The 112,542-nt window shown below is 61.4% G+C and carries 108 protein-coding genes and 2 pseudogenes (2 of these 110 cut by a window edge); 49 read left to right on the top strand and 61 right to left on the bottom strand.

What is annotated here, in order from left to right; translation table 11 throughout:
* The 4 genes and pseudogenes from coaBC to argB form a co-directional block, all read left to right on the top strand.
* Window positions 1-199, top strand: the 3' portion of a protein-coding gene (coaBC, locus tag M5G17_RS20780; RefSeq protein ID WP_273894778.1) for a bifunctional phosphopantothenoylcysteine decarboxylase/phosphopantothenate--cysteine ligase CoaBC. It extends 1,010 nt beyond the left edge of the window; only the last 199 of its 1,209 coding nucleotides appear in the window; the start codon falls outside the window, past its left edge; its stop codon occupies window positions 197-199.
* A 6-nt stretch (window positions 200-205) separates the two neighbouring features.
* Window positions 206-661 carry a dUTP diphosphatase gene (gene dut / locus M5G17_RS20785; RefSeq protein WP_273894779.1) on the top strand — a complete coding sequence of 152 codons (456 nt, stop codon included), beginning with the start codon at window positions 206-208 and terminating at the stop codon, window positions 659-661.
* A 136-nt stretch (window positions 662-797) separates the two neighbouring features.
* Window positions 798-2,174: pseudogene (locus M5G17_RS20790) on the top strand (phosphomannomutase/phosphoglucomutase); the annotation flags it as partial.
* A gap of 29 nt (window positions 2,175-2,203) precedes the next feature.
* Window positions 2,204-3,109: an acetylglutamate kinase gene (gene argB / locus M5G17_RS20795; protein WP_273894781.1), complete on the top strand. Its 906-nt coding sequence runs from the start codon at window positions 2,204-2,206 to the stop codon at window positions 3,107-3,109.
* A gap of 71 nt (window positions 3,110-3,180) precedes the next feature.
* On the opposite strand, the gene pyrE is transcribed toward argB, so the two are convergent.
* Window positions 3,181-3,822 carry an orotate phosphoribosyltransferase gene (gene pyrE / locus M5G17_RS20800; RefSeq protein ID WP_273894782.1) on the bottom strand — a complete coding sequence of 214 codons (642 nt, stop codon included), beginning with the start codon at window positions 3,820-3,822 and terminating at the stop codon, window positions 3,181-3,183.
* An 80-nt stretch (window positions 3,823-3,902) separates the two neighbouring features.
* Here pyrE and M5G17_RS20805 point away from each other — a divergent pair, with 80 nt between their 5' ends.
* Window positions 3,903-4,682, top strand: coding sequence for an exodeoxyribonuclease III (locus M5G17_RS20805; protein ID WP_010225880.1), 780 nt, complete (start codon window positions 3,903-3,905; stop codon window positions 4,680-4,682).
* A gap of 67 nt (window positions 4,683-4,749) precedes the next feature.
* Here M5G17_RS20805 and M5G17_RS20810 read toward each other — a convergent pair whose 3' ends face one another.
* Together M5G17_RS20810 and rph are read right to left on the bottom strand one after the other, a co-directional pair.
* Window positions 4,750-5,118 carry a DUF4870 domain-containing protein gene (locus M5G17_RS20810; RefSeq protein ID WP_130262030.1) on the bottom strand — a complete coding sequence of 123 codons (369 nt, stop codon included), beginning with the start codon at window positions 5,116-5,118 and terminating at the stop codon, window positions 4,750-4,752.
* A gap of 24 nt (window positions 5,119-5,142) precedes the next feature.
* Window positions 5,143-5,865, bottom strand: a complete 723-nt coding sequence (gene rph / locus M5G17_RS20815; protein ID WP_130262031.1) for a ribonuclease PH — start codon at window positions 5,863-5,865, stop codon at window positions 5,143-5,145.
* Window positions 5,866-6,102: 237 nt separating this feature from the next.
* On the opposite strand from rph, the gene M5G17_RS20820 reads away from it, so the two are divergent.
* Together M5G17_RS20820 and gmk are read left to right on the top strand one after the other, a co-directional pair.
* Window positions 6,103-6,966 carry a YicC/YloC family endoribonuclease gene (locus M5G17_RS20820; protein ID WP_273894783.1) on the top strand — a complete coding sequence of 288 codons (864 nt, stop codon included), beginning with the start codon at window positions 6,103-6,105 and terminating at the stop codon, window positions 6,964-6,966.
* 13 nt (window positions 6,967-6,979) lie between these two features.
* Window positions 6,980-7,600 carry a guanylate kinase gene (gene gmk / locus M5G17_RS20825; protein ID WP_273894784.1) on the top strand — a complete coding sequence of 207 codons (621 nt, stop codon included), beginning with the start codon at window positions 6,980-6,982 and terminating at the stop codon, window positions 7,598-7,600.
* A 21-nt stretch (window positions 7,601-7,621) separates the two neighbouring features.
* Here gmk and M5G17_RS20830 read toward each other — a convergent pair whose 3' ends face one another.
* The 4 genes from M5G17_RS20830 to M5G17_RS20845 all read right to left on the bottom strand — a co-directional run bounded on the left by M5G17_RS20830 (window position 7,622) and on the right by M5G17_RS20845 (window position 12,942).
* Complete coding sequence (locus tag M5G17_RS20830) at window positions 7,622-9,142, bottom strand: APC family permease (RefSeq protein WP_130262034.1); 1,521 nt, start codon at window positions 9,140-9,142, stop codon at window positions 7,622-7,624.
* A 112-nt stretch (window positions 9,143-9,254) separates the two neighbouring features.
* Entirely contained in the window at window positions 9,255-10,034 is a 780-nt protein-coding gene (locus M5G17_RS20835) for a gamma-glutamyl-gamma-aminobutyrate hydrolase family protein (protein WP_273894786.1), read from the bottom strand.
* Window positions 10,035-10,048: 14 nt separating this feature from the next.
* On the bottom strand, window positions 10,049-11,542 hold the full coding sequence (locus tag M5G17_RS20840) for an aldehyde dehydrogenase (protein WP_273894788.1): 1,494 nt from the start codon (window positions 11,540-11,542) through the stop codon (window positions 10,049-10,051).
* A 17-nt stretch (window positions 11,543-11,559) separates the two neighbouring features.
* Entirely contained in the window at window positions 11,560-12,942 is a 1,383-nt protein-coding gene (locus M5G17_RS20845) for a glutamine synthetase family protein (protein WP_273894789.1), read from the bottom strand.
* 244 nt (window positions 12,943-13,186) lie between these two features.
* Between M5G17_RS20845 and M5G17_RS20850 the strand changes: the two genes are divergently transcribed.
* The 5 genes from M5G17_RS20850 to M5G17_RS20870 all read left to right on the top strand — a co-directional run bounded on the left by M5G17_RS20850 (window position 13,187) and on the right by M5G17_RS20870 (window position 17,857).
* A complete protein-coding gene (locus M5G17_RS20850) occupies window positions 13,187-14,059 on the top strand; it encodes a LysR family transcriptional regulator (RefSeq protein WP_273894790.1) in 873 nt (290 codons plus the stop codon).
* A gap of 160 nt (window positions 14,060-14,219) precedes the next feature.
* A complete protein-coding gene (gene rpoZ, locus M5G17_RS20855) occupies window positions 14,220-14,486 on the top strand; it encodes a DNA-directed RNA polymerase subunit omega (protein WP_130262039.1) in 267 nt (88 codons plus the stop codon).
* Between the two features lie 60 nt (window positions 14,487-14,546).
* The gene (gene spoT / locus M5G17_RS20860; RefSeq protein ID WP_273894791.1) at window positions 14,547-16,655 is read left to right on the top strand and encodes a bifunctional GTP diphosphokinase/guanosine-3',5'-bis pyrophosphate 3'-pyrophosphohydrolase; all 2,109 of its coding nucleotides are present in this window, start codon (window positions 14,547-14,549) and stop codon (window positions 16,653-16,655) included.
* Between the two features lie 23 nt (window positions 16,656-16,678).
* Entirely contained in the window at window positions 16,679-17,059 is a 381-nt protein-coding gene (locus M5G17_RS20865) for a RidA family protein (RefSeq protein ID WP_110965535.1), read from the top strand.
* Between the two features lie 60 nt (window positions 17,060-17,119).
* Complete coding sequence (locus M5G17_RS20870; protein ID WP_273894792.1) at window positions 17,120-17,857, top strand: hypothetical protein; 738 nt, start codon at window positions 17,120-17,122, stop codon at window positions 17,855-17,857.
* A 3-nt stretch (window positions 17,858-17,860) separates the two neighbouring features.
* Here M5G17_RS20870 and M5G17_RS20875 read toward each other — a convergent pair whose 3' ends face one another.
* On the bottom strand, window positions 17,861-18,718 hold the full coding sequence (locus M5G17_RS20875) for an NAD-dependent epimerase/dehydratase family protein (RefSeq protein ID WP_273894793.1): 858 nt from the start codon (window positions 18,716-18,718) through the stop codon (window positions 17,861-17,863).
* A 195-nt stretch (window positions 18,719-18,913) separates the two neighbouring features.
* Here M5G17_RS20875 and exbB point away from each other — a divergent pair, with 195 nt between their 5' ends.
* From exbB to M5G17_RS20905, 6 genes are all read left to right on the top strand, one after another.
* Window positions 18,914-19,903, top strand: coding sequence for a tonB-system energizer ExbB (gene exbB / locus M5G17_RS20880; RefSeq protein ID WP_273894794.1), 990 nt, complete (start codon window positions 18,914-18,916; stop codon window positions 19,901-19,903).
* Window positions 19,904-19,906: 3 nt separating this feature from the next.
* Window positions 19,907-20,332 (top strand): TonB system transport protein ExbD, encoded by a 426-nt coding sequence (gene exbD, locus M5G17_RS20885; protein WP_273894795.1) that lies wholly within the window; start codon window positions 19,907-19,909, stop codon window positions 20,330-20,332.
* Window positions 20,329-21,063, top strand: a complete 735-nt coding sequence (locus M5G17_RS20890; RefSeq protein ID WP_273894796.1) for an energy transducer TonB — start codon at window positions 20,329-20,331, stop codon at window positions 21,061-21,063. Before exbD ends, M5G17_RS20890 begins: the two co-directional genes overlap by 4 nt.
* A gap of 93 nt (window positions 21,064-21,156) precedes the next feature.
* The gene (locus tag M5G17_RS20895; RefSeq protein WP_273894797.1) at window positions 21,157-22,077 is read left to right on the top strand and encodes a hydrogen peroxide-inducible genes activator; all 921 of its coding nucleotides are present in this window, start codon (window positions 21,157-21,159) and stop codon (window positions 22,075-22,077) included.
* 8 nt (window positions 22,078-22,085) lie between these two features.
* Entirely contained in the window at window positions 22,086-24,161 is a 2,076-nt protein-coding gene (gene recG / locus M5G17_RS20900) for an ATP-dependent DNA helicase RecG (RefSeq protein WP_273894798.1), read from the top strand.
* 78 nt (window positions 24,162-24,239) lie between these two features.
* A complete protein-coding gene (locus tag M5G17_RS20905; RefSeq protein ID WP_273894799.1) occupies window positions 24,240-25,640 on the top strand; it encodes an aminoacyl-tRNA deacylase and HDOD domain-containing protein in 1,401 nt (466 codons plus the stop codon).
* A 22-nt stretch (window positions 25,641-25,662) separates the two neighbouring features.
* Here M5G17_RS20905 and M5G17_RS20910 read toward each other — a convergent pair whose 3' ends face one another.
* The 10 genes from M5G17_RS20910 to M5G17_RS20955 form a co-directional block, all read right to left on the bottom strand.
* A complete protein-coding gene (locus M5G17_RS20910; RefSeq protein ID WP_273894800.1) occupies window positions 25,663-26,037 on the bottom strand; it encodes a helicase in 375 nt (124 codons plus the stop codon).
* A 117-nt stretch (window positions 26,038-26,154) separates the two neighbouring features.
* Window positions 26,155-26,520 (bottom strand): hypothetical protein, encoded by a 366-nt coding sequence (locus tag M5G17_RS20915; RefSeq protein ID WP_273894801.1) that lies wholly within the window; start codon window positions 26,518-26,520, stop codon window positions 26,155-26,157.
* Between the two features lie 14 nt (window positions 26,521-26,534).
* Window positions 26,535-27,542 carry an SEL1-like repeat protein gene (locus tag M5G17_RS20920; protein ID WP_273894802.1) on the bottom strand — a complete coding sequence of 336 codons (1,008 nt, stop codon included), beginning with the start codon at window positions 27,540-27,542 and terminating at the stop codon, window positions 26,535-26,537.
* Window positions 27,539-28,069, bottom strand: coding sequence for a hypothetical protein (locus M5G17_RS20925; protein WP_273894803.1), 531 nt, complete (start codon window positions 28,067-28,069; stop codon window positions 27,539-27,541). The genes M5G17_RS20920 and M5G17_RS20925 overlap by 4 nt, the downstream gene beginning before the upstream one ends.
* Window positions 28,066-28,446 carry a hypothetical protein gene (locus tag M5G17_RS20930; protein WP_273894804.1) on the bottom strand — a complete coding sequence of 127 codons (381 nt, stop codon included), beginning with the start codon at window positions 28,444-28,446 and terminating at the stop codon, window positions 28,066-28,068. Before M5G17_RS20930 ends, M5G17_RS20925 begins: the two co-directional genes overlap by 4 nt.
* A complete protein-coding gene (locus M5G17_RS20935) occupies window positions 28,443-28,772 on the bottom strand; it encodes a hypothetical protein (protein WP_273894805.1) in 330 nt (109 codons plus the stop codon). Before M5G17_RS20935 ends, M5G17_RS20930 begins: the two co-directional genes overlap by 4 nt.
* A complete protein-coding gene (locus tag M5G17_RS20940) occupies window positions 28,769-28,987 on the bottom strand; it encodes a hypothetical protein (RefSeq protein ID WP_273894806.1) in 219 nt (72 codons plus the stop codon). Before M5G17_RS20940 ends, M5G17_RS20935 begins: the two co-directional genes overlap by 4 nt.
* 181 nt (window positions 28,988-29,168) lie before the next feature.
* Window positions 29,169-29,444 (bottom strand): HU family DNA-binding protein, encoded by a 276-nt coding sequence (locus tag M5G17_RS20945; protein ID WP_003213368.1) that lies wholly within the window; start codon window positions 29,442-29,444, stop codon window positions 29,169-29,171.
* A 188-nt stretch (window positions 29,445-29,632) separates the two neighbouring features.
* Window positions 29,633-30,781, bottom strand: coding sequence for an NAD(P)/FAD-dependent oxidoreductase (locus M5G17_RS20950; protein WP_273894807.1), 1,149 nt, complete (start codon window positions 30,779-30,781; stop codon window positions 29,633-29,635).
* Window positions 30,782-30,813: 32 nt separating this feature from the next.
* The gene (locus M5G17_RS20955) at window positions 30,814-30,981 is read right to left on the bottom strand and encodes a rubredoxin (protein WP_038997996.1); all 168 of its coding nucleotides are present in this window, start codon (window positions 30,979-30,981) and stop codon (window positions 30,814-30,816) included.
* Window positions 30,982-31,148: 167 nt separating this feature from the next.
* On the opposite strand from M5G17_RS20955, the gene M5G17_RS20960 reads away from it, so the two are divergent.
* On the top strand, window positions 31,149-31,712 hold the full coding sequence (locus M5G17_RS20960) for a chorismate--pyruvate lyase family protein (RefSeq protein WP_273894808.1): 564 nt from the start codon (window positions 31,149-31,151) through the stop codon (window positions 31,710-31,712).
* The gene (gene ubiA, locus M5G17_RS20965) at window positions 31,712-32,599 is read left to right on the top strand and encodes a 4-hydroxybenzoate octaprenyltransferase (RefSeq protein WP_273894809.1); all 888 of its coding nucleotides are present in this window, start codon (window positions 31,712-31,714) and stop codon (window positions 32,597-32,599) included. Before M5G17_RS20960 ends, ubiA begins: the two co-directional genes overlap by 1 nt.
* Window positions 32,600-32,664: 65 nt before the next feature.
* Here ubiA and M5G17_RS20970 read toward each other — a convergent pair whose 3' ends face one another.
* Window positions 32,665-33,039, bottom strand: a complete 375-nt coding sequence (locus tag M5G17_RS20970) for a COG4315 family predicted lipoprotein (RefSeq protein WP_273894810.1) — start codon at window positions 33,037-33,039, stop codon at window positions 32,665-32,667.
* Between the two features lie 146 nt (window positions 33,040-33,185).
* On the opposite strand from M5G17_RS20970, the gene phoB reads away from it, so the two are divergent.
* The 3 genes from phoB to M5G17_RS20985 all read left to right on the top strand — a co-directional run bounded on the left by phoB (window position 33,186) and on the right by M5G17_RS20985 (window position 36,683).
* Window positions 33,186-33,875 carry a phosphate regulon transcriptional regulator PhoB gene (gene phoB / locus M5G17_RS20975; RefSeq protein WP_028942483.1) on the top strand — a complete coding sequence of 230 codons (690 nt, stop codon included), beginning with the start codon at window positions 33,186-33,188 and terminating at the stop codon, window positions 33,873-33,875.
* 79 nt (window positions 33,876-33,954) lie between these two features.
* Window positions 33,955-35,229 (top strand): phosphate regulon sensor histidine kinase PhoR, encoded by a 1,275-nt coding sequence (phoR, locus tag M5G17_RS20980; RefSeq protein WP_273894917.1) that lies wholly within the window; start codon window positions 33,955-33,957, stop codon window positions 35,227-35,229.
* A gap of 113 nt (window positions 35,230-35,342) precedes the next feature.
* A complete protein-coding gene (locus M5G17_RS20985) occupies window positions 35,343-36,683 on the top strand; it encodes a hemolysin family protein (RefSeq protein ID WP_273894811.1) in 1,341 nt (446 codons plus the stop codon).
* Between the two features lie 6 nt (window positions 36,684-36,689).
* On the opposite strand, the gene M5G17_RS20990 is transcribed toward M5G17_RS20985, so the two are convergent.
* The 7 genes from M5G17_RS20990 to M5G17_RS21020 all read right to left on the bottom strand — a co-directional run bounded on the left by M5G17_RS20990 (window position 36,690) and on the right by M5G17_RS21020 (window position 45,664).
* Complete coding sequence (locus M5G17_RS20990) at window positions 36,690-37,586, bottom strand: peptidoglycan DD-metalloendopeptidase family protein (RefSeq protein ID WP_273894812.1); 897 nt, start codon at window positions 37,584-37,586, stop codon at window positions 36,690-36,692.
* A gap of 168 nt (window positions 37,587-37,754) precedes the next feature.
* On the bottom strand, window positions 37,755-38,654 hold the full coding sequence (locus tag M5G17_RS20995) for a response regulator (RefSeq protein ID WP_273894813.1): 900 nt from the start codon (window positions 38,652-38,654) through the stop codon (window positions 37,755-37,757).
* Between the two features lie 152 nt (window positions 38,655-38,806).
* Entirely contained in the window at window positions 38,807-39,565 is a 759-nt protein-coding gene (phoU, locus tag M5G17_RS21000) for a phosphate signaling complex protein PhoU (RefSeq protein WP_010225942.1), read from the bottom strand.
* Window positions 39,566-39,621: 56 nt separating this feature from the next.
* Complete coding sequence (gene pstB, locus M5G17_RS21005) at window positions 39,622-40,455, bottom strand: phosphate ABC transporter ATP-binding protein PstB (protein ID WP_130266741.1); 834 nt, start codon at window positions 40,453-40,455, stop codon at window positions 39,622-39,624.
* A gap of 95 nt (window positions 40,456-40,550) precedes the next feature.
* The gene (gene pstA / locus M5G17_RS21010) at window positions 40,551-42,167 is read right to left on the bottom strand and encodes a phosphate ABC transporter permease PstA (RefSeq protein ID WP_273894918.1); all 1,617 of its coding nucleotides are present in this window, start codon (window positions 42,165-42,167) and stop codon (window positions 40,551-40,553) included.
* A 71-nt stretch (window positions 42,168-42,238) separates the two neighbouring features.
* Window positions 42,239-44,527 (bottom strand): ABC transporter permease subunit, encoded by a 2,289-nt coding sequence (locus M5G17_RS21015; RefSeq protein ID WP_273894814.1) that lies wholly within the window; start codon window positions 44,525-44,527, stop codon window positions 42,239-42,241.
* Window positions 44,528-44,665: 138 nt separating this feature from the next.
* Window positions 44,666-45,664, bottom strand: a complete 999-nt coding sequence (locus M5G17_RS21020; RefSeq protein WP_045199510.1) for a phosphate ABC transporter substrate-binding protein PstS — start codon at window positions 45,662-45,664, stop codon at window positions 44,666-44,668.
* A gap of 367 nt (window positions 45,665-46,031) precedes the next feature.
* Here M5G17_RS21020 and M5G17_RS21025 point away from each other — a divergent pair, with 367 nt between their 5' ends.
* Together M5G17_RS21025 and M5G17_RS21030 are read left to right on the top strand one after the other, a co-directional pair.
* Window positions 46,032-46,394, top strand: coding sequence for a hypothetical protein (locus tag M5G17_RS21025; RefSeq protein WP_273894815.1), 363 nt, complete (start codon window positions 46,032-46,034; stop codon window positions 46,392-46,394).
* Window positions 46,391-46,879, top strand: a complete 489-nt coding sequence (locus M5G17_RS21030) for a DUF6392 family protein (RefSeq protein WP_273894816.1) — start codon at window positions 46,391-46,393, stop codon at window positions 46,877-46,879. The genes M5G17_RS21025 and M5G17_RS21030 overlap by 4 nt, the downstream gene beginning before the upstream one ends.
* 62 nt (window positions 46,880-46,941) lie before the next feature.
* Here the strand turns inward: M5G17_RS21030 and M5G17_RS21035 are convergent, their stop codons facing one another.
* On the bottom strand, window positions 46,942-48,231 hold the full coding sequence (locus M5G17_RS21035) for an MFS transporter (RefSeq protein ID WP_273894817.1): 1,290 nt from the start codon (window positions 48,229-48,231) through the stop codon (window positions 46,942-46,944).
* A 371-nt stretch (window positions 48,232-48,602) separates the two neighbouring features.
* Between M5G17_RS21035 and M5G17_RS21040 the strand changes: the two genes are divergently transcribed.
* Window positions 48,603-49,004 (top strand): acyl-CoA thioesterase, encoded by a 402-nt coding sequence (locus tag M5G17_RS21040; protein ID WP_130262069.1) that lies wholly within the window; start codon window positions 48,603-48,605, stop codon window positions 49,002-49,004.
* Window positions 49,005-49,076: 72 nt separating this feature from the next.
* Window positions 49,077-49,973: a D-hexose-6-phosphate mutarotase gene (locus M5G17_RS21045; protein WP_273894818.1), complete on the top strand. Its 897-nt coding sequence runs from the start codon at window positions 49,077-49,079 to the stop codon at window positions 49,971-49,973.
* A 58-nt stretch (window positions 49,974-50,031) separates the two neighbouring features.
* Here M5G17_RS21045 and M5G17_RS21050 read toward each other — a convergent pair whose 3' ends face one another.
* The 5 genes from M5G17_RS21050 to M5G17_RS21070 form a co-directional block, all read right to left on the bottom strand.
* Entirely contained in the window at window positions 50,032-50,565 is a 534-nt protein-coding gene (locus M5G17_RS21050) for a DUF3299 domain-containing protein (RefSeq protein ID WP_273894819.1), read from the bottom strand.
* A gap of 50 nt (window positions 50,566-50,615) precedes the next feature.
* Window positions 50,616-50,864, bottom strand: a complete 249-nt coding sequence (locus M5G17_RS21055; RefSeq protein ID WP_273894820.1) for a GlsB/YeaQ/YmgE family stress response membrane protein — start codon at window positions 50,862-50,864, stop codon at window positions 50,616-50,618.
* A gap of 93 nt (window positions 50,865-50,957) precedes the next feature.
* Window positions 50,958-52,040, bottom strand: a complete 1,083-nt coding sequence (locus M5G17_RS21060; protein ID WP_273894821.1) for a 5-(carboxyamino)imidazole ribonucleotide synthase — start codon at window positions 52,038-52,040, stop codon at window positions 50,958-50,960.
* Window positions 52,041-52,050: 10 nt separating this feature from the next.
* On the bottom strand, window positions 52,051-52,542 hold the full coding sequence (gene purE, locus M5G17_RS21065; protein ID WP_038615995.1) for a 5-(carboxyamino)imidazole ribonucleotide mutase: 492 nt from the start codon (window positions 52,540-52,542) through the stop codon (window positions 52,051-52,053).
* 200 nt (window positions 52,543-52,742) lie between these two features.
* Window positions 52,743-53,651, bottom strand: coding sequence for a LysR substrate-binding domain-containing protein (locus M5G17_RS21070; RefSeq protein ID WP_273894822.1), 909 nt, complete (start codon window positions 53,649-53,651; stop codon window positions 52,743-52,745).
* 177 nt (window positions 53,652-53,828) lie between these two features.
* Between M5G17_RS21070 and aspA the strand changes: the two genes are divergently transcribed.
* The 6 genes and pseudogenes from aspA (at window position 53,829) to M5G17_RS21100 (ending at window position 61,357) form a co-directional block, all read left to right on the top strand.
* The gene (gene aspA / locus M5G17_RS21075; RefSeq protein WP_273894823.1) at window positions 53,829-55,253 is read left to right on the top strand and encodes an aspartate ammonia-lyase; all 1,425 of its coding nucleotides are present in this window, start codon (window positions 53,829-53,831) and stop codon (window positions 55,251-55,253) included.
* A gap of 289 nt (window positions 55,254-55,542) precedes the next feature.
* Window positions 55,543-56,958: an alanine/glycine:cation symporter family protein gene (locus tag M5G17_RS21080; RefSeq protein WP_273894824.1), complete on the top strand. Its 1,416-nt coding sequence runs from the start codon at window positions 55,543-55,545 to the stop codon at window positions 56,956-56,958.
* A gap of 62 nt (window positions 56,959-57,020) precedes the next feature.
* Window positions 57,021-58,019: an asparaginase gene (locus M5G17_RS21085; protein ID WP_273894825.1), complete on the top strand. Its 999-nt coding sequence runs from the start codon at window positions 57,021-57,023 to the stop codon at window positions 58,017-58,019.
* A gap of 60 nt (window positions 58,020-58,079) precedes the next feature.
* Complete coding sequence (locus M5G17_RS21090) at window positions 58,080-59,072, top strand: AraC family transcriptional regulator (RefSeq protein ID WP_273894826.1); 993 nt, start codon at window positions 58,080-58,082, stop codon at window positions 59,070-59,072.
* Between the two features lie 141 nt (window positions 59,073-59,213).
* Window positions 59,214-60,254, top strand: a pseudogene (locus M5G17_RS21095) (histone deacetylase family protein); the annotation flags it as partial.
* A gap of 2 nt (window positions 60,255-60,256) precedes the next feature.
* Window positions 60,257-61,357, top strand: a complete 1,101-nt coding sequence (locus M5G17_RS21100; protein ID WP_273894827.1) for a polyamine ABC transporter substrate-binding protein — start codon at window positions 60,257-60,259, stop codon at window positions 61,355-61,357.
* Between the two features lie 3 nt (window positions 61,358-61,360).
* Here the strand turns inward: M5G17_RS21100 and pdxR are convergent, their stop codons facing one another.
* Complete coding sequence (gene pdxR / locus M5G17_RS21105; RefSeq protein ID WP_273894828.1) at window positions 61,361-62,890, bottom strand: MocR-like pyridoxine biosynthesis transcription factor PdxR; 1,530 nt, start codon at window positions 62,888-62,890, stop codon at window positions 61,361-61,363.
* 90 nt (window positions 62,891-62,980) lie between these two features.
* Here pdxR and M5G17_RS21110 point away from each other — a divergent pair, with 90 nt between their 5' ends.
* The 3 genes from M5G17_RS21110 to M5G17_RS21120 are packed head-to-tail and all read left to right on the top strand — an operon-like array spanning window position 62,981 to window position 64,760.
* The gene (locus tag M5G17_RS21110) at window positions 62,981-63,610 is read left to right on the top strand and encodes an FMN-binding negative transcriptional regulator (RefSeq protein WP_273894829.1); all 630 of its coding nucleotides are present in this window, start codon (window positions 62,981-62,983) and stop codon (window positions 63,608-63,610) included.
* Between the two features lie 12 nt (window positions 63,611-63,622).
* Complete coding sequence (locus M5G17_RS21115) at window positions 63,623-64,069, top strand: GNAT family N-acetyltransferase (RefSeq protein WP_273894830.1); 447 nt, start codon at window positions 63,623-63,625, stop codon at window positions 64,067-64,069.
* A 16-nt stretch (window positions 64,070-64,085) separates the two neighbouring features.
* Complete coding sequence (locus M5G17_RS21120) at window positions 64,086-64,760, top strand: GNAT family N-acetyltransferase (protein WP_273894831.1); 675 nt, start codon at window positions 64,086-64,088, stop codon at window positions 64,758-64,760.
* A 20-nt stretch (window positions 64,761-64,780) separates the two neighbouring features.
* Here the strand turns inward: M5G17_RS21120 and M5G17_RS21125 are convergent, their stop codons facing one another.
* From M5G17_RS21125 to M5G17_RS21140, 4 genes are all read right to left on the bottom strand, one after another.
* Window positions 64,781-65,059 carry a helix-turn-helix domain-containing protein gene (locus M5G17_RS21125; protein ID WP_130262085.1) on the bottom strand — a complete coding sequence of 93 codons (279 nt, stop codon included), beginning with the start codon at window positions 65,057-65,059 and terminating at the stop codon, window positions 64,781-64,783.
* Window positions 65,056-66,384, bottom strand: a complete 1,329-nt coding sequence (locus M5G17_RS21130) for a type II toxin-antitoxin system HipA family toxin (protein ID WP_273894832.1) — start codon at window positions 66,382-66,384, stop codon at window positions 65,056-65,058. The genes M5G17_RS21125 and M5G17_RS21130 overlap by 4 nt, the downstream gene beginning before the upstream one ends.
* Before the next feature lie 218 nt (window positions 66,385-66,602).
* Window positions 66,603-68,411: a sodium-extruding oxaloacetate decarboxylase subunit alpha gene (oadA, locus tag M5G17_RS21135; protein WP_273894833.1), complete on the bottom strand. Its 1,809-nt coding sequence runs from the start codon at window positions 68,409-68,411 to the stop codon at window positions 66,603-66,605.
* 10 nt (window positions 68,412-68,421) lie between these two features.
* Window positions 68,422-69,837, bottom strand: a complete 1,416-nt coding sequence (locus tag M5G17_RS21140) for an acetyl-CoA carboxylase biotin carboxylase subunit (protein WP_273894834.1) — start codon at window positions 69,835-69,837, stop codon at window positions 68,422-68,424.
* 203 nt (window positions 69,838-70,040) lie between these two features.
* On the opposite strand from M5G17_RS21140, the gene M5G17_RS21145 reads away from it, so the two are divergent.
* Window positions 70,041-70,988 (top strand): LysR family transcriptional regulator, encoded by a 948-nt coding sequence (locus M5G17_RS21145; protein WP_273894835.1) that lies wholly within the window; start codon window positions 70,041-70,043, stop codon window positions 70,986-70,988.
* Here the strand turns inward: M5G17_RS21145 and M5G17_RS21150 are convergent.
* Together M5G17_RS21150 and hexR are read right to left on the bottom strand one after the other, a co-directional pair.
* Entirely contained in the window at window positions 70,930-71,148 is a 219-nt protein-coding gene (locus tag M5G17_RS21150) for a PA3496 family putative envelope integrity protein (protein WP_273894836.1), read from the bottom strand. The two genes, M5G17_RS21145 and M5G17_RS21150, sit on opposite strands and share 59 nt — an antisense overlap.
* Window positions 71,149-71,253: 105 nt before the next feature.
* Window positions 71,254-72,120 (bottom strand): transcriptional regulator HexR, encoded by an 867-nt coding sequence (gene hexR / locus M5G17_RS21155; RefSeq protein ID WP_116551232.1) that lies wholly within the window; start codon window positions 72,118-72,120, stop codon window positions 71,254-71,256.
* Between the two features lie 104 nt (window positions 72,121-72,224).
* Here hexR and zwf point away from each other — a divergent pair, with 104 nt between their 5' ends.
* Window positions 72,225-73,667 (top strand): glucose-6-phosphate dehydrogenase, encoded by a 1,443-nt coding sequence (gene zwf / locus M5G17_RS21160; RefSeq protein WP_273894837.1) that lies wholly within the window; start codon window positions 72,225-72,227, stop codon window positions 73,665-73,667.
* On the opposite strand, the gene M5G17_RS21165 is transcribed toward zwf, so the two are convergent.
* Window positions 73,664-76,534 carry an EAL domain-containing protein gene (locus M5G17_RS21165; protein WP_273894838.1) on the bottom strand — a complete coding sequence of 957 codons (2,871 nt, stop codon included), beginning with the start codon at window positions 76,532-76,534 and terminating at the stop codon, window positions 73,664-73,666. The genes zwf and M5G17_RS21165 overlap by 4 nt on opposite strands.
* A 224-nt stretch (window positions 76,535-76,758) precedes the next feature.
* Here M5G17_RS21165 and uvrD point away from each other — a divergent pair, with 224 nt between their 5' ends.
* The 3 genes from uvrD to M5G17_RS21180 all read left to right on the top strand — a co-directional run bounded on the left by uvrD (window position 76,759) and on the right by M5G17_RS21180 (window position 80,510).
* Complete coding sequence (gene uvrD, locus M5G17_RS21170) at window positions 76,759-78,942, top strand: DNA helicase II (RefSeq protein WP_273894839.1); 2,184 nt, start codon at window positions 76,759-76,761, stop codon at window positions 78,940-78,942.
* Window positions 78,943-79,139: 197 nt separating this feature from the next.
* A complete protein-coding gene (locus M5G17_RS21175; RefSeq protein WP_273894840.1) occupies window positions 79,140-79,991 on the top strand; it encodes a Tim44 domain-containing protein in 852 nt (283 codons plus the stop codon).
* A gap of 111 nt (window positions 79,992-80,102) precedes the next feature.
* Window positions 80,103-80,510 carry an SMI1/KNR4 family protein gene (locus M5G17_RS21180; RefSeq protein WP_273894841.1) on the top strand — a complete coding sequence of 136 codons (408 nt, stop codon included), beginning with the start codon at window positions 80,103-80,105 and terminating at the stop codon, window positions 80,508-80,510.
* Window positions 80,511-80,644: 134 nt separating this feature from the next.
* On the opposite strand, the gene M5G17_RS21185 is transcribed toward M5G17_RS21180, so the two are convergent.
* Window positions 80,645-82,405 (bottom strand): cation:proton antiporter, encoded by a 1,761-nt coding sequence (locus M5G17_RS21185; RefSeq protein ID WP_273894842.1) that lies wholly within the window; start codon window positions 82,403-82,405, stop codon window positions 80,645-80,647.
* Between the two features lie 325 nt (window positions 82,406-82,730).
* Between M5G17_RS21185 and M5G17_RS21190 the strand changes: the two genes are divergently transcribed.
* Window positions 82,731-83,216 carry an acyl-CoA thioesterase gene (locus tag M5G17_RS21190; RefSeq protein WP_045186257.1) on the top strand — a complete coding sequence of 162 codons (486 nt, stop codon included), beginning with the start codon at window positions 82,731-82,733 and terminating at the stop codon, window positions 83,214-83,216.
* Here M5G17_RS21190 and pdxY read toward each other — a convergent pair.
* Window positions 83,213-84,085: a pyridoxal kinase PdxY gene (gene pdxY, locus M5G17_RS21195; RefSeq protein ID WP_273894843.1), complete on the bottom strand. Its 873-nt coding sequence runs from the start codon at window positions 84,083-84,085 to the stop codon at window positions 83,213-83,215. The genes M5G17_RS21190 and pdxY overlap by 4 nt on opposite strands.
* A 119-nt stretch (window positions 84,086-84,204) precedes the next feature.
* Between pdxY and M5G17_RS21200 the strand changes: the two genes are divergently transcribed.
* On the top strand, window positions 84,205-84,597 hold the full coding sequence (locus M5G17_RS21200; RefSeq protein ID WP_130262097.1) for a DUF3301 domain-containing protein: 393 nt from the start codon (window positions 84,205-84,207) through the stop codon (window positions 84,595-84,597).
* Here the strand turns inward: M5G17_RS21200 and M5G17_RS21205 are convergent.
* Both M5G17_RS21205 and zigA read right to left on the bottom strand, forming a co-directional pair.
* Entirely contained in the window at window positions 84,594-85,565 is a 972-nt protein-coding gene (locus tag M5G17_RS21205; protein ID WP_273894844.1) for a CobW family GTP-binding protein, read from the bottom strand. The genes M5G17_RS21200 and M5G17_RS21205 overlap by 4 nt on opposite strands.
* A gap of 84 nt (window positions 85,566-85,649) precedes the next feature.
* Window positions 85,650-86,858 (bottom strand): zinc metallochaperone GTPase ZigA, encoded by a 1,209-nt coding sequence (zigA, locus tag M5G17_RS21210; RefSeq protein WP_273894845.1) that lies wholly within the window; start codon window positions 86,856-86,858, stop codon window positions 85,650-85,652.
* Window positions 86,859-86,975: 117 nt separating this feature from the next.
* Here zigA and M5G17_RS21215 point away from each other — a divergent pair, with 117 nt between their 5' ends.
* The gene (locus M5G17_RS21215; protein ID WP_273894846.1) at window positions 86,976-87,359 is read left to right on the top strand and encodes a glutamine synthetase; all 384 of its coding nucleotides are present in this window, start codon (window positions 86,976-86,978) and stop codon (window positions 87,357-87,359) included.
* A gap of 24 nt (window positions 87,360-87,383) precedes the next feature.
* Entirely contained in the window at window positions 87,384-88,271 is an 888-nt protein-coding gene (gene folE2 / locus M5G17_RS21220; RefSeq protein WP_273894847.1) for a GTP cyclohydrolase FolE2, read from the top strand.
* 6 nt (window positions 88,272-88,277) lie between these two features.
* Here folE2 and M5G17_RS21225 read toward each other — a convergent pair whose 3' ends face one another.
* Complete coding sequence (locus M5G17_RS21225; protein WP_273894848.1) at window positions 88,278-88,805, bottom strand: DUF3617 domain-containing protein; 528 nt, start codon at window positions 88,803-88,805, stop codon at window positions 88,278-88,280.
* A gap of 127 nt (window positions 88,806-88,932) precedes the next feature.
* On the opposite strand from M5G17_RS21225, the gene cls reads away from it, so the two are divergent.
* Window positions 88,933-90,372 (top strand): cardiolipin synthase, encoded by a 1,440-nt coding sequence (cls, locus tag M5G17_RS21230; protein WP_273894849.1) that lies wholly within the window; start codon window positions 88,933-88,935, stop codon window positions 90,370-90,372.
* A gap of 5 nt (window positions 90,373-90,377) precedes the next feature.
* Here cls and cfaB read toward each other — a convergent pair whose 3' ends face one another.
* A complete protein-coding gene (cfaB, locus tag M5G17_RS21235; RefSeq protein ID WP_273894850.1) occupies window positions 90,378-91,562 on the bottom strand; it encodes a C17 cyclopropane fatty acid synthase CfaB in 1,185 nt (394 codons plus the stop codon).
* 208 nt (window positions 91,563-91,770) lie between these two features.
* On the opposite strand from cfaB, the gene lpdA reads away from it, so the two are divergent.
* On the top strand, window positions 91,771-93,171 hold the full coding sequence (lpdA, locus tag M5G17_RS21240) for a dihydrolipoyl dehydrogenase (RefSeq protein ID WP_273894851.1): 1,401 nt from the start codon (window positions 91,771-91,773) through the stop codon (window positions 93,169-93,171).
* Here lpdA and M5G17_RS21245 read toward each other — a convergent pair whose 3' ends face one another.
* The 12 genes from M5G17_RS21245 to M5G17_RS21300 all read right to left on the bottom strand — a co-directional run bounded on the left by M5G17_RS21245 (window position 93,172) and on the right by M5G17_RS21300 (window position 105,517).
* Window positions 93,172-94,377, bottom strand: a complete 1,206-nt coding sequence (locus M5G17_RS21245) for a benzoate/H(+) symporter BenE family transporter (RefSeq protein WP_273894852.1) — start codon at window positions 94,375-94,377, stop codon at window positions 93,172-93,174.
* A 113-nt stretch (window positions 94,378-94,490) separates the two neighbouring features.
* On the bottom strand, window positions 94,491-95,423 hold the full coding sequence (gene catA / locus M5G17_RS21250) for a catechol 1,2-dioxygenase (protein WP_273894853.1): 933 nt from the start codon (window positions 95,421-95,423) through the stop codon (window positions 94,491-94,493).
* A gap of 39 nt (window positions 95,424-95,462) precedes the next feature.
* Window positions 95,463-95,753 (bottom strand): muconolactone Delta-isomerase, encoded by a 291-nt coding sequence (gene catC / locus M5G17_RS21255; protein ID WP_273894854.1) that lies wholly within the window; start codon window positions 95,751-95,753, stop codon window positions 95,463-95,465.
* Between the two features lie 15 nt (window positions 95,754-95,768).
* On the bottom strand, window positions 95,769-96,890 hold the full coding sequence (locus M5G17_RS21260; protein WP_273894855.1) for a muconate cycloisomerase family protein: 1,122 nt from the start codon (window positions 96,888-96,890) through the stop codon (window positions 95,769-95,771).
* Between the two features lie 19 nt (window positions 96,891-96,909).
* Window positions 96,910-97,668 (bottom strand): 1,6-dihydroxycyclohexa-2,4-diene-1-carboxylate dehydrogenase, encoded by a 759-nt coding sequence (locus M5G17_RS21265; RefSeq protein ID WP_273894856.1) that lies wholly within the window; start codon window positions 97,666-97,668, stop codon window positions 96,910-96,912.
* Window positions 97,669-97,733: 65 nt separating this feature from the next.
* Window positions 97,734-98,744: a benzoate 1,2-dioxygenase electron transfer component BenC gene (gene benC / locus M5G17_RS21270; protein ID WP_273894857.1), complete on the bottom strand. Its 1,011-nt coding sequence runs from the start codon at window positions 98,742-98,744 to the stop codon at window positions 97,734-97,736.
* A gap of 24 nt (window positions 98,745-98,768) precedes the next feature.
* A complete protein-coding gene (gene benB, locus M5G17_RS21275; RefSeq protein ID WP_273894858.1) occupies window positions 98,769-99,257 on the bottom strand; it encodes a benzoate 1,2-dioxygenase small subunit in 489 nt (162 codons plus the stop codon).
* A complete protein-coding gene (benA, locus tag M5G17_RS21280; RefSeq protein WP_273894859.1) occupies window positions 99,254-100,612 on the bottom strand; it encodes a benzoate 1,2-dioxygenase large subunit in 1,359 nt (452 codons plus the stop codon). The genes benB and benA overlap by 4 nt, the downstream gene beginning before the upstream one ends.
* A 106-nt stretch (window positions 100,613-100,718) precedes the next feature.
* Window positions 100,719-101,675, bottom strand: coding sequence for an AraC family transcriptional regulator (locus M5G17_RS21285; RefSeq protein WP_273894860.1), 957 nt, complete (start codon window positions 101,673-101,675; stop codon window positions 100,719-100,721).
* A 107-nt stretch (window positions 101,676-101,782) separates the two neighbouring features.
* Window positions 101,783-103,036 carry an OprD family porin gene (locus M5G17_RS21290; RefSeq protein WP_273894861.1) on the bottom strand — a complete coding sequence of 418 codons (1,254 nt, stop codon included), beginning with the start codon at window positions 103,034-103,036 and terminating at the stop codon, window positions 101,783-101,785.
* A 16-nt stretch (window positions 103,037-103,052) separates the two neighbouring features.
* On the bottom strand, window positions 103,053-104,399 hold the full coding sequence (locus M5G17_RS21295; protein WP_273894862.1) for an MFS transporter: 1,347 nt from the start codon (window positions 104,397-104,399) through the stop codon (window positions 103,053-103,055).
* A 161-nt stretch (window positions 104,400-104,560) separates the two neighbouring features.
* A complete protein-coding gene (locus M5G17_RS21300; protein WP_273894863.1) occupies window positions 104,561-105,517 on the bottom strand; it encodes an AraC family transcriptional regulator in 957 nt (318 codons plus the stop codon).
* Between the two features lie 131 nt (window positions 105,518-105,648).
* On the opposite strand from M5G17_RS21300, the gene M5G17_RS21305 reads away from it, so the two are divergent.
* A complete protein-coding gene (locus M5G17_RS21305; protein WP_273894864.1) occupies window positions 105,649-106,533 on the top strand; it encodes a LysR family transcriptional regulator in 885 nt (294 codons plus the stop codon).
* Between the two features lie 18 nt (window positions 106,534-106,551).
* Here M5G17_RS21305 and hcnC read toward each other — a convergent pair whose 3' ends face one another.
* Genes hcnC through hcnA form a run of 3 tightly spaced genes read right to left on the bottom strand, consistent with a single transcriptional unit; the run spans window position 106,552 to window position 109,517 of the window.
* Window positions 106,552-107,808, bottom strand: coding sequence for a cyanide-forming glycine dehydrogenase subunit HcnC (gene hcnC, locus M5G17_RS21310; RefSeq protein ID WP_273894865.1), 1,257 nt, complete (start codon window positions 107,806-107,808; stop codon window positions 106,552-106,554).
* Between the two features lie 3 nt (window positions 107,809-107,811).
* Entirely contained in the window at window positions 107,812-109,206 is a 1,395-nt protein-coding gene (gene hcnB / locus M5G17_RS21315; protein WP_273894866.1) for a cyanide-forming glycine dehydrogenase subunit HcnB, read from the bottom strand.
* The gene (gene hcnA, locus M5G17_RS21320) at window positions 109,203-109,517 is read right to left on the bottom strand and encodes a cyanide-forming glycine dehydrogenase subunit HcnA (protein WP_273894867.1); all 315 of its coding nucleotides are present in this window, start codon (window positions 109,515-109,517) and stop codon (window positions 109,203-109,205) included. Before hcnA ends, hcnB begins: the two co-directional genes overlap by 4 nt.
* Window positions 109,518-109,923: 406 nt before the next feature.
* On the opposite strand from hcnA, the gene eprS reads away from it, so the two are divergent.
* Window positions 109,924-112,542 carry the 5' portion of an autotransporter serine peptidase EprS gene (eprS, locus tag M5G17_RS21325; protein WP_273894868.1) on the top strand. Its footprint extends 381 nt past the window's final position, so the window shows 2,619 of its 3,000 coding nt (coding positions 1-2,619); it begins with the start codon at window positions 109,924-109,926; the stop codon falls past the right edge of the window.

The raw sequence follows: 112,542 nt of genomic DNA on the forward strand, positions 1-112,542 counted from the left end.
GCGCAAGCTCAAGGACAAGAACCTCGACCTGATTGTCGCCAACGATGTGGCCAACCCCAGCATCGGCTTCAACAGCGAGGAGAACGCCTGCAGCGTCATCGACCGCCAACTTCAAGCAACTGTTTTCGCGCAGACCAGCAAAGGCAAGATCGCCCGCCAGCTGGTAGCTTTCATCGCCGAACGTCTCAACCAGGTTTAATTTCGCATGCACGCCCTACAAGCCAAGATTCTCGATCCACGCATCGGCAGCGACTTTCCGCTGCCACAGTACGCCACCCCGGGCTCGGCCGGCCTCGACCTGCGCGCCATGCTCACGGAGGACACCGTCCTGGAGCCTGGCCAGACCCTGCTGATCCCCACCGGCCTGTCGGTATACATCGGTGATCCGGGTCTCGCCGCGCTGATCCTGCCGCGCTCGGGCCTGGGCCATAAACACGGTATCGTCCTTGGCAACCTGGTCGGCCTGATCGACTCCGATTACCAGGGCGAGCTGATGGTCTCCTGCTGGAACCGTGGCCAGACGCCATTCACCATCGCCATAGGCGAACGCATCGCACAACTGGTGCTGGTGCCGGTGGTGCAGGCACATTTCGACATCGTCGAAGCCTTCGATGAAAGCCAGCGTGGCGCTGGCGGCTTTGGTCATTCCGGCAGCCATTGATCCATCGGTTGCCCAGCGTGAGCCAAGGATGGCGAACTCTCTGGCGAAATGGCCGTCAAAGCGTTCAGTTTGAGCCTGCCCTGCACGCCCTCTAAATTGGAGCTCCCCAGAGATGAACGACATGGCACACCTGGTACCCGCACTGCCTGCCAGCATCTTCCGCGCCTACGATATCCGTGGCGTGGTCGGTGACACCCTGACCGCCGAAACCGCCTACTGGATCGGTCGCGCCATCGGTGCACAAACCCTCGCCCTGGGTGAACCGAACATCTCGGTCGGCCGTGACGGCCGCCTGTCCGGGCCCATGCTGGTCGAACAACTGATCAAGGGCCTGATCGAAGCCGGCTGCAAGGTCAGCGACGTTGGCCTGGTACCGACTCCCGCCTTGTACTACGCCGCCAACGTTTTGGCCGGCAAGTCCGGGGTCATGCTCACCGGTAGCCACAACCCACCCAACTACAACGGCTTCAAGATCGTCATCGCTGGCGACACCCTGGCCAACGAGCAGATCCAGGCGCTGCTGACCCGCCTGCAGACCAACGACCTGAGCCATGGTGAAGGCAGCGTCGAGAAGGTCGAAATCCTCGAGCGTTACTTCAAGCAGATCACCGGTGATATCAAGCTGGCGAAAAAGCTCAAAGTGGTCGTCGACTGCGGCAACGGGGCGGCTGGCGTCATTGCCCCGCAACTGATCGAAGCCCTGGGCTGCGAGATGATCCCGCTGTTCTGCGAGGTCGACGGCAACTTCCCCAACCATCACCCGGACCCGGGCAAGCCCGAAAACCTGGTCGACCTGATCGCCAAGGTCAAGGAAACCGGCGCCGACCTGGGCCTGGCCTTCGACGGTGATGGCGACCGTGTCGGCGTGGTCACCAACACCGGCAGCATCGTCTACCCCGACCGCCTGCTGATGCTGTTCGCCCAGGATGTCCTGGCGCGCAACCCCGGGGCCGAAATCATCTTCGACGTCAAATGCACCCGTCGCCTGACCCCATTGATCGAGCAATACGGCGGTCGCGCGCTAATGTGGAAGACCGGTCATTCGTTGATCAAGAAGAAGATGAAACAGACCGGTGCCCTGCTCGCAGGCGAGATGAGCGGTCACATCTTCATCAAGGAACGCTGGTACGGTTTTGACGACGGTATCTACAGCGCTGCGCGACTGCTAGAGATCCTCAGCCAGGCCAAAACCGATGCTGAGCAGCTGTTTGCGGCGTTCCCGAACGATATTTCCACGCCGGAAATCAATATTGATGTGACCGACGAGGGTAAATTCAGCATCATTGATGCACTGCAACGCGATGCCGACTGGGGCAACGACGCCAACCTGACCACCATTGATGGTGTGCGGGTCGACTACCCCCACGGCTGGGGCCTGGTTCGCGCCTCCAACACCACGCCGGTGCTGGTATTGCGCTTCGAGGCCGACAATGACGCCGAACTGCAGCGTATCAAAGAGGTATTTCGCGCCCAGCTGAAGCGCGTTGCCCCTGACCTGCAACCCACGTTCTGACCGACTTTCTGTTCCAACTGGAGCCCTGCATGACCCTCGATCGCGATGCCGCCACCCATGTCGCCCAGGTTTTGTCCGAAGCGCTGCCTTACATTCGCCGCTTTGTCGGCAAGACCCTGGTGATCAAATACGGCGGCAACGCGATGGAGAGCGAAGAGCTCAAAACCGGTTTTGCCCGCGATGTGGTGCTGATGAAAGCGGTCGGCATCAACCCGGTGGTCGTGCACGGTGGCGGCCCACAGATCGGTGACCTGCTCAAACGCCTGTCGATCGAGAGCCGCTTCGTCGACGGCATGCGTGTCACCGACGCGCAAACCATGGACGTGGTCGAGATGGTTCTCGGCGGCCAGGTCAACAAGGACATCGTCAACCTGATCAACCGCCATGGCGGTAGCGCCATCGGCCTGACCGGCAAGGACGCGGAGCTGATTCGTGCGAAAAAGCTCACCGTCACCCGCCAGACCCCGGAGATGACCACCCCGGAAATCATCGACATCGGCCACGTTGGCGAAGTGGTCGGGGTTAACACCGACCTGCTCAACATGCTGGTCAAAGGCGACTTCATTCCGGTGATCGCACCGATTGGCGTCGGTGCCAATGGCGAGTCGTACAACATCAACGCTGACCTGGTAGCAGGCAAGGTGGCTGAAGCACTGAAGGCTGAAAAGCTGATGCTACTGACCAACATCGCCGGCCTGATGGACAAGCAAGGCACCGTGCTCACCGGCCTGACCACCGAGCAGGTCAACGAACTGATCGCCGATGGCACCATCTACGGCGGCATGCTGCCGAAGATCCGCTGCGCACTGGAAGCTGTGCAAGGCGGGGTCAACAGCTCGCACATCATCGATGGCCGGGTACCGAATGCGGTGCTGCTGGAGATCTTCACCGACAGCGGTGTGGGCACACTGATCACCAATCACAAGCCGCATTAATTCCTGTGGGCGCGGGCTTGCCCCGCGATGAGGCACAAAAAAGGCGACCCTCGGTCGCCTTTTTATTTGCCTCAGATACCGTACTGCGCCCGGTAGGCCTCGACGGCCGGCAAGTGCTGCTTGAGTGCCGGGTCGTCGGCGAGGAACTCCAGCACCTGGTTCAGCGAGACGATGCTCACCACCGGAATGCCGAAGTCACGCTCCACTTCCTGGATTGCCGACAGCTCGCCGTTGCCGCGCTCCTGGCGGTTCAACGCGATCAGTACGCCGGCAGCCTTGGCTTGCTGGCCCTGGATGATCTGCATGACTTCGCGGATGGCCGTGCCAGCGGTGATCACGTCGTCGATGATCAGTACGTCGCCGGTCAGCGCTGCGCCGACCAGGCTGCCGCCCTCACCGTGGGCCTTGGCCTCCTTGCGGTTGAAGCACCACGGCAGGTCGAGGTCATGGTGCTCGGCCAGGGCCACTGCAGTGGCCGCCGCCAGGGGGATACCCTTGTAGGCCGGGCCGAACAGCACGTCGAAGGGGATCTTGCTGTCGACGATCGCCGCAGCATAGAAACGCCCGAGCTGAGCCAGGGCCGAACCGCTGTTGAACAGGCCGGCATTGAAAAAGTACGGGCTGGTGCGCCCGGACTTGAGGGTGAATTCACCGAAGCGCAGAACCCCGCGGTCGATGGCAAAACGAATGAAGTCGCGCTGATACGGCTGCATGAGGAGTCCCGGATACCACGGATTTAGCTAATTGAGTACAGCTCGGGTATCATACACGCACGAGATTTTTGGGGCCATTTATGCGGATCATCAGTGTGAACGTTAATGGCATTCAGGCAGCAGTCGAGCGTGGTTTGCTCAGCTGGCTACAAGCCCAGAATGCTGACGTCATCTGCCTTCAGGATACCCGCGCCTCGGCCTTTGAACTCGACGACCCAGCTTTCCAGCTCGATGGCTACTTCCTTTATGCCTGCGACGCAGAAGTTCCCGCCCAAGGCGGCGTGGCACTTTATTCGCGATTGCAGCCCAAGGCAGTCATCAGCGGCCTGGGCTTCGAGACAGCCGATCGCTACGGACGTTACCTGCAGGCCGATTTCGACAAGGTAAGTATTGCAACACTGTTGCTACCTTCGGGAATGAACGGCGATGAAGACTTGAACCAGAAGTTCAAGTTGATGGACGACTTCGCCAAGTACCTGGACAAACAACGGCGCAAGCGCCGTGAATACATCTATTGCGGCTCGTTGTACGTGGCGCAGCAGAAGCTCGACGTCAAGAACTGGCGCGATGGCCAGCAGTCTCCAGGCTTCCTGGCGCCGGAACGCGCCTGGATGGACGAGATTGTCGGCAACATGGGTTATGTCGATGCCCTGCGCGAAGTCAGCCGTGAAGGCGACCAGTACAGCTGGTGGCCGGATAACGAACAGGCCGAGATGCTCAACCTGGGCTGGCGTTTCGATTACCAGTTGCTGACCCCGGGCCTGCGCCGCTTTGTGCGTAGCGCACGCCTGCCCCGCCAACCGCGCTTCTCCCAACACGCGCCGTTGATCGTGGACTACGACTGGACGCTGACGATCTGATTCGCTCAGCCACAAAAAAGCCGACGTCATCGTCGGCTTTTTTGTGGCTGTCACTTTTAGCTGATCATTATTTGATCGGCCGCCAGGTCAGCGGGTAACGGTACGGCAGGCCGTCGTTGGCTTTGACCCCGGCCATGATGGTCAGGATCAGCACCGCAACCATCAGTATGCCCAACAGTACAACGCCAACCAGCACGAACATCAGTAGCGCGCAAATGATCCCGGCGATGAACACGGTGATCTGGAAATTCAACGCTTCCTTGCCCTGGGCGTCGACGAATGGGTCGACGTCTTTCTTCCAGATCCACATCACCAACGGCCCGAGCAGGCTGCCGAAGGGGAAGAACAGACCCAACAACCCGGACAGATGGCAAAACATCGCCCACTGCCGAACTTCGGCGCTGGGGTTAGGCAACTGCAATGGCTGCTCGGTCATGCTGCGCTCCTTGCCTGGATTGAATCAATCGGCCAACGAGGCCTTCTGCAGCTCGAACAGGTCGGCCATGCCTTTTTGCGCCAGTGCCAGCATGGCATTGAGCTCTTCAGGCTGGAAGGGTGCGCCTTCGGCAGTGCCCTGCACTTCGATGAAACCACCCTGACTGGTCATGACCACGTTCAGGTCGGTCTCGGCGGCCGAGTCTTCGAGGTAGTCCAGGTCCAGTACTGGCTGGCCCTGGTACATGCCCACCGAAACTGCGGCGATCATATGCTTGAGCGGGTCACCGCCCTTCAGGCCGCCACGCTTCTTGACCACGCGCAGGGCGTCGACCAGGGCCACCATGGCGCCGGTGATCGATGCGGTGCGGGTGCCGCCGTCGGCCTGGATCACGTCGCAGTCGACGTACAGGGTGATGTCGCCCAGCTTGCTCATGTCGAGCGCGGCGCGCAGGGAGCGGCCGATCAGGCGCTGGATCTCGAGGGTACGACCGCCTTGCTTGCCACGGCTGGCTTCGCGCTGGTTACGCTCGCCAGTGGAGCGCGGCAGCATGCCGTACTCGGCGGTCAACCAACCCTGGCCCTGGCCCTTGAGGAAGCGCGGGACACCATTCTCGACACTGACGGTGCAGATGACTTTGGTGTCACCGAACTCGACCAGTACTGACCCCTCGGCGTGTTTGGTGTAGTTGCGGGTGATGCGGATCGAGCGGAGCTGATCGGCAACGCGACCACTTGGACGTTTCATTTGGGATACCTGTACTGGACTTGAATCTGCCCCGCATTATAGAGCGCGCCGGGCAATGAAGACACGCCTATTGTCGCAAGCCCCGAAACAGGCGGCCCAGGGGCGTTGGTCGGGTTTTTCCGGGAACACCCTGACTGTTTGTAACATCAGTGGATTGGGAGCCAGCGCCGCACTGCGCTACAATCTTGCGCCTTCAGCCGCTTGGCTTTCCTTCATCTATTGCGCGAGGTACTTCCCATGGTGCACAGCATGACCGCTTTTGCTCGTGTCGAGCGCGCCGGTAGCCAGGGCACCCTCATCTGGGAACTGCGCTCGGTCAATCATCGCTACCTGGAGCCGCACCTGCGCCTGCCCGAGGCCTTCCGCGACCTCGAAGGCGCCGTGCGCGAAAGCCTGCGCCAGGGCCTGTCGCGGGGCAAGGTCGAATGCACCCTGCGCTTCAACGAAGAACACAACGGCAAGGCCCTGCAGGTCGACCGCGAGCGCGCCGCGCAACTGGTCGCCGCTGCCGAGACAGTGGCCAGCCTGATCAAGCAGCCGGCACCGCTCAACCCACTGGAAGTGCTGGCCTGGCCGGGTGTTCTGGTGGCCGATGCCGCCGACCCGCAGGCGCTCAACAGCGAGGCCATGGCCCTGTTCGAAGAGGCCCTGAACGATCTGAAAAACGGCCGCAACCGTGAAGGCGGCGAGCTGGCCCGGCTGATCAACGAACGTCTGGACAACATGGCCAGCGAGGTCACCACCTTGCGCGCCCTGGTACCGCAGATGCTTGCAGCCCAACGGCAGAAGATCCTCGACCGCTTCAGCGACATGCAGGCCGAACTCGACCCGCAGCGCCTGGAACAGGAGATGGTCCTGCTTGCGCAAAAAAGCGACGTAGCCGAAGAGCTCGACCGCTTGAGCACCCACGTCACCGAAGTACGCCGAGTGCTCAAGTCCGGCGGCGCAGCCGGGCGGCGCCTGGACTTCCTGATGCAGGAACTCAACCGCGAAGCCAACACCCTGGGCTCCAAAGCCTTCGACCCACGCAGCACCCAGTCCGCGGTCAACCTCAAGGTACTGATCGAGCAGATGCGTGAACAAGTACAGAACATTGAGTAAGGCCACCCCGACCATGAATCACAGCAGCGGCACCCTCTACATCGTTTCGGCGCCTTCAGGCGCCGGCAAGACCAGCCTGGTCAAGGCCCTGATCGATGCTGACAACAGCATCCAGGTATCGGTTTCGCACACCACCCGGGCCATGCGCCCGGGCGAAGTGCACGGCGTGAACTACCACTTCGTTGAACACACCGAATTCAAGCTGATGATCGAGCAAGGCGACTTCCTCGAGCAGGCCGAGGTCTTCGGTAACTTCTACGGTACCTCGCGCAGCGCCCTGCAGCAGGTGCTCGACCAGGGCCACGACCTGATCCTGGAAATCGACTGGCAAGGCGCCCAGCAGGTGCGCAAGCTGATGCCTGAGGCATGTTCGGTGTTCATCCTGCCGCCGACCCAGGAAGCCCTGCACCAGCGCCTGACCAACCGTGGCCAGGACAGCGACGAGATCATCGAAGGACGGATGCGTGAAGCGGTCAGCGAGATGAGTCACTACGACGAGTATGACTTCGTCATCATCAACGATGACTTCGCCACGGCACTGGAAGACCTCAAGGCGGTGTTCCGCGCCAATCGCCTGCGCAAGGCCAACCAGCAGCAGCGTCATGGCCAACTGCTCAAGCAATTGCTTGCCTGAGCAACCCGCCGCTCCAGCCGCTTAGCGGCGGCTGGAGACCGTGGCGTGACGGTGCAGGGTCATGCCCAGGAAGAACGCCGGCGCACGCAGGCGCGACAGCATCATCAGCACCAGGCCGAGGATGGTGATGATCATTGCGATCACGAACACCAGGCCCAACCCACCCACATGCGAACCGCTGCCAAACGATGGCGAAGCGCTGTCGATGGCCGTCTGCAGGAAGATCACCGAGAGGATGCCGCCACCGAGCAGCGGGCACAGGCCACGCAACAGGAAGTGCCGCACGCTATCAAACAGGCTGTGCCGGAAGTACCAGACACAGGCGTAGGCGGTCAGCGAATAGTAGAAGCAGATCATCATGCCCAGGGCAGTAATGGTGTCAGCCAGAACGTTCTCGCTCAGGGTACGCATGGTCACGTAGAACACCCCTGCGGCCATACCGGCGCAGATGGTGGCGTAGCGCGGGGTTTTCGAGCGCGGGCAGACGCTGGCAAAGCGCTCAGGCACGGCGCCGTAGTAACCCATGGCCAGCAGCGTACGCGCCGGCGACACGAAGGTGGATTGCAGCGAGGCGGCGGTACTGGCCAGCACGGCGATCGACATCAGGATTGCCAGGGGGCCCATGACGGGACCTGCCAGGTGAGCGAAGACGTTTTCCTGGATGCGCGGGTTGTTCAGGCCCAGGCCGATGTCACCGATACCGGCAAATTGCAGGGTGGCGATTGCCGTGACCAGGTACAGGCCGAGAATCAGCAACACGGTAAGGGTGGCCGCACGGCCAGGGGTATCACCGCTGCCCACCGACTCTTCGCTGATGCTCAGGCACACGTCCCAGCCCCAGAAGATGAAGATCGACAGCGACAGGCCGGCGGTAAAGGCCGAGAACGACTCAACACCGAAAGGGTTGAACCAGTCCAGGTCGAATTCCAGCGGCGGCGTCACCGACGACTCGCCAAACGCGGCCATGGCAAAACCCACCAGCACCACCAGTTGCAACGCCACCAGGCCGTACTGCACGGTCATGGTCGTGGCAATGCCACGACAGCAGATCCACACTGCCATGGCGATGAACACGCAACAGGTGACGACGTTGATCAACAGGTTGTCGCTCAGCGCAGCCACCTCATGGCTGCCGGTGATCTGCCCAAGGAATAGATAGAAGAAGTCAACGGCCACCCCGGCCAGGTTGGACAACACGATGGTGGTCGCAGTGACCAGCCCCCAGCCGCCGATCCAGCCGATCATCGGGCCAAAGGCACGCGCCGACCAGGTAAAGGAAGTACCGCTGTCCGGCTCGGCCGCATTCAGCTCGCGGTAACCCAGGGCCACCAGCAGCATTGGCAGGAAGCCAACGATGAATACCGCCGGCAGGTGAGCCCCGACTTCACGCACGGTCGGACCCAGCGCGCCGGTCAGGGTGTAGACCGGGGCGATGGTGGAAATGCCCAGCACGATGCTGGCCAGCAGTCCGAGCCGGCCCTTGGCCAGCCCCTTGGATCGCCCGCCCTCACCTGGGGACAGGCCTGCTTTGTGTTCACTCATGAGTAGTTGCCGCCAATATTGGTATTGTTTTTCAGGACACCCCTCAGGGCGTCCGCTTTCACTCACTGAAACCTGTTGCGTGGTACTTCAAGCCCGGATCAACCGGCTGACCTCATAGACTCTTCTCCCGCTGCTGCTGGCTCGCGGCACGGGCCAGGCAAGCCTCGCGGAACGCCTGAAACAGGTGCAGCGACACCGGGTTGTCGGCAAAGCGGTACTCGGGGTGCCACTGCACACCGACCACAAAGCCTGGGGCGTCATCCATCGACACCGCCTCGATCAGCCCATCGGGGGCCAATGCTTCGGCCCGCAGGCCCTCAGCCAGGCGATCGATACCCTGGCTGTGCAGCGAATTGACCATGAAGCTTTCGTCCATCCCCAGGCGCTCGAACAGCCCGCCGGGCTGGACAGTGACCAGGTGACGGGGGCTGTATTGTTCTTCCAGCGGGGCATCCTGCGGCTCGCGATGATCCAGGTAACCAGGCAGTTCCTGCACCCGCTGGTGCAAGGTGCCGCCAAGGGCCACATTGAGTTCCTGGAATCCACGGCAGATGCACAACACTGGCACGCCGTCGGCAATCGCCGCCTGCAGCAGTGGCAGGGTCAGCCGATCACGAAACACATCGTGCCGGGTTCCTTCCACGCTGGGGGCGCCATTGTAATGATGCGGCTCGACATTTGAAGGCGAACCGGTAAAAAGAATGCCATCGAGGCGCTCTAAAACACGGCTCGGGTCACTGGGCTCGGCCCGTGCCGGGAGGATCAGCGGGATCCCGGCAAAGCCTGCGGCCTCGACATATTTGTCGCCAACGGTGTGCGAGGAGTTCTTGCCCAACTGCTGGCGGCAAGCGGAAACGCCAATCAAAGGCGGCAGTGCAGCGGTAGTTTGCATGGGTTCACCCTCCCTTACAGCTTGATCCAGGTCGCCTTGAGTTCGGTGTACTTGTCGAAAGCATGCAGCGATTTGTCCCGGCCATTGCCCGACTGCTTGAAGCCACCGAACGGCGCGGTCATGTCGCCGCCATCGTACTGGTTGACCCAGACGCTGCCGGCGCGCAGGGCGCGAGCCGTGTTGTGGGCACGGGAAATGTTGCTGGTCCACACCGCCGCCGCCAGACCGAAGGGAGAGTCGTTGGCAATGGTGATGGCTTCTTCGGCGCTGTCGAAGGTGATCACTGACAGCACCGGGCCGAAGATTTCTTCGCGGGCGATGCGCATGGCGTTGGTCACGCCATCGAAGATCGCCGGCTGCACATACACGCCGCAGGTGTCTTCAAGCACGCGTTCACCGCCGATGACCAGAGTGGCTCCATCAGCCTTGCCGGCCTCGATGTAACCGAGCACGGTGTCCAGCTGGGTGCTATCGACCAGGGCGCCGACGCGGGTATCCGGGTCTAGCGCATGGCCAGGCTTCCAGGCCTGGAGGGCTTCGACCACCATCGGCAGGAAGCGCGCCTTGATGCTGCGCTCGACCAGCAGCCGCGAGCCGGCAATGCACACTTCGCCCTGGTTGAAGGCGATAGCGCTGGCCGCAGCTTCAGCGGCGGCCTGCAAGTCCGGAGCGTCGGCAAAGACGATGTTCGGGCTCTTGCCACCGGCTTCGAGCCAGACCCGCTTCATGTTCGACTCACCGGCGTAAACCATCAGTTGCTTGGCGATGCGGGTGGAGCCGGTGAACACCAGGGTGTCGACGTCCATGTGCAGGGCCAGAGCCTTGCCGACGGTATGGCCGTAACCTGGCAGCACGTTGAGGACACCGGCCGGCAGACCCGCTTCGATGGCCAGTTGGGCAATGCGAATGGCGGTCAATGGCGATTTTTCGGACGGCTTGAGGATCACCGAGTTACCGGTGGCCAGGGCCGGGCCGAGTTTCCAGCAGGCCATCATCAGTGGAAAGTTCCACGGAACAATGGCCGCGACCACGCCGACCGGCGAGCGGGTGACCAAACCCAGCTGGTCGAACGGGGTCGCAGCAACTTCGTCGTAAATCTTGTCGATGGCTTCGGCGTTCCAGCGAATGGCGTTGGCCGCTGCCGGAATATCGATGCTCAGGGAATCGGCAATTGGCTTGCCCATGTCCAGGGTTTCCAGCAATGCCAGTTCTTCGGCATTGGCCAGGAGTAAATCAGCAAAGGCGATCAGCACCTGCTTGCGCTGGGCCGGGGCCTGGTCGGCCCAGATGCCACTGTCGAAGCTGCGCCGGGCAGCAGCCACCGCACGTTCGGCGTCGGCGCTGTCACAGCTGGCGATCTGCGCCAGCTGGCGACCGTCGACCGGGCTTGCACACTCGAAGGTCTCGCCAGACACACTGGCGCAGTACTGGCCGTCGATAAAGGCACGGCCTTCGATGTTCAGGCCCTGAAAAAGCTGTTCCCAGTGTTGGCGTGGTGCTGTTGTCATTGTTGTTCTCTCCGGCGTCACACCGTGTGCAGGTACCAGTTGTATTCGAGGTCGGAAATCGACACCTCGAACTCAGCCATCTCGCTTTCCTTGCAGGCGACAAAAATATCGATGTAGTCCGGGCTGATGTATTGGTTCAGCACTTCACTGTCATCGAGTTCACGCAGCGCATCGCGCAGGTTGTTCGGCAAGCTCTGTTCCAACTGCTCGTAGGAGTTGCCTTCGATAGGCGCTCCCGGCTCGATCTGGTTGGTCAGGCCGTGATGAATACCGGCGAGAATGGCCGCCATCATCAGATAGGGGTTAGCGTCAGCGCCGGCAACACGGTGCTCGATGCGCACGGCATCGCTGCTGCCGGTCGGCACGCGGACCGCTACAGTGCGGTTGTCCAGGCCCCAGCTTGGCGCGTTGGGCACATAGAACTGGGCACCGAAACGCCGGTAGGAGTTGATGTTCGGGCACAAGAAGGCCATCGACGCCGGCATGGTCTCCAGCACACCACCGATGGCGTGGCGCAGGGATTCACTTTGCAGGGGATCTTCGCTGGTAAAGATGTTCTTGCCGGTTTTCTTGTCCAGCAACGAGATGTGTACGTGCAGGCCGTTGCCGGCCTGGCCCGGGTAGGGCTTGGCCATGAAGGTGGAGTCCATTTCATGGTCGTAGGCGATGTTCTTGATCAGGCGCTTGAGCAACACCGCGTAGTCGCAGGCCTTCATCGGGTCGGCAACGTGGTGCAGGTTGACCTCGAACTGCGCCGGGGCACTTTCCTTGACGATGGCGTCGGCCGGGATGCCCTGCTCCTTGGCGGCTTCGAGCATGTCCTGCAGGCAATCGACGTATTCGTCGAGGTCGTCGATCAGGTACACCTGGGTCGATTGCGGACGCTTGCCGGAAATCGGTGAGCGTGGCGGTTGCGGCCGGCCGTTGAGGTTGTCCTGGTCAATCAGGTAGAACTCGAGCTCAAACGCCGCGCAGATATCCAGGCCCAGCGCATCGAACTTCGCCACCACGCTGCGCAGCACTTCGCGCGGGTCGGCAAAGAACGGCGTGCCATCCAGCTCGTGCATGGTCATCAGCAATTGCGCGGTCGGGCGCTTCTGCCAGGGCTCAAAGGCCAGGGTCCCGGGAATCGGGAAGCAAATGCGGTCGGAATCACCGATGTCCAGGCCAAGACCGGTGCTTTCGACGGTCGAACCGTTGATATCCAGGGCAAACAGCGAAGCCGGCAGGTTGATGCCTTTTTCGTAAACCTTGACCAGGCTTGCACGCTCGATGCGCTTGCCGCGCACCACGCCGTTCATGTCTGCAATCAGCAGATCGACAAATTGCACCTCAGGGTAGGCCTGGAGAAATTCACCCATCTCATCGAGAGGGATGGCGCGCGGGGAGACCGACGTCATGGCTAGGCATCCTTTGATTTTTTATCGAACGGCATGGAGGAGGTACTACTGCGCTATCGGGAGCGGCGATGGTTTCATTTGTTCTTTTTAAGTGGTCCCATCGTGGGGAACAGCTGAACGCCGTGGTTTCGCACGGACGTTCCAGATTCTGGCAACGTCGTGACTTGATTCACGACTGCCGCCTCACTATAGAATGGCCCCTACGCAACAGACATTGGCATTTAGGCAAGTAAAGAGTGCATCCATGCAATATCAGATCAGCCACGCCGACCTTTCCCTGGTGCTTGCACTGGTCCGCGGCCGCTCCCTGGCCAAGGCCGCCGAGCTGCTGAAGGTCGATGTATCGACTGTTTTTCGTTCGATCCGGCGCATGGAAGCCGCCCTGGGTACCGCCTTGTTCGTCAAAAGCCGCAAGGGTTACATCCCCACCGGCACCGCCCAGGCCCTGGCCGAGCAGGCCGAGCGCGCCGAGCAGGCGCTGGATGCCGCGAGGGTAGCGTTGGAGCACGGTGAGCAGGTGGTCAGCGGTACGGTGCGCCTGACCTGTACCGACGCGGTGCTGCACAGCCTGCTGCTGCCGGCGCTGGCCGAATTCATGCCGGCCTACCCTGCGTTGTCGCTGGAACTGGCGACCTCCAACACCTTCGCCAACCTCAGCCGACGGGATGCCGACCTGGCCCTGCGCCTGACCAACACTCCGCCGGAACACCTGGTCGGACGTTGCCTGGGGGCGGCGTCCTACGTGATTTGCGGGCGCGAGGAGTTTCGTGAAAGGCTCAAGGAGCCCAGCCTGCCTTGGATCGCCCCGGATGACACCATGCAGGATCACCCCACAGTGGTCTGGCGCAGCGAGCACCTGCCAGGGGTGACGCCGCGCTACCGCTGCAGCAGCATCTCCGCCATCGCCCAACTGGTGACCGCCGGGCTCGGCGTGGCCGCCCTGCCCGACTACATGGCCCACGACTTGCCCGACGTCGGCCCCCTCAGCGATGCCTTGCCCGGCTGCGACACCGAACTGTGGCTGCTGACTCGCCCGGATTGCCGGGCATTGCGCTCGGTGCAGACGCTGTTTGATGAGTTGACCCCGCGCCTGCGTGATGCCCTCGGACGCCGGTAAAAGACAAGACAGTTGTGCTAGAGCCCTGCAAATAGGTATCGTCGAGGTATCAAGGGCTCGAAGTGAAATCAACGCTTCCCTAAAGGCTGGTGATTTTTTAAACTATCGAGTCCGCTCGCCCATTCGGGCTGAACACCGCATTTGCTACTTGAGGAAGACCATGGCCCGCGTAACCGTTGAAGACTGCCTAGAACACGTGGATAACCGTTTTGAACTGGTCATGCTCTCCACCAAGCGTGCCCGTCAACTGGCCACCGGCGGCAAAGAGCCGAAAGTGGCATGGGAAAACGACAAGCCTACCGTCGTTGCCCTGCGTGAAATCGCTGAAGGGATCTGCACCCCTGAGTTCATGGCAGCAGAATCCATTGTTCACGCCGAGCCTGCTTTTGCATTCGGTAGTGAGGAAGAGGCCAACGAGGCCGTCTAAGCCTATGCCTGGTCGACGTAGTACGGCGCAGGTCCCCTTTCCTCGGCAGGAGGTAATCCTGTGCCGAGCATAGACGCCCTCGCCGATCGCTTGTCGACCTACCTCGGCGCCGACCAGGTCAACCTGGTGCGCCGGGCGTATTTCTACGCCGAACAAGCCCACGACGGCCAGCGCCGTCGCAGCGGCGAAGCCTACGTCACGCATCCGCTGGCGGTGGCAAGCATCCTTGCCGACATGCACATGGACCATCAGAGCCTGATGGCGGCCATGCTCCATGACGTGATCGAAGACACCGGCATCGCCAAGGAAGCGCTCAGCTCGCAATTTGGCGAAACCGTGGCCGAACTGGTCGACGGCGTCAGCAAGCTGACCCAGATGAACTTCGAGACCAAGGCTGAGGCCCAGGCGGAAAACTTCCAGAAAATGGCCATGGCCATGGCCCGGGACATCCGCGTGATCCTGGTCAAGCTGGCCGACCGCCTGCACAACATGCGCACCCTTGAAGTGCTCTCCGGGGAAAAACGCCGGCGCATCGCCAAAGAGACCCTGGAAATCTACGCACCCATCGCCAACCGCCTGGGCATGCACAGCGTGCGCGTAGAGTTCGAAGACCTGGGCTTCAAGGCCATGCACCCGATGCGCTCGGCGCGCATCTACCAGGCGGTCAAGCGCGCCCGCGGCAACCGCAAGGAAATCGTCAACAAGATCGAAGAGTCGCTGGCCCACTGCCTGGCGGTCGACGGTATCGAAGGCGAAGTCAGCGGCCGGCAGAAGCACCTCTATGGCATCTACAAGAAAATGCGCGGCAAGCGCCGGGCCTTCAACGAGATCATGGACGTCTACGCGTTCCGTATCATCGTCGACAAGGTCGACACCTGCTACCGCGTGCTCGGCGCCGTGCACAACCTCTACAAACCGCTGCCGGGGCGCTTCAAGGATTACATCGCGATCCCCAAGGCCAACGGCTACCAGTCGCTGCATACCACGCTGTTCGGCATGCACGGGGTGCCCATCGAGATCCAGATCCGCACCCGCGAAATGGAAGAGATGGCCAACAACGGTATCGCCGCTCACTGGCTGTACAAGTCCAGCGACGACGAGCAGCCCAAGGGCACCCATGCCCGCGCGCGCCAGTGGGTTAAAGGCGTGCTGGAAATGCAGCAACGTGCTGGCAACTCCCTCGAATTCATCGAAAGCGTGAAGATCGACCTGTTCCCGGACGAGGTCTACGTGTTCACGCCCAAGGGCCGGATCATGGAGCTGCCCAAAGGCTCCACGGCGGTCGACTTCGCATACGCGGTACACACCGACGTCGGCAACAGCTGCATCGCTTGCCGCATCAACCGCCGCCTGGCACCGCTGTCAGAACCCCTGCAAAGCGGCTCGACAGTCGAGATCGTCAGCGCCCCGGGCGCACGCCCCAACCCGGCGTGGCTCAACTTCGTGGTCACCGGCAAGGCCCGTACGCACATCCGCCATGCGCTCAAGCTGCAGCGCCGCTCGGAATCCATCAGCCTTGGCGAGCGCCTGCTGAACAAGGTCCTCAACGGTTTCGACAGCGCCCTGGACAAGATCCCCCAGGAACGCATCCAGGCCATGCTCGGCGAATACCGCCTGGAGCTGATCGAAGACCTGCTCGAAGACATCGGCCTGGGCAACCGCATGGCCTATGTGGTGGCTCGCCGCCTGTTGTCCACCGAAGGCGAGCAACTGCCAAGCCCGGAAAGCCCGCTGGCGATCCGCGGCACCGAAGGCCTGGTATTGAGTTACGCCAAATGCTGCACGCCGATCCCGGGCGACCCGATTGTCGGCCACCTGTCGGCGGGCAAAGGCATGGTCGTGCACCTGGAGAACTGCCGCAACATCAGCGAAATTCGCCACAACCCGGAAAAGTGTATCCAACTGTCCTGGGCCAAGGATGTCACTGGCGAGTTCAATGTAGAACTGCGCGTCGAGCTGGAGCACCAGCGCGGCCTGATCGCCCTGCTGGCCAGCAGCGTCAACGCCGCCGACGGCAATATCGAGAAGATCAGCATGGACGAACGCGATGGTCGCATCAGCGTGGTCCAACTGGTGGTCAGCGTGCACGACCGCGTGCACCTGGCACGCGTGATCAAAAAACTGCGCGCCCTGACCGGGGTGATCCGAATCACCCGCATGCGTGCGTAGCCCAATAACAGCAAGGAGTCATCATGACCAAGACCGTCATCACCAGTGACAAGGCCCCAGCCGCCATCGGCACTTACTCCCAGGCGATCAAGGCCGGCAACACGGTGTACATGTCCGGGCAGATCCCACTGGACCCGAAAACCATGGAACTGGTCGAAGGCTTCGAAGCCCAGACCGTCCAGGTCTTCGAAAACCTCAAGGCCGTTGCCGAAGCCGCTGGCGGTTCGTTCAAGGACATCGTCAAGCTGAACATCTTCCTCACCGACCTGAGCCACTTCGCCAAGGTCAACGAGATCATGGGCAAGTACTTCGAACAGCCGTACCCAGCCCGCGCCGCCATTGGCGTTGCAGCTCTGCCGAAGGGCTCGCAAGTTGAAATGGATGCCATCCTGGTCATCGAGTAACACCCCCGAAGGCACGCCTGCAGGCGTGCCTTCTCCCCCGCCCCTGCAAGGACCCCCGTCATGCGCTACGCGCTCGCCCTGTCGCTGCTCGCCACCCTGTTGAGCGGCTGCGCCAGCCACAGCCCGGAAGATCTCAACGGCACCTGGATCAACCAGAACGCCATCGACGCCGCCGCCAAAGGCTCAAACCTGCGCCAGGCCCTGCTCGCCAATGGCCCGAACCTGGAATGGAAGGTCAACATCGCAGCTGGCCAGGCGACCTTCAGCAACGGTTTCGAGGCCGGTGACGGCAAGCTCAAGGCGCTCAAGGACAACCAGTGGGAAGTGGATTTCTACGGGAACTACGTCGAGACCCTGAGCCTGGACGGCGACGAGTTGGTTCAGGCCGCGAACGAAGCCAATGGCCAGCAGAGCTTCCAGCGCGCCGAAACTCCGGCACCGGTCGACACCCCTGCCGGCACCACCTTTGAGACTGCGCTTTACAGTGCCTACCTGGCTGGCGACTGGAAAATCGCTGAAGGCCCGGGCCAGGGCGCGGTAGTCCATTTTCGCGCAAACGGCAGCCTCGACGGCCTGCCCGGCCTGGATCGCTACGCCCTGTGCCTGGCTGGCGACTGCGCCGCCATGAGCGGTGAGTACGACAGCCTGTGGCTGGAGCGCAACCAGCAAGGCAACCCGTGGATCTTCAAGCGTGATGGTAAACAGCTGGAAATCTTCCAGGCCATCAACCAGGCCCAGGCCGACGAGATGCCGGATTTGCATCCTGGCACTCGCCGCTGGCTGCTTGAGCGTCAGTAACGGCTAATTGCTGCCGGCAAGGATGGCTGCATAGCCTTCCTTGTAGCTTGGGTACTGTGGCACCCAGCCCAGTGCCCGGGCCCGGGCGTTGCTGCAACGCTTGCTGCCGGTGCGCCGCACCCGCTCCTGCTCCGACCACTGGGTAACGCCCATGTACTCGCGCAGCCAGGCGACCACGTCAAAAAGAGGTGCCGGCGCATCATCGACGCCGATGTAACAATTCTCCAGCGCCTTGCCCTGAAGATCGGCCTTGAGCAGAAAGGCCAACAGCCCGGCGGCGTCTTCGGCGTGAATACGGTTGCCGTACAGCGGTGGCTCTTCAGTCACCCGGTAACCCTGGCGGACCTGGCTGAGCAGCCATTCGCGACCCGGGCCATAGATACCGGTGAGACGCACGACGGTGCTGGGAATACCACTGGCCAGGGCCAGTTGCTCGGCTTCGAGCATGACCGTGCCCGAATAACCTTCAGGCTCCACCGCAGCGCCCTCGTCAATCCACTCGCCATTCTTCTGCGCATACACGCTGCTGCTGGAAACAAACAACAAGCGCCGCGGCGTTTGCCGGCGCTCAGCCAGCCAGCTCAGCACAGTGCGCAGGCCCTCGACATACGCGGCCTGATAACCAGCCTCGTCGTGCTGGCTTGCCGCCACGCAGTAGATCAGGTAATCCGGAGCGTCAACCGGCCAGGCGTCCGGGCAGCGCTTATCATTGAGGTCAGCCGCGATCGCCACCACCCCTTCTGGCAGTTGTCCAACACTGCGGCGCAAGCCACTCACCGGCCAACCCGAGGCCAGCAATTGCTTGGCCAGACGGCCACCGACATCGCCACAACCGACGATCAGAACTGAAGGCGCAGACATCTCGAAACTCCGCAAATCAAAGGCCCAGCCTATCTAAATAAATCGATAGGCGGCTAGCTATGGTGGAAAAAAAGTAACTTTATTACTTCTGCTAACAAGAATTACTTGCAATAATGGCCACCCAATTTTGTTCTCGGCCTGTCTCGAGGCCTGGAAGGACAACCACCTCTTTCTTCTTCATCAGGTCAGGCCAGCATGACACGCATTCAACCCTCCGCTTCGCCAACCATGTCGCGCGCATGGCGCGCCATTGCCGCGCTGATGTTCAGCCTGGTGCTGGCACCCGCCGCCCTGGCCGATGAGCCGAGCACCGCTGCCACCCCTCCAGCCGCCGCTGTCGCCCCTGCCCCAGTGGGCGCCGAGCAGGCCGCAGCGCCGACCGATCCGGCTGCCGCCCCTGCCGCTGCGCCAATCGATGGCCAGGTCGCCAACCCGGCTGACGAGAGCGTTGAGGCACTGGTTGAAGACACCAGCCTGGGCATGGCTCACGACCTGTCGCCTTGGGGCATGTACAAGAACGCCGACATCGTGGTGAAGATCGTCATGATCGGTCTGGCCATTGCCTCGATCATCACCTGGACCATCTGGATCGCCAAAGGCTTCGAGCTGCTGGGTGCCAAGCGTCGTCTGCGTGGTGAGATCGCCGCCCTCAAGCGCGCCACCACCCTCAAGGAAGCCAGCGACAGCGCCAACAAAGAAGGCACCCTGGCCCATATCCTGGTCCACGATGCCTTGGATGAGATGCGCCTGTCGGCCAATGCCCGCGAGAAAGAAGGTATCAAGGAACGCGTCAGCTTCCGCCTCGAGCGCCTGGTAGCCGCCAGCGGCCGCAATATGAGCAGCGGCACCGGCGTGCTGGCAACCATCGGTTCGACCGCTCCGTTCGTCGGTCTGTTCGGTACCGTGTGGGGCATCATGAACAGCTTCATCGGCATCGCCAAAACCCAGACCACCAACCTCGCCGTGGTTGCCCCGGGTATCGCTGAAGCCTTGCTGGCCACTGCCCTGGGCCTGGTTGCAGCTATTCCAGCGGTGGTTATCTACAACGTTTTCGCCCGCTCCATCGCAGGTTACAAAGCGCAGGTCTCTGATGCCTCGGCCGAGGTCCTGCTGCTGGTCAGCCGCGACCTGGACCACCAGCCAGGTGATCGCGCCGCTACCCCTCATATGGTCAAAGTGGGCTAAGCCATGGGCCTGCATCTGAAGGAAGGTGGCGACGACCTCGCCGAAAACCACGAAATCAACGTGACGCCGTTCATTGACGTCATGTTGGTCCTGCTGATCATCTTCATGGTGGCAGCGCCGCTGGCAACCGTCGACATCAAGGTCGACCTGCCAGCCTCGACCGCGAAACCTGCGCCCAGGCCCGAGAAACCGGTGTTCCTCAGCGTCAAGGCGGACCAGAACCTGTACGTCGGCGAAGAGCAGGTCCAACGTGACCAGCTCGGCGCCATTCTCGACGCCAAGACCAAGGGCGACAAGGACACCACGATCTTCTTCCAGGCTGACAAAGGCGTGGATTACGGCGATCTGATGGAAGTCATGAACACGCTGCGCGCGGCCGGTTACCTGAAAGTCGGTCTGGTCGGCCTTGAGACGGCAGCCAAGAAATGATCAAGACGCGGCATAAGCTGGCGCGTTACAGCAGTAGTCTGGCGATTGTGCTGGGTATCCATGCCGTTGCCGTGTTGCTGACGCTCAATTGGTCGGTGCCCCAAGCGATCGAACTGCCGCCTGCGGCAATGATGATCGAAATGGCGCCGATGCCCGTACCGGCACCGCCACCTCCACCCAAGGTGGTCACCCCACCCCAGCCACCGGCACCGGTTGAAGAACTGCCGCTGCCGAAGCTGGCCGAGGCGCCGAAACCTAAAATTGCCATTGCCAAACAGGAAAAACCAAAAGCCAAACCGCAGCCGCCCAAGCCTGAGAAGAAGCCTGAGCCGCAGGAGAAGCCGTCTGACGAGGAAGTGGCCGATACCCCACCAAGCACCGCGCCAGCGCAGAAATCGGCCGCCCCGGCGCCGAGCATCGCCACCAACAGTAATGCCCTGCCGACCTGGCAGAGCGACCTGCTGCGTCACCTGGCGAAGTACAAGCGCTACCCGGAAAACGCTCGACGCATGCGTATGGAAGGCATCAACCGCCTGCGCTTCGTGGTCGATGGCGAGGGCAAGATCCTCTCCTACGCCCTGGCGGGTGGATCGGGTAGCGCGGCACTGGATCGGGCGACTCTGGAGATGATCCGTCGCGCGCAACCGGTTCCAAAGCCGCCCAAGGAACTGCTCAACAACGGCAGCATTGAAGTGATTGCGCCTTTCGTCTACTCGCTGGACAAACGCTAACGCTTTGTTTCTGTCACAAACGAGCAAGTCTGATAACGTGCGTCTATCGATTGCAGCCGCTATGCTGGGGCCGCAACTTCATGGACGCACGTTATGACCCTCACAGAATTGCGCTACATCGTCACCCTCGCCCAGGAACAGCACTTCGGCCATGCCGCCGAGCGCTGCCACGTCAGCCAGCCGACCCTGTCGGTCGGTGTGAAGAAGCTTGAGGACGAGCTGGGTGTACTGATCTTCGAGCGCAGCAAAAGCGCGGTACGCCTGACCCCGGTCGGCGAAGGAATCGTTGCCCAGGCGCAAAAGGTTCTCGAACAGGCCCAAGGCATTCGCGAGCTGGCCCAGGCCGGCAAGAACCAGCTGACCGCCCCGCTGAAAGTCGGCGCGATCTACACCGTCGGCCCTTACCTGTTCCCGCACCTGATCCCGCAACTGCACCGGGTTGCCCCGCAGATGCCGTTGTACATCGAAGAGAACTTCACTCACATCCTGCGCGACAAGCTGCGCAACGGCGAGCTGGATGCAGTGATCATCGCCCTGCCATTCAACGAAGCCGATGTGCTGACCCTGCCGCTGTACGACGAGCCGTTCTACGTGCTGATGCCCAGCGAGCATCCATGGACCCAGAAAGCGACCATCGACGCCGGTCTGCTCAATGACAAGAGCCTGCTGCTGCTCGGCGAAGGCCACTGCTTCCGCGACCAGGTACTCGAAGCCTGTCCGACCCTGGCCAAAGGTAGCGATGGCGCCAAGCACACCACGGTCGAATCCAGCTCGCTGGAAACCATTCGGCATATGGTCGCGTCGGGCCTGGGCGTGTCGATCCTGCCTCTGTCTGCAGTGCACAGCCATCATTACGCCCCGGGCGTGATCGAAGTGCGTCCACTGAGCCCTCCGGCACCGTTCCGTACCGTGGCCATCGCTTGGCGCGCCAGCTTCCCGCGGCCCAAGGCGATCGAGATCCTCGCTGACTCGATCCGCCTATGCTCGGTCGCCAAACCCGCCGCGAGCCAGTAGGAAAGCGCATGTCGCAGTTGTCCCAGGTCTCGGTGACCGCACTCAAGGGCGTGGGCGAAGCCATGGCCGAGAAACTCGCCAAGGTGGGCCTGGAAAGCCTTCAGGACGTGCTGTTCCACCTGCCCCTGCGCTATCAGGACCGCACCCGCGTGGTGCCCATCGGCGCACTGCGTCCGGGCCAGGATGCGGTCATCGAAGGCGTGGTCAGTGGCACCGACGTGGTCATGGGCAAGCGCCGCAGCCTATTGGTACGCCTGGGCGACGGCAGCGGTGTGCTCAGCCTGCGCTTTTACCACTTCAGCAACGCGCAGAAGGAAGGCCTCAAGCGTGGCACCCACCTGCGTTGCTACGGTGAGGCCCGCCCCGGCGCCTCGGGCCTGGAGATCTACCACCCCGAATACCGGGCGCTGACGGGCGACGAGCCGGCGCCCGTGGAACAGACCCTGACACCGATCTACCCGACCACCGAAGGCCTGACCCAGCAGCGCCTGCGCCAGCTGTGCCAGCAAAGCCTGGCGCTGCTCGGCCCGCGTAGCCTGCCGGACTGGCTGCCGGAGGAGCTGGCCCGGGACTATCAATTGGCGCCGCTGGACGATGCGATCCGCTACCTGCATCACCCACCGGCCGACGCCGATGTCGATGAACTTGCCGAAGGCCACCATTGGGCCCAGCACCGCCTGGCGTTCGAAGAACTGCTGACCCACCAGCTATCCCAGCAGCGCCTGCGCGAAAGCCTGCGGGCCCAGCGTGCGCCGGTCCTGCCCAAGGCCAGCCGCCTGCCGCAGCAGTACCTGGCCAACCTGGGCTTTGCGCCGACCGGTGCCCAGCAGCGGGTTGGCAACGAGATCGCTTACGACCTCAGTCAGCCCGAACCCATGCTGCGCCTGGTCCAGGGCGATGTCGGCGCGGGTAAGACCGTGGTCGCCGCCCTCGCCGCCCTGCAGGCACTGGAGGCCGGTTACCAGGTGGCCCTGATGGCCCCTACCGAGATCCTCGCCGAACAGCATTTCATCACCTTCAAGCGCTGGCTGGAGCCACTGGGCATCGAGGTCGCCTGGCTGGCCGGCAAGCTCAAGGGCAAGGCCCGCGCCAGCGCCCTGGAACAGATCGCCGCCGGTGCACCGATGGTGGTCGGCACCCACGCCTTGTTCCAGGAAGAAGTGAAGTTCAACAATCTGGCTCTGGCGATCATCGACGAGCAGCACCGCTTTGGCGTGCAGCAACGCCTGGCCTTACGCCAGAAAGGCGTCGGCGGCCAGCTCTGCCCACACCAGCTGATCATGACCGCCACACCGATCCCGCGCACCCTGGCGATGAGTGCCTACGCCGACCTGGACACCTCGATCCTCGACGAACTGCCGCCAGGCCGTACGCCAGTGAACACCGTGCTGGTGGCTGACAGCCGGCGTTTCGAGGTGGTCGAGCGGGTCCGCGCAGCCTGCGCCGAAGGGCGCCAGACCTACTGGGTATGCACCCTGATCGAAGAATCCGAAGAGCTGACCTGCCAGGCTGCCGAAACCACCTTCGAGGAGCTCGGCAGCGCCTTGGGCGAATTGCGCGTCGGCTTGATTCACGGGCGTATGAAGCCCGCCGAAAAAGCCGCAGTGATGGCCGAGTTCAAGCAGGGTAACCTGCAACTGCTGGTGGCGACCACAGTGATCGAGGTGGGGGTCGACGTGCCCAACGCCAGCCTGATGATCATCGAGAACCCCGAGCGCCTGGGCCTGGCCCAGTTGCACCAGCTGCGCGGCCGGGTTGGCCGTGGCAGCACGGCAAGTCACTGCGTGTTGCTCTATCACCCGCCACTGTCGCAGATTGGCCGCGAACGCCTGGGTATCATGCGCGAAACCAACGATGGTTTCATCATCGCCGAGAAAGACCTGGAGCTGCGTGGCCCCGGTGAAATGCTCGGCACCCGCCAGACCGGCCTGCTGCAATTCAAGGTCGCCGACCTGATGCGCGACGCCGACCTGCTACCTGCCGTGCGTGATGCCGCCCAGGCCCTGCTAGCGCGCTGGCCGACGCACGTTAGCCCGCTGCTGGAACGCTGGCTGCGTCACGGCCAGCAATATGGCCAAGTGTGACGCCCGTCCCAGATTGACGCCAGCGCAAGGTTCAAGCTGGTTATACTCATGCGATTGTAAAAATTTTGGATACAGGCCATGACTGAAGTTGCTCTGGATACCGCAACCCCCCACGCGCCGTCTGTTATCCGGTTGCTGCTCGACAAGCTCGGCATCGCCTACCGCGAAGTGACCGACCACCCGCAGTTGCCGGCCGCCGCCAAAGTGCAGGCCGTCCTGCTGGACGACGAGGTCGGCGCGTTAATGGTGCTCTTCCCGCAAAACCAGTTGCTTGACCTCAGCCGCCTGACCGAACTGACCGGACGCAGGCTGGCTGCCGTACCGCTGGAACGCTTGCGCCACATGCTGGAAAAACACGGCCTGAAGATCCTTCCGGGTATTCCGGCCCTGACCAGCTCACCGTGCTTGTACGAAGAGAGTTTACTGCGCCCTGAGCGCCTGCTGATTCACTCCGGTGAAGCCGGCTTGCTGCTGGAAATCGAGCGCGATGACTTCAAGAAGATGCTCAGCAAAGCCAGCGCCGGTAACTTCGGTGAACTGCTGAGCCACATCCGCCCCAACCTCGACCGTCCGCATGACGACGGTGAAGAAATCTCCCAGGCCGTCCAGGCATTCACGGCCCGACGCATCCAGCAACGCCTGGAAAGCACCATCGAGATCCCGCCGCTGGCAGAAACCGCGCAGAAGATCATTAAGCTGCGAGTCGACCCCAATGCCACCATCGACGACATCACCGGGGTGGTCGAAACCGATCCGGCCCTGGCCGCGCAAGTGGTCAGCTGGGCGGCATCGCCCTATTACGCCTCGCCGGGCAAGATCCGTTCGGTGGAAGATGCCATCGTGCGCGTGCTGGGTTTTGACCTGGTGATCAACCTGGCCCTGGGCCTGGCGCTGGGCAAGACCCTCAGCCTGCCCAAGGATCACCCGCAACAGACCACACCGTACTGGCAGCAGTCGATCTACACCGCAGCGGTGATCGAAGGCCTGACCCGCGCCATGCCGCGAGCCGAGCGCCCGGAATCGGGCCTGACCTACCTGGCCGGGCTGCTGCACAACTTCGGCTACCTGTTGCTGGCACACGTATTCCCGCCGCACTTCTCGCTGATCTGCCGGCACCTGGAGGTCAACCCGCACCTGTGCCACAGCTATGTCGAGCAGCACTTGCTGGGCATCAGCCGCGAGCAGATCGGCGCCTGGCTGATGCGTTACTGGGACATGCCGGACGAACTGTCCACTGCCCTGCGCTTCCAGCACGACCCGTCCTACGATGGCTACCACGCCGCCTTTCCCAACCTGGTGTGCCTGGCGGTACGCCTGTTACGTTCGCGCGGGATCGGCTCGGGGCCGCAGGAAAGCATCCCCGATGAGCTGCTGGAACGCCTGAACCTCACCCGTGAAAAGGCCGAGGACGTGGTCAACAGGGTACTGGAAGCCGAAGCCATGCTACGTGAGCTGGCCTCGCAGTTCAGCCAGCACTGAGGCGCAAGCCTGACCCTGGCGGTCAGGCCTTCTTTTTCGGTTTCAGGTACTTCATCAGGCCCTGGAACCAGATCACCAGCGCCGGGTTGCCCTTGATCTGGATGCTCTTGTCCTGAATCCCCTGCATGAAGGCCAGCTGCTTGTTCTTGGCCTGCAAGGTGGCAAAGCCGAACGCTGCATCCTTGAATGCAATCGCGAACGCTGGCGCGGTGTGAGCGCCGGATTTACTGCTGATGCGCATGTCCTTGACGATGAAATGGCGAGCGGCCTTGCCATCAAGGGTTTGTAGCTGGAAGACCAGATCCTTGTCGGCCAGTTGCTGCTGGAAGGCAGGGTTGTTGCGGCTGGCCTTGGCCATCAGCAGGCCCATGGCCCAAAGGAGAAAGCGAAACTTCATGTGCACGCCTCGGCTAAAAAGTGACTGGCGAAGCAGTTTATAGTCTCGCTACAAAAACGCCATCGTTCTCTGCGCTTTACGCGACGATAGCCGCTGATGGCCTTGTAACCGGGTGATTCACTGGCGTCTGACTTTGTTGAGCAGGTACAGCAGCAACTGGTTCGCGCCTATCGCCGCCAGTGCGGTAGCAAACCCCAGCACACTGCAAAACAACGCGCGCAAAGGATGTTGCGGCAACAGGTAGAGCAGGATCGCAGCCGGGATCATCGCGGCCAGCAGCAGCCGCCACTTCAGTCGCGGCACCAGCGCCATCACCAGGTTCATCAACACCACGAAATAGAAGATCAGGTACATACCCATGCCGATCGCCACACCGCGCGACATCAGCCCGCCCGCCATCTGCCTGTACATCGTCATACCGGTGTTGTGCAGCCACAGGTAAGCGGCGACGGCCAGCAGGTGTACGACCAAGGCAATGGCCAAACGGTAAACCGTGGCTACTGGCATAACTGCGAGGCCTCTTCGACTACGCCTTTGTCACTCAGGCGCTTGATGCCGTCCACAGCACTATCGCGGTAAGCGCTCGCCTCAAGGGCGGCTTGCTGGTAGCAGGCCATAGCGCGGGCATTGTCTTGCTGGCCAAGTTTGCCTTGCTCATATGCGTAGCCAAGGTCCACCAGCCCTCTGGGTGACTCCAGCTTCGCCGACTGCTGCAAGGCGAGCAGCGCTTTGCCCGGGTTTTGGCAGGTCAGGTTCTCGGCGTATTCTTCGCCGTAGCAAACAAAGTGCGCGAGCATGGCACCGGCGTCGCGCTCAGTGCTCATGGCCGACTCCAGGAGCTGCACGATGGTCGAATCTGGCAGCCGCTCGGCCTCACCCGAAAAAATCAGAATGACCGCCTGTACCGCCGCCTCGTTGTTGCCCTTGGCAGCGGCACTGAGCAGGCTGTTGAGAGCAGCGTTCATCAGTTGCCCGGGCATGTCGTAAAGCCCTGCCCTGCCCAGGTCTTCATAGATCCCGGCGCGCTCGACATCCAGCCCGCCGGCGACCTTCTCCTTGCGCCCGGTGAAGAAGCCTTCCAGGGACCAGTCGTCGATCCGGCTCAACACCCAGCACTGGCCGCGGGTAAAGGTGTAGACCTTGAGAAGCTCACCCTTGCTGTCGCGCAGCACCACTTGCCGTGTGCCCTCCTGTTCGACCACCAGGCCCAGTTCGGCGCGCTTGGCCGGCTGCAGCAACGCCAGGGACGGGCGCAGCTCCCGGGTCAGCTTGCGAATCGACGCACGCGGTTGCTTGCGCCCAGGGTAGATCCTCTGCTCGATCAGCGGGTCGGCTACCAGCGACTGCTGCAGCGCCTCGCTCTTGGCAAAAGCGGCGAAGAAGGCGCCGAAGTCATTGTCGGAGCAGTCCGGCATGTCCACCGGGGCGGCAGCACAGGTTGTCGCCCCGGCCAACAGCGCAAACGAGCAGAACCACTGCCGCCAGGTCAGCGCAAAGCCGTTCATGGTTTGCCTCTGTCGATCAGCTGTTGAGTGGGCGTACACCAATAGTCACTCAGACCCAGCCAGTAACTGAGCACATCCCAGATGTAACGCCAGGCGTTTTCCGGCTTGCGGCAATCGGCCTGCTCGTCGGCCACCTCGTAAGGCGTATTGCTGATGAAGTAGTTGAGCCAATGGGGCTCCCAGTTGGGCATGGCGATCTCGATATGCCCATCGGCCTTGAACAAACTGATCCAGACGATGCCGACAGTGCCGTCGTCTTCATAGTCGCGCATGTCCAAGGGGGTCTGCGAGAACAGCGGCGTACGGTAAACCTGCTTTTGATTGCTGCGGTCAATGAAACGCAGGTAGGCCAGGTCATCGAAAGGCACCAGCCAGCCACCAACCGGCACGTTTTCCATGAGATAACGGCCCGATTCGCTGACCACCCTGACTTCGCCTGGACGGTCGATCAGTACCCGGATGTTGTGTCCCACCCAAAGTATCAATGCCCCAAGCATCGCCAGTGCAAAATAGTGCCTGCGTTTCAAGACTGTTCCTTCTTCAATACATGCAGCCGGCCCAGCCAGTGGGCAATCATTATCGCCAGGAAAGTCAGGCCACCGGCCAAGGGGCTAAAGAACATCGTGCGCACCGGGTGTTGCGGCATCAGCCAGTAGATGATCAAGGCCACCAGCGCGGCATTGAGCATGAGTTTGTGCTTGAGCCGGGGCACACAGGCAATCACCAGGCTGAAAATCACCATCACGTCGAAAACCAGCCAGACGATGGCGCCAGAGGCCACGCCACGGGCGGTGAAGCCGCCGTAGACCTGCCTGTAGTAATCGACCCCGATGTCGTTGAGCACCAGGAACAGAAAGCAGGCCAGCGCGTGCGCAACCAGGGCGATCAGCCAGCGTTTGATCATCGGGCGTTTCCTTGCAAGGCCTGGCACCAGCTGCGCACATCGTTCTTGTCGAAGCCTGGGCAGTTGTTGTCGCGGGCGATATAGCGATAGGGGTGCGCCGCTTCGTAGGTGAAGTGGTAGTAGTTGTGCGCATCCTGGCCATACAGCCAGTACGACGCGGAACCCTGGGAAATCTGGTAGGGCTCGAAGGTCAGCAGCGAGGACTCGGCGGGGATGAAATTGTCAGGCTCCATCCACAACAGCAGCACATTCGAGTACAACTGCGTGGTCAGGCCTGGCAGCAGAAGCAGCAGCAACGACAGGGCGAACACTTTGCCTTTGCTCATGCCGGCGGCAGACTCGCGTAGTAGCCACCCAGCACTTCCATGGCCACCACGGTGGCCAGGCAAATGAAGGTCAACAGGCGATGCCAGAGCTGGTCACGCCAGCGCCGGTGCAGGCTGGTGAGTATCAATATCAGGCAGACAAATGCCAGGCTGCCAAACAGGTTGCTGTCGGCGGTGCTGGCCAGGTAATTGGGCAGGCTCAGGCCGTCATACATGGCGTTGCCCTGCGCTAGCGGTTACTGCGAATCCTTCGTTCTTCATCACGGCCCTCCCTGGACATCTCCCCATCCTTGCGACGGGGGCGGCGTATGCTAGCCAGATGCCAGGGCGGCGGCAATAAAAAACGGGCACCTTGTGCGGTGCCCGTTTTTCACTGCAATCGATCTGTGCGAGGCATCACGGATTGACGCTGTCCTTCAGGGATTTACCTGGTTTGAATGCAACAGTGTTGCTGGCCTTGATCTTCACCGGCTCGCCAGTTTGCGGGTTTTTGCCAGTGCGGGCACCGCGGTGACGCTGCAGGAAGGTACCGAAGCCGACCAACGTGACGCTGTCCTTGCGATGCAGGGCGCCGGTGATTTCTTCGAGCACGGCGTTGAGCACGCGGTTAGCTTGCTCTTTGGTGAGATCAGCCTTTTCCGCGATGGCGGCGGCGAGTTCTGGTTTACGCATAGTGAAGCCTCTTTGACGGTTTTTTTGTTGTTATGCCGTGCTGCCCTTCAAGAGCAGCGCCCAAGGCACCGCAGGCTCTAAACTGCGGCAGACGGGAGTGAGAATGGCATGCCCTCAGGGGCCGCGCCAGTCTCTGGGCGGCCATTGTTGGGGCAAAGGCAGGGGAAATCCGACAGAACGCCGGTTATTTACGCCATTAGCGCCGGAAGTTGCCGATTTAGAGCCAGCTTTTCCATGACTGCTGTGCCGGTCAGGGCGTAACCCAGCAACTGGCCGTCAGCATCGTGGCAGAGCACCTTGAGGTCGGAGCCCTGGCCTTCAACGCTCCACTGGCCTTCGCGGCCATGGGGCGGTGGCGACACCACCAGTGGGCAGGCCGGGGTTTTCACCGTGACCGGCATCGGCCCGTAAGTAACCGCGGTCGGGTTACCTACCAAGGTTTGGGCCAGGGCCCGCACGCAGCTCATCAGCGGCATCACGTACAACAGGTTGAGGCCATCAACTTCGGCGCAGTCGCCGAGGGCGAAAATATTTGCATGCGAGGTGCGCAACTGGCGATCGACCACCACGCCACGGTTGACCTGCAACCCGGCTGCCGCGGCCAGATCGATGCGTGGACGCAGGCCGACCGCCGAAACCACCAGGTCGCAGGCGACCACGCTGCCGTCGGACAAGTGCGCTTCCAGGCCCTGCTCCCGGTGTTGCAAGCGGGTCAGCACCGGCCCCAGGTGAAAGCGCACACCCAGCCCTTCGAGGCCGGCCTGCACGGCACCTGCGGCCAGCGGATGGAGCAGGGTCGGCATGACCTGCTCACAGGGCGCCACCAGCTCGACCTGATAGCCGCCCAGACTCATGTCATTGGCAAACTCGCAACCGATCAGGCCCGCACCGAGGATCAGCACCCGCTGTTTGCCGGCCGCTGCGGCGCGGAAGCGGGCATAGTCTTCGAGGTCGTTGATCGGGAAAATCAGCCCGGCAGCATCGCCTTCGACCGGTACCCGCACGGTCTCAGCGCCCCAGGCCAGGATCAGGTCGCGATAGGGCACCTGCTCTTCGCCGATCCACAAGCGCTTGTGGCCCGGGTCGATGCCGCTGATGCGGGTGTGGGTGCGCACCTCAGCTTTGAGTTGCTCGGCCATGGCACCGGGCTCGGCCATGCTCAGGCCGTCGGCATCCTTGTTCTTGGCGAAACCGGTGGAAAGCATCGGCTTGGAGTAGGAGCGGCCGTCGTCGGCGGTGATCAGCAACAACGGCGATTCACCGTCGAGTTTGCGAAATTCGCGAGCCAGGTTGTACCCCGCCAGACCCGTACCGACAATCACCACTGGAGCGGTCATACGCTGCTTTCCTTGAATCTGATTGAATGAGATCAGTTGATTTCGATCATCTCGAAATCCATCTTGCCGACGCCGCAGTCCGGGCACAGCCAGTCTTCGGGCACGTCTTCCCACTTGGTGCCTGGAGCGATGCCGTCATCCGGCCAACCGTCAGCTTCGTTGTAGATCAGGCCACAAACGATGCATTGCCACTTTTTCATAACGCATGTCCTCAAAAGACTCAGGCTTTGGAGTGGCCGCTCTCGTGATTATTACAGTGGCGACCATCAAAGAGAGGCTTTGTACTGGAGCGAGGTGCCAGCATGCAAGCCGGATCGGGCAATCATGCTAAGCTCGGCGTCTCTCTGGCCTGTTATTCGATACCGCCGTGCCGTACGAAACAATGCAAGCGCCCGCTGCACACTGGCTGCAGCAACCTGACCTGGCAGACAACACATCGCCCGCGACCCTCGACTGGTTGTACGACCAGGGTTCCTTGACTCGCCGCCTGATTCAATTATCCGCCGATCACTTTTGCGTCACACCCCTTTGCGAAGGTTGGCAGCGCCTGCGCGACGATGAGTGCCTGGCCCTCGGCCTGGCGCCAGGCAGTGACGGCTGGGTGCGCGAGTCGTACCTGCGCGGCCATGGCCAGCCGTGGGTGTTCGCTCGCAGCGTGGCCGCCCGCAGCTCGCTGCAAAGCGGTGGCCTGGACCTGGAAGCCTTGGGCAGCCGATCGCTGGGCGAGTTGCTGTTCTGTGACCAGGGCTTTGTGCGCCTGCCCATTGAAGTCTGCCGTTACCCCGCTACCTGGCTGCCGGCAGAACAGCGCTGTGATGGCCTGTGGGGACGCCGCTCCCGCTTCGACCGTGGATCCTTGAGCGTGCTGGTGGCCGAAGTATTCTTGCCTACGCTGTGGATTGCTGCTGACACGCATTCGGAGAAGCGCTGATGTACCTGCAGTTGCTCAAGTCGCTCAATCGCCTGCATCCACGGGCCTGGGACTTTATCCAACTGAGCCGGATAGACCGTCCTATCGGCATCTACCTGCTGCTGTGGCCAACCCTCTCGGCGGTATGGATTGCCGCCAAGGGTACGCCGACGCTGGCCCATGTGCTGATCTTCACCCTTGGCGTGGTGCTGATGCGCGCGGCCGGTTGTGCGATCAACGACTTTGCCGATCGCAAGGTCGATGGCCACGTCAAACGCACCGCCGAACGCCCCCTGGCTGCCGGCAAGATCAACGCCCGTGAAGCACTGACCCTGTTTGCCGTGCTGGTCGGGGCGAGTTTCCTGCTGGTGCTGTGCACCAATGCCACCACCGTGTGGCTGTCGTTCGGCGCGGTGGCGCTGGCGGCCTGTTATCCGTTCATGAAGCGCTACACCTATTACCCGCAGGTGGTGCTGGGCGCGGCTTACTCCTGGGGCATCCCCATGGCCTTCACCGCTGCCACCGGCGAGTTGCCGGCCATCGCTTGGCTGTTGTTCATCGCCAACCTGCTGTGGACGGTGGGCTACGACACCTATTACGCCATGGTCGACCGCGACGACGACCTGAAAATCGGGGTCAAGTCCACGGCGATCCTGTTCGGCGAAGCCGATCGGGTGATCATCCTGACTCTGCAGGTACTGTCACTGGGTTGCCTGCTGCTGGCCGGCAATCGCTTCGAGCTGGGCGCCTGGTTCCACCTCGGGCTGGTAGCGGCGCTGCTGTGCTTTGCCTGGGAGTTCTGGGCCACCCGCAAGCTGGACCGTGAGTCGTGCTTCAAGGCCTTCTTGCACAACCACTGGGCGGGGTTGCTGGTGTTTGTCGGGATCGTGCTGGACTACAGCTTCTAACTTTTCGCGGGGCAAGCCCGCTCCCACTGCACCGGTGGGAGCGGGCTTGCCCCGCGATAACGCAATTACGGCTTGGCAACATGCCAGACGTCTTTCATACCATCTCCCGTCATATCCCCCGCCTTCTTGTCCTTGACGAAGGTGTACAACGGCTTGCCGTCGTAGGCCCATTGCATGGAGCCGTCATCGCGATTGATCTGCGTCCACTTGCCCTCGGCCTTTTCGCCGGCATCCACCTTTAACGGCGGCCAGTTGCTGGCACAGTCACCATTGCACATGGATTTTCCGCCAGCATCCTTGTCGAAGGTGTACAACGTCATACCGCTATGGTCGACCCACATGCCGTCTTTCTCCATGGCATGATGGGCCAAGGCTACTCCTGGCAGTGCCAAGGATACTGCTGCGCAGAGGGCCATCCAGTTCAGCGTATGTCGTGTCATTGGATTCACCGTAATTCTCGGGAGAGGGAATCTAAGCCTAGTCCAGTAACCGAATGTTGCTGCCAAGGCCCCCGAGCTGTCACACGACTGCAATAATTCCGTTATCTAATGCGGGCCAAGACACCTTTAATGGAAGAGGTTTGAGCATGGTTGGCAGAAACATTCTGATCGTTGACGACGAAGCGCCAATTCGCGAGATGATCGCCGTTGCATTGGAAATGGCCGGCTATGACTGCCTGGAAGCGGAAAACTCCCAGCAGGCCCACGCCATTATCGTCGACCGCAAGCCGGACCTGATACTGCTCGACTGGATGCTCCCGGGTACCTCGGGCATCGAGCTGGCCCGGCGCCTCAAGCGCGATGAGCTTACCGGCGACATCCCGATCATCATGCTCACCGCCAAGGGCGAAGAAGACAACAAGATCCAGGGCCTGGAAGTCGGCGCCGATGACTACATCACCAAGCCGTTCTCGCCGCGCGAGCTGGTGGCGCGGCTCAAGGCCGTACTGCGCCGCGCCGGCCCAAGCGACGGCGAAGCACCGATCGAAGTCGGTGGCCTGCTGCTCGACCCGATCAGCCACCGCGTGACCATCGATGGCAAACCGGCCGAAATGGGCCCGACCGAGTACCGCCTGCTGCAGTTCTTCATGACCCACCAGGAGCGCGCCTACACCCGCGGCCAGTTGCTGGACCAGGTCTGGGGCGGCAACGTCTATGTCGAAGAACGCACGGTCGACGTGCACATCCGCCGCCTGCGCAAGGCGCTGGGTGAGGCCTACGAGAATCTGGTACAAACCGTCCGCGGCACCGGTTATCGCTTCTCTACCAAGAGCTGAACCGCTGCATATCGCCAAGGCATTGGAAAGGACGCGTCACTAATTGAACCAGAACTGGCATGGCACCCTGATTCGCCACATGCTGTTGCTGATCACCGTCTGCCTGCTGGCCGGCCTGATCAGCGGCTACTATGGCTGGAGCCTGGCCCTGGGCCTGGCGATCTACCTGGGCTGGACCCTCAAGCAACTGCTGCGCCTGCACGAATGGCTGCGCCTGCACAAACCCGATGAAGCACCGCCCGACGGCTACGGCTTGTGGGGCGAAGTGTTCGACAGCATCTATCACCTGCAGCGGCGCGACCAGCGCGTACGCGGGCGCCTGCAGGCGGTGATCGACCGGGTGCAGGAATCGACCGCCGCGCTCAAGGACGCGGTGATCATGCTCGACAGCGATGGCAACCTGGAGTGGTGGAACCGCGCCGCAGAAACCCTGCTGGGCCTCAAGACCCCACAAGACAGCGGCCAGCCGGTGAGCAACCTGGTGCGCCACCCGCGCTTCAAGGAGTACTTCGAGCAGGAGAACTACCTCGAACCGCTGGAAATCCCCTCACCGATCAATGACCGCATGCGCGTGCAACTGCACATCACCCGCTACGGCAATAACGAGCACCTGATGCTGGTTCGCGATGTCACCCGCATCCACCAGCTGGAGCAGATGCGCAAGGACTTCGTCGCCAACGTTTCCCACGAGCTGCGCACACCGTTGACGGTGATTGCCGGCTACCTGGAAACCCTGCTCGACAACGTCGAAGAGGTCAACCCACGCTGGGTTCGCGCCCTGCAACAGATGCAGCAACAAGGCGGGCGCATGCAGACCCTGCTCAATGACCTGCTGTTGCTGGCCAAGCTGGAAGCCACCGACTACCCCTCGGATAACCAGCCGGTGGCCGTCGATACCCTGCTGCAATCGATCAAGGGCGACGCCCAGGCGCTGTCCGGGCAACGCAACCAGCGCATCAGCCTGGAAGCCGAGCCGGGTATCCGCCTCAAAGGCAGCGAGGCGGAGCTGCGCAGTGCCTTCTCCAACCTGGTGTTCAATGCGGTCAAGTACACCCAGGATGAAGGCCAGATCCGCATCCGCTGGTGGGCCGACGATCAGGGGGCGCACCTGAGCGTGCAGGACTCGGGCATCGGCATCGACCCCAAGCACCTGCCGCGCCTGACCGAGCGTTTCTACCGGGTCGACTCCAGCCGCGCCTCCAACACCGGCGGTACCGGCCTGGGCCTGGCGATCGTCAAGCACGTGCTGTTGCGCCATCGCGCCCGCCTGGAAATCAGCAGCGTACCGGGCCACGGCAGCACCTTTACCTGCCATTTCCCCCAGGTTCAGATAGCCGCGCGCCAGGCCTCCTGAACAGCCGCCCTTTAAATTTGCGCAGTCAGCCGCTACATTGGCTGACTCGCGCCAGCACATGCTGGCATTGCTGCATTCCCTTTCTTATAAGACGGACCCCGTAAAACTCCATCATGGACCCTTCCCCTGGTTTCAACCTCGCTGCACTTTTCGCCGATTTCGGCATGATTCTTTTTGCTCTGCTGCTGGTTCTGCTCAACGGCTTTTTCGTTGCCGCCGAGTTCGCCATGGTCAAATTGCGCTCGACCCGCGTCGAGTCGATCGCCGAGCAGCACGGCTGGCGCGGGCAGATCCTGCGCACCGTACACAGCCAGCTGGATGCCTACCTGTCCGCCTGCCAACTGGGTATCACCCTGGCCTCGCTGGGCCTGGGCTGGGTCGGTGAGCCGGCCTTCGCGCACCTGCTCGAGCCGTTGCTGGCCGCCGTCGGCGTCGAATCCCCGGAAGTGATCAAGGGTGTCTCGTTCTTCAGCGCCTTCTTCGTCATCTCCTACCTGCACATTGTCGTCGGTGAGCTGGCGCCCAAATCCTGGGCGATCCGTAAACCCGAACTGCTGTCGCTGTGGACGGCGGTACCGTTGTACCTGTTCTACTGGCTGATGTACCCGGCCATCTACCTGCTCAACGCCAGCGCCAACGCCATCCTGCGTATCGCCGGCCAGGGCGAGCCCGGGCCGCATCACGAACATCACTACAGCCGCGATGAACTCAAGTTGATCCTGCACTCCAGCCGCGGCCAGGACCCTAGCGACCAGGGTATGCGTGTACTGGCTTCGGCGGTGGAAATGGGCGAACTGGAAGTGGTCGACTGGGCCAACTCCCGTGAAGACATGGTCAGCCTCGATGCCAATGCGCCGCTCAAGGAAATCCTCGCGATGTTCCGTCGGCACAAGTTCAGCCGCTACCCGGTACTCGATGCAGAGCGCGGTGAGTTCATCGGCCTGCTGCACATCAAGGACCTGTTGCTGGAGCTGGCCGACCTCGACCATATTCCCGAGTCGTTCAACCTGGCCGAGCTGACCCGCCCGCTGGAGCGCGTGTCGCGGCACATGCCGCTGTCCCACTTGCTCGAGCAGTTCCGTAAAGGCGGCGCGCATTTCGCCCTGGTCGAGGAAGCCGACGGTAAAGTGATCGGCTACCTGACCATGGAGGACGTGCTCGAAGTGCTGGTTGGCGATATCCAGGATGAACACCGCAAGGCCGAACGTGGCATTCTCGCCTACCAGCCAGGCAAGCTGCTGGTACGCGGCGACACGCCGCTGTTCAAGGTCGAGCGCCTGCTCGGCGTAGACCTTGACCATATCGAGGCGGAAACCCTCGCTGGCCTGGTCTATGAGACCCTCAAGCGGGTTCCGGAAGAGGAAGAGCTGCTGGAAGTCGAAGGCCTGCGCATCATCATCAAAAAGATGAAAGGGCCGAAGATCGTCCTGGCCAAGGTGCTCAAGCTCGATTGAGCCGCCTCAGGGGTTGCCGGCGGTAAAGTTCGGCAACCCGCCAACAGGCTGATTGAACTGGTAGGGAATCGACTCCAGCGCCAGCCCGACGTTGCGCTGCACCACGAAGTGCAGGTGCGGGCCGCTGCTATTGCCAGTATTGCCGGATTTGGCCAGCGGCGTGCCGTACACCACCCGCTGGCCTTCCCTGACCAGCACCGAGCCACGCATCAGGTGCAGGTAAACGCCCATGGTGCCGTCTTCGTGGAGGATCCGCACGAAGTTGCCCGATGGATGGCTGCCTCGGCCGCTCTGGCTGTTTTCGGTCTTGATCACCACCCCTGCCCTGGCAGCGATGATCGGCGTGCCTTCGGGCATCGCAATGTCCATGGCATAACGCCCCTTGGGCCCGAAGTGGCTGTAACGACCGTTCGGCCCCTGGCTTAGACGAAAGGGCCCGCCTCGCCAGGGCAAGGGGTAGCGAAAGGCTTGTTGTCGCTGGCCGGGGTTGCCCAGGGCGTAAGTAAACTTCTCCTTGTAGCTCACGGGCCTGCCGGGCTGCCTTGCACTGAGCAGGGTCAACGCCAGCGTAGTACGCGCCGGTATGATCCGCCGTACCAGCCGCGCTGCCCCGCCCTGTACATTACCCAGCCGATCCAGACGCAGCTCTACTTCGACCGGTGCGTAAGTGTCGTTGCGCGCATTGAAGCGCACTCCCCCGGCAAACCTGCTGGCCTGAAGCTGCACCTGAGTGTCCAGTTGCTCAACCATCCGGTCGCCAAAGACAAACACCCGCCCACCCGGGATCGGACGATCGGAATACGACACCACACCATAGGCATCGGTACGTTTGTAGAGAGTCATGGCCAGCACAGGGCCGCAAGCCATGAGCAAGGCGCAGAACAGCAGCGTGCGTGCAGGCATGAGTAGTGGCTTTTTGACAGTTAGTGGTCTGTCGAAGACTAGCAGCGGATTTTGGCGGGGGTATGGCGAGAGTGTTTCAGGGGTGTACCAGGAGATGAACGGTGCATTCATCGCGGGGCAAGCCCGCTCCTACAGGTGTAGGAGCGGGCTTGCCCCGCGATGCGTTAATCAGGCACCCGGCACGAAGTGCTTCTGTGCCGAACCGCGAGCGATCAGGCGCGACAGGTAGTCGAGCTTCTGGGCATCCTGGTCGACGAACTTGAAGGTCAGTTGCAGCCAGTCGCTGTCCGGCTTGGGTTCCAGCGCGGCAATGGCATGCAGGTAACCATTGAGGCGGGCTACCTCGGCGTTGTCGCCCTGCTCCAGGTCGAGTACGGCGCCTTCGAGTACCTGAGGCAGGGTTTCGCCACGGCGCACAACCAGCAGCGCTTCCTTGAGGCTCAGGGCCTTGATCACGCAAGGCTGAACACCACTTGGCAAACGCAGTTGGCCCTGGCCACGACCTGCCGGCGCCGCAGCGACTGGTTTGGGCGCGTTGATCAACGGTTTGCCCGCAGCCACGGGGGCCGCCGCGGGAGCTGCCGGCTTGACTGTTTCGGCACGGCCGCCGGTCAGGGCACTCAGCGAGTCGTTGGCAAAGGCTGAAGTCGCACGGGTCGGTGCGCTGGCCAGCAAAGTGTCGAGCTTGCCGGCCTTGGTCAGGGCTTTCTTCACCTTGGTCAGCAGTTGCTCGTTGGTGAACGGCTTGCCGACAAAGTCCGAGACCCCGGCCTGAATCGCCTGGACCACGTTCTCCTTGTCGCCACGGCTGGTCACCATGATGAACGGCATGGTCTTCATCGATTCCTGCTGACGGCACCAGGTCAGCAGCTCGAGGCCGGACATTTCCGGCATCTCCCAGTCGCACAGGACCAGGTCGAAGGTCTCACGGTTCAGCAACGCCTGGGCCTTGCGGCCGTTGACTGCATCTTCAATGACGATACCGGGGAAATAGTTACGCAGGCACTTCTTTACCAGGTCGCGAATGAACGGCGCATCATCCACAACCAACACACTGACTTTACTCATCGCCACTCCTATTGAATCCCGACTAGCATAACGCTGACTGATGGCCATTTGCCAAACACTGGGTCACGCCGGGACTCGTTGTTTCGTTCGCGGCTGCCTCACCCGCAAACGAAAACGCCCGGCGTGGGCCGGGCGTTCATTCTCGGGCAGTCTTAGTTATCGTCAGATTTACCCGGAACATTAGCGCTTTCGCCACTGCGCTGAACCTCTTCCTGCATGCGCTTGAGACCCAGGTGGCGCACGTCGGTACCGCGCACCAGATAGATCACCAGCTCGGAGATGTTCCGCGCGTGGTCACCGATACGCTCCAGCGAGCGTAGGGCCCAGATCACGCTGAGAACACGCGAGATCGAGCGTGGATCTTCCATCATGTAGGTAACCAGCTCGCGCAGGGCGGTCTTGTACTCACGGTCGATGGTCTTGTCATACTGAGCGACCGACAACGCCAGGTCGGCGTCGAAACGGGCAAAGGCGTCCAGGGCATCACGGACCATGTTGCGCACCTGATCGCCAATATGGCGCACTTCGACATAACCGCGCGGCGACTCACCCTCTTCGCACAACTGGATGGCGCGGCGAGCGATCTTGGTCGATTCGTCGCCGATGCGCTCCAGGTCGATCACCGACTTGGAAATGCTGATGATCAGCCGCAGGTCGGACGCCGCCGGCTGACGCCGAGCAAGAATGCGCACGCACTCTTCGTCGATGTTGCGCTCCATCTGGTTGATCTGCTCATCGACTTCACGCACCTGCTGGGCCAGGCCCGAGTCGGCCTCGATCAGCGCGGTGACCGCGTCGTTGACCTGCTTCTCGACCAGGCCGCCCATCGCCAGGAGGTGGCTGCGAACCTCTTCGAGTTCGGCGTTGAACTGCTGGGAGATATGGTGGGTAAGGCTGTCTTTATCGATCATGGGGAATCCTTGGAGCGTCCGGTAGGTGCGATCAGGCGGCGTTCAGTCATTGAAACCTAGCCATACCGGCCGGTGATGTAGTCTTCGGTCTGCTTCTTCGCCGGGTTGGTGAACAGGGTGTCGGTGTCACCGTATTCCACCAGCTTGCCCATGTACATGAAGGCGGTGTAGTCCGAGACCCGGGCCGCCTGCTGCATGTTGTGGGTAACGATGACGATGGTGTACTTGGACTTGAGCTCGTAGATCAGCTCTTCGACCTTCAACGTCGAGATCGGATCGAGTGCCGAGCACGGCTCATCGAGCAGCAGCACTTCCGGTTCAACGGCGATGGTACGGGCAATCACCAGACGTTGCTGCTGACCACCGGACAGGCCCAGCGCCGACTCGTGCAAACGGTCCTTGACCTCCTCCCACAGCGCGGCCCCCTTGAGTGCCCACTCCACCGCTTCATCGAGCACACGCTTCTTGTTGATGCCCTGGATGCGCAGGCCGTAGACCACGTTTTCGTAGATGGTCTTGGGGAACGGGTTGGGCTTCTGGAACACCATGCCTACGCGGCGGCGCAACTCGGCTACGTCCTCGCCCTTGCGGTAGATGTTGTTGCCGTCGAGGTTGATTGCCCCTTCCACACGGCAACCGTCAACCAGGTCGTTCATTCGGTTAAAGGTACGCAACAAGGTCGACTTGCCGCAGCCAGACGGGCCAATGAAGGCGGTCACACGCTGCTTGGGGATGTTCAGGCTGACATCGAACAGCGCCTGCTTTTCGCCGTAGTACAGGCTCAGGCCAGGCACTTCGATGGCGACGGTTTCATTGGCCAGTTGCAGGCTCTGCTTGGCGCGGCCCAGGGCTGACATATCGATGCCGTGGGTATGGGATTCATGCTGCATCATGTTCTCTCCGTCTGTAGCTGCAAGCTTCAAGCTGCAAGCTGCAAGAAAGGGCAAAAGCGGCACAGCTTATAGCTTGCCGCTTGTGGCTTAAATTAGCTGTCCAGCGCCTTGTACTTCTCGCGCAGGTGGTTACGAATCCATACCGCCGACAGGTTCAGGGTGGCGATGACCAGCACCAGCAGCAACGCAGTGGCGTACACCAGCGGCCGCGCAGCCTCGACGTTCGGGCTCTGGAAGCCGACGTCATAGATGTGGAAGCCCAAGTGCATGATCTTCTGGTCCAGGTGCAGGTACGGGTAGTTGCCGTCCACCGGAAGCGAAGGCGCAAGCTTGACCACACCCACCAGCATCAGCGGCGCCACTTCACCGGCGGCACGGGCCACGGCGAGAATCATGCCGGTCATCATTGCCGGGCTGGCCATCGGCAGGACGATCTTCCACAGCGTCTCAGCCTTGGTCGCACCGAGTGCCAGCGAGCCTTCGCGGATCGTGCGTGGAATTCGCGCCAGACCTTCTTCGGTGGCCACGATCACCACCGGAACCGCCAGCAGCGCCAGGGTCAGCGAGGCCCAGAGCAGGCCCGGAGTACCCAGGGTCGGCGCCGGCAAGGCTTCGGGGAAGAACAGCTGGTCGAGCGAGCCACCCAACACGTAGACGAAGAAACCCAGACCAAACACGCCATAAACGATCGCAGGTACACCGGCCAGGTTGTTCACCGCAATACGGATCAAACGGGTCACCGGGCCCTGACGCGCATATTCACGCAGGTACACCGCCGCCAGCACGCCGAACGGCGTGACGATCACCGCCATGATCAGGGTCATCATCACGGTACCGAAGATCGCCGGGAAGATCCCGCCTTCGGTGTTGGCTTCACGCGGATCGTCGCTGAGGAACTCCCAGACCTTGGCGAAGTACACACCCAGCTTGGTGAAGACGCCCATGCCGTTCGGCTGGTAAGCGTGCACCACCTTGCTCAGGGTGATCTCCACTTCGCGGCCATTGCCGTCGCGGGCCACCAGGCTGTCACGATCGAACTGCTGGTGCAGGCCGCTCAGGCGCTCTTCGATGGCCTTGTAACGGTTGTTCAGCTCGGCGCGCTCGGCTTCGATGTCGGCCTGGGCGGCGGCGTCCAGCTTGCCGTCAAGTTCCAGCTTGCGGGCATGCAGACGCAGACGCTCGAGGCCGTAGTTGATCGCACCGATGTCTTTCTTCTCAAGCTTCTGCAGCTCGCCAGCCAGTTGGTCGGCGCGCTTGAGGCGGCTTTGCAGCTCGTTCCAGGCGGCCTGGCCTTGGGCGACGACCTTGCCGTCTTCCTTGACGCTGACCAGGTAGCCGTAGAAGTTGCCCCACTCGCGGCGCTCAAGGGCAATCAGGTCGACCGGCTTTTGCTGGTCGGTCAGCCATTCGCCGACCACCCAGGTGAAGTCACTGCCGTTGAGGTCGCGGTTACCGACCTTGATCAGCTCGCGGGTCATGAACTCCGGGCCTTCGTCAGGCACCGGCAAGCCGGCACCCTTGAGACGGGCGCGGGGCACTTCTTCCTTCTGCACCACTTCGCCGATGACGATGTGGTTGGCCTGGCCAGGCACGTTGTAGCTGGCTTGCAGCAGGTCGGCCGGCCAGAAGTGGCCGAGGCCGCGCACGGCGATCACGGCGAGCAGACCGATGGTCATGATCACCGCGATGGCAACCGCGCCACCGCTCATCCAGACGCCGGGGGCGCCGCTCTTGAACCAGCTTTTGAGGGAATCCTTTTTCACGGATCGCTACCTTTCTATCAAAGCGACGAGTATTTCTTGCGCAGACGCTGGCGAATCAGCTCGGCCAAGGTGTTCATCACGAAGGTGAACATCAGCAGCACCAACGCGGCGAGGAACAGCACGCGATAATGACTGCCACCGACTTCCGATTCGGGCATCTCCACCGCAACGTTGGCCGCCAGGGTGCGCATACCTTCAAACAGGTTCATTTCCATGACCGGGGTGTTACCGGTGGCCATCAGCACGATCATGGTTTCGCCCACGGCGCGGCCCATACCGATCATCAGCGCCGAGAAAATCCCCGGGCTTGCGGTCAGGATGACCACGCGGGTCAGGGTCTGCCACGGCGTGGCACCGAGCGCCAGCGAACCCAGGGTCAGGCTGCGCGGCACGCTGAACACGGCGTCTTCGGCGATCGAGTAAATGTTCGGAATCACCGCAAAGCCCATGGCGATACCCACCACCAGTGCGTTGCGCTGGTCATAGGTGATGCCCAGGTCGTTGGTAATCCACAGGCGCATGTCGCCATCAAAGAACCAGGTCTCGATGAACGGGCTCATGTACAGCGCGAACCAGCCAGTGAACAGGATCACCGGGATCAGGATCGCCGCTTCCCAGCCATCCGGTACTCGCAGGCGTAGCGACTCGGGCAGGCGGCTCCAGGCGAAACCGGCGACCAGGATGCCCAGCGGCATCAACAGGAACAGGCTGAACACCCCCGGCAAGTGGCCCTCAAGGAACGGCGCCAGGAACAGGCCGGCGAAGAAGCCGAGAATCACCGTCGGCATCGCCTCCATCAGCTCGATCACCGGCTTGACCTTGCGGCGCATGCCCGGGGCCATGAAGTAGGCGGTGTAGATGGCGGCGGCAATGGCCAGCGGTGCGGCGAGAATCATCGCGTAGAACGCAGCCTTCAGGGTACCGAAGGTCAGTGGCGACAGGCTCAGCTTGGGTTCGAAGTCAGTGTTCGAGGCGGTCGACTGCCAGACGTACTTGGGCTCGTCGTAGTTCTCGTACCAGACCTTGCTCCACAGCGCGCTCCAGGATACTTCCGGGTGCGGGTTCTTCAGCGACAGCGGCAGCAGCTTGCCACCTTCCTCGATGATGATGCGGTTGGCCCGTGGCGACAGCGCCAGGATACCTGCGCCCTCAGCGGCCGGCTCGACCAGCAGGGTGCGGTGCGCGGTGCTGTGGAACACGCCGAGCTTGCCGTCGGCGTCGAGGGCGACAAAGCCCTTGCGACGCTCTTCGGCATCGATCTGCACGATTGGCGCCTTGCCCATCTGGAACTCTCGAATGCGCTTGAAGCGCTGCTCGCCATCCGGGTCGCGGGCCATGAACCACTGGGCCAGGCCGCCTTTGGAGTCGCCGATGATCAGCGAGATACCGCCCACCAGCTGGGTGCTGGCAGTGACTTCGGCAGTGCCATCGTCGAGCAACTTGTAGCGGCCGTTGAGGCTCTTCTCGCGCAGGCTGAAGACATCAGCCTGAGCACGGCCGTTGATCACATACAGCCATTGCTGGCGCGGGTCGATGAAGATCGCCTTCACCGCCTCGGTCATCTGTGGCAGCTCGATGCGGCTCTGCTCGCTGGTGACTTCGCCGGTCATCATGTTCTCTTCACGGCTCAGCGACACCACCTGCAGGTGCGCACCGGTAGAACCGGCCACCACCAGGGTCTCGCCATTGACGTTGAGGCTCACATGCTCCAGCGCCCGCCCCTGGTCATCCAGGGCGAACGGCTCCTGGCCATAGGGGAAGTCGACGGCCGGGGTGATGGTTTTCTGGTTGTCGGGGTAGGTGATCTTGTAGCTGTGGCTGAACACCAGCGCCTGACCGTTGGACAGGCCCAGCACCACCAGCGGATTACCCGGCTGGTCGGCACCGATCGAAGTGACCTGGGTACCGGCTGGCACCGGCAACGCCACGCGCTCGAGCTCGGCACCGGTCTTGGTGTCGAAGAACAGCGCCTGGCCCTTGTCGGAAACCCGCATGCCGACCAGGTTCTGCTCTTCAAGCGCAATCATCAGCGGCTTGCCGGCATCCTGCTGCAGCCAGGTCGGCTCCAGGGCCTTCTTGCTGGTCAAGGTGGCGCCCTGGAACAGCGGCACGACCACGTAGGCCAGGTAGAAGAAGATCAGGGTAATTGCCGCCAGCACGGCAAGCCCGCCCACCAGTACATACCAGCGGGTCAGGCGGTCCTTGAGCGCACGCATGCGCCGCTTGCGTTGCAGTTCGGGCGTATTGAAATCAATCCGCACGGGGGGAGAATTTTGGGTCATGGTGGAGTTGGCCAGATCATTCATGCGCACACCCTAGCGGTCCCGTATGACAAAAACATGACAATGCAGTGACGCAAAAAAGCCCGCCGCGCAGATACCCCTGGCAGCGGACTCGCAATGTGTGGCGAGACCGGGTCATTGACCGGGCCTCACCGGTCTCACTTACTTCTTCGCAACGTTGCCGTTGTGGTTCAGACCCAGGTCTGCCAGGGCTTTATCAACCACTTTGGCAGGCAGCGGGATGTACCCGTCTTTCACCACCACTTGCTGGCCGGCTTGCGACAGCACCAGCTTGACGAACTCGGCTTCCAGCGGGGCCAGAGGCTTGTTCGGTGCCTTGTTGACGTAGACGTAGAGGAAACGCGACAGCGGGTAGGTGCCGTTCAGGGCGTTGGCTTCGTTGTCTTCAACGAAGGCACCGCCTTCTTTCTTGGCCAGGGCTACGGTCTTGACGCTGGCGGTCTTGTAGCCGATGCCCGAGTAACCGATGCCGTTCAGCGAGCTGCTGATCGACTGCACGACCGACGCAGAGCCAGGTTGTTCGTTGACGTTAGGCTTGAAGTCGCCTTTGCACAGGGCTTCTTCCTTGAAGTAGCCGTAGGTGCCGGATACCGAGTTACGGCCGAACAGCTGCACTGGCTTGTTGGCCAGGTCGCCGGTCACACCCAGGTCACCCCAGGTTTTCACGTCGGCCTTGGCACCGCACAGGCGGGTCGAGGAGAAAATCGCATCGACCTGGGCCATGGTCAGGCCCTTGATCGGGTTGTCCTTGTGCACGAACACAGCCAGGGCGTCGACGGCAACCGGAATGGCGGTTGGCTTGTAGCCGTATTTCTGTTCGAAGGCCTGCAGCTCGACATCCTTCATCTTGCGGCTCATCGGGCCGAGGTTGGCGGTACCTTCGGTCAGCGCGGGTGGCGCGGTGGAGGAGCCGGCAGCCTGAATCTGGATGTTTACGTTCGGATACTCCTTCTTGTAGGCCTCAGCCCACAGGGTCATCAGGTTGGCCAGGGTATCGGAACCGACGCTGGAGAGGTTGCCCGACACACCGGTGGTTTTGGTGTAGGTCGGAATAGCAGGGTCAACAGCGGCAACCGCATTGGCGGTGGCAACGCCAGCGGCGACGAAAGTCAGGGCCGCCATCAAACGCTTCAGTTTCATGCCTTGCTCCTAGCAGGAATTGGGGTGAGATGGATCGGGCCCAAGTATCTGCAGGCCGCATGACCACTCTATGAAACGAATGTGACAATTAGATGAATGGCCAGCATCCCACCCGACACCCTCATAGGCCGATGCGCCGAGAAACGCCACGAGATAGTTATCGAAGCGAACAAATCCAAGCCTCGGTCCTTTCGCTGGTGCCAGTAGCGAATGTATCAAAAATTGCCGGGGGCTCCTGGTCGCCTCTAAACAAAGCGCACACAAAAAGAAAACTTTATTTAGAAGTACCCCTATTAAATCAGTGCGAGGATATAAATCGTCATCACGCCACTTGTAGCCAAATATATGTAACCAAGAGAGCGAAACGATGAAATCCGAAGACAGCAATGAAGACTTGCTTACCGTACCCATAATTTCAGCCGAAGCCCTTGTAATAACGTTAAGAAAGCATTATCCAATATTGAGCCTCAGCAAAATGAACGCAATCTTGCTGAGCGCACCCGCAATAAGCATCCCCGAACGCATTCTCCCGATGCACTTTACCGTACACAGAATGATCAGCGGGAGGGACACTGATAATTCTACAGCGAAAGAAGCCGAAAACCTGCTCGCTGCCATTGACCGTTTCTTCGAGGCACTAACAATTTCCAGCGATTATTCAAAAACACAGATAGCGTCCTCGAAATATAACGCCATCAATCTCTTCAAAGAACAAGGATGGATAGCATGATCAAACTGACCGTCCATGACTGGATCGCACGGCTGGGCACCCACCGTGATGAGCTTGTCGATCAGGGTATCCTGCCGGACCGTCCGCTCGACTATCTGTTCTACGGCCACGATACCTTAAGTGTTGTCGTAGAACCGGGCTTGGAGTTGGGGTTTTCCGCGAGCCCCGAAGTGCTTACCTGTGTACATGTAACATTATTGAGCACATTACCCAATGAATTACCCTACGGCGATAAACTTCCCGGGCGATTACAAGACGTGCTGACCCAAAAAGCAGCGGGCAATATGCTTGGCGCCCCTTACCGGTCCCAGCCAGCCGTACGGATGCCTTTGCCTTTGGGCGAAACCGGTGGCTGGGATGCCTTCATCTATAATGGCACCCGCTCACCTTCTGTTTCAGTGATGCTCCAGTACACCAACGACTTCAATGTCTGTGATATGGCTTTCTTTCAAGGGAAGGTCAATCTACAACGCACAAGCAACTAAGTACTTTATTGCTGCCATACCCGCTTGCAAGTATGGCAGCAGACTTGGCCTGCCGGATTGACTCAGCGCTTACGCGCAAACAGGTATAGCCCTACCAGCAAGCCCACCACGCACAACCCCGCCACATAATAAGCCGGCGCCATCGGGCTGACCTTGAGCAGCGCGGTCACTACCATCGGCGTCAGCCCGCCGAAGATCGCGTAGGCCAGGTTGTAGGAAAACGACAGGCCACTGAAACGCACCACAGGCGGGAAAGCCTTGACCATGACGTAAGGCACAGCGCCGACGATGCCGACACACAGGCCGGTCAGGGCATACAACGGGAACAGCCACTCCGGATGGGTTGGCAGTGTGTGATAGAAGGTCCAGGAGGTCACCAGCAGGGCCAGGCTGCCAACGATGAACACCCGGCCGGCGCCGAAGCGGTCGGCCAAGGCACCGGTGCCGATGCAGCCGAGGCTGAGCAGGACGATGGCCAGGCTGTTGGCCTTGAGCGAGTCGGTCGGGCTGACCTGATACAGGCTCTGCAGCAACGCCGGGGTCATCAGGATCACCACGACGATGCCTGCCGACAGCAGCCAGGTCAGCAGCATCGACAGCACGATGGCACCGCGATGGTCACGCAACACCGCGCGCAGCGGCACTTCTTCGGCCAGCGCCTTGCGCGCCTGCATTTCGGCAAACACCGGGGTTTCATGCAGCCAGCGGCGCAGGTAGACCGCGAACAGGCCGAACACCCCGCCGAGCAGGAACGGGATACGCCAGGCGTAATCGGCGACTTCCTGCTGGCTGTACACCGTGTTGATCAGTGTCGCCACCAGCGAACCGAGCAGGATCCCGGCGGTCAGGCCAGCCGTCAACGTACCGCAGGCGTAACCGGTGTTGCGTGCCGGCACATGCTCGGAAACGAACACCCAGGCCCCCGGAACCTCACCACCAATCGCCGCGCCCTGGATCACGCGCATCACCAGCAGCAGGATCGGCGCCCACAGGCCGATCTGCGCGTAGGTCGGCAGCAGGCCCATGATCAATGTCGGCACGGCCATCATGAAGATGCTCAGGGTGAACATCTTCTTGCGCCCCAGTAGGTCGCCGAAGTGGGCCATGACGATACCGCCCAGCGGCCGCGCCAGGTAGCCGGCGGCGAAGATGCCAAACGTTTGCATCAGGCGCAGCCATTCAGGCATCTCAGCCGGAAAGAACAGCTTGCCGACCACCGTGGCAAAGAACACAAAGATGATGAAATCGTAGAACTCCAGCGCACCGCCCAGGGCGGAAAGCGACAGGGTCTTGTAGTCACTGCGGGTCAGCGGCCTCGAGGGCTGCGCGATAGTGCCGGGCACGGAGGTCATAGGTCTCTCTTGTTGGCATTTCTTATTGGGAGTGCAGGCCGCCTATGGCGCGGGTTTTGGCCTGGGAAGCGTCGAACGATAGCAAATTGCCGGAAAAAGCACATAGCAGTACAAATTCAATACAAGTATTCATGACTGCACGGTCGTCGCTGCGCTTTGGGCTCTATATACTGGCCGCTTGCAGAAAGAGGTTGGTCTTCTGAAGGATGTTGTGCGAAAACGCCGCTAGGTATGCTTAGTCGGTTTCGCAGAGTTTCCCTTCGCCGCCTGGCAAAGCGAAAGCAGCGTAGAATAGTTGTGCTGAATCGTTTTTCGAGGCGTCTGTCATAGCGCCAACCAACGAAGCGTCACGGGTCAGAGGCACCCCCGGCATGATTGAACTCGAACAAGAAGATCCTATCCCGCAAGGCGACCTGGCCTTGCAGATTACTGCATTGCCCCGTGAAACCAACGGTTTTGGCGATATCTTCGGCGGCTGGCTGGTCGCTCAGATGGATCTGGCCGGTACTGCCATGGCCAGCCGCGTTGCCGGTGGCCGAGTCGCCACCGTGGCCATTGACCGCATGGCATTCCTGGTGCCGGTGGCAGTCGGCGCACAGTTGTCCTTCTATACCCAGACCCTGGAAATCGGCCGCAGCTCGATCCGGATGATGGTCGAGGTGTGGAGCGACGACCCGCTGTCCAGCGAATGGCGCAAGGTCACCGAGGCGGTCTTCGTCTTCGTCGCCATCGACGGCAGCGGTCGCACCCGTTCGGTTCCTCCTCGTCGCTGAGACCGCTGCGCGGTAAACTCAAGGGTATGCTAGCGGTCCAAGACCCTACGGCAAACCTACGAGATAAAGCGCATGTCCACACCCAAGGTCGAATCCGAACAGCACGGCGAGCTCAATTGCTGGCGCATCACCAGCGACACCGCCGAACTGCTGGTCGCCCAGCAGGGCGCGCAGGTGCTGAGCTATCAGCGCCTCGGCGAGCCACCTTTGCTGTGGCTCAGCGAACAGGCCATCTTCAAGCAGGGTAAATCCGTGCGCGCCGGGGTTCCGGTGTGCTGGCCGTGGTTTGGCAATTTCAAGCGCAACCCTGATGCCGTGCGCACCATGTATCGCGAGGAAGACGGCCCGGCCCATGGCCTGGTACGCGGTCGTGACTGGCAATTGCTGGGCATCGAAAGCCGCGGCGACGATATCCGCGTCGAATTCACCCTGCCCGAGACCCAGGGCGACCTCCCCGGCTGGCCCCATAATGTCGAGCTCACGCTGAGCATTGTCATGGGCAAGCAACTGAGCATTACCCTCTCCAGCTACAACCTCGACAACGTTCCGGTCACCCTCAGCCAGGCGCTGCACAGTTACTTCGCCGTCAGCGATGTGCGCAAGGTGCAGGTAGAAGGTGTCGATGGCCTGAACTACATCGAGACCCTGGCCAACTGGGAGCAGCGCACGCAGCAAGGCAACCTTGGCTTTACCGGGGAAACCGACCGTATCTACCTTCAGGCGCCTGATCAACTGAGCATTGTCGACCCGGCCTGGAACCGGCGCATGCTGCTGACGGCGCAAGGTTCGCGCACGGCAGTAATCTGGAACCCCTGGACCGAGCGCGCTGCCGAGCTTGCGGACATGGCCGATGATGGTTGGCAACGCATGCTGTGTATCGAGACTGCAAACGTCTGGGACGATGTTGTGACGCTGGCACCTGGGGCAACTCATTCGATGAGCCTGACCATCGGTTGCGAGTCGCTCTAGATTGCTATCGCGGGGCAAGCCCGCTCCTACCGGTGGAGCGGGCTTGCCCCGCGATCATTCAAAGATCTGCCTCTTCCACCACCCGCACTTTCGCCGCTTCCAGGGCATAGGCCGCATCGGCCAGGTCATTGCTGACCTTCTCGATCGTCAAGGTGCCGTCGACCCACAGCGGCGTGTAGATATCATCGAGCTTCACGCCCTTGGCGTAGCGCACCAGCACCAACTGGTTCGGCGGTGGGGGCGGCACGTGGATGCAGGCACCCGGATACGGCACGAGGAAGAACAGTGTGCTGTTACCCTTGGCGTCGGTTTCCAGGGGTACCGGGTAGCCACCCAGGCGGATGTGCTTGCCATTCATGGCCGCCACGGTCTTGGTCGAGTACATCACCGCTGGCAGGCCCTTGCTCTGCTTCAGGCCACCTTTTTCGGTGAAGGTGCCCATGGCTTCCGGGGAGTTGTGGTCGATTTCGGGCATCTGCTCGAGGGCTTTCTGGTCCGACTTGGGCATCAGCTCCAGCCAGTCGGTTTCCGGCAGTTCAGCCTGGGCCAGGCCGCTGAGCAGTAACAGGGAGAGGAGTAATACACGACGCATGAAAACGCTCGGCAACGAAGGAGTTCGGTGCCGAGCATTCTAGCCTGCCGTCAGCTCTTTTTGACGACCAGGCCGTAGATCACCAACAGGATAATCGCCCCCACCAGCGCGCCGAGGAAACCTGCGCCCTGCCCGGCCTGATAGATGCCCAGCGCCTGGCCGCCGTAGGTCGCGGCAAGCGATCCGGCAATGCCCAGCAAAATGGTCATGATCCAGCCCATGTTGTCGTCGCCAGGCTTTAGGAAGCGTGCCAGCAGACCGACAATCAGGCCGATGAAGATGGTTCCGATGATACCCATGGCAATCCCTCTGAGTTGAATGGCGCATGCCAAAGCCTAGTCAGCGCTTTGGCATCCTGCCATCAGAGGGACAGCGGCGCGGGAAGGTTCCCTTCAGCCCTTGATCAGGGCTTCGACTTGCTGGATTTTCTGCTCCAGGGTCGTCAGGTCGTCGCAACGCAGAGTGGCGTGACCGACCTTGCGCCCGACCTTGAAGGCCTTGCCGTAGTGATGCAGGTGGCACTCGTCGATGGCGACCACCTTGTCCACCGCCGGCACTTCACCGATGAAGTTGAGCATGGCGCTTTCACCGACCTTGGCAGTCGAACCCAGCGGCAGGCCAGCGACGGCACGCAGGTGGTTTTCGAACTGGCTGCACTCGGCGCCTTCGATGGTCCAGTGCCCGGAGTTGTGCACCCGCGGCGCGATCTCGTTGGCCTTGAGGCCGCCATCGACTTCGAAGAACTCGAATGCCAGCACGCCGACATAGTCGAGCTGCTTGAGTACGCGGCCGGCGTAATCTTCGGCCAGGCCCTGGAGCAGGTGGTCTTCGCTGGCCACCGACAGGCGCAGGATGCCGCTATCGTGGGTGTTATGCACCAACGGGTAGAAACGGGTTTCGCCATCACGGGCGCGCACGGCAATCAGCGACACTTCGCCGGTGAACGGCACGAAGCCTTCGAGCAGGCAGGGGACGCTACCCAGTTCGGCGAAAGTACCCACGACATCTTCGGCTGTGCGCAGCACTTTCTGGCCTTTACCGTCATAACCCAGGGTGCGGGTTTTGAGTACGGCAGGCAGGCCGATGCTGGCCACGGCGGCATCCAGGTCGGCTTGCGACTGGATATCGGCGAAGGCCGGGGTGGGGATGCCCAGGTCCTTGAACATGCTCTTTTCGAACCAGCGATCGCGGGCGATGCGCAGCGACTCGGCACTTGGGTAGACCGGCACGAACTGCGACAGGAAGGCCACGGTTTCAGCTGGGACGCTTTCGAACTCGAAGGTCACCAGGTCAACTTCGTCGGCCAACTGCCGCAGGTGGTCCTGGTCACCGTAATCGGCACGCAGGTGCTCGCCCAGAGGCGCCGCGCAGGCGTCTGGAGCCGGGTCGAGGAAAGCGAAGTTCATGCCCAGCGGAGTACCTGCCAGGGCCAACATGCGGCCCAACTGGCCGCCACCGATTACACCGATTTTCATGCTTTTGACCTCAGGCCTGGCGCGGATCTGGATTGTCCAGAACGTTGTCTGTCTGCTCAGCGCGGAACTGTTTGAGCACAGTGTGGAACTGCGGGTGCTTGGCACCGAGGATGCTCGCCGAGAGCAGTGCGGCGTTGATTGCACCGGCCTTGCCGATGGCCAGGGTGGCAACCGGAATGCCCGCTGGCATCTGTACGATCGACAGCAGCGAGTCGACGCCCGACAGCATCGACGACTGCACCGGTACGCCCAGCACCGGCAGGTGGGTCTTGGCCGCGCACATGCCTGGCAGGTGGGCAGCGCCACCGGCACCGGCGATGATCACTTCGATGCCACGGCCTTCGGCCTCTTCGGCATACTGGAACAGCAGGTCCGGGGTCCGGTGGGCAGATACCACCTTGACCTCGTAGGGAATGCCGAGTTTTTCCAGCATATCGGCGGTGTGGCTAAGGGTGGACCAATCGGACTTGGAGCCCATGATCACGCCAACCAGTGCACTCATCGTCGAGCCTCTTCTCTTGGGCGCCCGCAGGCGCGTCAAAAAACAACAAGCCACGCGGGACAACCGGCGTGGCTTGTTATACGAATTAGGGCCGGGCATACCGACCGAAGGCCGCGCAGTATACCGCAAAGCAACGCTTTGGATGCACCCTGACGACCAACTGTCAGCCTTATTTTTCGGGGCTTTGGCTGACTTTCGGGTCAAGCCGACGCCGCCGGCCCACCCTCCAGCTTGCGCCACAGCAAGCGCACGTTGGCCTTGCGCACCAGGGCGCAGCGATACAAGCGGATTTCCAGCGGTACGTGCCATTGGCTGCCGCCACATACCACCAGCTCACCGCGCTCAAGCTCGGCCCGCGCCGACAGTCTCGGTACCCAGGCGATACCCAGGCCTTCCAGGGCCATGCTCTTGAGGCTGTCGGCCATCGCCGTTTCATAAACAGTGGTAAAGCGCAGGTTGCGCTGGCGCAGCAGCAGATTGACCGAGCGGCCGAGGAAGGCCCCGGCGCTGTAGGCCAGCAACGGCACGCTGCCTTCGCCTTCAAGGTCGAACAGCGGCTTGCCCTCGGCATCGGCGGCGCACACCGGCAGCATCTCAGTATGCCCCAGGTGCAGCGACGGGAAGATTTCCGCATCCATCTGCAAGGCAGCATCGGGATCATAGAAAGCCAGCATCAGGTCGCAGCCACCTTCGCGCAGGGCATGTACAGCATCGCCGACGTTGGTCGCTACCAGGCGCGTGGCGATGTTCAGGCCGTCGTTGCGCAGTTGTGCAATCCAGCGCGGAAAGAACCCCAGCGCCAGCGAGTGCGCCGCCGACACCTGAATCACCTCTCCCTGCCCCCCTTCAAGATGATGTAAATGGCGCACCACTTCGCCCAACTGGTCAACCACCGTGCGCGCCGTGACCAGGAACAGCTGCCCCGCCGCTGTCAGCTCGATAGGCGTGCGAGAGCGGTTGACCAGGGTCAGCCCCAGCGCTGCTTCCAGGCTGCGAATGCGCCGGCTGAAGGCCGGCTGGGTGACGAAGCGGCGCTCGGCGGCCTGGGAGAAACTGCGGGTCGCGGCCAGGGCGCTGAAGTCCTCCAGCCATTTGCTCTCAAGGTTCATGGGCTCTCCACGGATGCACCAAAATTGAACACGCTCGATCGGCAGTTGGCGTCACATCAACCCGTATGCCGTTTGTGCATAGGTTAGCGTGCAACAGCATTGGCCGCAAAATCGGCGCCAGCCTAGGATTGGCGCCATTCCGGCATGTGCCGGGTCAAATTCGAGATGATATCCATCATGTCCGCTGCTGCATCGTTCCGTGTCGAAAAAGATCTGCTTGGCACCCTCGAAGTCCCTGCTGATGCCTACTACGGTATCCAGACTCTGCGTGCTGCCAACAACTTCCACCTCTCCGGCGTTCCGCTGTCGCACTACCCTAAGCTGGTTGTGGCCCTGGCCATGGTCAAGCAGGCTGCTGCCGACGCCAACCGTGAGCTGGGTCACCTGAGCGATGCCAAGCACGCGGCCATCAGCGAGGCTTGCGCCCGTCTGATCCGCGGCGACTACCACGAGCAGTTCGTGGTCGACATGATTCAAGGCGGTGCTGGTACTTCTACCAACATGAACGCCAACGAAGTCATCGCCAACATCGCGCTGGAGGCCATGGGCCACCAGAAGGGCGAGTACAAGTACCTGCACCCGAACAACGACGTGAACATGGCGCAGTCGACCAACGACGCCTACCCGACCGCGATCCGCCTGGGTCTGCTGCTGGGCCACGACGCCCTGCTGTCCAGCCTCGACAGCCTGATCCAGGCCTTCGCCGCCAAAGGCAAGGAATTCGACCACGTACTGAAGATGGGCCGTACCCAGCTGCAGGACGCTGTGCCGATGACCCTGGGCCAGGAATTCCGCGCCTTCGCCACCACCATGACCGAAGACCTGCAGCGCCTGCGCTCGCTGGCCCCGGAACTGCTGACTGAAATCAACCTGGGTGGTACTGCCATCGGTACCGGCATCAACGCCGACCCGGGCTACCAGGCCCTGGCCGTTCAGCGCCTGGCCACCATCAGCGGCCAGCCGCTGGTACCGGCTGCCGACCTGATCGAAGCCACCTCGGACATGGGCGCCTTCGTCCTGTTCTCGGGCATGCTCAAGCGTACTGCGGTCAAGCTGTCGAAGATCTGCAACGACCTGCGCCTGCTGTCCAGCGGCCCACGTACCGGCATCAACGAAATCAACCTGCCAGCGCGTCAGCCAGGCAGCTCGATCATGCCTGGCAAGGTCAACCCGGTCATCCCGGAAGCAGTCAACCAGGTGGCCTTCGCCATCATGGGCAACGACCTGGCCCTGACCGTCGCGGCCGAAGGTGGCCAACTGCAGCTGAACGTCATGGAGCCGCTGATCGCCTACAAGATCTTCGACTCGATCCGCCTGCTGCAACGCGCCATGGACATGCTGCGCGAGCACTGCATCGTCGGCATCACTGCCAACGAACAGCGCTGCCGTGAACTGGTCGAACACTCGATCGGCCTGGTCACCGCCCTGAACCCGTACATCGGCTACGAAAACGCTACCCGTATCGCTGCCATCGCCCTGCAAAGCGGCCGTGGTGTGCTGGAACTGGTACGTGAAGAAGGCCTGCTGGACGAAGAGATGCTCAACGACATCCTGCGTCCGGAAAACATGATTGCTCCGCGTCTGGTGCCGCTCAAGGCGTAACCGATGCTGTAACACGCTCACCAGGTTGAGGGACTAGACACCTCTCACCTTTTGAGGGCCCAGGGATCACTCCCCGGGCCCTTTTTTTATGCCCTGTAGGAGCGGGCTTGCCCCGCGATGGGAATTGGCTGACAGACCGCAATCGCGGGGCAAGCCAGCCCCCACAGAGGGCATATCCGCCACGCCAAGGCAGACGTGCGGCGCTCGCATCGGTATAGTGCCCGCCCTCTCGCGTGTCGGCACCCCGGCGTTGCACGCAGTAAAAGTCATTAAAAGCGAGGAACACTCCATGCTTGAAGTCATTAACGACTTCCTCTCGGGCAAGGTACTGATCGTGCTCATTGTCGGTCTGGGCAGTTACTTCACGATCCGCTCGCGTTTCGTTCAGTTGCGTTACTTCACTCACATGTTCGCGGTATTTCGCGACAGCCTGCGTAGCAGCAGCGAACAACTGAGCTCGTTCCAGGCGCTGATGCTCAGCCTGGCCGGTCGCGTCGGTGCCGGCAACATTGCCGGGGTCGGCATCGCCGTGACCCTCGGCGGCCCGGGTGCGGTGTTCTGGATGTGGGTGACCGCGCTGGTCGGCATGTCCAGCAGCTTCATCGAATGCACCCTCGGCCAGCTGTACAAGCGTTGCGACAGCGAAGGCCAGTACCGCGGCGGCCCGTCGTACTACATCGAACACGGCCTGGGCAAACGCTGGCTGGGTATGGTCATGGCCTTCCTGCTGCTGGTGACCTTCGGTTTCGCCTTCAACGGCCTGCAAGCCCACGCCGTAACCCACTCGCTGAACAACGCCTTCCAGTTCGACACCACCTACACCGGCATCGCCCTGGCGGTGCTGCTGGGCCTGGTGTTCATCGGTGGCATCAAGCGTATCGCCGCCGTGGCCGACCTGCTGGTACCGGTCAAGACCCTGGCCTACATCGCCGTGACCCTGTACGTGATCGTGCTGCAGTTCGACCAGGTGCCGGACATGCTCATGACCATCGTCAGAAGCGCCTTCGGCCTGGATCAGGCGTTCGGCGGCCTGGTCGGTAGCGCCATCATCATGGGCGTAAAACGCGGTGTGTTCGCCAACGAAGCCGGCCTTGGCAGCGCGCCCAACGTCGCCGCCGTCGCCGAAGTCGATCACCCGATTGCCCAAGGCGTGGTCCAGGCGTTCTCGGTGTTTCTCGACACGTTCATCATCTGCACCTGCACAGCCTTGCTGATCCTGCTCTCGGGCTTCTATACCCCGGGCTTCGAAGGTGACGGCATCGCCCTGACGCAAAATTCGCTGGCGGCCGTAGTCGGTGACTGGGGGCGGGTCTTTATCAGCGTTGCCCTGGCGTTGTTCGTGTTTACCTCGATCCTCTACAACTACTACCTGGGCGAGAGCAACCTGCGCTATCTGGTCGGTGATAACCGCAAGGCCCTGATCGGCTATCGCGCCCTGGTGCTGCTGCTGATCTTCTGGGGCGCGGTGCAGAACCTGGGGACGGTGTTCGCGTTCGCCGACATCACCATGACCTGCCTGGCCTTCGTCAACCTGATCGCCCTGGCCCTGCTGTTCAAGGTGGCCATGCGCATCCTGCGCGACTATGACGACCAGCGCGCTGCCGGGATCAAAACCCCGGTGTTCGATTCGGCCAAGTTCGCCGACCTGGACCTCGACCGCAAAGCCTGGCCGGCCAAAATCCAAGGCCAGAACGCCAAGCGCTGACAGCCAGCCGGGTGATGGCGTACTGTGGTCGGCTTCCCCAAGCCGACCATGGAGACAGGCGAATGACCCCGGCAACTGCGCAACCGGCCCGCAACATCATGGTGCTGTACACCGGTGGCACCATCGGCATGCAAGCCAGCGCCAACGGCCTGGCCCCGGCCTCGGGCTTCGAGCAACGGATGCGCGAGCAACTGGCCGGGCACGCCAACATTCCCAGCTGGCAGTTCCGTGAACTGCTGCCGCTGATCGACAGCGCCAACATGACCCCGCAGTACTGGCAGCGCTTGCGCACAGCGATCATTGATGCGGTCGACAACCAGGGCTGCGATGCCGTGCTGGTCCTGCATGGCACCGACACTCTGGCGTACAGCGCCGCCGCCATGAGTTTCCAATTGCTCGGCCTGCAAGCCCCGGTGTTGTTCACCGGCTCCATGCTGCCGGCCGGTGTCGCCGACAGCGATGCCTGGGAAAACCTCACGGGCGCATTGCAGGCCCTGGCTGCCGGGGTTGCGCCGGGTGTGCAACTGTACTTCCACGGTGAACTGCTAGCTCCGCACCGTACCGCCAAGGTCCGCAGTTTTGGCCGTCATCCGTTCGTTACCCTCAAGCGTTTTGCCGGCTCTGGCGCAGTAAAGCCCTTGCCTGCGGCGCTGGACTACCGCCAGCCGAAGCAGGTCGCCAATGTCGCTGTGTTGCCACTGGTGCCGGGGTTTTCCGCGCCGCTGTTGCAGGCCGCGCTCGCCAGCGGTGCACAGGGTTTGGTGCTCGAATGTTTTGGCAGCGGCACCGGCCCGTCCGACAACCCCGACTTTCTCGCCGCCCTGGCCAAGGCTCAAGCTCAAGGCATCGTCGTGGTGGCCATCACCCAGTGCCATGAAGGCGGGGTCGAACTGGACGTCTATGAGGCCGGCAGCCGCCTGCGCCAGGTCGGTGTGCTGTCAGGTGGCGGCATGACCCGCGAGGCACTGTTCGGCAAGTTGCAATTACTGTTGGGCAGCGGCTTGCCGGTAGCCGAGGCAAGACGCCTGGTGGAGCAGGATCTTTGCGGGGAATTGCAGTAAGCGGCTCAAGGCATACTAATTGCTCGGCTTGTTCGGCCAACCTGTCGAAAGAAGCCGAGCATGCTCCATTCACACCTCACCACCCTGAATGCCGTGTCCCTGGTTCTGCAAGCCTTTCAAGGCCAGGGCCCCGGTGATGAAGCACTGCTTGCCGGCAGCGGCATCAGCCCGGCAGACCTGGGCCGCGCCGACTCACGCATCACCACCCGCCAGGAGATGCTGGTGTGTGCCAATGCCGTGGCCCAGCGCCGCGAAGTAGGCCTGGAGCTGGGCCGGCGCATGCATGTTTCCTGCTACGGCATGCTCGGTTACGCCCTGCTCTCCAGTGCCACCTTAGGTGACGCTTTGCGCCTGGCGATGCGGTATCCGGCGCTACTGGGAACACTTTTCCAGCTGCGTCTGATCGATGAGGGCGAGCGGGTCTGGTTAAGTGCCAGCAACTATCGCGAAGATCCTCAACTGGCAGCCTTCAACGCCGAGTTCTGCCTGACCTCGTTGAAAGTCATCTGCGACGACCTGCTCGGCCATCCCCTGCCGCTGCTGGCAACGCGCTTTGCCCATCCGGCCCCCGACTACCATGCGTTGTATGGCGACAGCTTCGCCTGCAGGTTACGTTTCGGGGCGACGGACAATGCCTTCGCCTTCGCCCGCACCTGGCTGGAACAGCCCTTGCCACTGGCCGACCAGATCACCCACCGGGCCATGAGCGAGCGTTGCCGCCGACTCAACCTGGAGTTCACCGGGCGCCAGGCTTGGCTTGGGCGGATCCGCCAACTGTTGCTTGAGCAACTCGATGCCGCCCCTGGCCTGGAAGGCCTGGCACGGCAGATGAACTGCTCGTCGCGCACCTTGCGCCGGCACCTGCAGGAGCTGGGCAGCAGCTATCAACAGTTGCTCGATGAACTGCGTTTCGAGCGCGCCAAACAGCTGTTGGCCGAAGATCAGCTACCGATCTACCGTATCGCCGAACTGCTCGGCTTCAGCGAAACAGCGAGCTTTCGTCACGCCTTTATGCGCTGGAGCGGGGTTGCGCCGAGCCACTTCCGCGCCTGAATGCAGCTGTTGCACCGCCAGGGGGCGAAATCCGGACAGCCAGGCTGGCCACATCGATCCCCTTTTGGCCGTTTCCGTCGTTCTGCACCGGGCCTGCGCCACCAACAATGGAGCGACGCCAGTGACCCGGAGAACAACAAAATGCTGACGATCTATTCCGATGACCACCGCCTGCACCACGGCCGCTGCGAGCTGATCGACGGGCAACTGATGCCCTGCTTCGAAATGCCATCGCGCGCCGACCATGTTCTGCAGCGGGTAGAAACTCGCGAGCTGGGAACCATCAAGGGCCCTGCTGACTTTGGCCGCGCACCCTTGCTGCGCGTGCACAGTGCCGACTACCTGAACTTCTTCGAAGGTGCCTGGCAACGCTGGGCCGAACTGGGCCACGACGGCGACCTACTGCCCTTCACCTGGCCCGCGCGCACCCTGCGCAGCGTCAAACCCGTCGGCCTGCATGGCGAACTCGGTTATTACAGCTTCGACGCGGGCGCACCGATTACCGCCGGTACCTGGCAAGCCGCCTACAGCGCCGCGCAAGTTGCCCTCACCGCCCAGGCTGCAATCCAGAGCGGCGCGCACAGCGCCTTCGCCCTCTGCCGGCCACCTGGCCATCACGCCGCCAGCGACGTCATGGGCGGCTACTGCTACCTGAACAACGCCGCCATCGCCGCCCAGGCCTTCCTGGATCAGGGCCGGCGCAAGGTGGCGATCCTCGATGTCGACTACCATCACGGCAACGGCACCCAAGAGATCTTCTACCAGCGCAGTGACGTGTTCTTCGCGTCGATTCACGGCGATCCGCAGGCCGAGTTTCCATTCTTCCTCGGCTATGCCGACGAGCAAGGCGAAGGTGACGGCCTGGGCTACAACATCAACTACCCGCTGCCGGCCGGCAGTGACTGGCCGACCTGGAGCAAGGCACTGGACCAGGCTTGTGAACGCATTGCGGCCTATGGCCCGGACGTGCTGGTGATTTCCCTGGGTGTGGATACGTTCAAGGACGACCCGATTTCCCAGTTCAAGCTCGACAGCCCCGACTATCTGCAGATGGGCGAACGCATCGCCCGCCTCGGCAAACCGACGTTATTCGTCATGGAAGGCGGTTATGCGGTCGAGGAAATCGGCATCAACGCGGTGAACGTACTTGAAGGTTTCGAACGCGCCCAACAGGAAGCTCAAGCATGGCCCGACTCAAGCGCCTGCTCGCCCCCCTGCTCTGCACCAGCCTGCTCGCCGGTAGCCTGGAAGCTGCCGAACAACGTACCCTGCGGGTCTACAACTGGTTCGACTACATCACCCCGCAAACCCTGGTGGACTTCCAGAAAGACAGCCAGGTCAAGCTCATCTACGACATCTTCGACACCAACGAAGCCCTCGAAGCCAAGCTGTTGACCGGCAACTCCGGCTACGACGTGGTGGTGCCATCCAATGTGTTCCTGGCCAAGCAGATCGAAGCGGGGGTGTTCCAGCCGCTGGACCGCAGCAAGCTGCCTAACTGGCAGCACCTGGACCCGAAACTGATGAAGCTGATCGAGGCTAACGACCCCGGCAACAAATTCGCCGTGCCCTACATGTACGGCACGGTGCTGATCGGCTTCAACCCGGCCAAGGTCAAGGCAGCCCTGGGCGACAATGCCCCGGTCGACAGCTGGGACCTGATCTTCAAGGAAGAAAACATCGCCAAGCTCAAGCAGTGCGGCGTGGCCTTGCTTGACTCGCCGTCAGAGATCCTGCCTCTGGCCCTGCAGTACCTGGGCCTGCCACCAAACAGCACAAAACCTGCGGACTACAAAAAAGCTGAGGAACTGCTGCTGAAGATTCGTCCGCACGTCACCTACTTCCACTCCTCCAAGTACATGGCCGATATCGCCAATGGCGACATCTGTGTCGCGGTCGGCTACTCGGGCAGCTTCTCCCAGGCGGCCAACCGCGCTACCGAGGCGAAGAACGGCGTGGTGGTGGACATGCGCCTGCCCAAGGAGGGCGCACCGATCTGGTTCGACATGCTGGCAATCCCCAAAGGTGCGGCCAACCCGGAAGATGCCTACACCTTCATCAACTATCTGCTGCAGCCCAAGGTGATCGCACCCATCAGCGACTTTGTCGGCTACCCCAACCCCAACAAGGACGCCACCGAGCTGGTCGCACCGGCCATCCGCAATAACCCCAACCTGTACCCGACCGAAGCTGCCATGGCCAAGCTCTATACCTTGCAACCGCTGCCGCGGGATGCCGAGCGGGCGCGCACCCGCGCCTGGACCAAGATCAAGGCCGGGACCTGACCGTCACTGACGCCAGGCCCGCCGCAAGCGGGCCAGGGCGTCGGCAGTCGCGGCTTCGCACACTGCGGCGAAGCCCAGCACCAAACCAGCACGCTTATCCACAGGGACCGTCGATTCTGGCAGCCAGTACTCACTCAGGGCATTGAGTTCAACACCCACCGCTTCGGCACGGGCAATCAATTCCTGCTCACGGGCGTAGCTGTCGACATCGACTTTCACATGCAATCCTGCCGCAACCTCTGGCATCGGCCCGACACCGGTAACATCCATCGGCCAACCCGCTTTCAAGGTATTGCGACGGCTCAAGGCGGCGCGACGCATGCGTCGGATATGCCGCTGAAAGTGCCCTTGGGCCATGAACTGCGCCATCACTGCCTGGGTGCCCACCTCCGAATGCCGTACGGCCAGCGCCCGGCAGCGGGAAAAGGCCTGGACCAGTTGCCGTGGCAGCACCAGGTAGCCCAGGCGCAGCGCCGGAAAGGCGATCTTGCCGAAGGTGCCGACATACAACACCCGGCCGTTGCGATCCAACGCCGCCAGCGGCGCTAGCGGGTCGCCGCTATAGCGGTACTCACCGTCATAATCATCCTCGATGATCCAGCCGTCCTTGCGCTCGGCCCAGGCCAGCAACTCCAGGCGCCGGGCCAGGCTCATGGTGACGCCGGTCGGGTACTGGTGAGACGGCGTCACATAGCTGAGGCGGCAATGCCCCACGGCATCAAGTGCAGAGCAGTCCAGGCCTTCATGGTCGACCCCCACTCCCTGCACCTTGGCCCCAGTCAGCGCAAAGGCGTTGCCGGCGGCTCGGTAACCGGGGTTTTCCACAGCCACTACTTCGCCAGGCTCCAGCAGCAGCTGTGCACAAAGGCTGATGGCTTGCTGTGCACCACTGGTGATCACAATTTGTTCAGCCACGCAGGAAAGCCCGCGGGATCGACGCAAATAGGTAGCGATCAGTTCGCGCAGATGCGGCTCACCAGCCGGATCACCATAACCCAGCGCGGCAGGGTCGGGATTACGCCAGAAACCCGCCTGCAGCTTGGCCCAGACCTCAAACGGAAACAGGTCAAACGCCGGCAAACCCACCCGAAAAGCCCGCGGCGGACCGCTTTTGGGCGGCGGTAAGTGATGGCTTTCCAGGCGACTCAACGGCACAGTGTGGATAACTTTACTGGATGTATCCTCAGTTATCTCTACTGGTTTTGTGGATAACCCTGTGGAAAAACCCAGGGATAACCCTGTGGATACTTTTGTGGATAATTTTGGCAACTGGCTGACATAGGTGCCATCGCCCACCCGGCTTTCTATATAGCCCTCGGCGTACAACTGATCATAAGCACGCACCACGCTGTTGCGCGAAAGCGCCAGTACCGCCGCCATATCGCGGCTGGCCGGCAGCCGTGTGCCGCTGCTCAGCCGGCCGTCCAGCACCCGCATGCGCAGGGCCTGATAAAGCTGGCGGCTCAGACCCTGACGGCGATCGAGCACGATACCTGTCGGGTCGAACGGCAAAGTGAAGGGGCGCTCACTCATGGCAATGGACCTATGAAATTAGCTAGAAATGGCTCTTACCTTAGTCCAATAGCCTGCCTAGGATTGGACCATTCGCCAAGGACAATCGACATGTTCACACCTTCGAGCCACAAGGAAACCGATCTCGAGCGCTTGCATCAGCAGATCGAGCAAACACGCCTGGCCGTACTGGTCACCCATGGTGAGCAAGGTTTGCAGGCCAGCCACCTGCCACTGCTGCTGGATCGCGGCCAGGGCAGCAACGGCACCCTGTACGGCCACTTCGCCCGGGCCAACAAGCAATGGCAGGACCTGGCCAACGGCGCCGAGGCGCTACTGGTATTTGCCGGGCCCGATGCTTATGTCAGCGCCGGCTACTACCCCAGCAAGGTTGACGACCCGCGCACAGTTCCGACCTGGAACTATGTGACCGTACACGCCTGGGGCAAGGCCGAGGTGTTTCACGACGCCGAACGGCTGCTGGATATCGTCAGGCGCCTGAGTGACCAGCATGAGCAACACCAGGCCAACCCCTGGTCGGTGGATGAGGCGCCAGCCGACTACATGGCCAGCATGCTCAAGGCAATCGTCGGCTTCTCCCTGCCCATCGAGCGCCTGCAAGGCACACGCAAACTCAGCCAGAACCGTTCGGCCATCGACATCGAAGGCGTGCGCAACGGCCTGGCAGGCAGCAGCGATCCCCTGGACAACCAACTGGCCGCCCTGATGGGCCAACTTTGAAGGAGTACACCCATGTCTAGCGTCACCCTCCGTCCCGTCACCGCCGACGATCACAGCGTCTGGCTGCCGCTGTGGCAGGCGTATCAGCGCTTCTACGAAACCCGTATTGCCGACGAGGTCAGCGCCGTGACCTGGACGCGCATGCTCGACCCGAATGAACCGACCAACGCCGCGCTGGCCTGGGTCGATGGCAAGGCGGTGGGCATGGTCCACTGGATCTATCACCGCTCCAACTGGAGCATCGAGAACTCCTGCTACCTGCAAGACCTGTATGTGCAAAGTGAGCAACGTGGCCTGGGTGTCGGCCGCCAGTTGATCGAATACGTCTACGCTACGGCAAAGGCCGCAGGTTGCGCCAAAGTGCACTGGCTGACCCATGAAACCAATGCCACGGCCATCAGCCTGTACGAGCAGGTCGCCGAGCGGCCCGGCTTCATCCAGTTCCGCAAACCGCTGTAAGCCAGAGGAGCCTCCCATGAGCAATCCATTGAACTGGCACCCGGCCAAACGCCCGCAACCTGCGTCATTGACCGGGCACTTCATCCGCCTGGAAAAGCTCGACCCCAAGCGCGACAGCGAAGACCTCTGGGAAGTGTTCCAAGGCCCCCAAGCCGACAGCAAACTGTGGGACTACCTGGCGTACGGTCCGTTCAGCGAACGCGAAGACTTCGATCACTGGCTCGATACCAACGCCGCCAGCAGCGACCCACTGTTCTACAGCGTGATTGACCTGGCAAACGGCCAGACCCAGGGCATCCTCAGCCTGATGTCGATCGTGCCCGACCAGGGTCGTATCGAGATTGGCCACATCGCCTTCGGCGCCGCCATGCAACGCACACCAAAGGGCACTGAAGCCATCTACCTGCTCGGCAAACTGGCGTTCGAGCTAAGCAACAGGCGCCTGGAATGGAAGTGCAACGACGACAACGCCCGCTCCAAGCGCGCTGCGCTGCGCTTTGGCTTTACCTTCGAAGGGGTGTTTCGCAAGCACATGGTGATCAAGGACCGTAACCGCGACACGGCCTGGTTCTCGATTACCGACGATGAGTGGCCGGCGATTGCGGCGGGGTTCGAGCGCTGGTTGGCGCCCGATAACCAGCGGCCAGAGGGGCAGTTGCGAACACTGGAAGCGTGCCGCACCAGTGCCTGAGGCCGTGCCAGCGACCGCGTCTAACTGACCTGCCGCTGGCGCTTGACCACACCCATCTGCAAACCGAATGGGCGAAAGACCGCATTCAGCGACTTCAGCGTCGGGTTACCTTCCCCCTGCTCAATCTGAATCAGTGTGCGCACCGATATCTTACACATGCTCGCGAACTGGCTCTGATGCAAACCAGCCACCTCGACGCGCAAACGCCTGACTGCAGTGCCAAGCTCCAATGATCCGTCAGCAATAGCGGTGCGCACACCTTCGATGAGCGACGTGCGTATATCGATAGAAACAGTCATAGCAGCGCCCACTCTTTCATGCGTTGTGGCAATTTTTTCAAAGCGATCGCCGGATGATTCATGGTCGCTGTCGGAAGTCCCGTTTCGGCCAGTAAATCGGGCAACGCGAGCAAGTGACGAGCATCCTCGCGAAGCTGCTCAAATGCGTCTTGCGGATCAACCAGGGCAGCCAAAGCGTTACAGGCCCCACGCCAGTCAATCTCCCCTGCGCGCTCTACAGCGCCTGGCCATTTGGTTGTACGCGGCACACCTTCGACATCCATGACCATGGGCGCCAGGTCATAGATCGGTGCCAGCCGAAAAGACGAGGCCTCACGAATGATCGCGGTGTTTCGTCCATGGTTGTCTGAGTTTCCAAGAGTCTTGTTGATCAGGTCACGACGCAGGTACTCGCGAACCAAGGCCGGTACTTGAGCCTTTTGCCCTGCCTCGACCCAGAGTTTGACCAACAACCTGATGACCTCTACATGCTCCAGCCGACTGCCCGGCTCGGTCACACCGGCCAGCGAATAAATCGACTCAACCGCTCGACGCTCAACCCCTCTGTCGGTCACTTGCCGGTCAAACCGCTTCATCCAGAGGCTCGGCTTGTTGGCCTGCTCAAACCCAAGCTCCGCTGTCGCTACGGTGTCCACGCCAAGTTGCTGCAACGCCTTGTAGTAGAGGTACTCGCTACGCAAAATGTCCTGGTCATTGAGCAAGGCCTGATTGCGTGCGAATTTGACGAACCAGTGCTGGGTTGCGTCGGCGTCAGGCAGCACAGCATCTGGATAGAGTTGCCCATCGCGCCCTTCAGTCATCAACAGCTTGGGCGCTTCACCTCCTGCTCCTGTCGCACCGCCGATGGCTGCACCTTGCTCGTAGGCGTAGTCGAGAAATCCCTGGTCACGCGTTACCACTTCACTCCGGCTGAAACCTATTGCTGCGGCACAGGTATCCAGTTCCTCCATCGATTCCTTGATTCGCAGGTTACCCACGGGAGCGGGTGTGCTTCGCCCCAGCAGGAACATGTCATCGCTGAGTCCTGCAGGTTTCTGCCTGCCAATGTGTTTGAGCAGAAACCGTCTGGCAGCCCCCGAGGGCGCAATGTCATGCAGGAACGCCGGCGCACGCTGCAGGGAAAGCGGGTCGTAGTCCACCGGCAGGCGCGCGCTGACCGCCAGGGTAAACGGGCTCTGGTAGGCATCCAGATTGGCGCGAATGTAGGCAGCCTTGTAGGCAATTTCACAAGGTCCTAGGAAACCCATCATCGGCTCTGCAAACTTCAGCGACATTGCGTCGTGCCAATCGCCATCTGCATAGAGCTGGATTGTGAGAGGGAACATCAGATACCTGCAATATCGTGCATATTCTTAAGTAAAAGCCATGTCATATCTGCAATATAGTGCAACTTTTGCACAATAGCGATTACGTATAATGCATTTTAATGCAGATAGTAAAAAACCGTTAACCAGCAATTGCATTAAGCTGCACACGGAAGAGCAAAAAAAAGGGAGGCATACGCCCCCCAGAGGTTAACCGCTTGTAGATGAGGGCCTGAAAATCAGCCCTCGATCTCGATCAGAATCTCGCCCGGGTTGACCCGGTCACCCTTGGCCACATGAATGGCGGTGACCTTGCCAGCGATCGCCGCCTGCACTTCGGTCTCCATTTTCATTGCCTCGGTGATCAGCACCGGCTGACCGGCTTTGACCGTGTCCCCCTCCTTGACCAGCACATCAACGATGTTGCCTGGCATCGTCGTGCTGACATGACCCGGTGCACTGGCTTGCTTGCGTTTGCTGCTGCCGCCGCCGACGAACTCGTTGAGCGGTTCGAACACCACTTCTTCCGGCATGCCGTCGATGGACAGGTAGAAGTGCCTTTTACCTTCGGCCTTGACGCCAACACCGGTGATATCCACACGGTAGGTCTCACCGTGCACATCAATGACGAACTCAGTCGGTACGCCCTCGCCACTGGCCGAAGCCACAGCGCCAGCCTCTGGAATCGGCAGCAGCACTTCTGGAGTCAAGGTGCCGGCCTCACGCTCTTCGAGGAACTTGCGCCCGATGTCCGGGAACATGGCGTAGGTCAGAACGTCTTCTTCCGACTTGGCCAGGGCGCCGATGTCGTTGCGCAGCTTGGTCATTTCCGGCTTGAGCAGGTCGGCCGGGCGTACGTCGATAACCTCTTCGCTACCGATGGCCTGACGCCGCAGTTTTTCGTCGACCACACCCGGGGCCTTGCCGTAGCCGCCTTGCAGGTACAACTTCACCTCGTTGGTGATGGTCTTGTAGCGCTCGCCGGCGAGCACGTTGAAGAATGCCTGGGTGCCGACGATCTGCGAGGTCGGGGTCACCAGCGGCGGGAAGCCAAGGTCTTCACGCACCCGCGGGATTTCCGCCAGCACTTCGTTCATCCGATTGAGCGCGCCCTGCTCCTTGAGCTGGTTGGCCAGGTTGGAAATCATCCCACCGGGCACCTGGTTGACTTGCACGCGAGTATCGACGGCGGTGAATTCGCTTTCGAACTGGTGGTACTTCTTACGCACCGCGTAAAAGTACAGACCGATTTCCTGCAGCAGCTCCAGGCTCAGGCCGGTGTCGAATTCACTGCCCTTGAGTGCCGCAACCATCGACTCGGTACCCGGATGGCTGGTGCCCCAGGCAAAGCTGGAGATCGCGGTGTCGATGTGGTCGGCGCCGTTTTCGATCGCCTTGAGCTGGCACATGGCAGCCAGGCCGGCGGTGTCGTGAGAATGCACGAACACCGGTAGCGATTGCTCGGCCTTCAGCGCCTTGACCAGCTCGCCGGTGGCGAACGGCGTCAGCAGGCCTGCCATGTCCTTGATGGCAACCGAATCGCAGCCCATGGCTTCCATCTGCTTGGCCTGGGCGACGAAGGCGTCGATGGTGTGCACAGGGCTGGTGGTGTAAGCGATGGTGCCCTGAGCATGCTTGCCGGCGGCCTTGACCGCTTCGATGGCCACGCGCAGGTTACGTACGTCGTTCATGGCATCGAAGATGCGGAACACGTCGATGCCGTTGACCGCTGCCTTGGCGACGAAGGCTTTAACCACGTCATCGCTGTAGTGGCGGTAGCCAAGCAGGTTCTGCCCGCGCAGGAGCATCTGCAGGCGAGTGTTGGGCAGTGCCGCACGCAGTTTGCGCAGGCGCTCCCACGGGTCTTCCTTGAGGAAGCGCACGCAGGCATCGAAAGTGGCGCCGCCCCAGACTTCCAGCGACCAGTAGCCCACCTTGTCGAGCTTGTCGCAGATCGGCAGCATGTCTTCGGTACGCATGCGGGTGGCCAGCAGGGACTGGTGGGCGTCGCGCAGGATTGTGTCGGTTACAAAGATTTTCTTGGACATTATGGGTTCCTCACAGGCCTGCGTGGGCGGCGATGGCGGCGGCGATGGCCAGGGCCAGCTCTTCGGGTTTGCGCTTGATCGAGTAGTTGGTCAGTTCCGGATGGCTTTCAACGAAGCTGGTATTGAACTGACCGCTGCGAAATTCCGGATTGCGCAGGATTTCCTGGTAATAGGCGGCGGTGGTCTTCACCCCTTGCACGCGCATGTCGTCCAAGGCCCGTAGGCCGCGGTCCATGGCTTCTTCCCAGGTCAGCGCCCAAACCACCAGTTTCAGGCACATCGAATCGTAGAACGGTGGAATGGTGTAGCCGGTGTAGATCGCCGTGTCGGTACGCACGCCCGGGCCGCCGGGGGCGTAGTAGCGGGTGATCTTGCCGAAGCTGGGCAGGAAGTTGTTCTTCGGGTCTTCGGCATTGATCCGGAACTGCAGCGCGAAGCCGCGGTGCTGGATGTCTTCCTGCTTGACCGACAGCGGCAAGCCGGAAGCGATGCGGATCTGCTCGCGGACGATATCGATGCCGGTGATTTCTTCGGTGATGGTGTGTTCCACCTGCACCCGGGTGTTCATCTCCATGAAGTACACCTCGCCATCGGCGAGCAGGAACTCCACGGTGCCGGCATTCTCGTAACCCACGGCCTTGGCCGCGCGCACCGACAGGTCGCCGATATAGGCACGCTGTTCGGGGGTCAACTGCGGGCTTGGGGCAATTTCGATGAGCTTCTGGTTACGCCGCTGGATCGAGCAATCGCGCTCGAACAAATGCACGACGTTGCCGAAGCTGTCACCGAGGATTTGCGCCTCGATGTGCTTGGGATTGACGATGCATTTTTCCAGGAACACTTCCGCCGAACCGAAGGCCTTGGTGGCTTCGGAGATAACCCGCGGGAAGGCTTGTTCCAGCTCTTCACGGCTGTTGCAGCGGCGAATACCACGGCCACCACCACCGGAGGTGGCCTTGAGCATCACCGGATAACCGATGCGATCGCCCTCCACCAGGGCTTCGTGGATGTCGGCGACGTTGCCTTCAGTGCCGGGGGTCACCGGTACACCAGCCTTGATCATGCTGCGACGGGCTTCGGTCTTGTCACCCATGCGACGAATGACTTCTGCTGACGGGCCTATGAACTTTATTCCACGTTCGGCGCAGATGTCCGCAAGTTCAGCGTTCTCAGACAAAAAGCCATAACCGGGATGCAGCGCATCACAACCGGTTTCCACAGCCAGGTTCACCAGCTTGCGCGGGTTGAGGTAACCGGCCAGAGGCTCGGCTCCAATACTGTGGGCCTCATCGGCACGTTTAACGTGCAAGGCATGGCGGTCGGCGTCCGAGTAGATCGCCACGGAACGGATGCCCATCTCGGCGCAGGCGCGCACGATTCGAACAGCAATTTCACCGCGGTTGGCGATCAGGATCTTTTTTATCACTGGAGTATTCCCAAGGCCGCTAGAACAAACGAGCCGGCAATGCCGGTCGGCGCGTGACCAATCGTCGCTGGCCAGTCGCATCTTTACCCTAGCGCTGTCTCTGGATAAACAAAAATCAATATTTATTAGGGCGTGCATAAGCAAAAGCTTATAGTGCTGTTACAAGGTTTTTCCGGGGCTTGATAAAAATGCGTAAGTCATTAATGCGTATGACATTACGGCAACTTCAGATCTTCAATGAGGTCTGTGATTTGCGTTCCTACAGCCGGGCGGCCGAGGAGATGAACCTGACGCAACCCGCCGTTAGTCTACAGATCCGCCAACTGGAAGAACTGCTCGGCCAACCGCTGTTCGAGTACGTCGGCAAGAAGCTCTACCTGACCGAAGCCGCAGAAGCACTGCAGCGTGCCAGCCGGGATATCTTCGGACGTCTGGAAAGCCTCGACATGCAGCTCTCGGACATGCAGGGCTCACTGCAGGGGCAACTGAAGCTGGCGGTCGAATCCAGCGCCAAGTACTTCGTTCCGCACCTGTTCGCCGCCTTCAAACGCCTGCACCCGGAAGTCAATCTTACCCTCACGGTGGTCAATCGGGCCCAAGCCATCCGTCGCCTCTCGGACAACCGCGATGACCTGATCATCATGTCCATGGTGCCGCAGGACATGGGCCTGGAGTTCCTGCCGTTCCTGAACAATCCGATTGTCGCCGTGGCCCCGCCCGATCACCCGCTGTGCAAGCTCGATAACCTGCGCCTGCAGGACCTTGAGCCATATACCTTACTGGTGCGCGAACAGGGATCGGGGACGCGCAAGGCCTGCGAGGAGTATTTCAAGGAAAAGCGCGTGCACTTCACCCAGACGCTGGAAGTGGCCTCGGCCGATGCCCAGCGTGAGTGCGTGATTGCCGGCCTGGGCATCGCCCTGCTGACCCGCCACGCCCTGAACCTGGAGCTGGCCACGGGTGTGTTGCGCGAGCTGCCGGTTGAAGAACTGCCGCTGTACCGCAGCTGGTGCGTGGTGCAATCCAAGGCCAAGCGGCAGTCGCCGGTGGCCCTGGCGTTTTTAGCGTTTATTCGTAGCGAACGTGCACAGATCAGCGAGCTTGTTGAACGTTTCTCTGGGATTCTGCCGCCGATACCTGCCACACATTGACGCTCTGCACGTCGGCGTAGTCGGTGATGTCCTGCAGCAGGCGGCGCTGCTCGGAGTAGCTTTCGATCGCGCGGCGAAACTCCATGCGGCGCTGGTCTTTTTCCTGCTGCTTGCGGGATTTGGCGTTGGGTTGGTACGAGCCATCGAATTCACGAGCCATTGCATATCTCCCTTTTCGAGTGCGGGAGTTTCAGCCTGACCTCATAGCATTACGGTTTGGCGGCGCGGCAATGACAAATCGATGAACCTGTGGGAACGGGCTTGATCAGTCGTCCATCGCCTTGATCGACTTGGGCGACAAGCGCAGGCTGCGCAAGCTGCGTTTGACGCTTTTCAGGTGATTGACCAAGCTCGGGCCGCGGGCCATGGCAACGCCCATGGCCAGCACGTCGATCACCACCAGGTGGGCGATACGCGAAGTCAGCGGGGTGTAGATTTCGGTGTCTTCGTGCACATCGATGGCCAGGTTGACGGTCGACAGCTCCGCCAGTGGTGTCTGGCTCGGGCACAGGGTGATCAGCGTAGCGCCGCTTTCACGCACCAGGTTGGCAGTGATCAGCAGGTCCTTGGAACGCCCCGACTGGGAAATGCAGATGGCCACGTCGCCAGGCTTGAGGGTTACCGCCGACATTGCCTGCATGTGTGGATCGGAGTAGGCCGCAGCGGTCAGCAACAGGCGGAAGAACTTGTGCTGAGCATCGGCGGCGACCGCGCCGGAAGCACCAAAACCGTAGAACTCGACGCGCTGGGCCTGGGCCATGGCGGTCACGGCACGCTGCAAGGCCTGTGCATCGAGGTGCTCGCGCACTTCCATCAGGGTATGCAGGGTAGTGTCGAAAATCTTCAGGCTGTAGTCGGCAACCGAGTCGTCTTCATGAATGGCGAACTGGCCGAAACTCGCACCCGCCGCCAGACTCTGGGCCAGCTTGAGCTTGAGGTCCTGGAAACCGGAACAACCGATCGCACGGCAAAAACGCACGATAGTCGGCTCACTGATGCCGACGCTGTGGGCAAGGTCAGCCATGGAGCTATGCATGACGGCTGCAGGATCTAGCAGCACGTGATCGGCAACCTTTAGTTCCGATTTGCGTAGCAGATGGCGCGACTGGGCGATGTGTTGCAACAGATTCAAGGGCAGGACTCGGTTATGATCGACTGACCGGGTTGTAGCTTTCTTGTAGTTATACTACATGACCGGCGACCCGCCCAGCTAAACGAACTAGGAGAGTGGTGGTATTGACTATCCCTTGCGACATCATGGTGTTCGGCGGCACCGGTGACCTGGCCCTGCACAAACTGCTTCCGGCGCTCTACCACCTGTATCGCGAGGCTCGCCTGCACGCCGCCGTACGCATTATTGCGCTGGCCCGCAGCAATCTGCCGCGCAGCGAATTCCTCAAGCTTGCCGAACGCCGCTGCCGGGCGCAGATCGCCCAGGCCGACTTCGACGAGGAGGTCTGGGCACGCTTCTCGGCGCGGCTGGACTACTTCCCCATGGACGCCTCGCAAAGCGCCGACTTCGTCCGCCTGGCGCGGTTTCTCGGCGAAGCGGGCGGCCTTACCCGAATCTACTACCTGGCCACCGCCCCCAACCTGTTCGTACCGATTGCCAACCACCTGAAAATTGCCGGGCTGGCCGACCACGATGCGCGCATCGTGCTGGAAAAACCCATCGGCCATTCGCTGGAGTCGGCCACGGCAATCAACGAGGCCTTTGGCGCCGTTTTCGCCGAATCGCAGGTATTTCGCATCGACCACTACCTGGGCAAAGAAACAGTGCAGAACCTCATGGCCCTGCGCTTTGCCAATGCCCTGCTCGAGCCAGTGTGGCGCAACAACCAGATCGACCATGTGCAGATCAGCGTTTGCGAGACCCTCGGGGTCGAGAACCGCGGCGCCTACTACGACCGTGCCGGCGCTACCCGTGACATGCTGCAGAACCATCTGCTGCAGTTGCTCTGCCTGGTAGCCATGGAGCCGCCGGCGCAGTTCGAGGCCGAAGCGGTGCGTGACGAGAAAGTGAAGATCCTCAAGGCCCTGCAACCGATCACCGATCAGGATGTGCAGGACAAGACCGTGCGTGGCCAATACAGCGCCGGCAAAATCGGCGGCCAGGAAGTACCGGCTTACTACTTCGAGAAAGATGTCGACAACGACAGCGATACCGAGACCTTCGTCGCCGTTGAAGCGCACATCAACAACTGGCGCTGGGCCGGAGTGCCCTTCTACCTGCGCACCGGCAAGCGCCTGGCCAAACGCTCGTCGCAAATTGTCATCCAGTTCAAACCTGTACCGCACCGCCTGTTCGAGGGCGACCAGGCCAACCAGTTGCTGATCCAGCTGCAGCCCGATGAACGGATCAGCCTGCAAATGATGACCAAGACCCCAGGTAAAGGCATGCGCCTGGAACCGGTGGAGCTGAACCTGAACCTGGCCCAGGTGTTTGGCCAGACTCGCCGCTGGGACGCCTATGAACGGCTACTACTGGATGTGCTCGAAGGCGACTCGACGCTGTTCATGCGCCGTGACGAAGTCGAGGCGGCCTGGGCCTGGATCGACCCGATCCTGACAGGCTGGCAGGAGCATTTCCAGGCACCGCGGCCTTACCACGCCGGCAGCAACGGCCCGGACCAGGCCCACAGCCTACTGGCACACCAGGGGCGTGCCTGGCATCTCTAGAAGGTGTAGCGACTGGCCAGCAACCCGGCCAGCTCTTGTGCCGGAACCGGCCGGCTGATCAGGTAGCCCTGCACTTCGTTGCAACCTTGCTTGCGCAGGAAATCCAGCTGTTCGCGGGTTTCCACGCCTTCGGCGACCACCTGCAGGTCGAGGCTCTGGGCCATGGCGATGATTGCCCGGGTGATCGCCGCATCTTCGCTGCCCTCGCTCAGGCCGCGGATGAAGGCCTGATCGATTTTCACGTAGTCCACCGGGAAGCGCTTGAGGTAGCTGAGCGAGGAATATCCGGTACCGAAATCATCAATGGCCAGCTTCACTCCCAGCTCATGCAACTGGCGGAAGGTGGCAATGATGTGTTCGACGCTGTCGAGCAACTGGCTTTCGGTAAGCTCCAGCTCCAGCAGGTGCGGCGCCAGGCCACTTTCATCGAGCACCTGACGCACCAGGCTGACCAGTTTGCCTTGGCGCAATTGGTAAACCGACAGGTTGACCGACACGCGGATCGGTTCAAGGCCCATGCGCTGCCACTCACAGGCCTGCCAACAGGCCTGCCGCAAGACGAATTCACCCATCGGCGCAATCAGCCCGGTTTCTTCGGCAAGGCCAATGAAATCGGACGGTGGCACCATGCCCCATTGTGGATGTTGCCAGCGCACCAGCGCCTCGGCGGCGTGCAGGCGGCCACTGGCCAGGCACAGCTTGGGCTGGTAGTAAACCTGCAACTGGCGCTCTTCGATGGCCTTGCGCAGGTGGTTTTCCAGTTGCAGGCGCTGCAAAGTACTGGCCTGCAGGCTCTCGGTGTAGAACTGGAAGTTGTCCCCTCCCAGGTGCTTGGCATGCTGCATGGCGGTGTTGGCCTGACTAACCAGCACCGTGACATCCCGTGATGTGTCAGCCAGCAGGCTGATGCCCACCGAGGCGCTGATCACCAGTTCATGGCCATCGACCCGCAGTGGCACACGCAGTTTGTCGAGCAGGCGGCTGGCCACCCGCACCAGGCTGGACAGGTTGCTGTAGGCATCGAACAGCACGGCGAATTCGTCGCCGGAAAGCCGCGCCACCGTATCGGCCTCGGGCATGGCATTGCTGATGCGCTGGGCCATCTGCTTGAGCAAGTGGTCAGCGACTTCGTGGCCAAGGCTGTCGTTGAGCAGCTTGAAACGGTCCAGGTCGATGTGCAGCAAAGCCAGGCCGCGCCCGCTCTGACGCAAGCGCTGGCCGGCTTCGTGCAGACGCAGGCGGAACAACGCGCGGTTGGCCAGGCCGGTCAACTCGTCATAGTGGGCCAGGTAGCGCAGACGCTCTTCGGACTCGCGGCGTGCCGACAGGTCGGTAAAGAAGCCGACGATGCTGGTCAGGTTACCCCGCGCATCGCGCACGCCATTGAGCTGTAGCCACTGAGGATAAAGCTCGCCATTCTTGCGCGCCTCGACCAGCTCACCCTGCCAGCCGCCCTGTTGCTCCAGGGCAATCTCGATCGCTTGAGAATGCCGGCGGGCATCGCGACTGCACGGCAGTTCCAGCAGTTGGCCCTGGAGCAGCTCTTCGCGGTCGTAGCCGGTCACCCGGCAGAAGGCCTGATTGACCGCCAGCAACACGTAGTCCGGGTCGAGAATCACGATGCCTTCGCTGGCGGCCTCGAACACCGTCGCGGCCAGGCGCTGCTGCTCTTCCTGGGCTTTTTGCGCGCTGATCTCGCGGCGGGTGCCGAGCATGCGCAACACGCGACCATTGGCACTGCGCTCCACGGCCCGGCCACGGTCCTCGATCCAGCACCAATGGCCCTGGCGGTGGCGCACCCGGTAATCGATGCGATAGTCCTCGCTGCGGCCCTTGAGGTGCTCGACCAGGGTACGCTTGAGTAGCGGCACGTCATCGGGATGCAGGCGTGGCTTGAGGTGCGCGAGCATCTCCTGGACCTGTTCAGGCTCCAGACCAAACAGCTCACGCAATTGAGTGTGGTGGATCTCGTCCGTTTCCAGGTTCCAGTCCCACAGCCCCAGTTCGCTGGCTTCCAGGGCCAGGGCCAGACGCTGTTCGCTCTTGCTCAAGGCCTGGTTGGCCACATCCAGTTCCTGGCTGCGCTGGGCCACCCGCGACTCCAGGCCAACCTGGGCCTCGCGTAGCTGCTCCTCGATCAGCCGACGCTGCTCGACCTCCTGGGCCAAGGCCTGATTGAGGCGCTCGCTACGGCTTTGCGCGGCCTGCAGGTGCTCAATCAAATCTTGGTTCTGAAAACGTCGCAACAGCCCGCGCTCGATCAACCGATTGACCTGCCAGGCCACCACCGACAAAGCGGCCAACAGAATCAGGCCAAGCCAACCCCAGCCACGCTGCTGTTCATCACCATTCCAGAAAAGGAAAGCGATCGGCGGCAGCAGGCAGGGCAAGGTAAAACTCAGGAAGGCCGGGAGGCTGACTGCATACGCTACGCTGGCCGATAACGTCGCCGCCCCCAGCAAGCCAAACACCCAGGCCTGCTGCACAAAGTTATCCACAGGCACCAGGGCGATCGCCGCGCTGGCCAGGGTCAAGCCGCTGAAGGCCGAACCCAGCAGGAACATTCGCCACCAACTGGGCTGGGCCTGTCGATCCGGCATGGCAGCGTCAAAGGCGGCCACCTGAATCACGCGCATGGCTACCAGGGCCATCAGCCAGACGATCCATACGCTGACCAGCAGGTAGCGTGCCGGGCTCCAAAGCAACCAGGCACAGACCAGGCCGTTGAGCAGCATGAACAAGGTCGGCAGCAACGAGCCTTGGTACAGCAGGCGGGTGCGCTCGACAGCCAGTTGGGTGGCGAAGTGTTTGCGAATACTCCGGCGCGCTTGGGCAGGAGCGCTCACGGAGTCGGAACCGAGTGTCATAGGCAGTGTTCTTGTAATGGTTAGCCTTAAACGTGCACGGAGCATACACAAGCAAGCCCCCGGGCCAAACTGCTCTGGATCATAAATATTTCATCGTATTTCCCGACAGCAGGCGCTCAAGCACGCAAGCCTTGGCCTGCAGCCGATGACCGGCCGGTCGTCAGCACCCGTTTTTTTCTACTGTATATTTGCCCAAGGGTCGCCTGCCCCCCTAAAATGGCCGGATGCGCGATGATCTCTCTCTCCTGTTGAACTCTCTCAACGATGCCCAACGCCAGGCTGTAGCTGCGCCGGTTGGTCGTCAATTGGTCCTGGCCGGTGCCGGCTCCGGTAAAACCCGTGTGCTGGTGCACCGCATCGCCTGGTTGATCCAGGTCGTGCAGGCCTCGCCGCACTCGATCCTCTCGGTGACCTTCACCAACAAGGCCGCGGCCGAGATGCGCCAGCGCATCGAACAGCTGATGGGCATCAACCCGGCCGGTATGTGGGTAGGCACCTTTCACGGCCTGGCACACCGCCTGTTGCGTGCGCACTGGCAAGAAGCCGGGCTGAACCAGAACTTCCAGATCCTCGACAGCGACGACCAGCAACGCTTGGTCAAGCGGGTGATCCGCGAGCTGGGCCTGGATGAACAACGCTGGCCGGCGCGCCAGGCGCAGTGGTTCATCAACGGCCAGAAGGACGAAGGCCTGCGCCCGCAACACATCCAGACCAGTGGCGACCTGTTCCTGGGCACCATGCGCAGCATCTATGAAGCCTACGAGGCGGCCTGCCAACGCGCCGGCGTCATCGACTTCTCCGAGCTGCTGCTGCGCGCCCTGGACCTGTGGCGCGACCACCCGGGCCTGCTCGAACACTACCAGCGGCGCTTTCGCCACGTGCTGGTCGACGAGTTCCAGGATACCAACGCCGTGCAGTACGCCTGGCTGCGGCTACTGGCCAAGGGTGGCGACAGCCTGATGGTGGTCGGCGACGATGACCAGTCGATTTACGGCTGGCGCGGCGCCAAGATCGAAAACATCCATCAGTACACCGCCGACTTTCCCGACGCCGAGCTGATCCGCCTGGAGCAGAACTACCGCTCCACCGCTGGCATCCTCAAAGCGGCCAACGCCCTGATCGCCAACAACAGCGGGCGCCTGGGCAAAGAGCTGTGGACCGACGGTGGCGAGGGCGAGCCGCTGAGCCTGTACGCCGCCTTCAACGAACACGACGAAGCCCGTTATGTGGTCGAGAGCATCGAAAGTGCGCTCAAGACCGGCCTGGCCCGCAGCGATATCGCCATCCTTTATCGCTCCAACGCCCAGTCGCGGGTGCTGGAAGAAGCGCTGCTACGCGAACGTATCCCTTACCGCATCTATGGCGGCCAGCGCTTCTTCGAACGCGCTGAAATCAAGAACGCCATGGCCTACCTGCGCCTGCTCGAAGGCCGAGGCAACGACGCGGCCCTTGAGCGGGTGATCAACGTGCCGCCGCGTGGCATCGGCGAAAAAACCGTCGAAGCGATTCGTGAACACGCGCGCCATGCCCAGGTCTCGATGTGGGAGTCGATGAACCTGCTGATCGCCAACAAGGCGCTCAAGGGTCGCGCCGCCAGTGCCTTGGCTGCGTTCATGGAAATGATCGAGAACCTCACTGCCAAAGTCCTGGAAATGCCCCTGCACCTGATGACCCAGACCGTCATTGAGCAGTCCGGGCTGATCATCTATCACCAGGAAGAAAAAGGCGAAAAAGGCCAGGCCCGGGTAGAAAACCTTGAGGAATTGGTCAGCGCCGCGCGCAACTTCGAAAACAGCGAAGAAGACGCCGAACTGTCGCCATTGGCCGCCTTCCTCGGCCACGCTTCGCTGGAAGCCGGCGATGCCCAGGCCGACGAGCACGAAGACAGCATTCAGCTGATGACCTTGCACAGCGCCAAGGGCCTGGAGTTCCCCCACGTGTTCCTGGTCGGCATGGAAGAAGGCCTGTTCCCGCACAAAATGAGCCTGGAAGAGCCCGGCCGCCTGGAAGAAGAACGCCGCCTGGCCTACGTTGGCATCACCCGCGCCATGCAGCAACTGGTGATGACCTTTGCCGAAACCCGCAGGCTGTACGGCAGCGAGACTTACAACAAGGTCTCGCGTTTCGTCCGTGAGATTCCGGCCGGCCTGGTTCAGGAAGTACGCTTGTCCAACAGCGTCAGCCGCCCGTTCGGCTCTGGCCAGCAGCAGAACTCGAGCAGCCTGTTCGCCAACGCCAACATCCCGCAGACCGCCTTCAACCTGGGCCAGCGCGTGCAACATGCGGTATTCGGTGAGGGTGTCATCCTCAACTTCGAAGGCTCCGGCGCCCAGGCCCGGGTCCAGGTCAATTTCGCCGAAGGCAGCAAGTGGCTGATGCTTGGCTACGCCAAACTAGAAGCCCTGTAACGCAGAGAAATCCTGTGGGAGCGGGCTTGTCCCGCGAATTGCGACCTGCAAGTCAGATTGCATCGCGGGGCAAGCCCGCTCCTACAGCGTAATCGGATAAATCAGGCAAAAGCCGGAAACACTATGGCGCTGGTCATGTGTCCTACAACCTGTGCACCATGACGCGCGTGCAATCCACAAAACGGGAATACCCTTCTATGCAACGTTTTCTTAGCATCGCCTTGGCGTTGTGCATCGGCCTGACGATGAGCCTCGACGCCAACGCCAAACGCATGGGCGGCGGCAAAAGTTCAGGCACCGCGCCGATCCACCAGACCCGTCAGGCAGCCCCGACCACTCCGGCCGCCTCGCCCACCGCGCCAGGTCGCGCACCTGCCGCCGCCAGCGGTGCTTCGCGTTGGCTAGGCCCTCTGGCCGGCCTCGCCGCCGGTGGCCTGCTGGCCTCCATGTTCATGGGTGATGGCTTCGATGGCATGCAGATCTTCGACATCCTGATCATGGCGGTAATCGCCTTCCTGGTGTTCCGCTTCATCGCCGCCCGGCGCCGCAAGCAGCAGCCACAAATGGCCGCCGCCGGTCACGCGCCATTCCAGCGTGAAGCGCACCCACAGCCGGCCCAGCCGTCGATCTTCGGTGGCTCCGCCGCGCCTGCCGCTTCCCGTCCGGTCATCAACGCCCCGGCCTGGTTCAACGAGCAAAGCTTCCTAGCCGCTGCCCGCAACCACTTCCAGTCGCTGCAGCAGCACTGGGACGCCAACGAAATGGACAAGATCGCCGAGTTCGTCACGCCACAGATGCTGCAGTTCCTCAAGCAGGAACGTGCTGATCTGGGCGATGCGTTCCAGTCCACCTACATCGACGACCTGAACGTTCAGCTTGAAGGTGTCGACGACCGCGCCGACAAAACCATCGCCACCCTGACCTTCAGCGGCGTATCGAAAACCTCGCGCTTTGACCAGGGCGAAGTATTCAGCGAAAGCTGGAACATGGAACGTGCGCCGGGCGAAAACCAGCCTTGGCTGGTCGCCGGGATCCGTCAGAACGGCTGATCTTGAGGCATTGCACAAAAAACCCCGGGCTTGTCCCGGGGTTTTGCTTTTAGCGCAACGGGCTACTAGGGTATAACGCGCAGCGTGTCGTAAAGGTTAGAGGATAGAACCGTGGAAGAAGTCATCGAACAGCTCCGAGAAGCCAATGAACCGGTACCGGTGCCGCTGGAGTTGCCGGACGAAGACCAACTGGTCGAAATCGAAGAAGAGTTGTTCATCAACATTCCGTTCGTCTTCAAGGAATTCCTGCTGACGGTCAGCGATGTGGTCTATGGCAGCCTGGAGCCGGTCACCGTCACCGACCCTCAGTCGCATACCTACTTGCCGGACGTGGCGGCCAATGCCTGGGACGCCGGTGTACCGCGCGACCTGATTCCGATCTGCCAGGACGGCGACGACTACTACTGCGTCGAAGAAGATGGCACCGTGGTGCTGTGGTCCGGTGAAGAAGAGGTCGTTACTGAAGAGAGCTGGGAATCGGTCTGGCACTGGGCGCGGGACGTCTGGCTGGAAAGCTGAATGAGAAATAACTGCACAAAATAATGGCTCTTGGCTATTAATGTTCGTAGAATCGCCACGCCTTCCTGCGCGTGGCGCTTCGCTACCGCTCCATCCCCTCGGACATTCGAACCGCCCCGCGCAGGAAGCGCCTTTCAGTGGTGGTTCTGCTGGTTGTTTTCCAGGGTCTCCAGCAAGGCGATCTGCATACGTGTGTGTACACGGATGAACCAGCGCCACAGCAACGCAACCACTACCGCCGCGACCACCACAATCAGCAACAGCAGCTCGCTGGTGGGCAGGATGCTGGCTGACAGCGCCGACAGCAGCAAGAAAATCACCAGCAGCGACAACAGCGGTATGACCTCGGCAATCACTCGCCGCACCCGCTGGGTATGCCGCCCGGCCATCTCCGGCTTGACCCCCATCTCCGCCAACAGCATCGACAGCGCCTTGAGCTTGCGGTACGCGGCGATCAGGAACGGCAGTGACAGCATCAAGGCCGCGCCCCAGATCAAGGCTTTCTGCTGGCCGGCATCGCTGACCCATTCGCTCAGGTAGTCAGCAATGCGCGAGGCGAAATAACCGCCACTGAAGAAGATCGCGACCACCAGCGCCAGGTTCACCCCCACCTGCAGCAGGATGCGCCGGACCATCGACGCCAGCAGCGCCCCCTCGCCCTGCGGCTGAATGCTGCGTAGCCACTCGCCATACAGCGACAACACCCGTGCCAGGCGTCCTGGAACCACCTTGGAGAGCTTCAGCGACAAGGGGTCGGCGGCACGGATCAAATAGGGCGTGAGCAGTGTGGTGATGACCGAAACGGCTACGGCTACCGGATAGAGGAAGTCGCTGGTCACCTGCAGGGTCATGCCCAGCGCGGCGATGATGAAAGAGAACTCGCCAATCTGCGAAAGGCCCATCCCTACCCGCAGCGAGGTCCGTCCGTCGTTACCGGCGATAAAGGCCCCCATGCCGCAGGAAAGCATCTTGCCCAGCACCACAGCGATGGTAATGACCACGATCGGCCAGGCGTACTCGACCAGAATCGAAGGGTCGATCATCAAGCCGATGGCCACGAAAAAGATGGCACTGAACAAGTCGCGAACCGGCTCGATCAGGCGCTCGATTTTCAGCAATTGGCGCGACTCGGCCATGATCGCACCGATCAGGAAAGCCCCCAGGACCATGCTGTACTCAAGCTTGACCACCAGCAGGCAGAAGCCAAAACACAGACCCAGGACAGTGATCAGCAGCATCTCGTTGCTTTCGAACTTCGCCACGTACGCCAGCAGGCGCGGGACCAGCAGGATGCCGATGACCAGGGCGACAATCATGAACAATGACAGCTTGCCGACGGTCGAGAACACCTCGCCGGAGCTCACCGTGCCACTGACGGCGATACTCGACAGTAAAGCGATGATGCCGATGCCGAGGATGTCTTCGACGATCAGCACGCCGAAGATCAGCTGGGCGAAGCGCTCGTTCTTCATCTTCAGGTCATTGAGGGCCTTGACGATGATGGTGGTCGAGGAGATCGCCAGGATGGCACCGAGAAACAGTGAGTCCATGGTGTTCCAGCCGAACCAGCGGCCGATCTCGAAGCCGATCCAGATCATCAGCACGATCTCCAGGAACGCCGCGATGAACGCCGTGGCCCCGACCTTGAACAACTTGCGCAGGCTGAACTCCAGCCCCAGGCAGAACATCAGGAAGATCACCCCAAGCTCAGCCAGGGTCTTGATCGTGTCTTCGTCGTGAATCAGGCCAAACGGCGGGGTGTGCGGGCCGATGATAAAGCCGGCAACAATGTAGCCAAGCACCACAGGCTGCTTGAAGCGGTGGAACAGGATAGTGACCACCCCGGCAACCAGCATGATCACTGCCAAATCCTGAATAAAGCTGATGGCATGCACGGCGTGGGACTCCTTACCTGGTTTCCAAAGACAAGCCGCAACTCACCAAACGAATTGTCTTATTGAGTTGCAGGTACATAGCGTTTTAAATGTAGGAAAACCCACCTTGCATGGGCTTCCTCAGGTTAACACCGCCGCTTGTCGTGAAAAGCCGGTGCAATATGAAGAAACAGATCGACCAAAGCATCGCCGCTAATGGCACAAACAGCGTGACGGCAAGGCCGCTGTCAGCGTCCCGTCTACATAGATGGGAATCGTATTGGGGGAAAGAAGCGTGAACAGCAATCGCCACCCCGCCTCAGCGCAACCTTACCGTGAGCACACTATGGAACCTGGAAACGCCCAGCTGTCGATGACCGTCCTGATGACTCCGGACATGGCCAACTTTTCTGGCAATGTCCACGGCGGCACCCTGCTCAAATACCTTGATGAAGTGGCCTACGCTTGCGCCAGCCGCTATGCCGGCCGTTATGTGGTGACCCTGTCGGTCGACCAGGTGGTCTTTCGCGAGCCGGTGCATGTCGGCGAACTGGTGACCTTCCTTGCTTCGGTCAACTACACCGGCAACACCTCGATGGAAGTCGGCATCAAGGTGGTCACCGAGAACATTCGCGAACGCTCGGTGCGCCACAGCAACAGCTGTTTCTTCACCATGGTCGCCGTCGACGATGACCGCAAGCCAGTAGCCGTACCGCCGCGCCAGCCTGAAAGCAGCGAGGAAAAGCGCCGTTTCCTGCAAGGTAAACAGCGTCGACTGATCCGTCAGGAGCTGGAAAAGCGCTATCAGGAACTCAAGGGCGACGCCCTTTAAAGTTCCAGAGGCTGTGCTGCAAAGCGCAGCCTCGGGTGCATGATGCGGTCCTGGGCACGCACCAGCTCCAGCTCGTAGCTGGCGCAGGCCTGGGTTTCCAGCAGTACTTCGTGCACAGCGGCGGCGGTGAACTCAAACGCCGCCACCCAGTCGTCACCCAACAGCAAGCGCGCCAGGAACAAGCCTGACGTCAGGTCGCCAACGCCTACCGGCTGACGGGCGAATGCCAGCAGCGGGCGACGGATATGCCAGTTGCCTTCGGCGGTCACCAGGAGCATTTCAAAGTCTTCGGCACCTCGCCCAGGATAAGCCAGGTGCTTGACCAGCACTGCCTTTGGGCCCCGCTCCAGTAGGCTGCGGGCCATCTCGACACAGTCTTGCAACGACTCGGCGCGGCGCCCACAGAAGCTGTCCAGCTCCAACTGGTTCGGGCACAACACATCCGCGCAGGTCAGCGCCTGCTCAACCAGAAACTCGCTGACTTCGGCCGGGACGATGCACCCCTTCTCGGGGTGCCCCATCACCGGGTCGCACAAGTACAGGGCGCGCGGGTTAGCGGCCTTGATTCGGGCCACGCCGCTGAGGATCGCCCTTCCCTGTTCGGCACTGCCCAGGTAGCCGGACAACACCGCATCGCAATTGCCCAGCTCACCGATCGTCGCAATCCCTTCTACCAGTGCAGGTATTTGCGCTGGAGCAAGCACTTCTCCAGTCCACTGGCCATACTGAGTATGGTTGGAGAACTGCACAGTATTGAGCGGCCAGACCTTCACCCCAACCCGCTGCATGGGAAATACCGCGGCGCTATTGCCGGCATGGCCGAAAACTACGTGAGACTGGATGGCAAGCAGATGCGGCGTACGTTTCATGCAGGACTTCCAAAAGCGTAGGAATGAAGAACAAGGCGCGCAGTATGGCGCTAAATGCCACCTGTACGACAGACCGGGGAGGCAGTTAAGCTGGGCATACCTCGTTGGAGCAAATGTAGATGTTGACCCTGGGAAATCTCTTCGTGCTGATGCTGCTGGCCACGGCTGGCGCCTGGTTGTGGCATAACCACGGCTTGCGTGAAAAGGCCTTGGAGCGGGTCAAACAACACTGCGCCAAGCTCGATCTGGAACTGCTCGATGGCAATGTTGCGCTCAAGCGCATCGGTTTTGTCCGCGACGCCAACGGCCGCAAGCGCCTGGCCCGGGTGTACAACTTCGAGTTCACCGTCACCGGCGAACAGCGCCACCCCGGTACTGTGACTCAGTTTGGCGCCCACACCATGCAAATCGAACTGGCGCCCTACCCGTTCGAGATCAAGACACCTCAACATCACGACAATGTCATCGAGATGAATCAGTGGCGCCAGGACCATAACCGCTGGCGCAACTAAACGCGACAGGCCAGCATGGCTTGCTTGAGCAGTTCAGGGTCTTGCGGCTCGGCGAAGATCAGCTCCAGCCGCGAATCACGGCGCCATTCACTGCTGCCCCAGTCCAAGCCAGGCTGCCCCGCCACGGCATTGAGCGACTGCCAACCGTCCATGCTGTGGATAACTGCTTTGGCCCGGCGCCACCCCTGGGCGTTCAGAAAAAGGGCCAGGCGAGTGCAATCAAACACCTGGCTCGGGTGCCAACACCAACCGATGCTCCAACCTTCGGCAGCCTGCTGAATGCTGCAAATCGGCTCCTGTGGATTTGTCCACAGGCTGCCTGTCTCCCCGTAAACATTAGCTGATGCAAGCTTATCCACAGTATTGGGAAGCACTGCAACAGCGCTTTGCACAGGCAGTTCGGAGAATGGCAACTGCCCGAAATCAGTCCAGTACAGGCGAACATCCGCAAGCCGAGAAGCTATCCACAAACGTTGTTGCGCGTCCAAGTCGGCGGATTTATTCATCACCAGCAGCCCGGCGCTGGCCAGGGTCGATTGTTGTGCTTCAGGCAGGGCAAAACCTGCAGCCAGTTGCTCGGCATCAAGCACCAGCACCGCCGGTTGTACCGCCAACACGCCCTGCCAGGGCGGCAAACGCAGTTGCTCAAGCAATTGCAGCGGATGGCCCAGCCCGGAGGGCTCGATAAAAACCCGATGCGGCCTGGCCTTGCGCAGTAAGCGACCCAGGCCGACCTGGAACGGCATGCCGTTGACGCAGCACAGGCAACCACCGGCCACCTCAGCGAGGGCAATGCCATCGTCATCGCTGGTCAGCAGCGCCGCATCCAGCCCGATCTGGCCGAACTCGTTGATCAACACGGCCCAGCGCTCATCGGCGGGCCGTTGCGCCAGCAGTTGGCGAATCAGGCTGGTCTTGCCGGCACCGAGCGGTCCGGCAATCACGTGAGTGGGAATGTTCTGCAGCATGAGACAGGTAACGCCTGAAGTTTTCGTCACTATGCCGCTATTTCAGGTCATCCAGTCAAGACTGAGAATCAAGCACCTGGCGCATCAAGCCGCTTCCTCGTCGAACCAGGGGCCGAACGGGTCGGTCAGTTGCTGCCAACTGCGCACGCCAGCGGCCATTTCCGCGTCATCTAGCAGGCAAGCCGAAAGCTCGGCATCAAGCTGGGCGAAGTCGATGTTCTGGCCGATAAACACCAGTTCCTGGCGGCAGTCACCACATTCGGCGCCCCAGTTCTTGAGGATCTCTGCAGTGCTCTGCTTATCCTGCGGCCAGTCCTCACGTGGAACGAAACGCCACCAGCGCCCGGCAAAGCCATAGCGCATCATGCCGCCAGCCTGCGACCAGCTCCCAGCATCCTGATGCTTGCTGGCCAGCCAGAAGAAACCCTTGGAGCGCAGCAGCCGACCGTTGTCCCACGGACTGTGGATAAAGTCGAAAAAGCGCTGCGGATGCAGGGGCCGGCGTGCTTGCCAGGTGGTGGCGGCGATGCCGTATTCCTCGGTTTCCGGTACATGTTCGCCACGCAGTTCCTGCAGCCAACCAGGTGCCTGGGCCGCTCGCTCGAAATCGAATAAACCGGTATTGAGGATCTGCTTCAGCGGAACTTGGCCCATGACCATCGGCACAATCTGCGCCTGGGCATTGAGGCTACGCAAAATGGCCGTGAGCTCTTCACGCGCAACCCTGCTGATCAGGTCGATTTTGCTGAGCAAAATCACGTCGGCGAACTCCACCTGCTCGATCAGCAGGTCACTGATCGAGCGTTGGTCTTCTTCACCCAGGGTTTCACCGCGACTGGCCAGACTTTCGGCGGCCTGATAATCACGTAAGAAGTTCAGGCCATCGACCACAGTGACCATGGTATCCAGGCGTGCCTGGTCGGCCAGGCTACGGCCTTGCTCATCGCGAAAGGTAAAGGTTTCGGCCACTGGCAGTGGCTCGGAGATGCCGGTTGATTCGATCAACAGATAATCAAAGCGCCCCTCCCGGGCCAGGCGCGCGACTTCTTCGAGCAAGTCTTCGCGCAAGGTGCAGCAAATGCAGCCGTTGCTCATCTCCACCAGTTTCTCTTCGGCGCGGTTGAGGCTGACATTACGCTGCACCTCACTGGCGTCGATATTGATTTCACTCATGTCGTTGACGATCACCGCCACCCGCAGGTTGTCGCGATTTTTCAGAACGTGGTTGAGCAGCGTGCTTTTACCAGCACCCAAAAAGCCGGAAAGCACGGTGACGGGAAGACGGTTGGGCATGGGGCGATCCTCATCAGGGCGAGTGCATTCGAACGATGCATTGCGCAATGTTATATTATAACAATACAATCATGCCAACCTACTTCGCTCAGAACTTGACCAAAGGCCGCCCTGAAGATGAAACCGCGTTGCTTGTTTATCGTTGCTGCGCTGTTGCTTTGCCCATCGGGTGCCTTCGCCGTGCCACTGAGCAACGGCCTGGCGCTCTGTACCCGCAGCGCTACCCTGCTTGCCTGCAACGATGCACAAGGCAATTACTACAGCGTGCAAACCCAGGGCAGCACCACTTACCTACGCGGTTTTGAAATGCAAGGTCGCAGGCTATGGGCACAAACCAACAGCCGTTATGGCCAACTGACTTTTTACACAGGCGTCGCGAGCAACGGTGAAACCTGGGTCGGTTACAGCCGGCGAGTGGGCTGGACCACCTTGAACAGCGTGTCCAGTTCCACCGGGCAGCGTTTCAATCTGCGCTGCAACCGCCTGAGCGGCTGCCAATAGTCTTCCTTGAAAAGTGAACCCCTGATGAGCGCTTTCACCCTGCCTGACATTGCTGCCCAAGCCACCCACAGCCAGTTGCCCTTGGAGTGGGTTGGCATGTGCAACATTGCCCTGCCTGTGCAGATCAATGGCCAGATGTTGCGTGCCAGTGCCGACGCGGGCGTGAGCCTTGATGACGGCGCATCCAGAGGCATACACATGTCACGACTGTACCTGGCGCTCGAAGTGTTGGAGCATGAGGCGTTAACCCCTGCGCTGTTGAATGAGGTGTTGGAGCGCTTTCTCGATAGCCATGTTGGCCTGTCAGCCAGCGCCTTCTTGACCCTGCGCTTCGACCTGATGCTAAAACGGTCTGCCCTGGTCAGCCCGCTGGCAGGTTGGAAAGCCTACCCGATCACCTTGCATGCGCAGATAAAAGACGAAGTGTTCCACGTGGAACTATTTGTCGATGTGGAGTATTCCTCCACTTGTCCCTGTTCTGCCGCCTTGGCCCGGCAGTTGATCCAACAGCAATTCATTACCGATTTTGGCAATCGCTGCTTGAGTCATGAGGCTGTCTTGAGTTGGCTAGGCAGTGCTCAAGGCATTGTCGCCACGCCGCATAGCCAACGCAGTGTGGCAAAGCTGCAGGTTCGTCTGCGCCCAGGCAATGGCGAACTACCGATAGAAGCGCTAATCAACCAGGCCGAAAACGCTCTAGGCACTGCGGTGCAAACTGCTGTGAAGCGCGCCGACGAACAGGCCTTTGCCTTGGCCAACGGGCAGAATCTGATGTTCTGCGAAGATGCCGCCCGGAGATTGAATCTGGCCTTGAAAAACTTACATTGGCTCAGCGGCTTCAACCTGCGCGTGGAACATGCCGAAAGTTTGCATGCCCACGACGCAGTCGCTCACAGCCAATGGCGGTGGTGAGACGTTTCAGGTTCGCGGTTTGACCGTACCGCAATCATTGCCCAGCCACAGCGCACGAGTGTTCATACTGCCCTGCTGCTGCACACCAGAAGCGTTGAATGTGCCATTAACCTTGGTCGTGAACTCACGGTCACTGACGAACGTGGCCTCACCATTGCCTTGGGCTTTCGGGCAACTGAAGGTGAACTTCCAGACATTGCCATTGCGCTCGGTAATCTTCTGAGTGCAGCCAGACTTGGGATCCTGCAGCGGGATGTCATTGGTTTTAACCTGCTCTGGCGTCAGGCAGGAACGTACTCCCTGACCGGCTACACTGATCCCTTGCTTAGCCAGGCCGCCCTCGATCATCGCCCGTTGTTCCGGTGGCAGGTTCTTCAACTGGCCGAGCATGAAGCCCATGTCCGGCAGCGCCTTACCATCGACCTGCATGTTGCTGGTGGTCAGCTCCCACAAGCCAGGTTGCAACATCTGCGCATGCACCAACGGGCTTGCCAGGCCCACGACCAGTGCCAGCAGCGGCAGACGATTCTTCATGTAATGACTCCTCAAAACTCCAGCCCCAAGCTGGAACAAAGCTTAGACGTCAATTGATGCTTTGGGTTGCAAGTGCTGGCATGAACATGCTCTGTTAGGGGCAGTGCCTTCGGACAGCAGGATGCGTATGGATTACCACAGCCCCTACTTCTTCGGTTACCTCATTGGTGTGATTCACCTGCTTGGGGTCATTGCCGCACTGCATGCGGTGTTCACCGTGCGTACCGCCCAAGGTGCGATCGCCTGGGCCATGTCGCTGCTGTTCATCCCCTACTTCACGCTGATTCCCTACCTGGTGTTCGGCAGCCGTACCTTCGATGCCTACATTCAGGCACGGCGCCAGGCCAACCAGGAAATGCATGTGGCCATGGCCGACCTGAACTGGCGCCCCTGGGTGGAGGAAGCTCTAGCCGCGCGTAACTCCGAGTCCTATGGTTCGTTGCGGGCGATGCCCAAGCTCGGTCGCATGCCGTGCCTGGCCAATAACCAGGTGCACTTGCTGGTCGATGGCAAGGCCACCTTCGACGCGATCTTGCGTGCCATCGCCGGCGCCCGCGACACCGTGCTGGTGCAGTTCTTCATCATTCACGACGATGACCTGGGGCGAAGGCTGCAAACCGCGTTGCTGGAAAGAGCTGCACAAGGGGTGAAGGTCTATGTGCTCTACGACCGAGTTGGCAGCCACGCCCTGCCCTCGGCCTACAGCCAGAAGTTGCGCGAAGGCGGTGTGCACATTCGCGCATTCGCCACCCGGCGCGGCTGGTTCAACCGCTTCCAGGTCAACTTTCGCAACCACCGTAAAATCGTCGTGGTCGACGGCCTGCAGGGTTTTGTCGGGGGGCACAACGTGGGGGACGAATACCTCGGCGGCAACCCGAAGCTGTCGCCGTGGCGTGATACCCATGTACAGGTCAGCGGACCGGTGCTGGCCTGCCTGCAGGAGTCGTTTGCCGAGGACTGGTTCTGGGCCTCACGCCAATTGCCACCGCTGATCCTGCCGGACACCTATCCCGACGATGGCGTGCTGTGTCAGGTACTGGCCAGCGGGCCGGCCGACCCTCAGGAAACCTGTTCGCTATTCTTTGTCGAAGCCATCCACGCGGCTCGCGAACGCCTGTGGATCACCAGCCCCTACTTCATCCCCGACGAAGCAGTGTTTGCCGCCTTGCGTCTGGCCGTACTACGAGGTGTAGATGTACGCATCCTGATTCCATCGCGCGCCGATCACCGCATCGTCTACGCCGCCTCCAGCCTGTTCGCTTTCGAGGCGGTGCGCGCCGGGGTGCGGATGTTCCGCTATGGGCCAGGCTTTCTGCACCAGAAGGTGGTACTGGTCGACAACGAAATCAGCGCGATTGGCAGTGCCAACCTCGACAACCGTTCGTTCCGGCTCAACTTCGAAATCATGCTGCTAACGGTGGACCGGGCGTTCGCTGATAAGGTCGACGCGATGCTCACCCACGACTTCAATCAGGCTCGCGAGATCACCGCCGAAGACACCCGTGATACGCATCGCCTGCAACAACTGGGGATGCGTATCGCGCGACTGATCTCGCCGATTCTGTAGGCGCCTCAGCGATAGAGGTCTTCGCGGGTCATGGGCAACTCATGGCCACCGTCGGCCAAGGGTTTTACCGCGAGTATTTGATGCAGGTTGATCCAGCCCTTGGCGAACGCATAAGAACAGCCGGCCAGGTACAGTCGCCAGATTCGCAGGGCCTTCTCCGGCACCAACTTACCGGCCTTGTCGAGTTGCGCTTCGAGGCGGTTACTCCAGTGTTCGAGCGTGCGCGCGTAATGCAGCCGCAGGCTTTCGACATCGACGATTTCGAGGCCCGCTTCACTGATGTACGCACTGATCATCGACAAGTGCGGCAGCTCGCCATGGGGGAACACATAGCGCCCGATGAAACTGCCAGCGCCGCGCCCGACCGGGCGACCGTCCGTGTGCCTGGCAGTAATGCCATGGTTCATCACCAGGCCACCTGCCCGCACAGCACCGAACAGGCGTTGGCAATACAGCGCCAGGTTGGCATGGCCGACGTGTTCGAACATGCCGACACTGACCACCTTGTCGAAGCGGCCGTCCTGAGGCAGGTCGCGGTAATCGAGAATCTGCAGCTCCACCTGCCCTTCCAAGCCCTCTTCCTTGACCCGTTTGCGGCCCAGCTTGAGCTGTTCCTTGCTCAGGGTGATGCCAAACACCTTGGCGCCGAACTCCCTCGCCGCATAGCGCGCCAGCCCACCCCAACCACAACCGACATCAAGCAGATAGTCACCCTCGCGCAGTCGTAGCTTGCGGCACAGGTGCTCGAATTTATTCTGCTGGGCCTGCTCCAGGGTGTTGGTTGCCGATCTGAAGTAGGCGCAGGAATACGCCATGTCGCTATCCAGCCACAGCTGGTAGAAGGCGTTGGACAGGTCGTAGTGATAGGAAATCGCCTCCGCATCGGTAGACTTGTCATGCTCGCTGCGTACTGGCTGATCGTCTTCTTCATCCTTGAGCAAGGCCACGCTGAGTTCGTCGATAACGCGGATCACTTCACCGATAGCGCCCTCCAGTTCAAGCTTGCCTTCGACAAATGCCGCACCCAGTTCATCCAGGCTCGGATGGGTCAGTTGGGTAATCAGCTGCGGATCCTTGACCAGAATGGTGACCTGCGGCTTGGGCCCCAGATCGAACGCATGACCATCCCAGAGCTTGAGTCGCAGTGGCAGTTGCAGGCTTTGCAGAACAGATGGAAGTTGCGCAAGCATGAAATGAGCCTCCTTTTTCATCGGACGTCTGCCCAGAAGGGTAGTTCATCTGCAGCAAGTTTCAGCCAATGCGCACCATAGCCTGAGCCTATGTGGCCCGTTGCAGACCTTGCGAGCGCGGCTTTCAGACAAGATCAATTGTATACAATGAGCCGTTGTGCGGATTAGTCTTGGCGCCATTGTCGATTCTTCATCCTGGAGTACAACAATGAAACCCTATGATGTAGTGATCATTGGCGGCGGGCCTGGCGGTTACAACGCAGCGATTCGTGCCGGCCAGCTTGGCTTGAGCGTAGCGTGCATCGAAGGTCGTGCGACCCTGGGTGGCACCTGCCTGAACGTCGGCTGCATGCCGTCCAAGGCGCTGCTGCATGCCTCCGAGTTGTATGAAGCGGCGCTAGGCAGCGAGTTCGCCAACCTTGGCATTGAGGTCAAACCAAACCTCAACCTCGCACAGATGATGAAGCAGAAGGACGAGAGCGTCAGCGGCCTGACCAAAGGCATCGAGTTCCTGTTCCGCAAGAACAAGGTCGACTGGATCAAGGGCTGGGGCAAGCTCGATGGCGTCGGCCGGGTCAAGGTGACTGACGAGCAGGGTGCCATCACCGAGCTACTGGCCAAGGACATCGTCATCGCCACCGGCTCCGAGCCGACACCCCTGCCCGGTGTGAGCATCGACAACCAGCGCATCATCGACTCCACCGGCGCCTTGGCCCTGAGTGAAGTGCCCAAGCACCTGGTGGTCATCGGTGCCGGCGTCATCGGCCTGGAGCTGGGCTCGGTATGGCGTCGACTGGGCAGCCAGGTGACCGTGGTCGAGTACCTCGATCGCATCTGCCCAGGCACTGACGCAGAAGCGGCAAAAACCCTGCAACGCTCGCTTTCCAAGCAAGGCATGAAGTTCAAGCTTGGCAGCAAGGTCACTCAGGCCAATGTGGCGGCGCAAGGGGTGACGCTGACCCTCGAACCTGCCGCTGGCGGCAACAGCGAAACCCTCGAAGCGGACTACGTGCTGGTGGCCATCGGCCGCCGTCCCTACACCCAAGGCCTGGGCCTGGAAAGCGTTGGCCTGGAAACCGACAAGCGCGGCATGCTCGCCAACCAGCACCATCGCACCAGCGTGCCCGGAATCTGGGCGATCGGCGACGTCACCTCTGGCGCGATGTTGGCGCACAAGGCCGAAGATGAAGCCATCTCCTGCATCGAGCAGATCGCCGGCAAGGCCCACGAGGTCAATTACAACCTGATCCCGGCCGTCATCTACACCCGCCCGGAACTGGCCAGCGTCGGCAAGACCGAAGAGCAGCTCAAGGCCGAAGGCCGTGAGTACAAGGTCGGCAAGTTTCCCTTCAGCGCCAACAGCCGGGCCAAGATCAACCATGAGACCGAAGGCTTTGCCAAGGTCCTGGCTGACGCCCGCACCGATGAAGTACTGGGTGTGCATCTGGTTGGCCCAAGCGTCAGCGAGATGATCGGCGAGTACTGTGTGGCCATGGAGTTCAGCGCCTCGGCCGAAGACATCGCCCTCACCTGCCACCCCCATCCGACCCGCTCCGAAGCCCTGCGTCAGGCCGCGATGGACGTTGACGGCAAAGCCATGCAGGCCTGATCAGTCCACCTGCATCCCTGCCCTGCCAGCCTGCGGAGCCCGTCGCCGCAGGTTGAGCAGCAGGTGCGCGAACAGGCCGAAGATCAACCCCCAGAACGCCGCCGACAAACCGAGAAAGGACATCCCCGAAGCCGTCACCAGAAAGGTGATGAGGGCAGCTTCGCGGTCACTGGGTACGCTCATCGCCCCGGTCAGCGCACCTGCAATTGCTCCGAACAACGCCAGTCCGGCCAGCGCCGCAATCAACGCCGCGGGGAAGGCGGTGAACAGCGACACCAGGGTCGCACCGAACAGCCCCAGCAACAGATAAAAAACACCGCCACACACCCCAGCCCAATAGCGACGCCCTGGATCGTCATGGGATTCACGGCCGGTGCAGATCGCCGCCGTGATCGCCGCCAGGTTCAGGCCATGGCAACCAAACGGCGCCAGTAAAAGGCTGACCAGCGCATTGCTGCTGATGATCGGGCTGGCTGGGGTGCGGTAACCGTCATTGCGCAGCACGGCGATGCCCGGCACGAACTGCCCGGTCAGGGCCACCATCACCAGGGGCAGGCTGATACTTAACAGTGCATGCCAACTGAAGGCCGGCGTCGTCCATACCGGAGTGGCCAAACCAATCACCAGCGCCGAGTGATCCAGCTCGCCACTCAGCACCGCGACACTCACGCCACACACCAATACCGCCAGCACCGCATAGCGCGCAGCCAGGCGCTTGAACAGCAAGTAGGTGACGAACATCACCATGACCAGGGCCGGCTGCGACTTCAGCGAAACGAACAACCCCGTGCCGAAACTGAACAGGATGCCCGCCAGCATGGCCGCCGAGATAGCCGACGGCAGCTTGCCGACGATACGGTCAAAGGCGCCAGACAGCCCCACCAACAGGATCACCAGGTTGGCGACCAGGTAGGCACCCACCGCTTCGGCATAGGCAACTCCCGGCAGCAGCGCCACCAGCAGTGCCGAGCCCGGCGCCGACCAGGCAATCACCAGCGGCACTCGGTAACGCAGGCTGAGGATCACCCCAAGCAAGCCGCTGCCGATGGAAATCGCCCAGACCCACGAAGACAGTTCGGCCGCCGACAGCTGGGCGCTGTGGGCGGCCTGGAAGATGATCACCAAGGGGCCGGCGTAGGAAATCAGGGTAGCGATGAAACCGGCGACTAGGGCGGAGAGGGAGACGTCCTGGAGTCTTGTTTTCATGAATCTATCCAGTTGTAGGCCTCTGTAAAGCATCGCTGGCAAGCCAGCTCCCACAGGGTGTTTGCACCGAACCTTGTGGGAGCTGGCTTGCCAGCGATGGATTCAACCCAGACTCAAGCGTCCTGCAACGCCCGCGGCCGCAGGCTGCGCTGCTCATTGGCAGGCTTGGGCGCACTCAACAGCTGGAAGTCAAAATCCATCTCGGCAAAACGCCCTGCTACCCCGCGGGCATCGGCCGCCGCTGCATCCTCGACAAAGCGCAGCTCGCCAATCAGCCCGTCACGGGTGGCGTAGGCAAAGTCGTCCCACAGGTACTCATCACCGGCCAGGTTGATCTGGGTGGTCAGGTGCCGGTAGCCAGGCGCCGAGATGAAGAAGTGGATATGCGCCGGGCGATTGCCGTGACGACCGAGCTGGGTAAGCAACTCCTGGGTGGGTCCGTCCGCAGGGCAGCCGTAGCCAGAAGGCACGATGCTGCGCGCACGGTAGCGGCCCTCGGCATCGGTGACGATGCGGCGGCGCAGGTTGAACGCGGACTGGGTGCTGTCGAAGTACGAGTAGGTGCCCTGGGTGTTGGCGTGCCACAGGTCGACCACCGCACCCGCCACCGGTTGACCGTGCTCATCCAGTACACGGCCCTGCAAGAACATCACCGTGCCCGGATCAAGGCCATCGTCCATGCGCACTTCACCTTCGGCCAGCGGTGCGCCGGCCACGTACAGGGGGCCTTCGATGGTGCGTGGCGTGCCGCCGCTGATTCCGGCTTCGGCATCCTGGGCGTCCAGTTGCAGGTCCAGGTAATGCTCGACACCGAGCCCGGCAACCAGCAGGCCGGCTTCCTGGCGCGAGCCCAGGCGATTGAGGTAGTCGACCGCCTTCCAGAACTCGTCGGGGGTTACGTGCAGGTCTTCGATGAGGCGTGCCACATCGTTGACGATGCGCTGGGTCAGTTGTTTCAGACGCGGGCTGCCTTGGTCATTGTGCAGGCCACTGACTTCTTCGAAGAATTTCTGGATATCGGCAGTGTGAGCAATTTTCACGGTCATGTCGGGTTACCTCGAATTGTTGTTATCGGCGCTCGGTGTTCAGCGGTCGTCGCTGTGGATCGATGAGGGGTGGCGGCACAGGCCGTTGACTTCGATGTCCATGTAGGGGAACAACGGCAGTTGCATCAGGGTGTCGTGCAGCGCTTCGATGCTGGGCAGGTCGAACACGCTGTAGTTGGCGTAATGCCCGGCGATGCGCCACAGGTGGCGCCAGCTGCCTTCGCGCTGCAGGCGCTGGGCCAGTTCCTTCTCGTCGGCCTTAAGCTGCGTGGCTTTGGCCGGGTCCATGTCCAGAGGCAATTTCACGGTCATTTTCACGTGGAACAACATGGCGTCTCTCCTTGCTTACTTGCGGCTGAAGAACGCCAGGCGCTCTTCGTCCAGGGTCAGGCCAAGGCCGGGGGTGCGGGATACCTGCAGGGCAAAGTCGCGATACACCGGGGCCTCGACGACGATTTCCTCGGTCAGCAGCAGCGGGCCGAACAGCTCGGTGTGCCAGGTCAATTGCTTGAGGGTGACAAAGGCATGAGCAGCCGCCAGGGTGCCGATCGAGCCTTCGAGCATGGTCCCGCCGTACAGGGCGATGCCGGCGGCTTCGGCGATGTGCGCAGTACGCAGCACGGCGCGTGGACCACCGTTCTTGGCGATCTTCAGGGCAAAGATGCTGGCAGCACCATCAGCTGCGAGGCTGAAGGCATCCTCGACGCTTTCGATCGATTCATCGGCCATGATCGGTGCCGGGCTGCGCTGGTTCAGGCGCACTTGCCCGGCCCGGTTGATGCGCGAGATCGGTTGTTCGATCAGGTCGATACCGTTGTCGCCCAGCACCTGGCAGGCACGGATCGCCTGGGATTCGTCCCAGTACTGGTTGACGTCGACGCGCACGCTGGCGCGCTCGCCCAAGGCACGTTTGATCGCAATGACATGGCGCAAATCATGGGCCACCTCATTGGCACCGATCTTCAGTTTGAAGATCCGGTGACGGCGCAGGTCGAGCATCTGCTCGGCTTCGGCGATATCGCCTTGGGTGTCACCGCTGGCCAGGGTCCAGGCCACTTCCAGGCTGTCACGCAAACGCCCACCGAGCAGCTCGCTGACTGCCAGGCCCTGGCGCTTGCCTTGAGCATCGAGCAAGGCGCTTTCAATACCCGAGCGGGCGAAGGTGTTGCCCTTGATCACCTTGTCCAGGCGCTGCATGGCGGCGTTGATATTGCTGGCCTCCAGGCCGGTCAGCAGCGGTGCAAAGTAGCTGTCGATGTTCTGCTTGATGCTCTCCGGGCTTTCGTTGCCGTAGGCCAGGCCACCAATGGTGGTGGCTTCACCGAGGCCTTCAATGCCGTCGCTGCACTGCAGACGGATGATCACCAGGGTTTGCTTTTGCATGGTGTGCATCGCCAGCTTGTGCGGGCGAATGGTCGGCAAGTCGACGATCAAGGTGGAGATGCGCTCAATCAGGGGCTGACTCATCATGATTCTCCTGGGGCGCTCAACCGAGGTCGCCGCCACCGACCGGCAATACCGTGCCGGTGATGTATGAGGCTTCGTCGCTGGCGAGGAAGAGGATTGCGCCAACCTGCTCATTGAGGTTGCCGTAGCGTTTCATCAGGCTGCTATCGAGGGTCTGGTCGACGATCTGCTGGTACCAGGCCTTCTCATCGGTGCTCTGCTCAGCGCTGTTGCGTGGTACTCGCCGTGGCGGTGCTTCAGTGCCACCGGGTGCCGTGGCGTTGACCCGTACCCCACGCCCGGCGGTTTCGAAAGCCAGGCAGGCGGTCAATGCATTCACGCCGCCCTTGGCCGCGCCATAAGGCACGCGGTTGATGCTGCGGGTCGCAATCGAGGAGACGTTGACGATCGCCCCGCTGCCCTGTTCAAGCATGTACGGCAGCGCCGCATGGCAGCACCACAGGGTGGGGAACAGCGAGCGGCGCACTTCCGCTTCGATCTGCGCTGCTTCGTAATGCTCGAACGGCTTGGCCCAAATGGTGCCGCCGACGTTATTGACCAGCACATCGAGGCGGCCAAAGTGCTCCACGGCGGCGGCCATCACCCGGCTGCAGTGTTGGTGTTGCTCAAGGTCGGCGGTCAGGCTCAGCACGCCCTCGCCTTGCAGCTCATGCACCAGCTCCGAGCGATCCACGGCCACCAGCGTCGCGCCTTCTTCAAGCAGGCGCTCGCACAAACGGCGGCCGATCCCCTGCGCCGCGCCGGTAACCAGCACGACCTTGTTGGTGAATCTGTTCATGACAACCTCGAATAAAAAAGGGGCCGACCGTACCCGCACGATGCGCCCGGCCCCATAAAACGGGTTCAGGCAGCGGCGGCGGCGAATTTTTCGTAGTAGAAGTTCGCCGGGGTGATGCCCTGTTCGCGGATGTACTGGCTGACCGCCTCGACCATCGGCGGCGGACCACACAGGTAGACGTCGACATCGCCTTGGTTGAGGTGACGTGGCTCGATGTGCTGGGTGACGTAGCCCTTGAGTGGATACTGGCTCTCAGGGTTGGCCACGCAGGCGCTGAAACTGAAGTTGGCAATGCGCGCGGCGAAAGCCTGCAAGCGGTCCAGCTCGACCAGGTCGAAATCGTTGGTGACGCCGTAGATCAGGTGCAGCGGATGCTCGCTGCCCTCTTCGGCGATCTTCTCCAGCATTGCGGTAAACGGCGCCAACCCGGTACCACCGGCCAGCAGCAGCAACGGCCGACGGATATCGCGCAAGTAGAAGCTGCCCAGGGGACCGGCCAGGGTCATGCTGTCACCGGCCTTGGCCAGACCGGTCAGAAAGCTGCTCATCAAGCCGCCCGGCACGTTGCGGATCAGGAAGCTGACCTCCCCGTCCTTTTGCAACGAGCTGAAGGAATAGGCGCGGGTCTGTGCGCTTCCCGGTACACCGAGGTTGACGTACTGCCCGGGCAGGAACACCAGGCGGCTCAGGGCCTCACCCTTGATCGACAAGGCAATGGTGCTGTCCGACAGCTGGCGCACGGCGCTGATGCTGGCTTCAAAACTGGCCTGCTCGGTCTTGCACAGTTGTGACGATGCCGGCACGCGCACCACGCAGTCGCTCTCGGCGCGCATCTGGCAGGTCAGTACATAACCCTGGGCGGCTTCATCTTCACTCAAGGCATCTTCGATGTATTCCTGGCCCAGGTCGTAACGGCCGGCTTCGGCGAAACACTTGCAGGTACCACAGGCGCCGTCGCGGCAGTCCAGAGGGATATTGATGCCCTGGCGGTAGGCGGCATCGGCCACGGTTTCGTCAGCGCTGGCATCAATGAAACGGGTGACCCCGTCTTCGAAATTCAAGGCGATCTTGTGCATGGCACACCTCGCAAAAAGCAGGATTCAGATGTGGTAAACGTCGATGACCTGACGCACGTAGTCGTTCTTCAACACAACCTTCTTGGCCTTGATCAGCGGGCGTTCGCCGCGCACGTCGAGGGTGTAGAAACTGGTGCCGAAATGACTGTCCACGGTCTTGTAGCGAAAGCTCAGGGTGTGCCAGTTGAAGCGCACCTTGCACAGGCCATCGCCCTGCTCCAGCAGCTCGATGTTGCTGATGTTGTGTGAGGTGCGGGTGTCGGGCATGGTCGCGCTGGAGCGTTCGGTCTTGATCCGGAACACGCGGTCTTCCAGGCCGCCACGGTTGCCGTACCAGATCAGCGAGATTTCCCGTTGCGGGTCTTCAGTGAGCTGGTCGTTGTCGTCCCAGGCCGGCATCCAGAAGGTGGCGTCGGCGGCGTAGCACTCCAGCCAGCTATCCCATTGGCTGTCGTCCAGATAGCGCGCTTCCTCGAACAGGAAGTCGCGTACTTGCTCGAAGGAAATGCTCATTGCACGGCCTCCACAGGGATCAACTGCTGGTCGGCGGCGAGCGCCTTGAGCATGGTGTCCTGCCAGTACTTGTGTTGCAGCACGAACAGGCCTTCGTCTTCGGTACGCACACCGCTCAATTGCGGATGAAGGTCGATTTCCTGCGCGGCGGCATCGGCGCCTTCGACCCAGTGGGTAGCGCCACGGGACATGTCGTTCCAGCCGCGCCCGCCTTGGTAGCCCATTTGGCAGGAGCGGAACTCTTCCAGATCATCCGGAGTGGCCATGCCGCTGACGTTAAAGAAGTCTTCGTACTGGCGAATACGCTGGGCCCGCGCTTCGGCGCTTTCACCCTTGGGGGCAATGCAGTAGATGGTGATTTCGGTCTTGTCCACGGCGATCGGCCGGGCGATGCGGATCTGCGAGCTGAACTGGTCCATCAGGTACACGTTCGGGTACAGACACAGGTTGCGCGAGTTCTCGATCATCCAGTTGGCGCGGGCCTGACCGAAGTCGGCCGCCAGTTCGTCGCGGCGCTCGAACAGCGGGCGGTCTTCGGGGTTGGCCCAGCGGGTCCAGAGCAGCAGGTGGCCCTTGTCGAAAGAGTAGAAACCACCGCCACTTTTAGCCCAGCCGCCAGCGCTCATGGTTTTCACCTCGCCACCGGCTTCGCGCTGTTTGCGCTGGTTCTGGGTGGCGGCGTAGTTCCAGTGCACGGCGCTGACGTGATAGCCATCGGCGCCGTTCTCAGCGGTCAGCTTCCAGTTGCCTTCGTAGATGTAGGACGAAGAGCCGCGCAACACTTCCAGGCCTTCGGGCGACTGGTCGACAATCATGTCGATGATCTTGGCCGACTCGCCCAGGTGTTCCACCAACGGTACGACGTCAGGGTTGAGGCTGCCGAACAGGAAGCCGCGATAGGACTCGAAACGGGCAACCTTGGTCAGGTCGTGGGAGCCTTCGCAATTGAAACTCGCCGGGTAGCCAGCGTCGACCGGATCCTTGACCTTGAGCAGCTTGCCGGAGTTGTTGAAGGTCCAGCCGTGGAACGGGCAGGTGTAGGAGGAGCGGTTACCGCTCTTGTGCCGACAGAGCATCGCACCGCGGTGGCTGCAGGCATTGAGGAAGGCATTGAGCACCCCCTCCTTGTTGCGCGCGATGAAAATCGGCTGGCGCCCCATGGTGGTGGTGAGGAAGTCGTTCTTTTCGGGAATCTGGCTTTCGTGGGCAAGGTACAGCCAGTTGCCCTCGAAGATGTGTTTCATTTCCAAATCGAACAGACGGGGGTCGGTGAACATCTCGCGCTTGCAGCGAAAGACGCCCTTCTCCTGATCTTCTTCAAGCAGGGAATTAAGGTAATCGAATCCCAGGGACATGGCCGGGGCCTCCGTTGTTATTGTGTTCAGGCCATGTCAGGTTAGGGAGCGAGGGGCACGACAAATATCCGCTTTGTGCAGACCTTTATCCGTTTTCTGCAAAGTGTCAGGGGCGGCGTTTGAGGGTATCGGAGGGCAGTTCGCCGAACAGCGACTTGTAGTGTTCCGAGAAGCGCCCGAGGTGGACGAAGCCATAATCCATGGCCAGCTCGGTGATGTTGCGGACCTTGCAACCGGGGTCGCTGAGGCTTGCGCGGATGCGCTCGAGTTTCTGCTGGCGGATATACAGCTTGGGCGTGGTACGGGCGTTACGCTCGAACAACGCATACAGCGAACGCAGGCTCATGCTCGCCTGCTGCGCCAACTGCTCGCTGCAGATGTCCTGCTTGAGGTTGGCGCTGATGTACTCGGCAATGCGCTCGAAGGATGCCGCCTGGCTGCTCAGCGCTTCACGGCTGACGTTGGTGTGCATCAGGGTCAGCAGCTTGCTGGCGACGATCTGGCTGTAGTGTTCCTGCACCCGCAGCATCGGTTCGCTGCTTTCGGCCTCCTGGCAGACCATCGCCAGCAGCCCGGCAAAACCCTCCAGCGCCAGCAACTGATAGTGGTGCTCGACAAAGCGCACCCCCTCCCCCGGGCGTTGCCAGCGCTGTTCATCACACACCGATTCGAGCAGGCGGGTGGGCAGTTTGAGGATGAATTTTTCGCAATCGGCGGAATAGGCCAGGTCGACTGGCTCGTCCGGATTGATCAGCAGCAGCCCACCTGGACTGAGCAGGCGCTCTTCACGGCCACGGCGCCAGAGGCAATGGCCGCGTAACAGGATTTGCAGGTGGAATACGTTTTCCAGCGCCGGGGACATGACCCGCACATCGGCGCCATAGCTGATGCGGCACAGGTCGAGGCTGGCGAACTTGCGATGGTTGAGGTACGCCTCGGGATGCCCATAGCGGGGCAGGCGGATGCAATGAGGGCCGACATGCTGGTTGACATAGGTCGACACTGCATGAGGGTCTGCATGCTCGAACACCCGGCTGCGTTCGCTGAGCAGGGGACTGTCCATACCAGGGAACTCGTTGTAGTTATGCGGCCAGTCTAAGCGATAGCACTGGCCGGCGGCCAACCATGGGATGGACGGTGTGTTTGCAAAAGCATCACGGGGCGAGCCCGCTACAACAGGGTCCAGGTGTAACTGAGGATCACCCGGTTCTCATCGATGTCCGAGCGGTAGTTGGAGCGCGCCATGGCGTTGCGCAGGCGTATCCCCAAGCCCTTGAACACGCCACTTTGCACGGCATAGCCCAGATCGAAATCACGCTCGTGTTCCTTGCCCTCAAAGCCCCGTCCGGTATCGACGTTGTCGCCTTTGAGGTAGCGCACGGTCGCAGTCAGCCCGGGTATGCCCATGGCGACGAAGTCATAGTCATAACGCACCTGCCAGGATCGCTCGTCGGTATAGGCGAACTCGTAGGTCGGCACTTCGTTGCCCAGCGGCGAGATGTTCGGGAACACCCGTGGGAAAGCGTTTTCACCATAGATCGCCTGGTAACCGACGCTGAAGGTGTGGCCGCCATGCTTGGCCGACAGCAGCGAATAGAACGCCTGGTTGTCGATATCGCCAATGCGCGCCTCGCCCTGTTCGTTGGCCGTGAAGTAGCCAAGGTTGGCGCCCAGGGTCCAGTCGCCCATGGGCTGGCTGTGTTTGAGGCCGACAAAGCCCTGTTGATAGATATCTTCCAGACGTCCGTACCAGAGGCTGGCGGTGGTGCGATTGGCATTGAAACTGTAGTCGCCACCGGCATAGTTGAAGGCATCACTGTCGGACTGGCGCTGGGGCAGGTGGCCGAGCATAGCGATCATTTTTTCGTCACCGGCTTCGTTGCGCAGGCTGGTTGAGCTCAGGTGACCGGCCTGCAGGGTAAAGCCGCTGATCTCGGCAGAGGTCAGGCTGACGCCCTGGTAGGTAGGCGGCAGCAGGCGCGAGTCGTTGTATTGCAGGATCGGCAGATTGGTCTGCAACTCACCGACTTTCAGCTCGGTCTTTGAGTAGCGCATTTTCAACGTGGCGCCGACCCGGCTGTAGTCATCGGCGGCGCGACCATCGTCCTGCACCGGCAGCAAGCCGGTGCCGGTTCGGTCCGGGCTACTGTCGAGCTTGAGGCCGAGCAGGCCAATGGCATCGACGCCAAAGCCAAGGGTGCCGGGGGTATAACCGGACTTGAAGTTGAAGATGAAACCCTGGCCCCATTCCTCGGCCTTGGACTGCTGATTGGCCCCAACGATGCCGGAAAAGTCGCGGCTGAAGTAATAGTTGCGCGCTTGCAGGGTAGCGCTGGCGTCCTTGATGAAGCCAGACTCGGCGGCGCTGGCGCCGAAACTCAGGGCGCAGAGGGACAGCAACCCGTAGCGTGGGAAGTTGTTCATGGTTGTGGTGCTCTTTTTATTGTTGTTCTGGTGAGAATTGCGGTGCGGCGACCCGACTTGCCCCGCGATGGCCACGACTGGCAAACACCATCATCGCCACCGCCGCCACCGCTCCAGGCACGGCAAAGGCCATGAAATTCAGCGCCAGCGGCAGCTGAATCCCCAGCAACATCCCTCCCAGAATCGGCCCGACAATCGCCCCGCTACGACCGATACCAGAGGCCCAGCCCAAACCTGTCGAACGAATCCCCATGGGGTAATACTGGGCCACGCAGGCATAGGCCAGAATCTGTGTACCGATGGTGGTCGCGCCGGCAATCCCGATCAGCAGGTACAACACCGGCGTCGGGCTCTTGAAGCCAAGCAGGCTGATCGACAACGCCGCCACGGCGAAGAACACCACTAGCACCCGCTCAAGTTTGAAGCGGTCACCAATCCAGCCGCCGCCCACCGCGCCAAAGATCGCGCCGAAGTTCAGCACCAGCAAAAACGCCAGGCTCGAACCCAGGCCGTAACCGGCGTTGCTCATCAGTTTGGGCAACCAGGAATTAAGCGCGTAGACCATCAACAGGCAGCAGAAAAAGGCGACCCAGAGCATCAACGTGCTCAGCGCCCGGCCTTCGTGAAACAGCTGCGGCACCGAACCACCGGCGTGGGTGCCGGTCACCACCTCCAGGCGGTCTCCCGCTTGTGCCTGGTAGCTCGGCTCGACCCGCTGCAGCAACTGGCTGGCCTGCTCGGTACGGCCCTGGCGTACCAGAAAACCCAGGGACTCGGGCAAATAGCGCAGGATCAATGGCAGCAACAGCAAGGGAATGACCGCCACATAGAACACCGACTGCCAACCGAAAGCCGGCAGCAGGACGATCCCAAGCCCAGCCGAGAGCATGCCGCCCACCGAGTAGCCACTGAACATGATCGCCACCAGGGTGCTGCGCATGCGCTTGGGCGCATATTCATTCATCAACGCCACCACGTTGGGCATCACCCCGCCGATGCCAAGGCCTGCCAGAAAGCGACAAATGCCAAACTCGGTGGGGTTGCGGGCAAAGCCGTTGATCACGGTGAAGCCACTGAAAAGAATCACGCAAATGGTGATGGCTTTCTTGCGCCCAATCCGGTCCGACAACGGGCCGAACACCAGGGCACCGAACATCATGCCAAACAATGCATAGCTGCCCAGTGCACCGGCTTGCAGCGGGGTCATGCCCCACTCCTGCATCAAGGCCGGCAGCACCACGCCGTAAATGACCAGATCGTAGCCGTCGAAGATGATGATCAGCGCGCACCAGAACAGCACACGCCAGTGAAAGGAATTGAACTTCGCCTGATCGATCAGGCTATTGATATCGATCGCTCGCATGAGGCGTGTCTCTTTTGTTGTTGTTATCGAAACCCGAATGGCGATACCTGTCGGGCGCAGGGCCAGGCAGTGTTCGCAGGATCAGGTTAGGAGCAGCGGCGAGGCGCCAATAGCCGTTTCCTGCGAATCGCTATCCGGATTGCGCAGGGGCTGACGAGCGTTCAGCGATGACGTTTGAAGGTGACCGAAGGCAGCTCGCCGAAGCGCTGGCGATAGCTTTCGGCGAAGCGGCCCAGGTGCAGGAAGCCGTAATCCAGGGCGATTTCGGTGACATTGCGCACCGGGCTGGACGGGTCCTGCAGGGCCGCGTGTATACGTGCAAGCTTGCGCTGGCGCACGTAGCCCTTGGGCGACAGGCCAGCATGACGCTCGAACAGCGAGTACAACGAACGCTCGCTGACCCGCGCCACCGTCATCAACTGGCTGACACCGATGTCCTGATGCAGGTTGGCATCGATGTAGGCGGCCAGTTGTTCAAACGAGTGGGCCTGCAGCCCCGGCTCACATCGATCGATGTTGTTACCCAGCAGGCTGAGCAATTTGCTGGCGACAATCTGCTCGTAATGCTTTTGCACTTGAGGCAACGACTGGGTGTTTTCGGCTTCTTCGCACACCAGCCTCAGCAAGCCGATAAACCCCTCCAGTGCACCCGTGGCATGCCGCGCACTGGCAAAACGGATACCGCCTTCGGGCAGTTGCCAGCGCTGTTCCAGGCAGGCCTGCTCGAGCTGGCTGGCCGGCAGTTTGAGGATAAATTTCTCGCAGTCGGCCGAATAGGTGAGGTCCACCGGATCATCCGGATTGATCAGTAGCAACTCGCCCGGTACGTAGTGATGTTCATCGCCGCGACAGCTTGAATGGCAGTGGCCTTTGAGCAGGATCTGCAGGTGATACAGGCTGCCCAGCGCCGGAGAAGTAATCCGCGCCCTGCCACCATAGCTCAAGCGGCAGAGGTCGAGGCTGGCGAACTTGCGATGGTTGATGCTCGCCTGCAGGTCACCGCTGCGTGGCAGGCGCAGGCTATGGCCGCCGACATGCTGGTTGACGTAGTCGGACACCGCATAAGGGTCGGCACGCTGGAACACACGGCTGCGTTCGCTCAACAGTTGGCTGCTCATGGGCCGGCCTCATTGTTATTTTGGTTCGACGATATCCACAGGGTCTGCTTATCCACACCCTCAGCAGCTTGCGCCAGCGCCAGCAGGCAGTCCAATATCCGTTGGGTAGGCAACCATACCCTGGAGGTATCATGGAACTGCGTCATCTGCGCTACTTCCGGGTGCTCGCGCAAACCCTCAATTTCACCCGCGCCGCCGAACAGCTGCACATCGCCCAGCCGCCCTTGAGCCGGCAGATCCGTCAGCTGGAAGACCTCCTCGGAGTGCAATTGCTCGAACGCGGCCGGCCCTTGCGCCTGACCGAGGCCGGGCGGTTTTTCCATGAGCAGAGCGCCGCCCTGCTCGATCAGCTTGAACAGATTGCCGACGGCACCCGACGCATCGCCAACAGCGAACGGCAGTGGCTGCGCATCGGCTTTGCGCCGTCGACGCTCTATGACTTGCTCCCCGAATTGATCCGCCAGTTGCGGCGCAACGAGGAACTGGAGCTGGGCCTGCAGGAAATGATTACTCTGCAGCAGGTCGAAGCGCTCAAAGCCGGGCGCATCGATATCGGCTTTGGCCGTATCCACATCCAGGATCCGGCCATCGAGCAGGTGCTGCTGCGCGAGGAAGCATTGGTGGTTGCCCTGCCCTGCGGCCACCCGCTGCTCGGTCAGCCCCTGGATCTCAAACGCCTGGCCGACGAGCCGTTTGTGCTCTACCCGGCCAACCCACGACCGAGCTACGCCGATCACATCTCGGCTCTGTTCACAGCCCAAGGTGTCAACATCAAAGTTGTGCAGTGGACCAACGAACTGCAGACCGCATTGGGCTTGGTCGCCGCTGGTCTGGGGATAACGTTGGTGCCAGCGTCCGTGCAAAACCAGCACCGCGCCGACATTGTTTTTGCACCGTTGCCTGAAAAGACCGCGGTGTCACCGATCATTCTCAGCCGCCGGGCTGGGGATAACTCGCCACAGGTCAGGCAGTGTCTGAATTTGGTAGAACTGATGAAAGCCGGCCCCCAGGGCTGAAGGCCGGCTTATCCACAATCAGGCCAGGGCGGCCTGGTTGTTTTCCACAGCCAGCAAGTCAAAACGCTGGGCCAGGAACGGGGTGATGTCCAGCGGCAGAGTTTCCTGGTGCAGGACCTTGTCGATCAGCACCCCGGTGATGGCCGAGGTGAGGATGCCAGTACGAAAGTGTCCACAGGCATTCAGGTAACCGCTGACTTCAGAGACCGGTCCCAGAATCGGCAACTCATCCGGCGAGCCCGGGCGCAAGCCGGCCCAAGTGCGCTTGAGGTTGATCTGCGCAAGCTCAGGCACGCAGCGAACCGCGCCCTGAACCAGGCCGTTGATTTCCGGGAAGGTGTTGCTGACGTCGAAGCCTTTGTCTTCGGTGGTGCTGCCGATGAGAATTTCGCCGTTGTCCTTCTGCGCCATGTAGCAGTCACTGGTGGTCAGGCAGCCTTGCAGCAGCTTGGGCATGCGTTCGGTGAGGATGATCTGGCCTTTGACCGGCGTGACCGGTATTCGCAGGCCGGTGGCCCATTCGCTCAAATCCGCAGCCCAGGCACCGGCGGCGTTGATCAGAGTGTCGCAGTGGAAAGTGCCCTCTTCGGCGGTTTGCACAGCGCTGACCCGCGAGCCCTGGTGCAGCACACCGGTAATATTGGTGTTGTGGAACAGGTCGACGCCGTTCTGCCGCGCCGCTTCCATATACGAATCGGCCAGGCGGAACGGGCTGACCTGGTGATCGCAGAGGAACTCCAGGGCGCCATGGGCCTGATGGCTGACCGCAGGTTCCGCTTGGCGCAGGGCCTCACGGTCAAGCCAGCGAACCTGGTCGGCCAGGTGCGGAATCTGCGCAACGATGTGTTCGGCGTACATCCGGTCTTCATCGTCGTAGATCACATACTTGAGGCCGGTGCGCTCGAACTTGAAGTCCATGCCGTGACGGTCGATCAACTCGCGGTGCAGCTGTGGATAAAGTGCATTGGACTGCAAGGCGAAGTCGAAGAACGACTGCGGCAGGATATGCGGTGTGCTCGAATCCACCGCTACCGCTGCGCCATGGGCCTCGCGCTTGTGCTTGGCCGACATCATGCGAAAGAAGATCACCCCGCAGCCCAGCCCTACCGACTCACCAATCGCCCACAGGCCGCCGGCCGACGCACGGGTGGCGTTGCCCGGGCGTTTGGCATCGATCAGGGCGATCTTCAGGTTCTTGCGCTTGGACAACTGGTAGGCGCACGACGCACCGATCACACCACCGCCGGCGATGACCACATCATAGGTTCTGTTCATGCTTCAGGCTTCCGTGCCAAGTTGCTGAAATGCGGAGAATGGAATCGGGTCGATCGGGAAGCGCGGCCGCAGCCAGCCGACGTCGGCACGCCCGGTGGCCTCGCGCAGACGGTCGCTACAATAGCCGACGCACATACGCCCCTGACAGTCGCCCATGCTCACCCGGGTGCGCATCTTCAGCCCTGCCATGTCTTCGACGCCCTGCTCCAGGGCGCGATCGATATCGCTGCGTGTCACATGTTCGCAGCGGCAGATCACCGTGTCCGGCTGCGGCAGGTCGATCTGCTTGGTACCGCGGTGAGTGTAACGTTCTACACCCGCGCGAAAACGCTTGATCGCCGCCAACTGACCGAGGTATTTCTCGCGCAATTCAATGGCCTGTTCAGCGTTGAGCACTTCACGTTGCAGCAGGATCGAAACCGCCGCGATGCGCCCGGTGAGCATCGCCGCTTCGCCACCGCGGATGCCGCCCATGTCTCCCGCCAGGTGAATATGTGCCTGGCTGCTTTGCTGCCAGACGTTACTTTCCGGGCGCAGGTAGCCGTCTTCGTTGAAGCCGTGGTCCAGGCCCAGTTGCTGGCTGAGTTGCGTACGCGGAATGAAGCCGTAGCCCACCGCCAGGGTTTGCGCCGGTTCGCGTTGCGCGCGGCTCAGGTCCGGTTGCCAGTCATCGTCGTAGGGCGCCAGGGTCACCTCAGCCAGTTCGCCTTCGCCTTTGGCTTCGACAACACCCCAGCCGTAATACATGGGGATGCCATTGAGCTTCATGTAGCCGAGCATGCTCAGGCCATCGAGGAACAGCTGCGGCTTGTTCATCAGCGCCAGGCTTTCCCGAGCAATCTTGCTGAACGGGCACGCCTCATAGACACCGGCCACTTTCGCCCCGGCCGCGTGCAGTTGGCAGGCCACCAGGGGCAGCAACGGCCCGGTGCCGGCAATCACGGTGCTGCCCAGCGGCTTGACCACACCACTTTTGATCTGCAGTTGCAGGCCGCCGAGGAGCATGACACCCGGCAGTGTCCAGCCGGCGAAAGGTACGTTGCGTTCGTGGCAACCGGCCGACAGCAGCAGGTGGGAATAGTCGATTTCGTGCAGGGTTTCTTCGGCATCAAGCACCATCAAGCGCTGCTCGTCACCGCCCACCACACGGCTGTTCAGGCGTAGGTCAATGCGATCGGCGCAGGCGGCAAAATCCTTGTGCAGTTTTTTCAGCGCCTTGCTGTAGCGAGCGCCCAGGTACCCGAGGTCGACGCCGCTGCGCAGCGGCCCGCGAAACACCACACCACCGGGGCGCGAGGCTTCATCGAAAAGCAGGCTGGAAACACCGTGGTTGGCCAGCTCGATCGCCGCCGCCATACCCGCCGAACCACCACCGACAATCACTGGACGCAGGCTCATGGCGCCTCCTGCCCGGCAAAACGGTTGGTCCCGGTTTCGACCTGCATGCCCGGTTGCACCACGGTCTGGCAGGCGCGGCGCTTGGGCCGGCCGTTGATCGACACCAGGCAGCAATGGCACACGCCCATGCCGCAGAAAGCGCCGGTCAGTTGGCCGTGGTCATTACGCGCCACCTGGCGCAGGCCCACGGCATTGAGCACGCTGAGCACGGTTTCACCGGCGGCGACATCCACTGCCTGGCCGTTGAGTTCGATGGTCATGTCCGCCCGCGACAGGGGCTGGATATCTAGCTTTCGCTCCAGAGTCTGCATAGCTTTTCGTCCGTGAAAAAGAAACATGGACTGCGCACACTAAGCCAAGCGTGCACTTGAACTATTGATCCAAGCCAGCTAATGGGTCTGCTTGCCAGACAAACCGACAAAAACACAAAGCCCCCGGCAGGGGTTGCATAGATAGTTGACGTGGAAGCAATTGGCGCTGCTACGGCTATAGTGCTTTCTGCTCAGGATCGAGGTGCTGCACGGCAGCGTTTTGCTAACCGGCTCACAATTTGCAGCCTCAGGCTGCCTCTTTGGTCTGAGGCTGAAGTAACCTGGCCTAGGGCGGGCAACCGCCTCTGCCTTGAAAGGGCCGCGAGCTTGCGGTCGAGTAATACAGCGACACACCGGTCGACCTGGGACGGGCGATCCAACAACAAAAACAAGAGAAGTCATCGACATGGATGTGAGATGCAATCAGCTCAAGACGCTGACGGGCACCCTGTGCCTGGCGTTCGCCACCGGGCTGCCGCTGTCGGCTGCAGCGGCCTATCAGGAGACTGGCCGCACGGGCGACCCCGCCAGCTGGCAGTCGGCCGAATACCAGCAGGACTGGGGCCTTGCGCGCATGCAGGCGAACCAGGCCTATGCCGCCGGGATCACCGGCGCCGGGGTCAGCATTGGCGCCCTGGACTCGGGTTTCGATGCCGCCCATCCAGAGGCCAGCCCCGGACGTTTTCACGCAGTTACCGCCACTGGCCAGTACCTGGACGGCACCGCGTTCAGTGTGTCCGGTGTGCTCAATGGCGCCAACGACGCCCATGGCACCCATGTCACCGGCACCATGGGCGCGGCCCGTGATGGCGTTGGCATGCAGGGCGTAGCCTTCAATGCCCAGGTGTACGTGGGCAACACCAACAAAAACGACAAGTTCCTGTTCGGTACCGACCCCGATCCGCGGTATTTCAAGGCGGTCTACGATGCCATGGTGGATGCTGGGGCTCGGGCCATCAACAACAGCTGGGGCAGCCAGCCCAAGGGTGTCAGCTACCAGACCCTGGGCGACTTGCGCGCCGCCTACGCCCAGCATTTCCAGCAGGACACCTGGCTCGACGCCGCTGGCGACGTGGCGCGTCGTGGCGTGATCAACGTGTTCAGCGCCGGCAACAGCGGTTATGCCAATGCCAGCGTGCGCTCGGCGCTGCCGTACTTCCAACCGGAGCTGGAAGGCCACTGGCTGGCGGTGTCGGGCCTGGACAAGAACAACCAGCAGAAATACAACCAGTGCGGCATCGCCAAGTACTGGTGCCTGGCGACCCCGGGTGCGGCGATCACCAGTACCGTGCCCGGTGGCGGCTACGCCACCTACAACGGCACCTCGATGGCCGCGCCCCATGCCACCGGGGCCTTGGCTCTGGTCATGGAGCGTTATCCCTACCTGAACAACCAGCAGGCCCTGCAGGTGCTGCTGACCACCTCGCGCCAGCTCGATGGCTCGCCGACCCAGGGGCCCAGCGAACGGGTGGGCTGGGGCGTCCCGGACCTGGGCCGGGCGTTGCACGGCCCTGGGCAGTTACTGGGTGAGTTCGACGTCAACCTGGGGCGCGGTCAGGGCGATACCTGGAGCAACGGCATCTCCGATCAGGCCCTGGCGCAGCGTCAGGCCGAGGACGCCGCGGAACACCAAACCTGGCAGCAGACCCGCAAGGATCGCGGCTGGGAGAATGGCCTGGCACCGGGAGCCAGCCAGCAGGATCGCAGCGACTATGCGCTGGGCATGGCCCGGGACGCGGCTGCCGCGCAGCGGGTCTACCAGGGCAGTCTGGTCAAGTCCGGGGCCGGTTGGCTGGTGCTCACGGGTGACAGCAGCTACCGCGGCCCGACCCGGATCAATGGCGGGTTGCTGGTGGTCAACGGCAACCTGCAATCGGCGGTGGCGATCAACGCAGGCGGTACCCTGGGCGGCAACGGCCGGATCGGTGCCCTGACCGCCAGCGCCGGGGGTGTGGTGGCCCCGGGTAACTCTATCGGTACCTTGAATGTCGCCGGCAACCTGGACTTGCAGCCGGGCTCGACCTATCGGGTGGAGCTGTCGCCCACGGCCAGCGACCAACTCGTCGTTGGCGGCCTGGCCAGTGTCAGTGGCGCCAATCTCAGCCTGGAGCCTCAGGCTCAGCCGAACCTGTTGGCCGGTGGCCCGGTATCCAGCCTGGTGGGACGCCAGTTCGACATCCTGCAGGCTGCGGGTGGCGTCAATGGGCGCTTCGCCCAGGTCCAGCCCAGCTACCTGTTTCTGGGGACCGTACTCGATTATTCGGCCAACGGCGTGCAGCTGGATGTGACGCGCAGCGCCACGACGTTCGCCAGTGTCGGTACCACGGCCAACCAGCGCTCCAGCGGCGACGCCGTGGAGCGGCTGGGACCGGGCAATCCCGTGTATGAAAGCCTGCTGCTCTTGACCTCGGTGGACCAGGCCCGGGACGGCCTGGGGCAGCTGTCCGGGGAGATTTACCCGGCACTGGACTCGATGCTGCTCAGCCAGGGCTCGGTCTTGCGCGATGCCTTGGGCGAGCGTTTGCAAGGTCCTGCACTGACTGCCAACGCGCCCGGAACGAGCGCGAGTGAGCCTGGTTCGACCCAGCTCTGGCTCAAGGGCCTGGGCAGTTGGGGACGGATCGAGGGCGTGCAGGGCAGCGAGTCCTATACCAGTTCCCTGGGCGGCATGCTGCTGGGCCTGGATCGTGACCTTGACGAGCAGACCCGGGCCGGCCTGGCCGCAGGCTACAGCGACAGCTCCCTGGGCATGGGTGGCAGCCACTCCCGAGCCACGGTCGACAGCTACCACCTGGGCGCCTACGCCCGCCACGACCTGGACCAGCTGCGCTTGAGCCTGGGCGGCAGCTACAGCTGGCACCGTGCCGAGGTCCGGCGCGACTTGGCCTATGGCGAGGTGTCCGGCCGCCAGCGCGCACGGGTTGATGCCCGCAGCCAACAGCTGTTTGCCGAGGCCGCCTATCGCCTGCCTTTGTCGGCGCTGCAGTTGGAGCCCTTCGCCAACCTGACCTACCAGCACCTGGAC

Origin of the sequence: Pseudomonas rubra (genome assembly GCF_028656935.1) — a bacterium.
Taxonomy (GTDB): domain Bacteria; phylum Pseudomonadota; class Gammaproteobacteria; order Pseudomonadales; family Pseudomonadaceae; genus Aquipseudomonas; species Aquipseudomonas rubra.

Coding starts and splice junctions, on each gene's coding strand:
- M5G17_RS20955 (WP_038997996.1), bottom strand. CDS start 30,981: ATGAAAAAGTGGCAATGCATCGTTTGTGGCCTGATCTACAACGAAGCT.
- M5G17_RS20835 (WP_273894786.1), bottom strand. CDS start 10,034: ATGCAAACTACCGCTGCACTGCCGCCTTTGATTGGCGTTTCCGCTTGC.
- M5G17_RS20810 (WP_130262030.1), bottom strand. CDS start 5,118: ATGACCGAGCAGCCATTGCAGTTGCCTAACCCCAGCGCCGAAGTTCGG.
- M5G17_RS21040 (WP_130262069.1), top strand. CDS start 48,603: ATGATTGAACTCGAACAAGAAGATCCTATCCCGCAAGGCGACCTGGCC.
- phoB (WP_028942483.1), top strand. CDS start 33,186: ATGGTTGGCAGAAACATTCTGATCGTTGACGACGAAGCGCCAATTCGC.
- M5G17_RS20945 (WP_003213368.1), bottom strand. CDS start 29,444: ATGCGTAAACCAGAACTCGCCGCCGCCATCGCGGAAAAGGCTGATCTC.
- M5G17_RS21290 (WP_273894861.1), bottom strand. CDS start 103,036: ATGAACAACTTCCCACGCTACGGGTTGCTGTCCCTCTGCGCCCTGAGT.
- M5G17_RS21070 (WP_273894822.1), bottom strand. CDS start 53,651: ATGAACCTTGAGAGCAAATGGCTGGAGGACTTCAGCGCCCTGGCCGCG.
- M5G17_RS20870 (WP_273894792.1), top strand. CDS start 17,120: ATGCGCTACGCGCTCGCCCTGTCGCTGCTCGCCACCCTGTTGAGCGGC.
- M5G17_RS20895 (WP_273894797.1), top strand. CDS start 21,157: ATGACCCTCACAGAATTGCGCTACATCGTCACCCTCGCCCAGGAACAG.
- phoR (WP_273894917.1), top strand. CDS start 33,955: ATGCTGTTGCTGATCACCGTCTGCCTGCTGGCCGGCCTGATCAGCGGC.
- M5G17_RS20970 (WP_273894810.1), bottom strand. CDS start 33,039: ATGACACGACATACGCTGAACTGGATGGCCCTCTGCGCAGCAGTATCC.
- M5G17_RS21285 (WP_273894860.1), bottom strand. CDS start 101,675: ATGGACAGTCCCCTGCTCAGCGAACGCAGCCGGGTGTTCGAGCATGCA.
- M5G17_RS20995 (WP_273894813.1), bottom strand. CDS start 38,654: ATGAGTAAAGTCAGTGTGTTGGTTGTGGATGATGCGCCGTTCATTCGC.
- M5G17_RS20990 (WP_273894812.1), bottom strand. CDS start 37,586: ATGCCTGCACGCACGCTGCTGTTCTGCGCCTTGCTCATGGCTTGCGGC.
- M5G17_RS20875 (WP_273894793.1), bottom strand. CDS start 18,718: ATGTCTGCGCCTTCAGTTCTGATCGTCGGTTGTGGCGATGTCGGTGGC.
- cfaB (WP_273894850.1), bottom strand. CDS start 91,562: ATGCTTGCGCAACTTCCATCTGTTCTGCAAAGCCTGCAACTGCCACTG.
- M5G17_RS21110 (WP_273894829.1), top strand. CDS start 62,981: ATGTTCACACCTTCGAGCCACAAGGAAACCGATCTCGAGCGCTTGCAT.
- M5G17_RS21030 (WP_273894816.1), top strand. CDS start 46,391: ATGATCAAACTGACCGTCCATGACTGGATCGCACGGCTGGGCACCCAC.
- M5G17_RS21245 (WP_273894852.1), bottom strand. CDS start 94,377: ATGAAAACAAGACTCCAGGACGTCTCCCTCTCCGCCCTAGTCGCCGGT.
- M5G17_RS21080 (WP_273894824.1), top strand. CDS start 55,543: ATGCTTGAAGTCATTAACGACTTCCTCTCGGGCAAGGTACTGATCGTG.
- M5G17_RS21050 (WP_273894819.1), bottom strand. CDS start 50,565: ATGCGTCGTGTATTACTCCTCTCCCTGTTACTGCTCAGCGGCCTGGCC.
- zigA (WP_273894845.1), bottom strand. CDS start 86,858: ATGCCCAACCGTCTTCCCGTCACCGTGCTTTCCGGCTTTTTGGGTGCT.
- M5G17_RS21125 (WP_130262085.1), bottom strand. CDS start 65,059: ATGACTGTTTCTATCGATATACGCACGTCGCTCATCGAAGGTGTGCGC.
- M5G17_RS21265 (WP_273894856.1), bottom strand. CDS start 97,668: ATGAACAGATTCACCAACAAGGTCGTGCTGGTTACCGGCGCGGCGCAG.
- M5G17_RS20850 (WP_273894790.1), top strand. CDS start 13,187: ATGCAATATCAGATCAGCCACGCCGACCTTTCCCTGGTGCTTGCACTG.
- M5G17_RS20820 (WP_273894783.1), top strand. CDS start 6,103: ATGGTGCACAGCATGACCGCTTTTGCTCGTGTCGAGCGCGCCGGTAGC.
- recG (WP_273894798.1), top strand. CDS start 22,086: ATGTCGCAGTTGTCCCAGGTCTCGGTGACCGCACTCAAGGGCGTGGGC.
- M5G17_RS21130 (WP_273894832.1), bottom strand. CDS start 66,384: ATGTTCCCTCTCACAATCCAGCTCTATGCAGATGGCGATTGGCACGAC.
- argB (WP_273894781.1), top strand. CDS start 2,204: ATGACCCTCGATCGCGATGCCGCCACCCATGTCGCCCAGGTTTTGTCC.
- dut (WP_273894779.1), top strand. CDS start 206: ATGCACGCCCTACAAGCCAAGATTCTCGATCCACGCATCGGCAGCGAC.
- M5G17_RS21215 (WP_273894846.1), top strand. CDS start 86,976: ATGAAACCGCGTTGCTTGTTTATCGTTGCTGCGCTGTTGCTTTGCCCA.
- M5G17_RS21115 (WP_273894830.1), top strand. CDS start 63,623: ATGTCTAGCGTCACCCTCCGTCCCGTCACCGCCGACGATCACAGCGTC.
- pstB (WP_130266741.1), bottom strand. CDS start 40,455: ATGCAGCATGAATCCCATACCCACGGCATCGATATGTCAGCCCTGGGC.
- M5G17_RS21205 (WP_273894844.1), bottom strand. CDS start 85,565: ATGCTGCAGAACATTCCCACTCACGTGATTGCCGGACCGCTCGGTGCC.
- M5G17_RS21260 (WP_273894855.1), bottom strand. CDS start 96,890: ATGAGTCAGCCCCTGATTGAGCGCATCTCCACCTTGATCGTCGACTTG.
- benA (WP_273894859.1), bottom strand. CDS start 100,612: ATGTCCCTGGGATTCGATTACCTTAATTCCCTGCTTGAAGAAGATCAG.
- M5G17_RS20845 (WP_273894789.1), bottom strand. CDS start 12,942: ATGACGTCGGTCTCCCCGCGCGCCATCCCTCTCGATGAGATGGGTGAA.
- M5G17_RS21060 (WP_273894821.1), bottom strand. CDS start 52,040: ATGAAAATCGGTGTAATCGGTGGCGGCCAGTTGGGCCGCATGTTGGCC.
- M5G17_RS21035 (WP_273894817.1), bottom strand. CDS start 48,231: ATGACCTCCGTGCCCGGCACTATCGCGCAGCCCTCGAGGCCGCTGACC.
- M5G17_RS21225 (WP_273894848.1), bottom strand. CDS start 88,805: ATGAAGAATCGTCTGCCGCTGCTGGCACTGGTCGTGGGCCTGGCAAGC.
- M5G17_RS20840 (WP_273894788.1), bottom strand. CDS start 11,542: ATGACAACAGCACCACGCCAACACTGGGAACAGCTTTTTCAGGGCCTG.
- M5G17_RS21090 (WP_273894826.1), top strand. CDS start 58,080: ATGCTCCATTCACACCTCACCACCCTGAATGCCGTGTCCCTGGTTCTG.
- M5G17_RS20830 (WP_130262034.1), bottom strand. CDS start 9,142: ATGAGTGAACACAAAGCAGGCCTGTCCCCAGGTGAGGGCGGGCGATCC.
- M5G17_RS20950 (WP_273894807.1), bottom strand. CDS start 30,781: ATGACCGCTCCAGTGGTGATTGTCGGTACGGGTCTGGCGGGGTACAAC.
- rph (WP_130262031.1), bottom strand. CDS start 5,865: ATGAAACGTCCAAGTGGTCGCGTTGCCGATCAGCTCCGCTCGATCCGC.
- M5G17_RS21045 (WP_273894818.1), top strand. CDS start 49,077: ATGTCCACACCCAAGGTCGAATCCGAACAGCACGGCGAGCTCAATTGC.
- M5G17_RS20935 (WP_273894805.1), bottom strand. CDS start 28,772: ATGAGCAAAGGCAAAGTGTTCGCCCTGTCGTTGCTGCTGCTTCTGCTG.
- M5G17_RS21120 (WP_273894831.1), top strand. CDS start 64,086: ATGAGCAATCCATTGAACTGGCACCCGGCCAAACGCCCGCAACCTGCG.
- M5G17_RS20910 (WP_273894800.1), bottom strand. CDS start 26,037: ATGAAGTTTCGCTTTCTCCTTTGGGCCATGGGCCTGCTGATGGCCAAG.
- lpdA (WP_273894851.1), top strand. CDS start 91,771: ATGAAACCCTATGATGTAGTGATCATTGGCGGCGGGCCTGGCGGTTAC.
- M5G17_RS21145 (WP_273894835.1), top strand. CDS start 70,041: ATGCGTATGACATTACGGCAACTTCAGATCTTCAATGAGGTCTGTGAT.
- hcnB (WP_273894866.1), bottom strand. CDS start 109,206: ATGAGCCTGCGTCCAGTGATTGTCGGTGGTGGTTCGGCGGGTATGGCG.
- M5G17_RS21305 (WP_273894864.1), top strand. CDS start 105,649: ATGGAACTGCGTCATCTGCGCTACTTCCGGGTGCTCGCGCAAACCCTC.
- phoU (WP_010225942.1), bottom strand. CDS start 39,565: ATGATCGATAAAGACAGCCTTACCCACCATATCTCCCAGCAGTTCAAC.
- M5G17_RS21020 (WP_045199510.1), bottom strand. CDS start 45,664: ATGAAACTGAAGCGTTTGATGGCGGCCCTGACTTTCGTCGCCGCTGGC.
- purE (WP_038615995.1), bottom strand. CDS start 52,542: ATGAGTGCACTGGTTGGCGTGATCATGGGCTCCAAGTCCGATTGGTCC.
- ubiA (WP_273894809.1), top strand. CDS start 31,712: ATGTACCTGCAGTTGCTCAAGTCGCTCAATCGCCTGCATCCACGGGCC.
- M5G17_RS20865 (WP_110965535.1), top strand. CDS start 16,679: ATGACCAAGACCGTCATCACCAGTGACAAGGCCCCAGCCGCCATCGGC.
- M5G17_RS21175 (WP_273894840.1), top strand. CDS start 79,140: ATGCAACGTTTTCTTAGCATCGCCTTGGCGTTGTGCATCGGCCTGACG.
- benB (WP_273894858.1), bottom strand. CDS start 99,257: ATGAGCATTTCCTTCGAGCAAGTACGCGACTTCCTGTTCGAGGAAGCG.
- M5G17_RS21015 (WP_273894814.1), bottom strand. CDS start 44,527: ATGAATGATCTGGCCAACTCCACCATGACCCAAAATTCTCCCCCCGTG.
- M5G17_RS21085 (WP_273894825.1), top strand. CDS start 57,021: ATGACCCCGGCAACTGCGCAACCGGCCCGCAACATCATGGTGCTGTAC.
- M5G17_RS20805 (WP_010225880.1), top strand. CDS start 3,903: ATGCGGATCATCAGTGTGAACGTTAATGGCATTCAGGCAGCAGTCGAG.
- M5G17_RS20905 (WP_273894799.1), top strand. CDS start 24,240: ATGACTGAAGTTGCTCTGGATACCGCAACCCCCCACGCGCCGTCTGTT.
- gmk (WP_273894784.1), top strand. CDS start 6,980: ATGAATCACAGCAGCGGCACCCTCTACATCGTTTCGGCGCCTTCAGGC.
- hcnC (WP_273894865.1), bottom strand. CDS start 107,808: ATGAACAGAACCTATGATGTGGTCATCGCCGGCGGTGGTGTGATCGGT.
- catA (WP_273894853.1), bottom strand. CDS start 95,423: ATGACCGTGAAAATTGCTCACACTGCCGATATCCAGAAATTCTTCGAA.
- M5G17_RS20940 (WP_273894806.1), bottom strand. CDS start 28,987: ATGTATGACGGCCTGAGCCTGCCCAATTACCTGGCCAGCACCGCCGAC.
- M5G17_RS21300 (WP_273894863.1), bottom strand. CDS start 105,517: ATGAGCAGCCAACTGTTGAGCGAACGCAGCCGTGTGTTCCAGCGTGCC.
- cls (WP_273894849.1), top strand. CDS start 88,933: ATGGATTACCACAGCCCCTACTTCTTCGGTTACCTCATTGGTGTGATT.
- M5G17_RS21100 (WP_273894827.1), top strand. CDS start 60,257: ATGGCCCGACTCAAGCGCCTGCTCGCCCCCCTGCTCTGCACCAGCCTG.
- benC (WP_273894857.1), bottom strand. CDS start 98,744: ATGCACAAGATCGCCTTGAATTTCGAAGACGGGGTCACCCGTTTCATT.
- pdxR (WP_273894828.1), bottom strand. CDS start 62,890: ATGAGTGAGCGCCCCTTCACTTTGCCGTTCGACCCGACAGGTATCGTG.
- rpoZ (WP_130262039.1), top strand. CDS start 14,220: ATGGCCCGCGTAACCGTTGAAGACTGCCTAGAACACGTGGATAACCGT.
- M5G17_RS20890 (WP_273894796.1), top strand. CDS start 20,329: ATGATCAAGACGCGGCATAAGCTGGCGCGTTACAGCAGTAGTCTGGCG.
- M5G17_RS20920 (WP_273894802.1), bottom strand. CDS start 27,542: ATGAACGGCTTTGCGCTGACCTGGCGGCAGTGGTTCTGCTCGTTTGCG.
- pdxY (WP_273894843.1), bottom strand. CDS start 84,085: ATGAAACGTACGCCGCATCTGCTTGCCATCCAGTCTCACGTAGTTTTC.
- M5G17_RS21200 (WP_130262097.1), top strand. CDS start 84,205: ATGTTGACCCTGGGAAATCTCTTCGTGCTGATGCTGCTGGCCACGGCT.
- M5G17_RS21150 (WP_273894836.1), bottom strand. CDS start 71,148: ATGGCTCGTGAATTCGATGGCTCGTACCAACCCAACGCCAAATCCCGC.
- pstA (WP_273894918.1), bottom strand. CDS start 42,167: ATGAGCGGTGGCGCGGTTGCCATCGCGGTGATCATGACCATCGGTCTG.
- M5G17_RS21055 (WP_273894820.1), bottom strand. CDS start 50,864: ATGGGTATCATCGGAACCATCTTCATCGGCCTGATTGTCGGTCTGCTG.
- aspA (WP_273894823.1), top strand. CDS start 53,829: ATGTCCGCTGCTGCATCGTTCCGTGTCGAAAAAGATCTGCTTGGCACC.
- hcnA (WP_273894867.1), bottom strand. CDS start 109,517: ATGCAGACTCTGGAGCGAAAGCTAGATATCCAGCCCCTGTCGCGGGCG.
- M5G17_RS20930 (WP_273894804.1), bottom strand. CDS start 28,446: ATGATCAAACGCTGGCTGATCGCCCTGGTTGCGCACGCGCTGGCCTGC.
- M5G17_RS21025 (WP_273894815.1), top strand. CDS start 46,032: ATGAAATCCGAAGACAGCAATGAAGACTTGCTTACCGTACCCATAATT.
- M5G17_RS20985 (WP_273894811.1), top strand. CDS start 35,343: ATGGACCCTTCCCCTGGTTTCAACCTCGCTGCACTTTTCGCCGATTTC.
- catC (WP_273894854.1), bottom strand. CDS start 95,753: ATGTTGTTCCACGTGAAAATGACCGTGAAATTGCCTCTGGACATGGAC.
- uvrD (WP_273894839.1), top strand. CDS start 76,759: ATGCGCGATGATCTCTCTCTCCTGTTGAACTCTCTCAACGATGCCCAA.
- M5G17_RS21165 (WP_273894838.1), bottom strand. CDS start 76,534: ATGACACTCGGTTCCGACTCCGTGAGCGCTCCTGCCCAAGCGCGCCGG.
- exbD (WP_273894795.1), top strand. CDS start 19,907: ATGGGCCTGCATCTGAAGGAAGGTGGCGACGACCTCGCCGAAAACCAC.
- M5G17_RS21295 (WP_273894862.1), bottom strand. CDS start 104,399: ATGCGAGCGATCGATATCAATAGCCTGATCGATCAGGCGAAGTTCAAT.
- folE2 (WP_273894847.1), top strand. CDS start 87,384: ATGAGCGCTTTCACCCTGCCTGACATTGCTGCCCAAGCCACCCACAGC.
- pyrE (WP_273894782.1), bottom strand. CDS start 3,822: ATGCAGCCGTATCAGCGCGACTTCATTCGTTTTGCCATCGACCGCGGG.
- oadA (WP_273894833.1), bottom strand. CDS start 68,411: ATGTCCAAGAAAATCTTTGTAACCGACACAATCCTGCGCGACGCCCAC.
- M5G17_RS21190 (WP_045186257.1), top strand. CDS start 82,731: ATGGAACCTGGAAACGCCCAGCTGTCGATGACCGTCCTGATGACTCCG.
- exbB (WP_273894794.1), top strand. CDS start 18,914: ATGACACGCATTCAACCCTCCGCTTCGCCAACCATGTCGCGCGCATGG.